The 113,419-nt window shown below is 64.5% G+C and carries 106 protein-coding genes and 2 pseudogenes; 63 read left to right on the top strand and 45 right to left on the bottom strand.

Annotation, left to right across the window (positions count from 1 at the left end):
- The first annotated feature begins 116 nt into the window (after positions 1-116).
- The 3 genes from AB3X94_RS18785 to AB3X94_RS18775 all read left to right on the top strand — a co-directional run bounded on the left by AB3X94_RS18785 (position 117) and on the right by AB3X94_RS18775 (position 2,494).
- On the top strand, positions 117-482 hold the full coding sequence (locus tag AB3X94_RS18785) for a hypothetical protein (protein WP_246392009.1): 366 nt from the start codon (positions 117-119) through the stop codon (positions 480-482).
- A 476-nt stretch (positions 483-958) separates the two neighbouring features.
- On the top strand, positions 959-1,309 hold the full coding sequence (locus tag AB3X94_RS18780) for a hypothetical protein (RefSeq protein WP_368612331.1): 351 nt from the start codon (positions 959-961) through the stop codon (positions 1,307-1,309).
- A 756-nt stretch (positions 1,310-2,065) separates the two neighbouring features.
- Complete coding sequence (locus tag AB3X94_RS18775; RefSeq protein WP_312883574.1) at positions 2,066-2,494, top strand: hypothetical protein; 429 nt, start codon at positions 2,066-2,068, stop codon at positions 2,492-2,494.
- Positions 2,495-2,527: 33 nt separating this feature from the next.
- Here the strand turns inward: AB3X94_RS18775 and prpR are convergent, their stop codons facing one another.
- Positions 2,528-4,486 carry a propionate catabolism operon regulatory protein PrpR gene (gene prpR, locus AB3X94_RS18770; RefSeq protein ID WP_368612330.1) on the bottom strand — a complete coding sequence of 653 codons (1,959 nt, stop codon included), beginning with the start codon at positions 4,484-4,486 and terminating at the stop codon, positions 2,528-2,530.
- Positions 4,487-4,730: 244 nt separating this feature from the next.
- Between prpR and prpC the strand changes: the two genes are divergently transcribed.
- From prpC to AB3X94_RS18750, 4 genes are all read left to right on the top strand, one after another.
- On the top strand, positions 4,731-5,900 hold the full coding sequence (prpC, locus tag AB3X94_RS18765) for a 2-methylcitrate synthase (RefSeq protein ID WP_368612329.1): 1,170 nt from the start codon (positions 4,731-4,733) through the stop codon (positions 5,898-5,900).
- Positions 5,901-6,084: 184 nt separating this feature from the next.
- Complete coding sequence (gene acnD, locus AB3X94_RS18760; RefSeq protein ID WP_368612328.1) at positions 6,085-8,682, top strand: Fe/S-dependent 2-methylisocitrate dehydratase AcnD; 2,598 nt, start codon at positions 6,085-6,087, stop codon at positions 8,680-8,682.
- A gap of 109 nt (positions 8,683-8,791) precedes the next feature.
- Positions 8,792-9,988 (top strand): 2-methylaconitate cis-trans isomerase PrpF, encoded by a 1,197-nt coding sequence (gene prpF, locus AB3X94_RS18755; protein ID WP_368612327.1) that lies wholly within the window; start codon positions 8,792-8,794, stop codon positions 9,986-9,988.
- 90 nt (positions 9,989-10,078) lie between these two features.
- On the top strand, positions 10,079-11,320 hold the full coding sequence (locus AB3X94_RS18750; protein ID WP_368612326.1) for an MFS transporter: 1,242 nt from the start codon (positions 10,079-10,081) through the stop codon (positions 11,318-11,320).
- A gap of 13 nt (positions 11,321-11,333) precedes the next feature.
- Here AB3X94_RS18750 and AB3X94_RS18745 read toward each other — a convergent pair whose 3' ends face one another.
- Entirely contained in the window at positions 11,334-11,729 is a 396-nt protein-coding gene (locus tag AB3X94_RS18745) for a DUF305 domain-containing protein (protein ID WP_176107624.1), read from the bottom strand.
- A 190-nt stretch (positions 11,730-11,919) separates the two neighbouring features.
- Here AB3X94_RS18745 and AB3X94_RS18740 point away from each other — a divergent pair, with 190 nt between their 5' ends.
- On the top strand, positions 11,920-12,234 hold the full coding sequence (locus AB3X94_RS18740) for an antibiotic biosynthesis monooxygenase (RefSeq protein ID WP_176107625.1): 315 nt from the start codon (positions 11,920-11,922) through the stop codon (positions 12,232-12,234).
- A 73-nt stretch (positions 12,235-12,307) separates the two neighbouring features.
- Positions 12,308-13,315 carry an NAD(P)-dependent alcohol dehydrogenase gene (locus AB3X94_RS18735; protein WP_176107626.1) on the top strand — a complete coding sequence of 336 codons (1,008 nt, stop codon included), beginning with the start codon at positions 12,308-12,310 and terminating at the stop codon, positions 13,313-13,315.
- 50 nt (positions 13,316-13,365) lie between these two features.
- On the opposite strand, the gene AB3X94_RS18730 is transcribed toward AB3X94_RS18735, so the two are convergent.
- Positions 13,366-13,989, bottom strand: a complete 624-nt coding sequence (locus tag AB3X94_RS18730) for an ATP-binding cassette domain-containing protein (protein ID WP_176107627.1) — start codon at positions 13,987-13,989, stop codon at positions 13,366-13,368.
- A 306-nt stretch (positions 13,990-14,295) separates the two neighbouring features.
- Between AB3X94_RS18730 and AB3X94_RS18725 the strand changes: the two genes are divergently transcribed.
- From AB3X94_RS18725 to AB3X94_RS18695, 7 genes are all read left to right on the top strand, one after another.
- On the top strand, positions 14,296-16,083 hold the full coding sequence (locus tag AB3X94_RS18725) for an FAD-dependent oxidoreductase (RefSeq protein WP_368612325.1): 1,788 nt from the start codon (positions 14,296-14,298) through the stop codon (positions 16,081-16,083).
- A 100-nt stretch (positions 16,084-16,183) separates the two neighbouring features.
- Positions 16,184-17,971 carry an FAD-dependent oxidoreductase gene (locus tag AB3X94_RS18720; protein ID WP_368612324.1) on the top strand — a complete coding sequence of 596 codons (1,788 nt, stop codon included), beginning with the start codon at positions 16,184-16,186 and terminating at the stop codon, positions 17,969-17,971.
- Positions 17,971-18,582, top strand: a complete 612-nt coding sequence (locus AB3X94_RS18715) for an NIPSNAP family protein (protein ID WP_368612323.1) — start codon at positions 17,971-17,973, stop codon at positions 18,580-18,582. Before AB3X94_RS18720 ends, AB3X94_RS18715 begins: the two co-directional genes overlap by 1 nt.
- A gap of 15 nt (positions 18,583-18,597) precedes the next feature.
- Positions 18,598-19,449, top strand: a complete 852-nt coding sequence (locus tag AB3X94_RS18710) for a sugar phosphate isomerase/epimerase family protein (protein ID WP_368612322.1) — start codon at positions 18,598-18,600, stop codon at positions 19,447-19,449.
- Positions 19,450-19,554: 105 nt separating this feature from the next.
- Positions 19,555-20,409 (top strand): IclR family transcriptional regulator, encoded by an 855-nt coding sequence (locus AB3X94_RS18705; RefSeq protein WP_368612321.1) that lies wholly within the window; start codon positions 19,555-19,557, stop codon positions 20,407-20,409.
- 295 nt (positions 20,410-20,704) lie between these two features.
- Positions 20,705-20,947: a hypothetical protein gene (locus AB3X94_RS18700; protein WP_176120688.1), complete on the top strand. Its 243-nt coding sequence runs from the start codon at positions 20,705-20,707 to the stop codon at positions 20,945-20,947.
- 678 nt (positions 20,948-21,625) lie between these two features.
- Complete coding sequence (locus AB3X94_RS18695) at positions 21,626-23,524, top strand: ATP-dependent metallopeptidase FtsH/Yme1/Tma family protein (RefSeq protein WP_176107635.1); 1,899 nt, start codon at positions 21,626-21,628, stop codon at positions 23,522-23,524.
- A gap of 16 nt (positions 23,525-23,540) precedes the next feature.
- On the opposite strand, the gene AB3X94_RS18690 is transcribed toward AB3X94_RS18695, so the two are convergent.
- Both AB3X94_RS18690 and AB3X94_RS18685 read right to left on the bottom strand, forming a co-directional pair.
- The gene (locus AB3X94_RS18690) at positions 23,541-23,801 is read right to left on the bottom strand and encodes a hypothetical protein (RefSeq protein WP_312883639.1); all 261 of its coding nucleotides are present in this window, start codon (positions 23,799-23,801) and stop codon (positions 23,541-23,543) included.
- Positions 23,802-23,886: 85 nt separating this feature from the next.
- Complete coding sequence (locus AB3X94_RS18685; RefSeq protein WP_176107636.1) at positions 23,887-25,035, bottom strand: acyltransferase; 1,149 nt, start codon at positions 25,033-25,035, stop codon at positions 23,887-23,889.
- Between the two features lie 330 nt (positions 25,036-25,365).
- On the opposite strand from AB3X94_RS18685, the gene AB3X94_RS18680 reads away from it, so the two are divergent.
- Both AB3X94_RS18680 and AB3X94_RS18675 read left to right on the top strand, forming a co-directional pair.
- Positions 25,366-26,481 (top strand): OpgC domain-containing protein, encoded by a 1,116-nt coding sequence (locus tag AB3X94_RS18680; RefSeq protein ID WP_368612320.1) that lies wholly within the window; start codon positions 25,366-25,368, stop codon positions 26,479-26,481.
- Positions 26,478-28,172 (top strand): tannase/feruloyl esterase family alpha/beta hydrolase, encoded by a 1,695-nt coding sequence (locus AB3X94_RS18675; RefSeq protein WP_368612319.1) that lies wholly within the window; start codon positions 26,478-26,480, stop codon positions 28,170-28,172. The genes AB3X94_RS18680 and AB3X94_RS18675 overlap by 4 nt, the downstream gene beginning before the upstream one ends.
- Positions 28,173-28,272: 100 nt before the next feature.
- Here AB3X94_RS18675 and AB3X94_RS18670 read toward each other — a convergent pair whose 3' ends face one another.
- Complete coding sequence (locus AB3X94_RS18670; RefSeq protein ID WP_368612318.1) at positions 28,273-28,731, bottom strand: hypothetical protein; 459 nt, start codon at positions 28,729-28,731, stop codon at positions 28,273-28,275.
- A 71-nt stretch (positions 28,732-28,802) separates the two neighbouring features.
- Between AB3X94_RS18670 and AB3X94_RS18665 the strand changes: the two genes are divergently transcribed.
- From AB3X94_RS18665 to AB3X94_RS18650, 4 genes are all read left to right on the top strand, one after another.
- Positions 28,803-29,087, top strand: a complete 285-nt coding sequence (locus tag AB3X94_RS18665) for a hypothetical protein (RefSeq protein WP_368612317.1) — start codon at positions 28,803-28,805, stop codon at positions 29,085-29,087.
- The gene (locus tag AB3X94_RS18660) at positions 29,084-31,015 is read left to right on the top strand and encodes a response regulator (protein WP_368612316.1); all 1,932 of its coding nucleotides are present in this window, start codon (positions 29,084-29,086) and stop codon (positions 31,013-31,015) included. Before AB3X94_RS18665 ends, AB3X94_RS18660 begins: the two co-directional genes overlap by 4 nt.
- A 220-nt stretch (positions 31,016-31,235) precedes the next feature.
- Positions 31,236-32,162 (top strand): ABC transporter ATP-binding protein, encoded by a 927-nt coding sequence (locus tag AB3X94_RS18655; protein WP_018437181.1) that lies wholly within the window; start codon positions 31,236-31,238, stop codon positions 32,160-32,162.
- Entirely contained in the window at positions 32,159-32,920 is a 762-nt protein-coding gene (locus AB3X94_RS18650; protein ID WP_176107643.1) for an ABC transporter permease, read from the top strand. Before AB3X94_RS18655 ends, AB3X94_RS18650 begins: the two co-directional genes overlap by 4 nt.
- 82 nt (positions 32,921-33,002) lie before the next feature.
- Here the strand turns inward: AB3X94_RS18650 and AB3X94_RS18645 are convergent, their stop codons facing one another.
- The gene (locus AB3X94_RS18645) at positions 33,003-34,004 is read right to left on the bottom strand and encodes a LuxR family transcriptional regulator (protein ID WP_176107644.1); all 1,002 of its coding nucleotides are present in this window, start codon (positions 34,002-34,004) and stop codon (positions 33,003-33,005) included.
- A 182-nt stretch (positions 34,005-34,186) separates the two neighbouring features.
- Between AB3X94_RS18645 and AB3X94_RS18640 the strand changes: the two genes are divergently transcribed.
- The 3 genes and pseudogenes from AB3X94_RS18640 (at position 34,187) to AB3X94_RS18630 (ending at position 36,948) form a co-directional block, all read left to right on the top strand.
- Positions 34,187-35,098, top strand: a complete 912-nt coding sequence (locus AB3X94_RS18640; protein WP_368612315.1) for a helix-turn-helix domain-containing protein — start codon at positions 34,187-34,189, stop codon at positions 35,096-35,098.
- A 279-nt stretch (positions 35,099-35,377) separates the two neighbouring features.
- A pseudogene (locus AB3X94_RS18635) lies at positions 35,378-35,792 on the top strand (DUF3830 family protein).
- A gap of 121 nt (positions 35,793-35,913) precedes the next feature.
- A complete protein-coding gene (locus tag AB3X94_RS18630) occupies positions 35,914-36,948 on the top strand; it encodes an SGNH/GDSL hydrolase family protein (protein ID WP_368612314.1) in 1,035 nt (344 codons plus the stop codon).
- Between the two features lie 75 nt (positions 36,949-37,023).
- Here AB3X94_RS18630 and AB3X94_RS18625 read toward each other — a convergent pair whose 3' ends face one another.
- From AB3X94_RS18625 to shiA, 3 genes are all read right to left on the bottom strand, one after another.
- Positions 37,024-37,152 carry an oxalate:formate antiporter gene (locus AB3X94_RS18625; RefSeq protein WP_176107648.1) on the bottom strand — a complete coding sequence of 43 codons (129 nt, stop codon included), beginning with the start codon at positions 37,150-37,152 and terminating at the stop codon, positions 37,024-37,026.
- A gap of 10 nt (positions 37,153-37,162) precedes the next feature.
- Positions 37,163-38,566: an OFA family MFS transporter gene (locus tag AB3X94_RS18620; RefSeq protein WP_176107649.1), complete on the bottom strand. Its 1,404-nt coding sequence runs from the start codon at positions 38,564-38,566 to the stop codon at positions 37,163-37,165.
- 414 nt (positions 38,567-38,980) lie between these two features.
- Positions 38,981-40,300, bottom strand: coding sequence for a shikimate transporter (shiA, locus tag AB3X94_RS18615; RefSeq protein WP_368612313.1), 1,320 nt, complete (start codon positions 40,298-40,300; stop codon positions 38,981-38,983).
- A 367-nt stretch (positions 40,301-40,667) separates the two neighbouring features.
- Between shiA and AB3X94_RS18610 the strand changes: the two genes are divergently transcribed.
- From AB3X94_RS18610 to AB3X94_RS18585, 6 genes are all read left to right on the top strand, one after another.
- Positions 40,668-40,886, top strand: a complete 219-nt coding sequence (locus tag AB3X94_RS18610) for a hypothetical protein (RefSeq protein WP_176107651.1) — start codon at positions 40,668-40,670, stop codon at positions 40,884-40,886.
- On the top strand, positions 40,864-41,583 hold the full coding sequence (locus tag AB3X94_RS18605; RefSeq protein ID WP_013091210.1) for a GntR family transcriptional regulator: 720 nt from the start codon (positions 40,864-40,866) through the stop codon (positions 41,581-41,583). The genes AB3X94_RS18610 and AB3X94_RS18605 overlap by 23 nt, the downstream gene beginning before the upstream one ends.
- Before the next feature lie 436 nt (positions 41,584-42,019).
- Positions 42,020-43,783 carry a thiamine pyrophosphate-binding protein gene (locus tag AB3X94_RS18600; RefSeq protein ID WP_368612312.1) on the top strand — a complete coding sequence of 588 codons (1,764 nt, stop codon included), beginning with the start codon at positions 42,020-42,022 and terminating at the stop codon, positions 43,781-43,783.
- Positions 43,784-43,807: 24 nt separating this feature from the next.
- Positions 43,808-45,055 (top strand): formyl-CoA transferase, encoded by a 1,248-nt coding sequence (gene frc, locus AB3X94_RS18595; protein ID WP_176107653.1) that lies wholly within the window; start codon positions 43,808-43,810, stop codon positions 45,053-45,055.
- A 9-nt stretch (positions 45,056-45,064) separates the two neighbouring features.
- The gene (locus AB3X94_RS18590) at positions 45,065-45,880 is read left to right on the top strand and encodes a fumarylacetoacetate hydrolase family protein (RefSeq protein WP_368612311.1); all 816 of its coding nucleotides are present in this window, start codon (positions 45,065-45,067) and stop codon (positions 45,878-45,880) included.
- Between the two features lie 54 nt (positions 45,881-45,934).
- On the top strand, positions 45,935-46,780 hold the full coding sequence (locus tag AB3X94_RS18585) for an NAD(P)(+) transhydrogenase (Re/Si-specific) subunit beta (RefSeq protein ID WP_368612310.1): 846 nt from the start codon (positions 45,935-45,937) through the stop codon (positions 46,778-46,780).
- Between the two features lie 90 nt (positions 46,781-46,870).
- Here AB3X94_RS18585 and AB3X94_RS18580 read toward each other — a convergent pair whose 3' ends face one another.
- Together AB3X94_RS18580 and AB3X94_RS18575 are read right to left on the bottom strand one after the other, a co-directional pair.
- The gene (locus AB3X94_RS18580) at positions 46,871-47,191 is read right to left on the bottom strand and encodes a hypothetical protein (RefSeq protein WP_176107656.1); all 321 of its coding nucleotides are present in this window, start codon (positions 47,189-47,191) and stop codon (positions 46,871-46,873) included.
- Positions 47,192-47,287: 96 nt separating this feature from the next.
- On the bottom strand, positions 47,288-48,235 hold the full coding sequence (locus tag AB3X94_RS18575; protein WP_176107657.1) for a LysR family transcriptional regulator: 948 nt from the start codon (positions 48,233-48,235) through the stop codon (positions 47,288-47,290).
- Between the two features lie 376 nt (positions 48,236-48,611).
- Here AB3X94_RS18575 and oxlT point away from each other — a divergent pair, with 376 nt between their 5' ends.
- From oxlT to AB3X94_RS18560, 3 genes are read left to right on the top strand one after another with little or no spacing between them, the layout of a single operon-like run.
- Positions 48,612-49,961, top strand: coding sequence for an oxalate/formate MFS antiporter (oxlT, locus tag AB3X94_RS18570; RefSeq protein ID WP_176107658.1), 1,350 nt, complete (start codon positions 48,612-48,614; stop codon positions 49,959-49,961).
- Positions 49,962-49,991: 30 nt separating this feature from the next.
- On the top strand, positions 49,992-50,996 hold the full coding sequence (locus tag AB3X94_RS18565) for a LysR family transcriptional regulator (protein WP_368612309.1): 1,005 nt from the start codon (positions 49,992-49,994) through the stop codon (positions 50,994-50,996).
- Positions 50,965-52,416, top strand: a complete 1,452-nt coding sequence (locus AB3X94_RS18560) for an aldehyde dehydrogenase family protein (protein WP_176107660.1) — start codon at positions 50,965-50,967, stop codon at positions 52,414-52,416. The genes AB3X94_RS18565 and AB3X94_RS18560 overlap by 32 nt, the downstream gene beginning before the upstream one ends.
- Before the next feature lie 77 nt (positions 52,417-52,493).
- Here the strand turns inward: AB3X94_RS18560 and AB3X94_RS18555 are convergent, their stop codons facing one another.
- From AB3X94_RS18555 to AB3X94_RS18540, 4 genes are all read right to left on the bottom strand, one after another.
- Positions 52,494-53,471 carry a 2-dehydropantoate 2-reductase gene (locus tag AB3X94_RS18555; protein ID WP_368612308.1) on the bottom strand — a complete coding sequence of 326 codons (978 nt, stop codon included), beginning with the start codon at positions 53,469-53,471 and terminating at the stop codon, positions 52,494-52,496.
- A gap of 156 nt (positions 53,472-53,627) precedes the next feature.
- Positions 53,628-54,248 carry a LysE family translocator gene (locus AB3X94_RS18550; protein ID WP_368612307.1) on the bottom strand — a complete coding sequence of 207 codons (621 nt, stop codon included), beginning with the start codon at positions 54,246-54,248 and terminating at the stop codon, positions 53,628-53,630.
- A 108-nt stretch (positions 54,249-54,356) separates the two neighbouring features.
- Entirely contained in the window at positions 54,357-54,938 is a 582-nt protein-coding gene (locus AB3X94_RS18545; protein ID WP_176120709.1) for a hypothetical protein, read from the bottom strand.
- 177 nt (positions 54,939-55,115) lie between these two features.
- A complete protein-coding gene (locus AB3X94_RS18540) occupies positions 55,116-55,757 on the bottom strand; it encodes a YigZ family protein (protein WP_368612306.1) in 642 nt (213 codons plus the stop codon).
- Positions 55,758-55,871: 114 nt separating this feature from the next.
- On the opposite strand from AB3X94_RS18540, the gene AB3X94_RS18535 reads away from it, so the two are divergent.
- Positions 55,872-56,498 carry a LysE family translocator gene (locus AB3X94_RS18535; protein ID WP_013091224.1) on the top strand — a complete coding sequence of 209 codons (627 nt, stop codon included), beginning with the start codon at positions 55,872-55,874 and terminating at the stop codon, positions 56,496-56,498.
- Positions 56,499-56,539: 41 nt separating this feature from the next.
- Positions 56,540-57,169, top strand: a complete 630-nt coding sequence (locus tag AB3X94_RS18530; protein ID WP_368612305.1) for a 2-hydroxychromene-2-carboxylate isomerase — start codon at positions 56,540-56,542, stop codon at positions 57,167-57,169.
- 16 nt (positions 57,170-57,185) lie between these two features.
- On the opposite strand, the gene AB3X94_RS18525 is transcribed toward AB3X94_RS18530, so the two are convergent.
- The gene (locus AB3X94_RS18525; RefSeq protein WP_013091226.1) at positions 57,186-57,440 is read right to left on the bottom strand and encodes a DUF2866 domain-containing protein; all 255 of its coding nucleotides are present in this window, start codon (positions 57,438-57,440) and stop codon (positions 57,186-57,188) included.
- A 344-nt stretch (positions 57,441-57,784) separates the two neighbouring features.
- Here AB3X94_RS18525 and AB3X94_RS18520 point away from each other — a divergent pair, with 344 nt between their 5' ends.
- Complete coding sequence (locus AB3X94_RS18520; RefSeq protein WP_368612304.1) at positions 57,785-58,900, top strand: DUF484 family protein; 1,116 nt, start codon at positions 57,785-57,787, stop codon at positions 58,898-58,900.
- A gap of 33 nt (positions 58,901-58,933) precedes the next feature.
- Here AB3X94_RS18520 and AB3X94_RS18515 read toward each other — a convergent pair whose 3' ends face one another.
- From AB3X94_RS18515 to AB3X94_RS18505, 3 genes are all read right to left on the bottom strand, one after another.
- Complete coding sequence (locus AB3X94_RS18515) at positions 58,934-60,673, bottom strand: peptidoglycan D,D-transpeptidase FtsI family protein (RefSeq protein WP_368612303.1); 1,740 nt, start codon at positions 60,671-60,673, stop codon at positions 58,934-58,936.
- 323 nt (positions 60,674-60,996) lie between these two features.
- Positions 60,997-62,538, bottom strand: a complete 1,542-nt coding sequence (locus tag AB3X94_RS18510) for a methyl-accepting chemotaxis protein (protein ID WP_176107668.1) — start codon at positions 62,536-62,538, stop codon at positions 60,997-60,999.
- 131 nt (positions 62,539-62,669) lie between these two features.
- Positions 62,670-62,876, bottom strand: a complete 207-nt coding sequence (locus tag AB3X94_RS18505) for a hypothetical protein (protein ID WP_368612302.1) — start codon at positions 62,874-62,876, stop codon at positions 62,670-62,672.
- Between the two features lie 214 nt (positions 62,877-63,090).
- On the opposite strand from AB3X94_RS18505, the gene aepX reads away from it, so the two are divergent.
- From aepX to AB3X94_RS18490, 3 genes are read left to right on the top strand one after another with little or no spacing between them, the layout of a single operon-like run.
- The gene (aepX, locus tag AB3X94_RS18500; RefSeq protein ID WP_368612301.1) at positions 63,091-64,818 is read left to right on the top strand and encodes a phosphoenolpyruvate mutase; all 1,728 of its coding nucleotides are present in this window, start codon (positions 63,091-63,093) and stop codon (positions 64,816-64,818) included.
- Positions 64,815-65,990: a phosphonopyruvate decarboxylase gene (gene aepY / locus AB3X94_RS18495; RefSeq protein WP_368612300.1), complete on the top strand. Its 1,176-nt coding sequence runs from the start codon at positions 64,815-64,817 to the stop codon at positions 65,988-65,990. The genes aepX and aepY overlap by 4 nt, the downstream gene beginning before the upstream one ends.
- A gap of 23 nt (positions 65,991-66,013) precedes the next feature.
- Entirely contained in the window at positions 66,014-67,081 is a 1,068-nt protein-coding gene (locus tag AB3X94_RS18490) for a 2-aminoethylphosphonate aminotransferase (protein ID WP_368612299.1), read from the top strand.
- 22 nt (positions 67,082-67,103) lie between these two features.
- Here AB3X94_RS18490 and AB3X94_RS18485 read toward each other — a convergent pair whose 3' ends face one another.
- On the bottom strand, positions 67,104-67,244 hold the full coding sequence (locus tag AB3X94_RS18485) for a hypothetical protein (protein ID WP_167335679.1): 141 nt from the start codon (positions 67,242-67,244) through the stop codon (positions 67,104-67,106).
- A 141-nt stretch (positions 67,245-67,385) separates the two neighbouring features.
- The gene (locus tag AB3X94_RS18480; RefSeq protein WP_013091233.1) at positions 67,386-68,093 is read right to left on the bottom strand and encodes a PIG-L family deacetylase; all 708 of its coding nucleotides are present in this window, start codon (positions 68,091-68,093) and stop codon (positions 67,386-67,388) included.
- Positions 68,094-68,531: 438 nt separating this feature from the next.
- On the opposite strand from AB3X94_RS18480, the gene AB3X94_RS18475 reads away from it, so the two are divergent.
- Together AB3X94_RS18475 and AB3X94_RS18470 are read left to right on the top strand one after the other, a co-directional pair.
- Complete coding sequence (locus tag AB3X94_RS18475; protein WP_176107672.1) at positions 68,532-68,807, top strand: hypothetical protein; 276 nt, start codon at positions 68,532-68,534, stop codon at positions 68,805-68,807.
- Positions 68,765-69,070, top strand: a pseudogene (locus AB3X94_RS18470) (fatty acid--CoA ligase); the annotation flags it as partial. The gene AB3X94_RS18475 and the pseudogene AB3X94_RS18470, both read left to right, overlap by 43 nt.
- Positions 69,071-69,120: 50 nt before the next feature.
- Here the strand turns inward: AB3X94_RS18470 and AB3X94_RS18465 are convergent.
- From AB3X94_RS18465 to hyfB, 15 genes are all read right to left on the bottom strand, one after another.
- A complete protein-coding gene (locus AB3X94_RS18465; RefSeq protein ID WP_368612298.1) occupies positions 69,121-70,125 on the bottom strand; it encodes a LuxR C-terminal-related transcriptional regulator in 1,005 nt (334 codons plus the stop codon).
- 63 nt (positions 70,126-70,188) lie between these two features.
- A complete protein-coding gene (locus AB3X94_RS18460; RefSeq protein ID WP_368612473.1) occupies positions 70,189-70,890 on the bottom strand; it encodes an alpha/beta fold hydrolase in 702 nt (233 codons plus the stop codon).
- Between the two features lie 168 nt (positions 70,891-71,058).
- Positions 71,059-71,982, bottom strand: coding sequence for a LysR family transcriptional regulator (locus AB3X94_RS18455; protein WP_368612297.1), 924 nt, complete (start codon positions 71,980-71,982; stop codon positions 71,059-71,061).
- Complete coding sequence (locus AB3X94_RS18450) at positions 71,979-72,155, bottom strand: 2-dehydropantoate 2-reductase N-terminal domain-containing protein (protein ID WP_368612296.1); 177 nt, start codon at positions 72,153-72,155, stop codon at positions 71,979-71,981. The genes AB3X94_RS18455 and AB3X94_RS18450 overlap by 4 nt, the downstream gene beginning before the upstream one ends.
- Positions 72,156-72,242: 87 nt before the next feature.
- Positions 72,243-73,010, bottom strand: a complete 768-nt coding sequence (locus tag AB3X94_RS18445; protein ID WP_368612295.1) for a class II aldolase/adducin family protein — start codon at positions 73,008-73,010, stop codon at positions 72,243-72,245.
- 107 nt (positions 73,011-73,117) lie between these two features.
- Complete coding sequence (locus AB3X94_RS18440) at positions 73,118-73,705, bottom strand: NTP transferase domain-containing protein (RefSeq protein WP_368612294.1); 588 nt, start codon at positions 73,703-73,705, stop codon at positions 73,118-73,120.
- 138 nt (positions 73,706-73,843) lie between these two features.
- Positions 73,844-76,057, bottom strand: coding sequence for a xanthine dehydrogenase family protein molybdopterin-binding subunit (locus tag AB3X94_RS18435; protein WP_368612293.1), 2,214 nt, complete (start codon positions 76,055-76,057; stop codon positions 73,844-73,846).
- On the bottom strand, positions 76,054-77,055 hold the full coding sequence (locus AB3X94_RS18430; RefSeq protein WP_368612292.1) for a xanthine dehydrogenase family protein subunit M: 1,002 nt from the start codon (positions 77,053-77,055) through the stop codon (positions 76,054-76,056). The genes AB3X94_RS18435 and AB3X94_RS18430 overlap by 4 nt, the downstream gene beginning before the upstream one ends.
- A gap of 11 nt (positions 77,056-77,066) precedes the next feature.
- Positions 77,067-77,783 carry a (2Fe-2S)-binding protein gene (locus AB3X94_RS18425; protein ID WP_368612291.1) on the bottom strand — a complete coding sequence of 239 codons (717 nt, stop codon included), beginning with the start codon at positions 77,781-77,783 and terminating at the stop codon, positions 77,067-77,069.
- Between the two features lie 265 nt (positions 77,784-78,048).
- Complete coding sequence (locus AB3X94_RS18420; protein ID WP_368612290.1) at positions 78,049-78,558, bottom strand: NADH-quinone oxidoreductase subunit B family protein; 510 nt, start codon at positions 78,556-78,558, stop codon at positions 78,049-78,051.
- A complete protein-coding gene (locus AB3X94_RS18415) occupies positions 78,558-80,120 on the bottom strand; it encodes an NADH-quinone oxidoreductase subunit C (RefSeq protein WP_368612289.1) in 1,563 nt (520 codons plus the stop codon). Before AB3X94_RS18415 ends, AB3X94_RS18420 begins: the two co-directional genes overlap by 1 nt.
- A gap of 3 nt (positions 80,121-80,123) precedes the next feature.
- Complete coding sequence (locus AB3X94_RS18410; protein WP_368612288.1) at positions 80,124-81,587, bottom strand: hydrogenase 4 subunit F; 1,464 nt, start codon at positions 81,585-81,587, stop codon at positions 80,124-80,126.
- Positions 81,580-82,239, bottom strand: coding sequence for a formate hydrogenlyase (locus AB3X94_RS18405; RefSeq protein ID WP_176107683.1), 660 nt, complete (start codon positions 82,237-82,239; stop codon positions 81,580-81,582). The genes AB3X94_RS18410 and AB3X94_RS18405 overlap by 8 nt, the downstream gene beginning before the upstream one ends.
- Positions 82,240-83,190, bottom strand: a complete 951-nt coding sequence (locus tag AB3X94_RS18400; RefSeq protein WP_176107684.1) for a respiratory chain complex I subunit 1 family protein — start codon at positions 83,188-83,190, stop codon at positions 82,240-82,242.
- Complete coding sequence (gene hyfB / locus AB3X94_RS18395; protein ID WP_368612287.1) at positions 83,184-85,190, bottom strand: hydrogenase 4 subunit B; 2,007 nt, start codon at positions 85,188-85,190, stop codon at positions 83,184-83,186. Before hyfB ends, AB3X94_RS18400 begins: the two co-directional genes overlap by 7 nt.
- Positions 85,191-85,387: 197 nt before the next feature.
- Here hyfB and AB3X94_RS18390 point away from each other — a divergent pair, with 197 nt between their 5' ends.
- Together AB3X94_RS18390 and AB3X94_RS18385 are read left to right on the top strand one after the other, a co-directional pair.
- A complete protein-coding gene (locus tag AB3X94_RS18390) occupies positions 85,388-85,981 on the top strand; it encodes a YoaK family protein (RefSeq protein WP_368612286.1) in 594 nt (197 codons plus the stop codon).
- Between the two features lie 108 nt (positions 85,982-86,089).
- Complete coding sequence (locus tag AB3X94_RS18385) at positions 86,090-86,275, top strand: CopG family transcriptional regulator (protein WP_090809355.1); 186 nt, start codon at positions 86,090-86,092, stop codon at positions 86,273-86,275.
- Positions 86,276-86,300: 25 nt separating this feature from the next.
- Here the strand turns inward: AB3X94_RS18385 and AB3X94_RS18380 are convergent, their stop codons facing one another.
- Positions 86,301-87,137, bottom strand: a complete 837-nt coding sequence (locus AB3X94_RS18380; RefSeq protein ID WP_176107686.1) for a spermidine synthase — start codon at positions 87,135-87,137, stop codon at positions 86,301-86,303.
- An 89-nt stretch (positions 87,138-87,226) separates the two neighbouring features.
- The gene (locus AB3X94_RS18375) at positions 87,227-87,571 is read right to left on the bottom strand and encodes a zinc ribbon domain-containing protein YjdM (RefSeq protein ID WP_368612285.1); all 345 of its coding nucleotides are present in this window, start codon (positions 87,569-87,571) and stop codon (positions 87,227-87,229) included.
- A gap of 301 nt (positions 87,572-87,872) precedes the next feature.
- Here AB3X94_RS18375 and xth point away from each other — a divergent pair, with 301 nt between their 5' ends.
- Complete coding sequence (gene xth / locus AB3X94_RS18370) at positions 87,873-88,682, top strand: exodeoxyribonuclease III (protein ID WP_176107688.1); 810 nt, start codon at positions 87,873-87,875, stop codon at positions 88,680-88,682.
- Positions 88,683-88,795: 113 nt separating this feature from the next.
- Here the strand turns inward: xth and AB3X94_RS18365 are convergent, their stop codons facing one another.
- Positions 88,796-89,062, bottom strand: coding sequence for a CsbD family protein (locus AB3X94_RS18365; protein ID WP_368612284.1), 267 nt, complete (start codon positions 89,060-89,062; stop codon positions 88,796-88,798).
- A gap of 181 nt (positions 89,063-89,243) precedes the next feature.
- On the bottom strand, positions 89,244-89,927 hold the full coding sequence (locus AB3X94_RS18360) for a Pr6Pr family membrane protein (protein WP_176107690.1): 684 nt from the start codon (positions 89,925-89,927) through the stop codon (positions 89,244-89,246).
- Positions 89,928-90,170: 243 nt separating this feature from the next.
- On the opposite strand from AB3X94_RS18360, the gene AB3X94_RS18355 reads away from it, so the two are divergent.
- On the top strand, positions 90,171-91,583 hold the full coding sequence (locus AB3X94_RS18355; RefSeq protein WP_368612283.1) for a DUF2252 domain-containing protein: 1,413 nt from the start codon (positions 90,171-90,173) through the stop codon (positions 91,581-91,583).
- 35 nt (positions 91,584-91,618) lie between these two features.
- Here AB3X94_RS18355 and AB3X94_RS18350 read toward each other — a convergent pair whose 3' ends face one another.
- Positions 91,619-92,452, bottom strand: coding sequence for a polysaccharide deacetylase family protein (locus AB3X94_RS18350; RefSeq protein WP_368612282.1), 834 nt, complete (start codon positions 92,450-92,452; stop codon positions 91,619-91,621).
- A gap of 275 nt (positions 92,453-92,727) precedes the next feature.
- Between AB3X94_RS18350 and AB3X94_RS18345 the strand changes: the two genes are divergently transcribed.
- From AB3X94_RS18345 to AB3X94_RS18315, 7 genes are all read left to right on the top strand, one after another.
- Positions 92,728-93,492 carry an SDR family oxidoreductase gene (locus tag AB3X94_RS18345; protein ID WP_176107693.1) on the top strand — a complete coding sequence of 255 codons (765 nt, stop codon included), beginning with the start codon at positions 92,728-92,730 and terminating at the stop codon, positions 93,490-93,492.
- Positions 93,493-93,585: 93 nt separating this feature from the next.
- Positions 93,586-93,861 (top strand): oxidoreductase-like domain-containing protein, encoded by a 276-nt coding sequence (locus AB3X94_RS18340; RefSeq protein ID WP_368612281.1) that lies wholly within the window; start codon positions 93,586-93,588, stop codon positions 93,859-93,861.
- A 28-nt stretch (positions 93,862-93,889) separates the two neighbouring features.
- Positions 93,890-94,759, top strand: coding sequence for an NAD-dependent protein deacetylase (locus AB3X94_RS18335; protein ID WP_368589315.1), 870 nt, complete (start codon positions 93,890-93,892; stop codon positions 94,757-94,759).
- A gap of 46 nt (positions 94,760-94,805) precedes the next feature.
- Positions 94,806-95,423, top strand: coding sequence for a pyridoxamine 5'-phosphate oxidase family protein (locus AB3X94_RS18330; RefSeq protein WP_368612280.1), 618 nt, complete (start codon positions 94,806-94,808; stop codon positions 95,421-95,423).
- A 33-nt stretch (positions 95,424-95,456) separates the two neighbouring features.
- Complete coding sequence (locus AB3X94_RS18325; protein ID WP_368596805.1) at positions 95,457-96,065, top strand: DUF938 domain-containing protein; 609 nt, start codon at positions 95,457-95,459, stop codon at positions 96,063-96,065.
- A gap of 285 nt (positions 96,066-96,350) precedes the next feature.
- A complete protein-coding gene (gndA, locus tag AB3X94_RS18320) occupies positions 96,351-97,760 on the top strand; it encodes an NADP-dependent phosphogluconate dehydrogenase (RefSeq protein ID WP_176368393.1) in 1,410 nt (469 codons plus the stop codon).
- A 273-nt stretch (positions 97,761-98,033) separates the two neighbouring features.
- Complete coding sequence (locus AB3X94_RS18315) at positions 98,034-98,369, top strand: DUF4148 domain-containing protein (protein WP_176368394.1); 336 nt, start codon at positions 98,034-98,036, stop codon at positions 98,367-98,369.
- Between the two features lie 154 nt (positions 98,370-98,523).
- Here the strand turns inward: AB3X94_RS18315 and AB3X94_RS18310 are convergent, their stop codons facing one another.
- Positions 98,524-98,844, bottom strand: a complete 321-nt coding sequence (locus AB3X94_RS18310; protein ID WP_013091261.1) for a hypothetical protein — start codon at positions 98,842-98,844, stop codon at positions 98,524-98,526.
- 232 nt (positions 98,845-99,076) lie between these two features.
- Here AB3X94_RS18310 and AB3X94_RS18305 point away from each other — a divergent pair, with 232 nt between their 5' ends.
- The 3 genes from AB3X94_RS18305 (at position 99,077) to ltaE (ending at position 101,566) form a co-directional block, all read left to right on the top strand.
- On the top strand, positions 99,077-99,388 hold the full coding sequence (locus AB3X94_RS18305; protein ID WP_368612279.1) for a cupin domain-containing protein: 312 nt from the start codon (positions 99,077-99,079) through the stop codon (positions 99,386-99,388).
- 163 nt (positions 99,389-99,551) lie between these two features.
- Positions 99,552-100,355 (top strand): peptidoglycan DD-metalloendopeptidase family protein, encoded by an 804-nt coding sequence (locus AB3X94_RS18300; RefSeq protein WP_368612278.1) that lies wholly within the window; start codon positions 99,552-99,554, stop codon positions 100,353-100,355.
- 203 nt (positions 100,356-100,558) lie between these two features.
- Entirely contained in the window at positions 100,559-101,566 is a 1,008-nt protein-coding gene (gene ltaE / locus AB3X94_RS18295) for a low-specificity L-threonine aldolase (protein ID WP_176107702.1), read from the top strand.
- Between the two features lie 142 nt (positions 101,567-101,708).
- Here the strand turns inward: ltaE and AB3X94_RS18290 are convergent, their stop codons facing one another.
- The gene (locus AB3X94_RS18290) at positions 101,709-103,079 is read right to left on the bottom strand and encodes an MFS transporter (RefSeq protein ID WP_176110540.1); all 1,371 of its coding nucleotides are present in this window, start codon (positions 103,077-103,079) and stop codon (positions 101,709-101,711) included.
- Positions 103,080-103,748: 669 nt separating this feature from the next.
- Between AB3X94_RS18290 and AB3X94_RS18285 the strand changes: the two genes are divergently transcribed.
- On the top strand, positions 103,749-106,202 hold the full coding sequence (locus AB3X94_RS18285; protein ID WP_176107703.1) for a glycogen/starch/alpha-glucan phosphorylase: 2,454 nt from the start codon (positions 103,749-103,751) through the stop codon (positions 106,200-106,202).
- A gap of 72 nt (positions 106,203-106,274) precedes the next feature.
- On the opposite strand, the gene AB3X94_RS18280 is transcribed toward AB3X94_RS18285, so the two are convergent.
- Positions 106,275-106,664, bottom strand: a complete 390-nt coding sequence (locus tag AB3X94_RS18280; protein WP_368612277.1) for a DUF6232 family protein — start codon at positions 106,662-106,664, stop codon at positions 106,275-106,277.
- Between the two features lie 155 nt (positions 106,665-106,819).
- On the opposite strand from AB3X94_RS18280, the gene gltS reads away from it, so the two are divergent.
- The 6 genes from gltS (at position 106,820) to AB3X94_RS18250 (ending at position 113,408) form a co-directional block, all read left to right on the top strand.
- Complete coding sequence (gltS, locus tag AB3X94_RS18275; protein WP_368612276.1) at positions 106,820-108,022, top strand: sodium/glutamate symporter; 1,203 nt, start codon at positions 106,820-106,822, stop codon at positions 108,020-108,022.
- Between the two features lie 15 nt (positions 108,023-108,037).
- Positions 108,038-108,898 (top strand): class I SAM-dependent methyltransferase, encoded by an 861-nt coding sequence (locus AB3X94_RS18270; RefSeq protein ID WP_176107706.1) that lies wholly within the window; start codon positions 108,038-108,040, stop codon positions 108,896-108,898.
- 83 nt (positions 108,899-108,981) lie between these two features.
- Positions 108,982-109,446 carry a hypothetical protein gene (locus AB3X94_RS18265; protein ID WP_176107707.1) on the top strand — a complete coding sequence of 155 codons (465 nt, stop codon included), beginning with the start codon at positions 108,982-108,984 and terminating at the stop codon, positions 109,444-109,446.
- 123 nt (positions 109,447-109,569) lie between these two features.
- Entirely contained in the window at positions 109,570-110,574 is a 1,005-nt protein-coding gene (locus tag AB3X94_RS18260; protein WP_368612275.1) for an AraC family transcriptional regulator, read from the top strand.
- 212 nt (positions 110,575-110,786) lie between these two features.
- A complete protein-coding gene (locus AB3X94_RS18255) occupies positions 110,787-112,589 on the top strand; it encodes an acyl-CoA dehydrogenase (RefSeq protein ID WP_368612274.1) in 1,803 nt (600 codons plus the stop codon).
- Positions 112,590-112,658: 69 nt separating this feature from the next.
- A complete protein-coding gene (locus AB3X94_RS18250) occupies positions 112,659-113,408 on the top strand; it encodes an electron transfer flavoprotein subunit beta/FixA family protein (protein ID WP_368612273.1) in 750 nt (249 codons plus the stop codon).
- The last annotated feature ends 11 nt before the right edge of the window (positions 113,409-113,419 follow it).

Below are 113,419 nucleotides of genomic sequence, written 5' to 3'. Positions count from 1 at the left end.
GAGAGTCTGCGCGACGAGGAAGGCGCGGCACGCATCTCATGGGAGGCTGAACGAGGGGTTTTTGGGGATGGTGTCTTGTTGCACAATCGGGCCTCCTTGACTGACTGTGAGGCACGATGACTTCACTTTCCCTCGGTTCTTTCCATGAGGTCCGTGAAAGGCGGCACGGACATTTCTTCTCGATCAGCCTTTACAGATCGTTCAACCTTCACATCGAATCTTCGTGGCTGTTTGACGTCGACCGGTGGTTCCATTTTGCGTTGCCGGCAAGCGTACCCCGCGAGTCGCACGACGACATCGTGCAGGGCATGGAGGAAGCGCGCGCAGCGTGGCTGCGATATAGCCCATCCATGCTGCTGTCGCACCAGTCGTACGAGTTGCGCGATATGCTCGGCCGGAGTCACAACCGCTTTCATATGTACAGGATGAGAGACGATGAGGTTGCCAAAGCCCTGTACAGCGAGGGAAGCGCGGTAGTCTGATCTTTGTCCCTGAGCGGGACGAGATGCGAAAGTGCGTGCAGGCGATACGGGAGCAGCGGGAAAGGGCGTCCCGGTCGGGCTCCGTGCGCGAGCAGCAATCGAGCGACTTGCGCATGCTCAGGTCACTCTATGGCAACAGCCCGCGCGTGCCGCAGAATGCCGGGACCCCGTCGTATTCTGCCCCTGCTAGTTTGTTCAGCGACGCTCAGCCGTTTCAGTACAGCGAGGACATTCCGGCGGGCGAGGACATGCAAACGGCATGGCTTCCGTCTCAAGGAGGGCCGCCCAACCAATGGGTCGAAAACGCATCGGGCAAGAAGCAATGGCGACTATACGACGGAGACGGTAATGCGGCCGTCGATATAGATTTCGGCCACGATCACGGGTTTGGTGTTCCACACTCCCACAATTGGGAAAATGGCGTTAGAGATAAGGGAAATGCATTCTCGCTACTACCTTGGTAAAGGAATTGTTTGATGGACAAACTCCAGGAATTTGGCCATTTCCACGACTGGTATATCAAAGCTCTCGTGGTTCCGGATAGGCATAAACTTATTGTTATGTTGGAAGATGAAGGAAAGCGAGCAACGGCAACTTTTAGCGGAACTAGTCGCTGCACCGTCGAACATTTCAGCGTGGCCAATAACATTGTCTTTGAGATAAGGATTCTCACGCCGGGGGACACGAATTACGATCTCGCGCGCACCATGCTTTCTAAAAGCGAGCGATTTTCGAAGACACCCGGGTCGCAAGTAGCACTAGTCCTCGCAACTGCCGGCGCTGAGCTGGCTGTGGAATTCGAGACGCTCGAGATCGACGCTGGGTAGGCGATTCGTGCGATGCCAACGCAAGGCGTCAAAAAGCGCAATGCGTGATGCATCAAGGAGGCCGCATGATGTTCGGGCAGCCGATTGCGCGAGAGATGAAGCCACGATAGGCGACGGCCCAAAATGAAGTGCGTCGCGCCTCAAACACGGAAAGCAGTGGTAGATTCTCCTTCCTCTTGCGGGCGGCGAGCACATTGTCCACCGCGCTCACTTGTGCATTCGTTTTTCAGGGAGATGACATGGCAGCAGATACGCCGCGCGCAAACGACGCAATGAAGATGAGCCCAGAAGGTTACGCTGCACTGAGGGTCAACGAGGGCGTGGTCATGCGCTATTACAACGATGCCCCATCAACGGAATCTGCACATGGGGCGTGGGAACACTGGCGCACTTCGGACCCTGCACACCTGCAGAGTTGCAGCGCGCGGTCTTACCTGAGCAGGTGAACGCTATCTTCACGGCGCGCGTTCACGACGCCGAGCGGCTCGTTAGGGCCACGGTCACAGAATACGCACTGACTCAAGCGCAGTTCGACGCGGCAGTCTCTTTCGCATACAACTCGACGAATCGGAATACACGAGAGGCGTTGGACCCTGCAAATCGGGGCGATATGGAAGCGGTTGCGCAGCATATGTCTCTCAATGTGGTGGTAACCCCACGCGATCGGCGGGGGCGCCCGATTGGCTCGCCGCGCAGGAGCCAGGGACTTGCGAATCGACGAGTGCGGGAATCGGCGCACTTCAGGAAGCAGCGGCCGTGACGCTCAAACCACTGTACCTGGCGTTAGCAATTTGCCTGACTGCCACCACCTGCTTCGCGGCCGGGCCCACGACCACCCCGTCATCATTCAACGGAAAATGGACCGTTACCGATGTGGTCGGATACAGCGACGTTTCCGGTGGCATACCCGAGGCAAAAAGACTGCTCGGCAAGGTGCTGAGCATATCGACCGATCAGATCGAATTCGCCGGCGAGCGCTGTCGTCCGCACGGCGGTTTCAGTGTCCGCACCGTCGATACCGCGCCGAAGCTCAAGGACTATTACGGTATCAACCTCGACGATACGGGCTTGCCCCAAAAGACCCTACTGCTGGACAGCGACAATTGCGCGGCTGTATTCCGCATGGATGCGCATCGCGTCGTATTCGGCTGGAACGGCGTGATCGTTCGGGCAGTGCAGCCGTAGCTCCGGCGCACCGTTCGCAACCATGCCCCACACCTACCGCCCCGCATTCAACTTGCGCCACAACGTCGTCTTGCTGATGCCCAACGCGGCGCAAGCAGCATCGCGATCGCCTTCGTGAGACGCGAGCACCGCGCGGATTTCATCGGCCTCGACATGACGGCTGCGCTCGCGCAGCGTCAGCGCCGCCGGCTTCGCGCGCGCGATGGGCTCGACGACTTCCGGCGCGATCACGCGCAGCATGTCGCGCGTGACGAGCGCCGCGCTGGCATCCGTGCCCGCGTCGTTATCGGCGAGTTCAACCACGATCCGCTCGATCACGTTCTGCAACTCGCGCACATTACCCGGCCACGCATAGCGCCGCAGCGCCCCACCCAACCCCTCGAGCATGCGCGCGGCGGTCTGCGCGTCGGGCACGCGCGCGGCCAACCTCGGCTCGCGCGCGGCCGCCTGGCGCAACAGTTCGGCGGCGAGCGGCAGCAAGTCGTTCGGCCGCTCGCGCAGCGGCGGTAGCGCGATGCTCAGGATGTTGAGCCGGTAGTACAGATCGGCGCGGAAACTGCCGGCCGCGACGGCGTCGGTCAGCGCGCGATGCGTCGCCGCGACCACGCGGATATCGACGCGCATCGGCTCCGTCGATCCGAGCCGCACCACCTCGCGCTCCTGCAACACGCGCAACAGGCGGCTCTGCAACGGCAACGGCATCTCGCCGATCTCGTCGAGAAACAGCGTGCCGCGATGCGCGACCTCGATCAGCCCCGCCTTGCCGCCCTTGCGCGCGCCGGTGAACGCGCCTTCCTCGTAGCCGAACAGCTCGCTTTCGAGCAGCGCCTCCGGAAACGCGCCGCAATTGATCGCGACGAAGGCGAAGTCGCGCCGTACGCTCAACTGATGCATGCTCTGCGCGATCATCTCCTTGCCGGTGCCGCTCTCGCCGAGAATCAGCACGGTCGCGTCCGACCTCGCATAACGCGTGACCAGCGCGCGCACCCGTTCGATCGATTCCGACGCGCCGACGATATCGTCGAGCCGGTAGCGCGCGGTGAACTGCTGCACACGTTGCCGCGCGCGCAACGTGCGATCGAGCCGCTCGACCGCGCGCGATTCCTGAAACGTCAGCACGGTGCCCGGCGCCGCGCCGCTGCTCGCGAGCGGCCCGCGATGCACGACATAGCTCGCGCCGCGTACCGTGCAGAAGCTGTCGCCCTCCGCGTCGGGCAGACTGCCCGCGAGGTCGGGCGCGAGTTCGAGCAGCGCGCGGCCGACGGCCTTCGCGGCATCGATGCCGAGCACGCTCGCGAGACGCTGGTTCATCAGTTCGACGCGGCCTTGCGCATCGAGCGCGACGACGCCGTCGCGCAGATGCTGCAGCAACGTGTCGAGCCGCTGACGCCGCACGGTTTCGCGGCGCGTCGCTTGCGCGACTTCGAGCGCGGTATCGAAGCCGGCCCGCACCGACGCGCGCGAGTACAGAAACACCGCGTCCATGCCCGCGTTGGCGGCTAGATCGGTGACCATGCCCGGGCCGACCACGACGTCGATGCCGCGATCGCTGAGATCGAGCACGACGCTCTCGGCGTCCTGCGCGGACTGATACGACGCGAACGTGACGTCGAGCGCGTACGCGGCGGTGAAACGGCGGACTTCGTCGGGGGTGTCGCCGTGCGTGACGAGCGCGACGCGCGCGCCTTCGCGACGCGCGCGCGCGAGCGCATGCATCACGTCGTAGCCGGTCGGACTGATGCGCACGACCGGCACCGACACGCGCGTCTTCAGATACGCGCCGTTCGAGCCGCCCGCTAGCACGACATCGGGACGCGCGGCGCCCGCGCCCTCGATTTCGCGCACTGCGTCTTCGAACGCGTGCGACACGATGCGGACATCCGCGCGATCCACGTATTCGCCGGCGATGTCGAAGAACAGATCGCGCAGGCGGCTGATGCTCAGCGCCCAGACGCGCGGACGCTGCGGCGGTTCGTAAAGAGAGGTGCTCAAGGTGGGCGGCTCGCGACGGCGGGTTGGTTCGGAGGCTCCATTATGCGAGCATTCGTTCCCAATTTGAAATTCGTAGTTTCATTAATGAAATCGAGTGTATGGCGAGCCCGCGTGATTGGTTCGCCACACTTGCGTCAAATCAGGCACTTAGCAGGCGGCGTCCGGCCTGGCCCGTTCCTTGCGTTCTAGGCAGCCCAGTCAACGCAATGCGCCAAATTCCAATCCTTTCCCGGAGACAATCCAAATGAGCGAAGCAGACAACAGCACGCCGAACACAGGCGCTTTCAAGCCGAAAAAATCCGTCGCGCTGTCGGGCGTGACCGCGGGCAACACCGCGCTGTGCACGGTCGGCAAGACCGGCAACGATCTGCACTATCGCGGCTACGACATTCTCGATATCGCAGGCGCGTGCGAATTCGAGGAGATCGCTTACCTGCTGGTCCACGGCAAGCTGCCCACGCAGGCCGAACTGACCGCCTACAAGACGAAGCTGAAGTCGATGCGCGGTCTGCCCGCCAACGTGAAGGCCGCGCTCGAATGGATTCCGGCCGCCGCGCATCCGATGGACGTGATGCGCACCGGCGTGTCGGTGCTCGGCACGGTGCTGCCGGAGAAGGACGATCACAACCTGCCCGGCGCGCGCGACATCGCCGACAAGCTGATGGCCTCGCTCGGCTCGATGCTGCTGTACTGGTATCACTACTCGCACAACGGCAAGCGCATCGAGGTCGAAACCGACGACGATTCGATCGGCGGCCATTTCCTGCATCTGCTGCATGGCGTCGAGCCGTCGAAGGCGTGGGTCGAGGCGATGCACGTGTCGCTGAACCTGTACGCGGAGCACGAGTTCAATGCGTCGACGTTCACGGGCCGCGTGATCGCGGGCACCGGCTCGGACATGTATTCGGCGATCACCGGCGCGATCGGCGCGCTGCGCGGCCCGAAGCACGGCGGCGCCAACGAAGCCGCGTTCGACATCCAGTCGCGCTACCAGACACCCGACGAAGCCGAAGCCGACATCCGCCGCCGCGTCGAGAACAAGGAAGTCGTGATCGGCTTCGGCCATCCGGTGTACACGATCTCGGACCCGCGCAACAAGGTCATCAAGGAAGTCGCGAAGAAGCTGTCGAAGGAAGCGGGCAACATGAAGCTGTTCTCGATCGCCGAGCGCCTCGAATCGGTGATGTGGGAAGCGAAGAAGATGTTCCCGAACCTCGACTGGTTCAGCGCGGTGTCTTATCACATGATGGGCGTGCCGACCGCGATGTTCACGCCGCTGTTCGTGATCTCGCGTACGGCCGGCTGGAGCGCGCACATCATCGAGCAGCGCGTCGACAACAAGATCATCCGGCCGAGCGCGAACTACACCGGACCGGACGACCTGCCGTTCGTGCCGCTGGCGAAGCGCGTTTGACGTGAGCCTGGGAGCGGCACGCATCGCGCGGCCGCTCCGCTGGAAGCATCGAACAATCGCAAATCAGCAACCCGTCGGCAGCGAGCTAAACTACCTGCACTGCCCGTCCGGCCGCGCGAGCGACGCGCTCCCGGAGGCCGCCGGCACACCGTCCGGCGGCCGATAACCGTCCTGTCCCTACGTCATGAATACTGCCAACCGCAAACGCCTTCCGGGCACCGAACTCGACTTCTTCGATACGCGTGCCGCGGTCGACGCGATCGAACCCGGCGCCTACGACAAGCTGCCCTACACGTCGCGTGTGCTCGCCGAAAACCTGGTGCGCCGCTGCGATCCGGTGACGCTGACCGCTTCGCTCAAACAGATCATCGAACGCAAACGCGAGCTCGATTTTCCGTGGTTCCCGGCGCGCGTCGTGTGCCACGACATTCTGGGCCAGACCGCGCTCGTCGACCTGGCGGGCCTGCGCGATGCGATCGCCGCGCAAGGCGGTGATCCGTCGCTCGTGAATCCAGTGGTGCCGACGCAGCTGGTCGTCGATCACTCGCTCGCCGTCGAGTGCGGCGGTTTCGATCCGGACGCGTTCGCGAAGAATCGCGCAATCGAAGACCGCCGCAACGAAGACCGCTTCGACTTCATCAACTGGACCAAGCGCGCGTTCCGCAACGTCGATGTGATTCCGCCGGGCAACGGCATCCTGCATCAGATCAACCTCGAACGGATGAGCCCGGTCGTGCAGGTGAAGGACGGCGTCGCGTTTCCCGACACGCTGGTCGGCACCGACTCGCATACGCCGATGGTCGATGCGCTCGGCGTGATCGCGATCGGCGTCGGCGGCCTCGAAGCGGAGAGCGTGATGCTCGGCCGTGCGTCGTACATGCGGCTGCCCGATATCGTCGGCGTGGAGCTGAGCGGCAAGCCGGGCGAGGGCATCACCGCGACCGACGTGGTGCTTTCGTTGACCGAATTCCTGCGCAAGCAGAAGGTGGTCGGCGCGTACCTGGAGTTCTATGGCGAGGGCGCGGCGAACCTGACGCTGGGCGATCGCGCGACGATCGCGAATATGGCGCCCGAGTTCGGCGCGACCGCCGCGATGTTCTACATCGACGAGCAGACCATTCGCTATCTGAAGCTGACCGGCCGCGACGACGAACTCGTCAAACTCGTCGAAACGTACGCGAAACACACCGGCTTGTGGGCCGATACGCTGAAGCATGCCGAGTACGAGCGCGTGCTGAAGTTCGATCTGTCGACCGTGGTGCGCACGCTCGCGGGGCCGTCGAATCCGCATCGCCGCTTGCCGGTGTCAGAGCTGGCCGCGCGCGGCGTCAGCGGAAAGGTCGAGAACGAGCCCGGTCTGATGCCGGACGGCGCGGTGATCATCGCCGCGATTACGAGCTGCACCAATACGAACAATCCGCGCAACATGATCGCCGCGGGCCTCGTCGCGCGCAATGCGAACCGGCGCGGACTCGTGCGTAAGCCGTGGGTCAAGAGCTCGCTCGCGCCTGGCTCGAAGGCGGTCACGCTGTATCTGGAAGAGGCAGGGCTGCTGCCGGAACTCGAACAACTCGGCTTCGGCGTGGTCGCGTATGCGTGCACGTCGTGCAACGGCATGTCCGGCGCGTTGGACCCGGTGATCCAGAAGGAAGTGATCGAGCGCGACCTGTACGCGACCGCCGTGCTGTCGGGCAACCGCAACTTCGACGGCCGCATCCATCCGTTTGCGAAGCAGGCGTTTCTCGCGTCGCCGCCGCTGGTGGTCGCTTATGCGATCGCGGGCACGATCCGCTTCGACATCGAAAAGGACGTGCTCGGCGTCGATGCGGACGGTCATGCGGTCACGCTGAAAGATTTGTGGCCGTCGGATGCGGAGATCGATGCGATCGTCGCGGCGAGCGTGAAGCCGGAGCAATTCCGCAAGGTGTATGAACCGATGTTCGCGCTGTCCGCCGACACCGGCGCGAAGGCCGACCCGCTGTACGACTGGCGCGCGCAAAGCACCTATATTCGACGTCCGCCGTACTGGGAAGGCGCGCTCGCCGGCGAGCGCACGCTCAAGGGCATGCGCGCGTTGGCCGTGCTCGGCGACAACATCACGACGGACCACCTGTCGCCGTCGAACGCGATTCTGCCCGACAGCGCGGCCGGCGAGTACCTGACGAAGATGGGCCTGCCCGAAGAAGACTTCAACTCGTACGCGACGCACCGCGGCGATCACCTGACCGCGCAGCGCGCGACCTTCGCGAACCCGACGCTGAAGAACGAGATGGTGATCGAGAACGGCCAGGTGAAGGCCGGTTCGCTCGCGCGCATCGAGCCCGAGGGCAGGGTCACGCGCATGTGGGAAGCGATCGAAACGTACATGGAGCGCAAGCAGCCGCTGATCGTGATCGCGGGCGCCGACTACGGCCAGGGTTCGTCGCGCGACTGGGCCGCGAAGGGCGTGCGGCTGGCGGGCACCGAAGCGATCGTCGCGGAAGGCTTCGAGCGGATTCACCGCACGAACCTCGTCGGCATGGGCGTGTTGCCGCTCGAATTCAAGCCGGGTGTGAATCGCCTGACGCTCGGCATCGACGGCACCGAGACGTTCGACGTGATCGGCGAGCGCAAGCCGCTCGCCGATCTGACGCTGGTGATTCATCGCCGCAACGGCGAGCGTGTCGAAGTGCCGGTGACGTGCCGGCTCGATACGGCCGAAGAAGTTTCGATCTACGAAGCCGGCGGCGTGCTGCAGCGTTTCGCGCAGGACTTTCTCGAGTCGGCCAGGGCGGCGGCTTGATGGTTTGAAGCGAGTTTTGCACTGAACGTCACAGCGGAAGAGGGCGATGCGGCTTGATACGCCGCATCGCCCTTCCTCATCAAAGAACAGCTCACATCAGGACACTTTCATGCACTCACCACAGATCAGGATTCCGGCCACCTACATGCGCGGCGGCACCAGCAAGGGCGTGTTTTTCCGTCTGCAGGATCTGCCCGAGGCCGCGCAACGGCCGGGCGCCGCGCGCGACGCGCTGCTGATGCGCGTGATCGGCAGTCCCGATCCGTACGGCAAGCAGATCGACGGCATGGGCGGCGCGACGTCGAGCACCAGCAAGACCGTGATCATCTCGCGCAGCAGCCGGCCCGATCACGACGTCGACTATCTGTTCGGTCAGGTGTCGATCGACAAGGCGTTCGTCGATTGGAGCGGCAATTGCGGCAACCTGTCGGCCGCGGTGGGACCGTTCGCGATCAGCGCGGGCCTCGTCGATGCGAGCCGCGTGCCGCGTGACGGCGTCGCGATCGTGCGGATCTGGCAGGCCAATATCGGCAAGACGATCATCGCGCATGTGCCGATGACCGATGGCGCGGTGCAGGAAACCGGCGACTTCGAGCTCGACGGTGTGACCTTCCCGGCCGCCGAAGTGCCGCTCGAATTCATCGACCCGGCCGCCGACGAAGAAGGCGCGGGCGGCGCGATGTTCCCGACCGGCAACCTCGTCGACGACCTGGAAGTGCCCGGCGTCGGCACGCTGAAGGCGACGATGATCAACGCGGGCATCCCGACGATTTTCGTCGACGCCGAAGCGATCGGCTACAAGGGCACCGAGTTGCAGGACGCGATCAATAGCGATGCGAAAGCGCTCGCGATGTTCGAGACGATCCGCGCGCATGGCGCGCTGCGCATGGGGCTCATCAAGCATCTCGACGAGATCGCGACGCGCCAGCACACGCCGAAGATCGCGTTCGTCGCTAAGCCGGTCGACTACGTGGCGTCGAGCGGCAAGCCGGTGCGCGCGGGCGACGTCGATCTGCTGGTGCGCGCGATGTCGATGGGCAAGCTGCATCACGCGATGATGGGCACGGCGGCGGTCGCGATCGGCACTGCGGCGGCGATCGCCGGCACGCTCGTCAATCAGGCGGCGGGCGGCGGCGAGCGCGAGTCGGTGCGCTTCGGGCATCCGTCGGGCACGTTGCGCGTCGGCGCGCAGGCGAGCCTGAAGGACGGCGAGTGGGTCGTCACGAAGGCGATGATGAGCCGCAGCGCGCGCGTGTTGATGGAGGGTTGTGTGCGGCTGCCGCAGCCGTCGCATCCGCCGCTGTGAACCGACGCGTCATCTACAATGGCCGCTCGAGACGGCCGCTCCCACAACGACTCCCAGCGGCCGGCTCAGACCCGACGCAGAGGAGGCACGATGCAGAACAGGCTGGACGCCGACGCAACGAATTCCGCCGACGCGGCGCGCGATAACGTGCGTGCCAAACGCGCGGTGCTCGTGATCGCGATTGCCCAATTGCTCGGCACCTCCTTGTGGTTCAGCGCGAACGGCGCGATGCGCGATTTGCAGATCGCGTGGCAACTGAGCGCGTCCGGGATCGGCTGGCTGACGAATGCGGTGCAGGCCGGCTTTATCGTCGGGACCTTGCTGTCGGCGACCACCGGACTCGCGGATCGCCTGTCGGCGAGCAAGGTGTTCGCCGTCTGCGGCGTGCTCGGCGCGACCCTGAATGCGCTATTCGCGCTTTGCAGCAGCGGGCTCGCGTCGGCGCTCGTGTTTCGCTTCGGCGTGGGCGTCGCGCTCGCGGGCATCTATCCGCTCGGCATGAAACTGCTCGTGACGTGGGACCCGCGCCGCGCCGCGCAGACCCTCGCGTTGCTCGTCGCGATGCTGACGCTCGGCACGGCGTCGGTGCATGCGATTCGCGCGTTGCTGTCGGGCGTGCCGTGGCAAACCGTGGTGCTCACTTCGTCAGGGCTCGCGGTGATCGGCGCGCTGCTGGTGTTCGTGCTCGGCGAGGGGCCGCACGCGCGGCGCGCGGGCATCCGGCGCTTCGGTTTGTCGGCGGGCGTCGGACAGGTCGTGCGCATCAGCGAGTTTCGCTCGGCCGCGCTCGGCTATTTCGGTCACATGTGGGAGTTGTACGCGTTCTGGACGCTGACGCCGCTGCTCGTGCAGCGCGCGTTCGCGAGCGGCGCGCCGGCGGCACCGGGCACCGTCGCGTTGTGGTCGTTCCTGATCATCGCGATCGGCGCGCTCGGCTGCCTGTTCGGGGGCAGGCTCAGCCAGGCGGTCGGCAGCGCGCGCACCGCCGCGCTTGCGCTGACGATATCGGGCACGCTGTGCGCGATTTATCCGCTGACCACCGGCCTCGGCACCGCCGCGCAGCTTGCGCTGCTACTCGTGTGGGGCATCAGCGTGATCGCCGATTCGCCGCAGTTTTCTGCGCTGTCCGTGAAGGCCTGTCCCGCCGACAAGATCGGCGGCGCGCTGACGCTGCAGAACAGCTTCGGCTTTTTCCTGTCCGCATGCTCGATCCTGTGGTCGACGAGCGTGTTTCACGCGCTCGACGTGCGCGTCGCGTGGCTGCTGCTGCCGGGGCCGATCATCGGTCTGATCGCGATGTCGCCGCTGCTGCGCAAGCACCCACGCTGGTGACGCTCGCGGCGCGTTACTTGCCGCCGTGCTTTTCCTGCCAGCGCCGCATGAACGCGATCTCGTCATGCTGCGCCTTGATGATGTCGCGCGCGAGTTTCTTGATCTCGGGGTCCTTGCCGTATTTCAACTCCGCCTGCGCCATCTCGATTGCGCCCTGGTGATGCGGAATCATGTGCGCGACGAAATCCCGATCCGCGTCGCCTGTGTATTCGGGGGCGCTCATGTCATGCATCATGCGATCATCGGCGGCCTTGAAGGCTTGCGTCGATGCGCCCGCGTCCGCATGCGCCGAATCCTGCATATTCATGCCGGGCATGCCCTGATGTTGCGCGTGAGCGGGCAGAACCGCCGCCGCGAATGCCAAACCGCCGAACACACAGAGAGCGCGCGCCGCGCGAAGATTTTTCATATTCGATTTCCGTTGTTGAAGAGAGTGGCGACGTGATCCGCGCGATTCTAGCGGTCACGTCGGACATCGTGGGGCTTCCCACCGTGGTAGGGTCAAGCGAAGGCAAAGCAATGCACGCCTATAATGAAATGCCACCGGATCACCAATCCAGCATCATTGGCAGCATCACTCACTCGACGAGGCTGACCGTATGTACATCGCGATGAACCGCTTCAAAGTGGCGCCCGGCTCCGAGGACGCTTTCGAACATCTGTGGACCACGCGCGACACCCATCTGAAAGAGGTGCCGGGCTTCGTGGAATTCCATTTGCTGAAGGGACCGCGCAAGGACGATCACGTGCTCTATTCGAGCCATACGATCTGGCGCGACCAGGCGTCGTTCGAGGCATGGACCAGGTCCGATGCGTTTCGCGCCGCGCATCGCAGTGCCGGTAACGAAAGCCGCGTACTGTATCTCGGCCACCCGGAATTCGAAGGCTTCGAGGTCATCCAGACCGTCAAATAGCGCAGCGCTCGCGCGGACATGGTGCATGCGCGTCCGACACCTATCACGCATCACTCATCGAGGAACGAACAACATGAAAGCCGTCAGAATCGGTTCGCCCGCCACCGTCGATAGCCTGCAGGTCGTCGATCTGCCCGATCCCGGTCAGCCCGGGGCCGGGCAGATTCGCGTGCGCATTCGCGCGAGCTCGTTGAACTACCACGACTACGGCGTCGTCTGCGGCAATCTGCAGGCCGAGGCGGGCCGCATTCCGATGGCCGATGGCGCGGGCGTCGTCGAAGCGGTCGGCGCGGGCGTGCGCGAATTCAAGCCCGGCGATCATGTCGTGTCGTGCTTCTTCCCGCACTGGGAAAACGGCTCGCCCGCACTCGGCGATTTTTCGACGACCCCAGGCGACGGCGTCGACGGTTACGCGCGCGAAGCCGTCGTGCTGCCGAGCCACTACTTCACGCACGCGCCGGCCGGCTATAGCCACGCCGAAGCGGCGACGCTGACCACGGCGGGGCTGACCGCGTGGCGTGCGCTGGTCGTCGATGGTCAGTTGAAGGCGGGCAGCAGTGTGCTGGTGCTTGGCACCGGCGGCGTGTCGATCTTTGGCTTGCAGATGGCGAAGGCGATGGGAGCTTCGGTGATCGCAACGTCGTCGTCGAATGCGAAGCTCGCGAAGCTGCGCGAACTCGGTGCCGACCATGCGATCAACTATCGCGACAATCCCGAGTGGGGCAAAGAGGTGCGTCACATCACCAACGGGCGCGGCGTCGATCACGTGATCGAAGTGGGCGGTCCAGGCACGCTGCCGCAGTCGATCACCGCATGCCGCATCGGCGGGCATATTGCATTGATCGGCGTGCTGACCGGCCGCTCGGGCCCGGTGCCGACCGCGCATCTGATGGTGCGGCAACAGCGTCTGCAAGGGCTGATCGTCGGCAGCCGGCAGGATCAGATCGACATGGTGCGCGCGCTGGAGACGACCGGCATCAAACCGGTGATCGACAGCACGTTCGAGCTGGACAAGCTCGCCGACGCGTTCCGGCACGAGGCATCGGGTGCGCACTTCGGCAAGATTTGCGTGGCGATCTGAGAATGGAATGCTCGCGCGCGGCCCGGCATGGCGCGCGCGACCGTTCTAGCTCAAGAGTGCCTCGCGAGGTCCGCGAAACAGACACGCGTCGCCTCGCAGGCCTGCGTGAACCCTTCGTCGTAACTCGTGAAAAACACCGTGCGCGTCGTGCCGAGCGTTCCGAACAGCTCCGCGAGCACCGTGCGCGCGGACGCGTCGAGTCCGCCGGCAGGTTCGTCGGCGATCAGCACTCGGGTGTCGCCGAGCGCGGCCGCCGTCAGAAACACTTTTTTGCGGCTGCCATACGACATCTGCTCGAAGCGTTTGTCCAGATGCGGCGCGAGGCCGAAGCGTTCGGCGAGCGCGAGCACGTCGTCGGTCAGCGCGGTGTGTCGCGCCGACGCGATCTGCCGCAGATAATCGCGGCCGGTCTGATCGGGCCAGTTCATGCTGTCTTCCGGCACGTACGTGAGCAGCGCTTGCGCGGCATGCTGCGCGGTACGCAGCGAATGGCCGCCGAGCCATACGTCGCCGCTATCGGCTTCGAGCGCGCCGGCGAGGATGGCGAGCAACGTCGATTTGCCGCTGCCGGATTCATCGTTTAACGCGACGCAGCCGGACGTCGTGTCGAAGTGCAGTCCTTCGAACAGGACTCGGTCGCTGTAGCGCTTGCTGAGGTTGTCGAATCGAAGCATGGGTTGGCGCCCAAAGGGCGATGTGAACGCGGCGCAGGATTGCGCCGCATTTCGTGCGGGTAATTTCGCGCCAGTGTAGCAGCGTGCACCTGCTTCTTTTGCGCCGTTACGCAGCCGGCGATGTCTCCAGCAAAAACTCCACCATCCGATCGCATACGCGTTCGAACATCTGTGTGCCCGTCACGAACTTTGCTTTTTCTCAATAGTGGAATAGTATTCCAATAACAAAGCAAATTCTAGATATTGAGAAGAATGCGAAACCGCCGCTGCGGCTGGATGCAACGACGAGCACACAAGGAGCAGCAGATGGCGGAGACATTGAGCGATTTGCAGCAGAACGAAGCCTTCGACGTCGTGGTGATCGGTGCGGGAGGAGCGGGCATGTCGGCGGCGCTGTTCGCGGCGATCGACGGCGCGCGCGTGCTGCTGGTCGAAAGCACCGAATACGTGGGCGGCACGACCGCGTACTCGGCCGGCACCACCTGGATACCGAACTCGCCGCACGGCCCGTCGATCAATCCCGACGACAGCAGCGCCAACGCCGAGGGCTTTTTACGCCGCGCGGTCGGCGAGCGCAGCAGCGAAGCGTTGCGTCGTGCGTTCCTACGGGCGGGGCCGCAGGCGGTCGCGCATATCGAGGCGAATTCGGACGTCAAGTATCGGGCGCGGCCGTTTCATCCGGACTATCTGTCGGAGCTCGAAGGCTCGACGCTGCGCGGCCGCGCGCTCGAACCGCTCGCGTTCGACGGCCGCAAGCTCGGCCGTCACTTCGCGCTGATCCGTCCGCCGATCCCCGAGTTCACGGTGCTCGGCGGCATGATGGTCGATCGCGACGACGTCGGGCATTTGCTGAATATGACGAAGTCGTTCCGGTCGCTGCGCCACGCGGTGAAACTGCTTGTACGGCATGCGCGCGACCGCATCAGCTGGCCGCGCGGCACGCGTCTCGTGATGGGCAATGCACTGATCGGCCGGCTGCTCTCTTCGCTGCTCGCGCACGACGTCACAGTGCTCGTGAGCACGAAGCTCGAAGCGTTGCGCACGAACGCGAGCGGCGCGATCGACGGCATCACGCTGAGTCAGAACGGGCAGCGCCGGCAAATCTCGGTCACAGGTGGTGTGATTCTCGCGAGCGGCGGTTTCAACCGGCATCCGCAACGGCGCCGCGCGATGCTGCCGGATGCGGACCTCACGTGGTGCCCGGGCGCGCCGGGCCATACCGGCAGCGCGCAGGATCTCGCGCTCGCGGCGGGCGCGCGCTACGGCGAGGGCGCGCTCAGCAACGCGTTCTGGGCGCCGGTGTCGATACGCCAGCGCGCGGACGGCACGACCGCGGTGTTCCCGCACTTCATCATGGATCGCGGCAAGCCCGGCATGATCGTCGTCAATCAGCAGGGGCGGCGCTTCCTGAACGAAAACACGTCGTATCACCTGTTCGGCATCGCGATGCAGGAAGCACATTGCAAGACCCCATCGGTGCCTGCCTACCTCGTCACCGACGCGGACGGCCTGTGCAAATACGGTCTCGGCATGGTGCGGCCGGGCGGCAAGGGCCTCGCGCCGTTTCTCGCGGACGGCTATCTGACGCAAGCCGCGACGCTCGACGAACTCGCTGCCAAGCTCGGCATCGACGCGGCCGGTCTCGCCGACAGTGTCGCGCGGATCAACCACTACGCGAAAACCGGCGTCGACCCGGAATTCCAGCGCGGCACGACCGACTATCAGCGCGCCAACGGCGACGCGAACTGGCCCGGCCCGAATCCGTGCCTCGGCCCGATCGTGCGCGCGCCGTTTTACGCGGTGCGGCTTTATCCCGGCGATATCGGCGCCGCGACCGGCCTCGTCGGCGACGACAAGGCTCGCGTGCTGAATCGCGACGATCAGCCGATCGGCGGCCTGTACGCATGCGGCAACGACATGCAATCGGTGATGGGCGGTGTCTACCCGGCACCCGGCATCACGCTTGGACCGGGGCTCGCGTTCGCGTATCTGGCGGCGCGCGATGCGGCGATGCGCGCCAAAGCCGCGCGGGGCGATGCGGCGTCGTTCGTTGCGCGCGGCACGACTGAGACCGCCAACGAAAAGATCGTCTGACGAACCAGGGGCACGCCTGGTTCGAACCAGGTTAAGAAGTGGAATAGTATTCAACAAATTCAGCATCACGGAATTTTCCCAACCGACGAAGCGAATGGAGATGAAGCGCGAACCGATCCTCGAATGCGATGTGCTGGTGCTGGGTTCCGGCGCGGCGGGACTGTCTGCCGCGGTGACGGCAGCCACGCAAGGTCTGCGCGTGATGGTGGCCGAGAAGGCCGACGTGTTCGGCGGCACGAGCGCATGGTCGGGCGGCTGGATGTGGATTCCGCGCAATCCGCTCGCGACGCGCGCGGGCATCGTCGAAGAACCCGAAGCATCGCGCACCTATCTGCGCAACGAACTCGGCGCCCACTACGATCCCGACAAGGTCGACGCGCTGCTCGATCGCGGTCCGGAAATGATCGAGTTTTTCGAGCGCGAGACGGCGGTGCGTTTTATCGACGGCAATCGTATTCCCGACTTTCATACGACGCCGGGTGCAATGACAGGTGGCCGATCTGTCTGCGCGATGCCGTTCGATGGCCGCGAGCTCGGTTCGCTGATCGAGCGCTTGCGTCCCGCGCTCGACGTGGTGACGCTGAAGGGCATGGCGATCGCGTCGGGCCAGGACCTCGCCCATTTCTTCAATGCGACGCGCTCGCCGCGTTCGGCCGTGCATGTGCTGCGCCGGCTCGCCGCGTTCGCGAGCGACAAGTTGCGCTATGGCCGCTCGATGCATCTGGTCAACGGCAATGCGCTGGTCGCGCGTCTGCTGAAATCGGCGCATGACCGCGCGGTCGATTTGCGTACCGGCGCGAATGCGGTTGCTTTGCTGCGCGAAGGCGGGGCCGGGGGCGGGCGCGTCACGGGGGCGCGCATCGAGATCGACGGTGTCGCTCACGAGGTGCGCGCCGCGCGCGGCGTCGTGCTCGCATGCGGCGGTTATCCGCATGACGTCGCGCGGCGCGCGCAAACCTTCGCTTATACGCCGTCGGGTCGCGAGCACTGGTCCGCCGCACCACTGACCAATACCGGCGACGGCATTCGTCTCGGCGAAGCGGTCGGCGCGCATTTCGACGCGTCGCTGGAAACGCCGGCGGCGTGGGCACCGGTGTCGCTGGTGCCGCGCAAGAGCGGCGAGGCCGCGGTCGCGTTTCCGCATCTGATCGAGCGCGCGAAGCCGGGCGTGATCGCGGTCACGCGCGCGGGTCGGCGCTTCGTCAACGAGGCGTCGTCGTATCACGACTTCATCAATGCGCTGATCGGCACGACGCCGAAGGGCGAGGAAGTTTGCGCATGGCTGATCTGCGATCACCGCTTCCAGCGCCGTTACGGGCTCGGCTTTTCGAAGCCGTTGCCGTTCCCGACCGCGCCCTATCGCCGTTCCGGTTATCTACGGCGCGCGCACAGCCTTGCCGAACTCGCAAGCCAGTGCGGCATCGACCCGCAGGGACTTCAAACGACGGTCGCCGCCTACAACAGCTACGCGAAAGACGGCTTCGATCCGCAGTTTCACAAAGGCTCGACGCCATACAACCGCGTGCAGGGCGATGTACGCCACAAGCCGAACCCCTGCAACGCGCCGCTCGAACACGGTCCGTTCTATGCGGTGAAGCTGCTGCCCGGCAGCCTCGGCACGTTCGCCGGTCTCGCGACCGATGCCGCCGCGCGCGTGCTCGACGACGCAGGCCAGCCGGTGCCGGGTCTGTACGCGGTCGGCAACGACAGCGCGAGCATGATGGGCGGCTGCTATCCAAGCGGCGGCATCACGCTCGGACCCGCGATGACTTTCGGGTATCTGGCGGGGCTGTCGCTCGCCGGCGCGGCGCAGGCCGATGGAACGGCCCGTGCCGCGCGCACCGAACCCACTCCGAATTCCTCCATCCCGTCACAAGGACGCATCTGATGACTCTCTACGACCTCGTTACGCTCACAGTCAAGATCGGCACCAACGCACAGGTGTTCGAAAACATCCAGGCCCACGGCGACGCACCGGGCTCGAAGCTGCTCGGCTGCTGGTACTCCGATATCGGCACGCTCGGGCAGGTGCTGGTGCTGCGCGGCTTCGATTCCGAAGCGTCGCTGATCGCCGGGCGCAAGCGTATGCTGCTCGAAGGCGATCCGTTCGGCTGCGGCGAATTCATCATCGACGTGAAGATCGACAGCTATGCGCTGTTCCCCTTTCTGCCGCCGATCGAGCCGGCCGTGCACGGCGGTATCTACGAGATGCGCGTGTACGGCACCAGGCTCGCGAGCTTGCAGCACACGATCGACGCATGGGAAAAGGCGGTGCCCGAGCGAGCGCGGCGCTCGCCGCTCGTCGGCGCGATGTATGCGCTCGATGGCGCCGTGCCGCGCTTCCTGAACATCTGGCCGTATGCGAGCGTCGACGAGCGTTCGCGGATTCGCGCCGAAGCGGTGAAGTACGGCATCTGGCCGCCGAACGGCGGCCCGGCCCACCTGACGACGATGGAGTCGACGATCTGCGTGCCGGCGCCGTTCTCGCCGTTGCGCTGAACTCGAGGAAACGACATGACCCCGCCCAACTCGCGCGAGCTGTCGCTGTCGGCGTTGACCGTGCTCGAACTGAGCCCGCCGCAGATGGTCGAGTGCGCCGCGCAGGCCGGCTACGACTGCGTCGGCCTGCGCCTCGTGCCCGCCACCGATCACGAAGTGCGCCACGACATCATTAGCCCAGGCGCATTGAAGCGCGAAACGCTCGCGCGTGTGCGCGACACCGGTGTCAAGGTGCTCGACGTCGAAATTCTGCGCCTGAAGCCCGACACCGACGTAAACGCATTTCTGCCGATGCTCGACACCGCCGCCGAACTCGGCGCACGCTACGTGCTGGTCGCGGGCAACGATCCCGACGAAGCGCGCACCGCCGAGCGGCTTGCACGATTGTGCGAGCTGGCCGAACCGCGCGGCCTCGCGCCGTCGCTCGAACCGATGCCGTGGACCGACGTGAAGGACGTCACGCAAGGTGCGCGCATCGTGAAGGCGGCCGCGCGATCCAATACCGGGCTGATCGTCGATCCGATCCACTTCGATCGCGCGGGGACGCCGACGGATACGTTGCGCGCGTTGCCGCGCGAGTACTTCGGCTACGTGCAGTTCTGCGACGCGCCGGCCGAACGGCCAGCCGATCTCGACACGTTGCTGCATCAGGCACGTTGCGAGCGCATGATTCCGGGCGAGGGCGGCCTCGATCTCGCCGGCATTCTGCGCGCGCTGCCCGACGATCTGCCGATCAGCCTCGAAGTGCCGATGCAGCAATGGGCGAAAACCGCCTCCGCGCTCGAACGCGCACGCAGGCTGCGCGAGGCGACACTCGCTCTGCTCGAACGGACTTATACGGCGACGCCGTCATCCATCACGTCATGATGTAACCGCAAACCGCAGTTTGCCGGAACCGGCGCCCGCCGTGCCCTTGAATTCCAATGTGGAATCATGTTCTCATGTGGGATTCGAATCGAATGAGAGTGGATCATGGCGGGGAATCTCGAGCGGGCGCTGGCCATCATCGAATTGCTGGCGAAGCAGGGCGGCAGCATGCAGCTGGCCGTGATCGCCGACACGCTGAACATCCCGCGCAGCGGCACGCATCGGCTGCTCGCGGAGCTGAGCGACGAAGGCTACGTGCGTCAGGATGAGCACGGCGAGTACGTGCTTGCGCTGAAGTTGGTGTCGCTCGGGCTGATGTGGCTGTCCACGGCCGGCGTGCTCGATATTTCGCAGCCCGTGCTGGATCGGCTCGCGAGCGCGTCCGGCGAACTCGCGCGCCTGGGCGTGATCGAGGACGATCACATTACGTTCGTCGGCAAGGCGCAGGGCGCGCGCTCCGGGCTGCGCTATGACCCGGACATGGGCAGCAGTCCGCCGCTGCATTGCACCGCGAGCGGCCAGGCGTGGCTCGCGACCATGAGCGACGAGGAAGCGCTCGAACTCGTGTCGCGCCAGGGCGGCATCGGCAAGGCGGGCCCGCGCGGGCCGAAGGCACCGAAGACGATCCAGCAGTTTCTGCAGGACCTGGCCGGCGCGCGCAAGCGCGGCTACGGCATCGCGAGCGAAACCTACGAGGCGGGCATGACGTCGATGGCGGCCGCGATTCGCCATCCGGTGACCGGGCTGGTGGTCGGCACCGTCAGCCTCGCAGGGCCGACCAGCCGCCTGCCGGACGCGCGGCTGAAAGAACTCGCGCCGGCGCTGCTCGAAGCCGCGTCGGACATGAGCGCGGCCACCCTCAGCTCGCCGTATTTCAAGCGCACGCCGCGCGTCGCGCGGCCAGTGGCGGTCGTGCGGCCGGTCGAGCCGAAGCGCAGGGGCCGGCCGCGCGCGGCTTGAGCGCCGACCATCCGAATCCATTCGCGAGTTCCGCGATCTGAAGCAGCGGGCAGCGCACCAGCTCGTCCGCCGCTTCGCCAAGCCGGGCAATCCCGTGCGCCGAGCCGTTTGCGCATGCAAAGACGGCCATACCAGTCGGCATTTCTGACGCAAGCGCCCAATTTTGAGACGCACGGTCAAGCCGTGCCCCAAAACTGCGCTAACGTCACACGCGTAGATTGCAGATTGCTTTCGGTTTGAGCAATCGATGCGGCGGGGTCATCGGGCCAACAGGCAGGACGCGAGGGGAGCGAAGATGAGCCTTACGAGCAGGCAAACAGCCGCGCAACGCGGCGGGCGGCTACCGGCGAGGTTCGCGGATAGCCATTTGCAGCATCTCGAGAGTGTGCTCGGCTACGCGACGCGCAAGCGCGCGACGCAATCCGGTGAACTCGACCACGTCTATTGGGAGCGGCGCATCCGCGCGCTCGAGGATACGCATCATCTTGTCGAGAGCCAGCGCTCGCGCATTGCGAAGCTGCGCGGCATGTTGCGCTAGCAGGCGCAGGCCAGCGTCGCGCGGCGCACGGCGGCCTGAGATGTCGGGGTGGTCCGCGAGGACCGAAGTAGTGCAGTGGAGGAGAGTACCGTCGACGCCGCTCGGCGCCGACGTCAAAAAAGCAGAACCTGAGAGAAAAGCGGCGATGACGCGAACGGGCCCGCAGAGGCCCGTCGCGCATCCGCCCGATATGGCCGCGGGATCCCAAAATCCTGACTTAATCGCGAGCTGTTTTTTCAGATCAATTATGTCTTTCTAAAATCTCGCTTTTCCCAGTAATTCTGACTGATCTTAATTGGGGTGCGGTTAGATATAGACATTGAAAACACGCGCCGCTTTTTACACTGATAAACTGTGCGCCGGAGCCAATGCGGCGACGCCTTTCGCGCCCTCGCCGCATTCCCCTTCCGGCGTGTCGACGGCCGGATAGACGGTACAAATAGGCCTTTTCCGCGAATTTGACAGACGCGTAACCTGGGCATACTGCCTTCGGCAACCGCGGCTCACCGGGACGCACTTCTCGTCGTCCTTCTGGATTGTCCTTTAAGCCACGCGCCCGTGTGGCGCTTCGCCTCAGCCGATTTTCCGCAGACTCCACCTTGCGCTTTCGACAGGTAATTTTGACAGACAGCTTGATTCAGTAAGGGCTTGTTCAAGTCCTCATTTTGGAAATGACTCATGAAGCCGGGAAATAATTCGCTTAGGAAAAAGCGCGCACGCAAAATTGCGTTGGGCGCTGTGGCGGTGCTGATCGCGGTGCTGGTCGGTTGGGGCGGCTGGTATTTCCAGCATCGCGCCGTGCCGCAGGCCCCGGCGCTGAACGGCATTGCGAGCCAGATGCGTCACGATGCATCCGCGTGGACGCATCAAGAGAAAGACGCGTCGACGATGCTGCGCGACATTCACGACGCGAACGTCGCGGCGATCGGCGTGAGTCCCAACGCGATTCTGGTGTCGCTGCGCGACGGCTCGAAGTACTTCGTCACCGATCACAACGCCACCTTCTCGCACGCGCTGCTGCTCGGCGAGCGCTCCGACGCCGCCGCGTATCAGCTCGTGTGGCTGCCCGACGTCGACATCCACAGCGATGGCGCGCGCTGGACGCAACTGTTCGAGCAGTTGCGCGACGTGCTGAGCGTATTGCTGCCGCTCGCGCTGATCGGCGGCATGGCGTGGTTCATGCGGCGCGAAATGAAGGGCGGCGCGACGCTGCTCAGCGAAACGCCAACGCTGCGTTTCGACGACGTGATCGGCGCGAACGAAGCGAAGGCCGCTCTCGCCGACATCCGTGGTTACCTTTCCGATCCGAAGCAGTTCTCGTCGCTGGGCGTGCGCGCGCCGTGCGGCATCCTGATGGTGGGTGCGCCCGGCGTCGGCAAGACGCGGCTCGCTCAGGCGCTGGCCGGCGAATGCGGCGCGAACTTCATTTCGATCACCGGCAGCTATTTCAGCGCGAAGTACTACGGCGTCGGCATCCAGAAGGTGCGGCACCTGTTCGAACTCGCGCGCAAGAACGCGCCGACGGTCATCTTCATCGACGAAGCGGACGGTCTCGCGAAGCGCACTGATACCGGCGGTGGCCCGGTCGAAGCCGAAAGCAACCGGATCATCAACCAGCTGCTCGCGGAGATGGACGGCTTCGAATCGAACGAGGGCGTGATCGTGGTGGCCGCGACCAACCATCCCGACAATCTCGACGAAGCGTTGCGCCGCCCCGGCCGTTTCGATCGCACGGTGCAGGTGCGTCTGCCCGACCGCGAAGACCGCGCGAAGATTTTCCGTTTCTACGCGCAGCGGCTGAAGTCGAAAGCGGCGGATATCGACTACGACCAGCTCGCGCGTTTGACGACTGGACTGTCGCCGGCCACCGTCGCGATGGTCGTGAATCAGGCGGGGCTGATCGCGCGCAAGGCGGGCGATAACGAAATCGCCGCGAAGCACTTCATGGAAGCGATCAAGATCGCGCGCATCGGCGACGTGAGCGGCGCCGAGCGCGCGCTCACCGAGGACGAGCGCAAGCGCATCGCGGTGCATGAGGCGGGTCACGGTCTGGTCGCCGCGCTGCTGGGCACCGGCGTGCTCGAGGAAGTGACGATCCTGCCGCGCGGCGGCGCGCTCGGCGTCGCGCTGATCACGAAAGCGCAGGACAAGCACCTGTACCGCGAAACGGAGATCCGCAATGAAATCCAGGTGCTGCTCGGCGGACGCAACGCGGAGATTCTGATGTTCTCCGAAGCATCGAGCGGCGCCGCATCGGACTTGCAGGAGGCCTCGCGTATCAGCCTCGACATGGTGTCGAAGTTCGGCTTCAACAGCGACGGCGATCTATTCAGTCTCGCGGCGCTGCCGTCGCAGTACGCGGGCCTGCAAATGAAGAGCGCAATCGAGCATGCGAACGTGCTGCTCAAGGAGCTCAACGAACTTTGCTACGGGCTGTTGCACGCGTACGAGCCGGTACTGCGCGACATTTCAGAGCAGTTGCTCGAGCATGAGACCGTGCCCGGCGATACCGTCTATCGGCTCATTGCCGAGCACAAGAGCACGTTGAAGATCGTGCATGAGCCCGCGGCGGCTTGACGGTCGCTTCGAAGTGCTACGCGAACCGGGACGGTCCCGGATTGGGCACACCCGGCGGCGCATCGGTATCACCTGACGGGTCGCCGCCCCCTGGGCCTGATTTGTTCGGGTCGGGTTCGGGGGTTTCGCCTTTTTTCGGCAGAGGCTGGTCGAGGCCCGGTTCGACCGGAGTGGGGAGTGCATCGCCGATGGGCTTCGAGACCTCGGCGGGTGGACTGCCGGGATCGTCGTCCGCCGGCCGATCAGGCTCGCTCGGGGAGTTCGCTGTGTTCGACACGATGCTCTCCAGTTGTTGAAGATAAGCCTCGGACAGCAATGCGCGTGCCACGGTCCCGTGGCGGATGTTTGAAGCAGGCGCGCTTCTATCGTTTGGCCGGTTCGGTCCCGCGCAGTGCCTCAGGTGAGGGGCGGCCGGATGGTGAGGCCGAACGATGGCGTGATCCGTGTAGCCGCAAAATCGGCGCCTCGATCAGCCGCCACGAGAGGAACGCGATGCCTAGCGAAATCGCAAACGATGCGACGATGCCAAGCATATGTGCCCACATCGGCACGGTGCCGCCGAACAACGCTTCGGCGTGACGGTTGCGCGTCAGATCGGGGATCAGGTTGTGATACAGATAAAAGCCGTAACTGATGCGCCCAAGACCGGCGAGCCAACGCGTCTGCAACAGACCCATCACGGCAGCATTGCGGCAACACGCAATCGAAGCCACTAGCGCCGCGATACCGATCCCGTACATTGCGCTGATCGCGGTAAACAGCAACGGATCGTCTAGCGTGCTCCATCTCGGCTCGGCCGCGCACAAACCGATCACGACGAGACTCAGCGCGAACAGCGTCAGGCCATGACCGAGCCAGGCACGCACGCGGCCGCGATCGTCCGCGATCACCAAGCCACCGATACCACCTAACGCGAGCAGCCAGACATTGCTCAACAGGTGCGTATAGATCGCGATCTCATCCCAATGCGCGGCACGCATCGCGAACAACCCAGCAAGGCCGAGGGCCACGATCGCCCAACATGCCGCTCGATGTCGCCGCGCGGCAAGCAGCAGCAAAAGCGGCGCAACCACGAGATAGAACTGCTCCTCGATCGCGAGGCTCCACAAGTGCGAATAGCGGCCCGGCCAGTAGCGCAGCACCGAGCCGATCCAGAAGTTAGACAGATACGCAAAGTGAAACGGCATGCCGCTCGCGAGCTCCGGATTCGCGAGGCCGAATGCCATCAACCCGCACATCACGACGAGCATCAGGTAATAGATCGGAAAGATGCGCACCGTACGACGAAACAGAAAGCGTGCGAGTTCGACACCGAAACGGCTGTCGCCCGATTCGATGCGCGCGCGTTGCGACGACAGGAGGCCGATGATCAGAAAGCCGCTCAGCGCGAAGAAGATCCACACGCCGAGATGCCCGATCTCGCCGATGTCGCCGAATAGACGATGCTGCAGAAACACCATTAGCACGGCGATCGCGCGCAACCCATCGAATCCGGCAATTCTGTTTTTCATAAACCTCTATTCGCAAAGCGGCTGAAAAGCACGAAAACATCGTACGGGGAAAAAATGCGAAAAAAATCGCCGCGCGCGTTCGATGATTTTTTTTCGAGGCTTGTATCCGCCCGTCAATGCGGGCGTCCCTGTTTCGTGCATCAAAAGCCGCAAAACTTTCCGCGCGTTCGTTCAAGACGCACCGAGTATTACCAGTCGCCAACGACTCGATTTCAGATAGGCGATGCGGGGAACGAATTAGCCTTTTGCAGTTCGCACGGCATTGGCCGCTGACGCGTGGCCATTCACGTTCTTGCGTGCAGTCGGCGCGCGCATTCTTCGAGAAGACGAATGGAAACATCTGGCCGTGGTCGTGGACGATCGGTCGAAGTCGATTTCTTTCGCGGTATCGTGCTGATCGTCATCGTGCTCGATCACATTCCCGGCAGCACGCTATCGCATCTGATGCTGCACGCGTACGCGTTGTGCGATTCAGCCGAGGTGTTCGTGTTTCTCGGCGGCTATGCATCAGCGGCCGCATATACGGCGGTGCTTGCGCATCGCGGCGAACACGCGGCGCAGCTGCGTTTCGTCAAACGCTGCTGGGAAATCTATCGCGCGTATCTATTGACGGCGATGCTGATGCTCGTGTCCGGCGCGGTTCTCGCGCGGCTCGATCTGAATCGGGCGATGGTAGAAATGACCGGCTGGCCACCTTTTGCGTTGCAGCCGTGGCGTGAGGCATTCGATATCGCGCTGTTACGACGGCAGCCGTATCTGTCGAGCGTGCTGCCGATGTATGTGCTGTTCGCGCTATGTGTGCCGGTGATGGTGCCGCTCGCGCGCCGCTCGGTATCGCTTGCGCTTGCCGTGAGCCTCACGCTGTGGGCCGTCGCGCGGCCGCTTGCCGCGTTATTCAGCATTGACGATGTCGCCGGCTGGGCTTTTAATCCATTTGCGTGGCAGCTGATGTTCGTGCTCGGCATGCTGTGTCGTATGCAGCCGATCAGCGAACGTTTTCATGCGAGCTGCGCCGCCCGGTGGCTCACGCGCGTCGCGGTCGTTGCGGTGCTTGCCTTCGCGATCGTCAAACTTTTCGTGCTGACGCAGCCTTTGCCCGGCACGCACAAACAGAATCTTTCAGTGGAACGTGTGATCAATTTCATCGTCATCGCCTGGCTCGCCGCCCAGTTCGTGCGGATGGGCAGCATCGCGTGGCTCGCGAGGCGGCTGCCCGTCGTGGTGACGGTCGGGCGCGCCGGGCTCGTGTGCTTCGTCACCGGCACGCTGGTGTCGTTGATGATCGACACGGCGACACCGCACACCTTTCATGGTTTTCGCGCGGTGCTGGTCGGGCTCGGCGGCGACCTCGCGGCGATCGGCGCGCTGCTGATGATCGCGCGCGGGTGGAGCGGCTGGAAGGGACAGCAGCCGCGCGCGCACGCGAAAGGCGCGGGTTGCGGATGACACGACGCGAGCGCCGTGGGCGCGTCACGACTACGATGCGCACCACGCGCAAGCTAGTTGGACTCGCAACCGTGATGAGCGTCGTGGTGCTCGCATGGCTTGCGATACATCGCACGGCCGCGCAGGCCAAAGAAACACCGTTCGCGATGCACTGCGCCGAGTTCGCGGGCGCGGTGCTGTCGCCCGAACTGATCGAGATGCCAACGGCCGGCGCGCTGATCGAAAGTGCGGCGATGATCGGCGCGACCGCGCAGGGCAATCAGCAAGGCGGCGAGTATTGCCGCATCACGGGCCGCATCAAGGCACTGAATCCGACCACACCCGACATCCGCTTCGATCTGAATCTGCCGCGCCGCTGGAATGGCCGCGCGTTGCAGATCGGCGGTGGCGGGTACAACGGCGTGGTCGTCAGCGGCATTGGCGTGATGCCGTTCTCGCCGGATCGCGCGCCGCTCGCGCAAGGCTATGCGACGTTCGGCGACGACTCGGGGCATGTCGGCGATTCGTCGCTCGCGGAGTTCGGTCTCGTCGATGAAGCGGTGACCAACTTCGGCTACGCGCATCTGAAGAAAACGCACGACGTCGCGCTCGCGCTGATCGCGAACGCGTACGGCAGGCCGCCGCAGCGCATGTATTTTGCCGGCGGCTCCACGGGTGGCCGCGAAGGCTACACGGTGATGCAGCGCTTTCCCGACGACTACGACGGCGTGATCGCCAATTCGCCCGCGCTGAATTTTTCCGGCGTGCGGCTGCTCGGCGTGAAGCTCGGCCAAGCCGAATATGGCACGCCGGGTGGCTTCGTGCCAGAGGCGCTGCTCGAAGCCGTCCATCAACGCACGCTCGAGGTATGCGACCGGCTCGACGGCACGGAGGACGGCATCGTCAGTGATGTCGAAGCGTGCCGCGCGCACGAGGCGCAGATTATCGATTCGCTGCGCTGCGCGCTGCGCACTTCATCGCACGATGCGTGTCTGACCGACGCGCAATTGGCCACCTTGCTGGTGATGCGAGATGGACTGTCGCTGCCGTATCGGCTCGCGTGGGGCGTAAGCGGCTATCGCGGCTACAACGTGTTCCAGGGCACGCAACTGACCGGCGCGCTCGGGCTCGCGCATCAACCGCGGCGTCAGCCGGTGCCGACGTTCGGCGCGAACGGATATCTGTTCGCGCAAGGCGACGGCTATCTGCGCTACTTCGTCGCGCGCGACGCGCAGTTCGATTCCTTGACGTTCGATCCGCAACGGCCCGGCAAATATCGCTCGCAACTGATCGCGCTGTCGGCCACGATCGGCTCGATGAACCCGGACCTGTCGCGCTATATCGCGCGCGGCGGCAAGCTCATCACGCTGCAAGGTCTCGCCGACGAAGTGATCAGCCCGAACCAGACGATCGCGTATCACGACGCGCTGATCGCGCGTTTCGGCAAGGACGAGGTCGATCGTTTCATGCGGCTCTACATGGTGCCGGGGTTCCAGCATGGCAACGGCGTGTTCATTCCCTCGGTCGATCTGCTCGGCGCGCTCGACGCGTGGGTCACGCGCGGCGTCGCGCCGGAAACGCTGACGGCCACCGATCTCTCCGCGGCGACGAATGGACGTTCGCGGCCGCTGTGCCGCTATCCCGGGTTTCCGCGTTATATCGGCAAAGGCAATGTAAATCTGGCGAGTAGTTTTGTCTGTGCGCAGCCTTGAGGTATGAGTCGTCGCAGCGCCTGTGTGGACGAGCGGGCCGCACAGGAAAACGGCGACGCGGCGACTCGACGCCGCGTCGCCCGCTGAAGCTCAACGGCCGTTACTGCCCGTTCTGCATCCTGCCGTTGTTCATGTCGTTATCGTTGTTCATGTTGTTGCCGGTTCCGCTGCGCGTGCCGTTGTTCATGTTGTTGCCCATGCCGCCGGTCGCCGGGCTATTCGGGCTCGCGCCGGTACCGGTGCCCATCCCGCCGCCGGTGCCCGTCACACCCGGCGAACCGTAGCCGGAGCCGGTGTTGCCCGGCGTGCGGACCGAGCCCGGGCCAACACCCGGAGTGGCCGTACCGCCCGCGCCGCCCGTCGTGCCGCCACCGGCGCCGATGCCGGTGCCACCCGCGCCACCACCGCCGCCGCTCGTGCCGCCGGCAGCACCGCCGCCCGCGCCTCCTGCACTACCGCCGCCGCCCGCGCCGCCAGCACCGCCCGCCTGCGCGTATATGCCACCCGACAACGCCATCACGAGCGCGGAAGCAAAGATCGTCCTGGTCATGCGTTTCATGATTCACCTCCACGAAAAGGTTTGGTGTCATGTGAACCTCGCAAGGGGTGTGCCTCGGGGTTCATCGGCCGATGATCGACGAGAGCGCCGCGATGGCGCGCGTGCTCGACGCTGAAGCGGTGAGCCCGGCGAGCGAACTCGCGCGCGACACGCTGACGTATGGCCGCGGCGGCGACGTCTACTCCTGCACGGTGCAACGCAAAGGCCGCATCGGTCCGCGGCTCGCCTTCATCGAACAAGGTCCGGGAATTGCTGATCTTCAGGAGGCGTTGACCGACGGTTTCACGAGCCGCAACGGATTGGGCGTGGGTCTGGGCGGCGCGCGGGCATTCTCCTACGGACACGCCTTTTCATGACCGATGCGAACGCGAATCTGATCCTCAACGTCGACGATAACGAAGGCGCTCGTTACGCGAAAACGCGCATCCTGTCGCGCGCGGGCTTCATCGTGATCGAGGCCGGCAACGGCGCGCAGGCGATCGAGCGCGCGCGCATTTCGCAGCCGGACCTCGTGCTGCTCGACGTCAATCTGCCCGATCTGAACGGCTTCGAAGTGTGCCGCCGCATCAAAGCCGCGCCCGAGACCTCGGGCGTGCTCGTGATCCACACGTCGGCGGCCGCGGTGCAGAGCATGGACCGGGTGCGCGGCCTCGAAGGCGGCGCGGACAGCTATTTGACCGAGCCGGTCGAGCCGGCCGAGCTGATCGCGCAGGTGCGCGCGCTGCTGCGCGTTCGCCGCGCGGAGGGCGCGTTGCGCGAGAGCGAAGAACGCTTCCGGCAGATGGCCGAGAACATCGACGACGTGTTCTGGATGCTCGACCCGTCGAGTGCGCAACTGCTGTATGTGAGCCCCGCGTATCGGCGTCTGTGGGGCGACGCGGCGCACGAGCCGACGCCGAGCGGGCGACACTGGGCCAACCACATTCATCCGCAGGACGAGGCCGCGGTCGAGGCCGCATATCGCGCGCTCGCGACCGGTGTCGCGTACGAGATCGAATACCGGATCGTGCGGCCCGACGGCGAGTCGCGCTGGGCCGTCGAGCGCGGCTTTCCGGTGCGCGACGCGCGCGGGCGCATCTACCGGCTCGCCGGCATCGTCAACGATATTTCGGATCGCAAGGCCAACGAGATGGCGTTGCGCGACGCCGATCGCCGCAAGGACGAGTTCCTCGCGATGCTCGCGCACGAGCTGCGCAATCCGCTCGCGCCGATCCGCAACGCGATCGAACTGCTCGACCCGAGCCGTGCGCCCTCGCAGCAAAGCTTCGAGGCGATGCGCGCGGTGATCGGGCGCCAGGTCAAGCATCTGAGCCGGCTCGTCGACGATCTGCTGGACGTCGCGCGCATCAGGCAGGGCAAGATTACGCTGCGCCACGAGATCGTCGAGCTGGCCGCCGCGCTCGAAGCCGCGATCGAAACCGTGCGGCCCGCGTTGAATCGCAAGGGCCATACGCTCACCACCGATCTGCCCGGCGAGCCGCTGTTCGTCGTCGGCGACGGCGTGCGGATCGCGCAGGTGCTCGGCAATGTCCTGTCGAATGCGGCGAAGTACACGCCGCAGCGCGGCGACATCCGCATCGAAGTCCGCGAAGCGGGCGATGACGTGCTGATCAGCGTACGCGACAACGGCGTGGGCATCGGCGCCGAAACGATCCCGCATATTTTCGATCTGTTCGTGCAATCGGAAATCTCGATCGAACGCTCCGAAGGCGGCCTCGGCATCGGCCTGCCGCTCGCGCGTACGCTGGTCGAGTTGCACGGCGGCGGGATCGAGGCGTTTTCGGCGGGACTGGGGCGCGGTAGCGAGTTCGTCGTGCGTTTGCCGCTGACGCGGCTTGCCGACGCCGAGCAAGCGTCGACGGCGGCGCCCCAAGCCGTGCCGAATCACGGCGGCCAGGCGCTGCGCGTGCTGCTCGTCGACGACAGCGTCGATGCGGCGCTCGCGTTGTCGCTGGTGCTGCAGGCGGACGGGTACGAGGTGCGCGTCGGGCACGAGGCCAACACCGCGCTCGAACTGGCCGCGCACTTCCAGCCGCAGATCGTGCTGCTCGACCTCGGCCTACCCGGCATGGATGGCTTCGAGCTCGCGCAGGAGATGCGCCGCCGTCCGGTCACCGTCGACGCGCTGCTGATCGCAGTGACCGGCTATGGCCAGGCCACCGACCGGCAGCGCTCGCGCGAGGCCGGCTTCGATCATCATCTGGTGAAGCCGGTGTCTGTCGAGGAAATCCATAACGTGATCGCAAGCCGCTTTCCGGGCGCGCACCACAGCGCGTCGGCGTAAAAGGCTGCCGGCGCGCGTCGCGCGCGCCCGGATGGCCGCGCCGGGCCTCGGTCTGCATCCGAACCCATCAGTAAGCCGAACTATCTCGCGCCGCGGCGAATCCGCGGCCGCGTGGTTCCGTGCTCTGCAGGCTTTCGCACTTTCCATTACATTGCGGATGCGGCGCGTCCGTTCACGCCGGTTTCCCTCATTCAACAGCGGTGTCGCCATTATCGAGTCCATGCAGCCTATCGTTTCGGTCACGAATCTGTCGAAAACCTATGCCAGCGGTTTTCGGGCACTGAAGAACATCAATCTGGCAATCCACCGTGGAGAAATCTTTGCGCTGCTCGGGCCGAACGGCGCGGGCAAGACCACGCTGATCAGCATCGTCTGCGGTATCGTCAACGCGAGCGAAGGCAGCGTGACGGTGGACGGTCACGACATCGGCGCCAACTATCGCGCGGCCCGCTCGCTGATCGGCCTCGTGCCGCAGGAGCTGACCACCGACGCGTTCGAAACCGTCTGGGCCACCGTGTCGTTCAGCCGCGGCCTGTTCGGCAAGCCGAAGAACCCCGCTTACATCGAGAAAGTGCTGCGCGACCTGTCGCTCTGGGAGAAGCGCAACAACAAGATCATCACGCTGTCGGGCGGCATGAAGCGGCGTGTGCTGATCGCCAAGGCGCTGTCGCACGAGCCGCGCGTGCTGTTCCTCGACGAACCGACCGCCGGCGTCGACGTCGAGCTGCGGCGCGACATGTGGAAGCTCGTGCGCTCGCTCGCGGCGAGCGGCGTGACGATCATCCTGACCACGCATTACATCGACGAAGCCGAAGAGATGGCCGATCGCATCGGCGTGATCAATGCGGGCGAGATCATGCTGGTCGAAGAGAAGACCGAGCTGATGCGCAAGCTCGGCACCAAGCAGTTGACGCTGCAACTGGAGTACCCGCTCGACGATGTGCCGGCTGCGCTCGCCGGCTATGGGCTGGCGGTCGCGAACGGCGGCAACGAGCTGATCTATACCTATGAAGGCGAGGGCGGCCGCACCGACATCATCGCGCTGCTGAAGTCGCTCGACGATGCCGGCATCCGCTTCAAGGACCTGCACACCACGCAGAGTTCGCTCGAAGACATTTTCGTCAGTCTGCTGCGGGGGAACCCATGAACATCTACGCAATGCGCGCGATCTACAAGTTCGAAATGGCGCGCACGTGGCGCACGCTGATGCAAAGCATCATCGCGCCGGTCATTTCCACTTCGCTGTACTTCGTCGTGTTCGGCTCGGCGATCGGGTCGCGCATCAAGGAAGTGGAGGGCATCAGCTATGGCGCGTTCATCGTGCCGGGGCTGATCATGCTGTCGCTGCTGTCGCAAAGCATCGCGAACGCGTCGTTCGGGATTTACTTTCCACGTTTCACCGGCACGATCTACGAGCTGCTGTCGGCGCCCGTATCGTATCTGGAGATCGTCGTCAGCTATGTGGGCGCGGCGGCCACCAAGTCGATCCTGCTCGGACTCATCATTCTCGCGACCGCCGCGCTGTTCGTGCCGTTGCAGATCATGCATCCGTTCTGGATGGTGCTGTTTCTGGTTCTGACGGCGGTCACGTTCAGTCTGCTCGGCTTCATCATCGGCATCTGGGCGGACAGCTTCGAGAAGCTGCAACTGGTGCCGCTGTTGATCGTCACGCCGCTCACGTTCTTAGGCGGCGCCTTTTATTCGGTGGACATGCTGCCGCCGTTCTGGCATGCCGTCACGCTGTTCAATCCGATCGTCTATCTGGTCAGCGGGTTTCGCTGGAGTTTCTTCGAGTTGGGCGACGTCGGCGTCGGCCTGAGTCTCGGCATGACGCTGCTGTTTCTCGCGGTGTTCCTCGTGATCGTCGGCTGGATCTTCAGGACCGGCTATCGGTTGAAAAGTTGATAGAAATGCGACACTGAAATGAGGAGAGGGCGTGACGGCGAAAAGCCGTCGCGCCCTCTTCATCGATACGCGGTGACGCCAACTACGACAGATACGCCTGCGCGACATTGATCAACTGCACGCGGTTGCGCACGTTGAACAACTGCCGCAAGCGCCGCAGATGATAGTCGACGTTATGCGGCGACAGGCCGAGGAAATACGCGATCTCCTTGTCCCGCTGCCCCTGCACGACCGCCTTCAGCACCGCATGCTGCAGCTTGCTCAGCGCGATGCGCTGCTGCTGCGCGGGCGCGATGCCGATCACGCTTTTCGCGTGCGTCCAGATGAACTCGTGAATCGAGTGCGCGAACATCAGCGTTTCCGCGACGATCGATTCGGTCATCCAGCGCGGGTTGCCGATCGCCGAGTTGAAGCACAGGCTCGCGCTCAGCTCCGGCTCCGGCAGCGGCATCTGCGTGAGAATGCCGCTCTTGCGCCCGGCCGCTTCCAGCATGTCGATCAAAGCGCCGAGCCGCTCGCTGCGCAACTGCGCGCGCGGCAGATCGGCGCGCAGATCGGCGGTATTCCACAGAAACGGCATGCCGGTCGGCGACGCGTGCGCGACGCGCGGATCGAGCTCGAAATAGCGCTCGCGGAAATAGCGCGTGAGCCATGCCTGCGACTCGTAACTCGTCAATACGAACATCGTCTTGTGATGCGACGACGTGCGCGTGGCGGTATAGCTGAACGAGTCGAAGCCCAGCTGCCTGATGCGCTGACGCACGAACTCCATGCGGTCCTGCGCGCTGCCGAACCGTCCGAGCGGACTGATCAGCGGCGCGGCGCGGCGCGCCGCGGGCGACGGCGTGCCGATCTCCTCCTCGGTAAACAGAGTCAGAAAGCCACTGCGCCCCGCGCCATTCACGGTACGGGGAGACATCTTCACTGTTTCAGCCGCGTGGGCTGATTTCGCGGCGTGCCGCGCGCCGGCCGGGTAAGCCGGTTGGGCGGATGCCGCTCTCGGGTGTGCTGCCGACGCGTGCCCGGCTTCGCCTTGCGGCGAGCCGTTCAGCCATTGCGGCAGCGTATCGCATTCATGTTCCATGAAACGGTAGCTCCGGCGTTCTAAACGCGTGAAATTCGACAACCTCAATGATTAGCGATTTCGTGAAATGTCGGTAGCCGGTTCCTTGCTATCATTTTTGTGATCTTGCGCTGACAGTGGACCGGCAATACGGGTACGGCGGCGCTTCTCCTTCCATACGGCACCTCCTTCGAAGGGATGTGATGGCACGAATTCCCAAGCTCACGACGACGCTCGCCTACGACCGCTATATGGCCGGCCAGCGGCTCGTGTCGAGCGTGGATCGCGAGTGGCGGCATCTGGTGCTGCGCTCGTATCTCGAACCGGTGCGGCAAGACCTGCTCGAAGCGCCCGGTTTGCGCGACTTCACGCTGATGACGCTCGCGAGCGGCGCCGAGCATCTCGAACGCAACCTCGGCGGAACTTGGGAAAGCGCCGATATGCGCGTGAACGACCTGTGGTTCGTGCCGCCCACGCCGATCTCGTGGCGCTGGCATTCGATCAGCGACGAGCCGTTGTCTACCTTGCACGTGCACATCGAGCGCGCTTTGATCGACAGCGTCGCGCAACAGATGGGGCTCGACGCGTCGCGTGAACTGTCGCTCGGCGACGCGATGCGCTTCAACGATCCGCTGATCGCCGCGATGCTTGCCGCACTGCATCGCGCCGCCCGCGATCCCGCCGATTCGCGTCTGTATGTCGATACGCTGGTTCACGCGCTCGCCGCGCACCTGTTGCAGCACTATTCGAGCGGCAACGGCGCGCGCCGCGGCAGCGCGACGAGGCCCGAACGGCTGGTGCCGCGCCGCATCCGCCGGGTGACCGACTACATCCGCGCCAATCTCGCCGAAGATCTGGCAATCGCCGAACTGGCCGAGCAGGCCGGCCTAAGCAGTTTTCATTTTGCCCGGGTGTTTCGCCGCGAGACCGGGGAGACGCCACACCAGTTCGTCACGCGCTTACGGCTCGAGGAAGCGGCGAGGCTGCTGCGCGCCACGGATCGAACCGTGCTGCAAATCGCGCTCGAAATCGGCTTCGAGAATGCCGGTCACTTCTCCGTGCAATTCAAGCGTGGCTATGGCGCGACGCCGCTCGCCTACCGGCTGCGCGGTTGAGATGGACGAGCCGCAACGGCTTGTTTTTTCTCCAGTCGGAATCACGCACCTGCGCAGTGTGCGTTGCATTGCGCGGCTTGCAAACTACGAACATTCGTGGCTGCGCGCACTGCAAACTGGCATCGCACGTCGCGCAAGGCTTTGCGGCTCGGCCCGCCACCTGCGATCGGATCTGGTCTAACTGGACTGACCGCGATGCGGACAAGTGTACCTGTCGAAACCTTGCATCGGACGACAGAATCGAAGCGCCTTTCAATTTCATACACCGGATAACGCGCCATGACCCGACTCAAGATGACCGCCTGCGGCCACACCTTCATCGCCGAAACGCATCCCGATGCGCCGCAGACCGTGGCCGCGTTCCTGAAGCTGCTGCCGTACCGGCAAAAGCTGATCCACGTGCGCTGGAGCGGCGAGGGCTGCTGGGTGCCGCTCGGCGAATTCAAGCTCGAGAACGACGGGGTCGCGGAATCACACGAGCCATCCGTCGGTCGGCGACATCCTGTTCTATCCGGGCGGCTATAGCGAGACCGAGATCATCCTTGCCTATGGCTCGTGCTGCTTCGCGAGCAAGATGGGGCAACTCGCGGGCAATCATTTTCTGACGATCGTCGAAGGCCGGGAGAAACTGCGCGAACTCGGCACGAAGGTGCTGTGGGAGGGTGCGCAGGAGGTGGTGTTCGAGATGCTTTGAGCGGGCCGCACTTCCTTGCTGGGCATACGCGATGCTTGGTTGAAGAGCCGCGTGCGGTCGGGTACCGGCCGCGCACGCCAGGCACGCGGCACCGTCTGGCCCGCCTGGCGAGGAGGAGCAAATGCGAGGCATAAATGACAAGGTCCGCGCTGTAGTTTTTGCCATGTCGGTCGTGCTGCTGTCGGCTTGCGGCGGGGGCGGCAGCGGCAGCGGCGGCTCGAGTAACGGCGGCGGCACGGCGACCGAGCCGGCCGGCGGCGTCAAACTGCAGGTGGTGTCGTTCGGCGACAGCCTGTCGGACGTCGGGACCTATGCGCCGCTCGCGAGTGCGGTGGGCGGCGGGCGTTTCACCACCAACCCCGGCCAGGTATGGGCCCAGAACGTCGCGCAATACTACGGCGATACGCTGAGCGCCGCGTTCACGATCGATCTCACGCACAGGCTGAGTGCGCAGAGCGGCCTCGGTTATGCGGAAGGCGGCTCGACCGTGGCGACACCGGCGAACCAGTACGACTACCTGAGCGACGTCATCGGCAACATCGAAATGCCGGTCAATCAGCAACTGTCGAGCTATCTGGGCGCTCACGGCAGCTTCAACGCCAATCAGCTGGTGCTCGTGTGGGCGGGCTCGAACGATGTGCTGCGCGCCGGCAACCTGCCCGCCGCTGCGCCGGTCGTGCAGGCGGCGGCCACCACGCTCGCCCAGCTCGTCGGGCAGATCGTGCAGAACGGCGGCGTGCATGTGGTGGTGATCAATGTGCCGAATATCGGGCTGTCGCCGAAGGGGCTCGCTTCGGCCGATGGTGGCGCGAACCTCACGCAGTTGTCGCAGCTATTCAACGCTACGCTCAATAGCGCGCTGCAAACCGATGGGCTGCAATCGAAGGTGATCGAGATCGATTCGTACACGTGGACGAATCAGGTGATCGGAAGCTTTCAGGCGAACGGTTTTACCGTGTCGAATACGGGGCAGGCCTGCGATCCGAAGAAAACGCCCGATGACACCTCGCTGCTATGCTCGCCGGCGACCTATGTGAGCGCCAACGCGGATCGGACTTACATGTTCGCCGATGATCTGCATCCGACCACGCATATGCATGCATTGTTTGCGCAGTTCGTCGAGCAGCAGATCGCGCATAGCGGGTTGGGGCGGTGAGAGGTGCACCGCGGCGTGGCCTGTTTTCGGCACCCCGTCCTTCAACCAGGCCGGGGTGCGCGCCACATCACATCGTCACTTGAACAACTTCGTCGCCTGCGTCAGCGTATTGATGACTCCCCACGCAAGCGGCACCATCACATACAGCCAGAACACCGCGAGCATCACCTTGTTGGTCGGATGTACGGTTTGAACGGTCGACATACGGATCTCCTCACGCGCCCTTGGCGACTTGTGCATCGGTCATGTGGTGCTTCTCGTCCACACGCTTGACCAGCAGGTTGCAGATAAAGCCGATCACGAGCAGCACGGCCATGATGTGTACGGTCATCGTGTACGCGTCCGCTTTCGCTACGCCGTTCGCGACTTCATACGCGCGGATGTAGTTGACGAGCACCGGACCCGCAACGCCGGCCGCGGCCCACGCGGTCAACAGACGTCCATGAATGCCGCCGACGAACGTCGTGCCGAACATGTCGGCGAGATAGGCCGGCACCGTTGCGAAGCCGCCGCCGTACATCGACAGGATGATGCAGTACGTCAGCACGAACAGCGCGATCTGTCCGTTCGCGGCGAAGCTCGGTACGAGGTAGTAGAGCACCGCGCCGAGCGCGAAGAAGATGTAGTAGGTGTTCTTGCGGCCGATCCAGTCCGACGCCGACGCCCACACGAAACGCCCACCCATGTTGAACAGCGACAGGAGCCCGACGAAGCCGGCCGCCGCGGCAGCCGTCACCGTGTTCTTGAAGCTCTCCTGGATCATCACCGAGGCCTGGCCGAGAATGCCGATGCCAGCCGTCACGTTCAGGAACAGCACGAGCCAGATCAGATAGAACTGCGGTGTCTTCAGCGCCTGGTCGATATGCACGTGATTGCTCGTGATCAGCCGGTGCTGCGTCGCTGCGGGCGGTGTCCAGCCGGCCGGCTTCCAGTCCGCCGGCGGCACGCGGATCGCGAGCGCGCCGATCGTCATCGAGATGAAATAGACGATGCCGAGCACGATGAAGGTCTCCGCGACGCCGATGCTCGTCGCGCTTTGAAAGTGCTTCATCAGCGCGACCGACAACGGCGCCGCGATCATCGCGCCGCCGCCGAAGCCCATGATCGCCATGCCGGTCGCCATGCCGCGGCGGTCCGGAAACCAGCGGATCAGCGTCGACACCGGCGACACATAACCGAGCCCCAGCCCGATCCCGCCGATCACGCCGTAGCCGAGATACAGCAGCACGATCTGATGCAGGTACACGCCGAGCGCGGACACGAGGAAGCCGCCGCCGAAACAGCAAGCGGCCGTGAACATCGTGCGGCGCGGACCGACGTGTTCGAGCCATTTGCCGGCGAACGCCGCCGACAAACCGAGGAACACGATCGCGAGCGAAAAGATCCAGCCGAGCGCGGTCAGCGACCAGTCATCGGGCGCGGACTGCGTGATGCCGACCACCTTGGTCAGCGGTCCGTTGAAGACCGAGAACGCGTAGGCCTGGCCGATGCACAGATGCACGGCCAGAGCGGCGGGAGGCACCATCCAGCGCGAGAAACCGGGCTGCGCGATGGTGGCCTGTTTCGAAAAGAATGGGGCTGAACCTTGTTGGCTGCCCGGCTCGCTGATGCTACTCATAAGTGGGTCTCCTTACAGTTGTTCTGTTTATCGGCGTTTCGTGCAATTACCTGAGGCGGCGGAGTGTAACTTGCGCGGGCGGCCCCGTCATCGCTATATGTACTTTTATTTCATATGACCGGTCCAACACACCCGAAAATCATGCCTGGGTCGACAATAGGACGTGGACGATGGCTTCGCAATATGAAGCGCGCGGACATAAGGTGTGATCCTGGTCAAACGCGACGACTCTTCACGCGATTCTGCAAATCGTGGGACGCGCCGAACGGGTCGCCCCGAACTTTCGACTAGAGGCACTATGCAAAGTGCGCGACAAGCGAGCCGCGCAGGTCGCCCGGCACGAAAAAGAAACGGGCCGGCGCGGCTTCTTTGCCACGTCGGCCCGTCGTGTATCGGCGGCGAGTTTCGCCGGTATCAATCGACCCTGCGGCCGGTCTTCATGCGCGCTGCAACGAGTACCGAAATCAGACAGCCGATCGCCAGATATGCGGCCACTGGATGCCACGAGCCGCCCGCGAAGCTGACCAGCGCGACCGCGATGAACGGCGTGAAGCCGCCGCCGACCACGCTCGCCACCTGATAGCCGACACCCGCGCCGCTATAGCGGTACTCGGTGCCGAACAGCTCGGTGAACATCGGCTGCTGCACGCTGACGACCATATCGTGCGCGATGTTGGCAAGCATCACCGCGAACACGACGATCCATATGGTCGAGCGCGCTTCGAGCGCGAGGAAGAACGGCACCGCGCTGAACACGCCGACCAGCGCGCCGATCATATAGATGCGACGGCGCCCGAAGCGATCCGCGAGCCACGCGAAGCACGGAATCGTCACACAGCTGAGCGCGCCGACGACGAAGCCGATCGTCAGGAAGAATTCGCGCGGCATGTGCAGGTTCGTGGTCGAGTAGCTGAGCGCGAACGCGGTGACGATGTACATCGTGAACAGCTCGGCGAGCCGCAGCGCGATGATCAGCAGAAAGGCCTTCGGATGGCGCAGCAGCGCTTCGACGATCGGCAGGCGCACGCGGCGCTCGCCATGCTGGCCGACTTTCTCGACGAACTCCTGCGACTCCTCCATGCTCGAGCGGATCCACAACGCGATCAGCACCAGCACGACGCTGAACAGGAACGGCAGACGCCAGCCCCAGCTGAGGAACGCGGCGTTGTCCATCGAGCGGCTGATCAGCGCAACGAGACCCGTCGACAGCACGAGCCCGACGCCGTAGCCGACCTGCACGCCGCTGCTGTAGAAGGCCTTCTTTTTCTCGAGCGCGCTTTCGACGGCCATCAGCGCCGCGCCGCCCCATTCGCCGCCGACCGCGAAGCCCTGGATCGCGCGCAGCGTGACGAGCAGCACCGGCGCCAGCCAGCCGATCGTCGAAAACGCCGGCAGCAGACCGATCGCGGCTGTTGACAGACCCATCATCATCACGGTGAGCACCAGCATCCGCTTGCGTCCGAGCCGGTCGCCGTAGTGGCCGAACACGAAGCCGCCGAGCGGGCGGAACAGGAACCCGACGCCGAAGGTCGCGAACGCGGCGAGCGTGCCCATCGCCGGGCCGACGTTCGGGAAGAACTCGGCGTTGAACACGAGCGCGGCGACGATGCCGTACAGCAGGAAGTCGTACCAGTCGACCACGGCGCCGACAAAGCTGCCGAGCGCGGCCTTGCGAGCCTGATTGCGCGCTTTGCGGTGCGTGGCCACTGCGGCCTGCGGGTGGGTGGTGCTCATCGAGTCTCCTTCAACGTGACATGGGCTTGAGTCGATCGCGCCGCGCCGGGAGGGCATTCGATGCGATCGCTGCGCGGCAGGATGTCCGGAAGGTTAATGACGCGACCCGGAATCCACAATCCGCGCAATGGTAAAAATGCGCGATGATCGCACGCGGCTGCGCGAATAGCGCGCATTTTGCGTGTTTACACCAAGCGCCAAGGAGCCCATCGCGGGCAATGATGTGGGCGAGCCACGGAGCCTATGGCGTGCTAACGTGAGGCATCTTAAAAACAACAGTGTTGATATACTACATACCGAATATTGAAAAATGCGGCGTTGCAGCATATGATTGAGGAATCATCTTTCTCAATCTTCGGAGTTGCACGTGGAATTCGTACCTCTCGCGCTGTTCGCCGTCGCTGTCGCAGGGTTGGGCTGTGCCGCCACCGTTTTGCTGACCGACTGGATTCCCGACTCGATCGGAGCGCGTGCATCGCAGCATGGCCGCTTCGTGGGGCTCGGCGAGCAGCGCGGCAAAGCGGCGGCGCCGAATCGCGCGCGTGTTCAAGCAGAGGCGATGAATGTCGTCAGAACTTCCAACTGAAACAGTGGCCACCCCGTTGACCCTGTCGTTGCAGCCTATCGGCGCGAGCGCGAGCTTGCGCGATCAGGCCTATGCGATGCTGCGTCAGGCGATCGCCGACGCGGATATCTACCAGAATCGCGAAGAAATCCGTCTCGACGAGCGCGTGCTCAGCGAATCGCTCGGCGTGAGCCGCACGCCGGTGCGCGAGGCGATGACACTGCTCGAGCAGGAGGGCTTCCTGCGCATGGTGCCGCGGCGCGGCATCTACATCGTGCGCAAGAGCAAGCGCGAAATCGTCGAGATGATCCAGATGTGGGCCGCGCTCGAAAGCATGGCCGCGCGCCTTGCCACGCTGCATGCGACCGACGAGGAAATCGGCCGCCTGCGTCATATGTTCGACAATTTCCGCGACACGACGCCGGCCGAGCATATCGCCGAGTATTCGGACGCGAACATCGCGTTTCACCAGGCGATCGTCGAGTTGTCGAAGTCGCAGATCATTCTCGACACCATCAAAAACATCTTCATCCACGTGCGCGCGATCCGGCGCATGACCATCTCGCAGAGCGACCGGGCCGCGCGCTCGATCGTCGATCATCTGCGCATCATCGAGGCGCTGGAGAAGCGTGATACCGAACTGGCCGAGCGGCTCACGCGTCAGCATTCGCTCGATCTCGCGGCGTTCGTCGAAGCAAATTGCGATTTTCTCGATTGATGGCGGCGTAGACGCCTGATTGCCTGCCGATTTGGAAAAGCCCGCGGTGTGCAAGCACCGCGGGCTTTTTCGCGCGCGCTTCGCGCGAGCGGTGGCACCTGCACGGAAGGCTACCGCCCGCTGCGGGATAAACCGTGCTTGACGGTCTTAAAAATATGGTATGTGATATATCAACAGCGACAGCCGCCATTCGCGACTCGGTGTTTTCCCTTGAAACAAACGCTGCAAAGCCTTGCAGATTCAGCGCAAAGCGACGGCTGGCAAGCTTGAGCAGCACGAACCTCGCGCCGTTTCTGTCTCGAAATTTGGCTTGAACCAATGTGATATATCACATACGGTATCTTCGAAGCCGTGAGACGTCGGTGCAGCCGGACGTATATCGAAGCGGACGCGTCCGTCGATAACCGTTGCACATCCGATAGATGAGGAGATGACCATGTCTGCAGTTGTTTCATCCCTGAGTCCGGCCACGGCCACCACGACCGCCGACGACACGCTCAAGCAAAAGACCCGCGACGCGGGCATCGTGTCGGGCGGCCATCTGGTTGCGAAGGCGCTGAAAAACGAGGGGATCGACACGATCTTCACGCTGTGCGGCGGCCACATCATCGATATCTACGACGGCTGCGTCGACGAAGGCATCCGCATCATCGACGTGCGCCACGAGCAGGTCGCCGCGCACGCGGCCGACGGCTACGCGCGCCAGACCGGCAAGCTCGGCTGCGTGGTGACCACCGCCGGCCCCGGCTGCACGAACGCGGTGACCGGCATCGCCACCGCGTTCCGCTCGGAAAGCCCGATCCTGCACATCGGCGGGCAGGGCGCGCTGACCCAGCACAAGATGGGTTCGCTGCAAGACCTGCCACACGTCGACATCATGGCGCCGATCACGAAGTTCGCCGCGAGCGTATCGAGCACCGAGCGCGTCGCCGACATGATCTCGATGGCCGCTCGCGAATGCTTCAACGGCGCGCCCGGTCCCGCCTACCTGGAAATTCCGCGCGACGTGCTCGACCGCGAAGTCGACGCGACGCGCGCGATCGTGCCGCGGCCGGGCCGCTATCGCGCGTCGACGAAATCGATCGGCGATCCGCGCGACATCGAAAAACTCGCCGATATCCTCGTCAACGCCGAACGCCCCGCGATCCTGTACGGTCAGCAGGTGTGGACCGCGCGCGGTCACGAGGAAGCGATCGCGCTGCTGCGCGGCATCGAGATTCCCGGCTACTTCAACGGCGCGAGCCGCGGACTGCTGCCGCCCGGCGATCCGCATCACTTCGATCGCACGCGTTCGCAGGCGTTTGCGAATGCCGACGTGCTGATCGTGGTCGGCACGCCGTTCGATTTCCGCATGGGCTACGGCCGACGCATCAGCAAGGAATTGACGCTGGTGCAGATCGATATGGACTACCGAACCGTCGGCAAGAATCGCGATATCGATCTGGGCCTCGTCGGCGATCCGGGCGCGATTCTCGCTGCCGTGCTGCAAGCCGCGAGCGGTCGTATCAAGGACGACAGGCGTCAGGCGCGCCGCAAATGGATGGCGCAGTTGCGCGACGCCGAAGCGACCGCGACCGAAAAACTGCTGCCGCTGTTCCGCTCGAATAGCACGCCGATTCATCCGTATCGCGTCGCGTACGAACTCAACGAATTCCTGTCCGACGACACCATCTATATCGGCGACGGCGGCGACGTCGTGACGATCTCCGCGCAAGCGGTGCGGCCGCGCCGACCGGGGCAGTGGATGGACCCCGGCGCGCTCGGCTCGCTCGGCGTCGGCACCGGCTTCGCGCTCGCGGCGAAGCTCGCGCATCCGCACAAGGAAGTGCTCTGCTATTACGGCGACGGCTCGTTCGGCATGACCGCGTTCGACATGGAAACAGCGAATCGCTTCGGCGCGCCGTATCTCGCGGTGGTTGGCAACAACTCGGCGATGAACCAGATCCGCTACGGACAGCTTGCCAAGTACGGCGAGGAACGCGGCAACGTCGGCAATCTGCTCGGCGACGTGCCGTTCAGCAAATTCGCCGAAATGCTCGGCGGCTATGGCGAGGAAGTGCGCGATCCCGCGCAGATCGCGAGCGCGCTACAGCGTGCACGCGAAGCGATTCATCGCACCGGCCGCTCGGCGGTGGTCAACATCTGGGTCGACCCGCGTGAATACGCACCGGGCACGAAGAACCAGACCATGTACAAATAACCTTCATCGTTCAGGAGACACGACATGGCCAAGGCACTCGACGGTGTGCGCATCCTCGATTTCACGCATGTGCAATCGGGACCGACCTGCACGCAATTGCTCGCATGGTTCGGCGCGGACGTGATCAAGGTGGAACGGGCAGGCGCGGGCGACATCACGCGCGAGCAACTGCGTGATATTCCCGACGTGGATAGCCTCTACTTCACGATGCTCAATCACAACAAGCGCTCGGTCACGATCGACACCAAGCATCCGGAAGGCAAGCAGGTGCTCGAAGCGCTGATCCAGAAATGCGACGTACTGGTCGAAAACTTCGCACCGGGCGCACTCGACCGGATGGGCTTCACGTGGGAGCGGATTCAGGAATTGAATCCGCGCATGATCGTCGCATCGGTGAAGGGCTTCGGTCCCGGTCCTTACGAGGACTGCAAAGTCTATGAGAACGTCGCGCAATGCGCGGGCGGGGCGGCGTCGACCACCGGCTTCGACGACGGCCCGCCGGTCGTGACCGGCGCGCAGATCGGCGATAGCGGCACGGGGCTGCATCTCGCGCTCGGCATCGTCACCGCGCTCTATCAACGCACGCATACCGGACGCGGCCAACGCGTGCTCGCCGCGATGCAGGACGGCGTGCTCAATCTGTGCCGCGTCAAACTGCGCGATCAGCAGCGGCTCGATCGCACCGGCGTGATGAAAGAGTATCCGCAATATCCGAACGGCACGTTCGGCGACGCGGTGCCGCGCGCTGGCAATGCGTCGGGCGGCGGGCAGCCGGGCTGGATTCTGAAGTGCAAGGGGTGGGAGACGGACCCCAACGCATATATCTACTTCATCACGCAGGCGCCCGTGTGGGCGAAGATCTGCAACGTGATCGGCAAGGAAGAGTGGGCCACGGACCCCGACTACGCGACAGCGCCCGCGCGCCTGCCGCGGCTGAAGGAGATCTTCGCCGAAATCGAACGCTGGACGATGACGAAGACCAAGTTCGAGGCGATGCAGATCCTGAACAAATACGACATTCCGTGCGGGCCGATCCTGTCGATGAAGGAAATTGCCGAGGAGCCGTCGCTGCGCAAAACCGGCACGATCGTCGAAGTCGATCATCCGCAGCGCGGCAAGTATCTGACCGTCGGCAATCCGATCAAGCTGTCCGACAGCCCGACCGACGTCAAACGCTCGCCGCTGCTTGGCGAACATACCGATGAAGTGATGGCCGAGCTCGGTTATTCGGCCGAGCAGATCATGGCGCTGCGCACGGCTGGCGCGATCTAGGAGCGAGGCATGCAGACGTGGATGCGGTTCATGTCGGGCGACGGCGGCATCGTGTTCGGTCGTGTCGAAGGCGCCTACCTGCACGAGTACGAAAGTCTCGCGCGGCCGGTGCCGACCGGCGCGGTTCTGTCGCTGCGCGCACTGACGCCGCTGGCGCCGTGCGCGCCGGGCAAGATCGTCGCACTGTGGAATAACTATCACGCGCTCGCGGCGAAGCTCGACAAACCCGTGCCTACCCATCCGCTGTTTCTGATGAAGCCGGCGGCGTCGGTAATCGGCACGGGCGAGCCGATCCGCCGGCCGCGGCATTATGCGGGCAAGATCGTCTACGAGGGCGAGCTCGGTATCGTGATCGGCCAGCGTTGCCGCGATCTGGATGTGCAGCAGGCGGAGGCGGCGATTTTCGGCTTCACGCTCGTCAACGACGTCACCGCCGCCGATCTGCTCAACGAGAATCCGCATTTTCCGCAGTGGTGCCGCGCGAAAAGCTTCGATACGTTCTGTTGTCTGGGTCCGGCCATCGTCTCCGGTTTCGACTGGCGGGCCGCGCGCCTGCTGACGACGCTCGACGGCGTCGAGCGTCAGAACTATCCGCTCGCCGATATGGTCTTTTCGCCGGCCGAGCAGGTGAGTCTGATTTCACAGGATCTGACGCTCGAACCCGGCGACGTGATCGCGTGCGGCACTTCGGTGGGCGTGGGTTCGATCAAGGACGGTGCAACGGTGTCGATCACGATCGATGGGATCGGCACGCTGAGCAATACCTTGAGCGCGGCGCCGCGCGACGAGCCACGGCGCTCGGGCGATACCGCGAACGCCGGTTGACGAGGGCAGGGACCTCGGGCTCTTGCCTTTTCATCGCATCACGGAGGATCACGCATGCCGCAAGCCTGTGGGAGTGCCGTGTTGACGGACCTGTTGCTGCTGCTTGCGGTGGCCGTCGCGATGGCGTTGGTCACCGTGCTGACGGTGGCAGTGACCGCGCTCACGCGACAACAGTTCGGCGGGCGTTCGGCGCATCGGCACACATGCGTGCGCGAACGAGATCCGACACACAGGGCCCGGATGCTTGCATTGCTCGGCAGCGGCATTGGTTTGGCGGTCGCGTCGATAGGCTTGATGGGTTACCTATTGGCCGCGGCGCGCGAGAACACCGAACGCATCGAACTATTTTCAGCCGTATTGATCGGCGCGCTGATCTTCGCGACCTGTGCGATCGCGTTCTGCAAAATGCGCGGCGTATTGCAACGCGAGGCGGCCGCGCTGCCGGGCCATCACGTCGTCAATCTGTTTGCGCTGCTGTTATGCGGCTGGCTCGGTCACAGCTTCGTCACCGAACAGGCACAGCCATTCGGACTCGCGGCATTGCTCGCGACGGGCGCGCTGGCAATGGCGATGGGCGTGCATCTGATGCTGAGCCGCGAGTACTCGGCCGACCCCGCTCACGCGGCGCATCACGACGGTTGCGCACCGCGCATGCGTGCGGTCGCTGCGCGCAGCGAGGGCCTGGCGATCGGCAAGCCGGGCCTGCTCGCGAACCTCGAGTGGCATGGTGGAGAAGAGCAGACGTGGGCGCTTCGCGATGTCGCGCCGGCGATGATGCGCTTGAGCGCCTGGGCAGATCGTCGGAATGCGCGTGACGGTAGACGAAGCAATGGGCGCGAGCGCGACGGTTCACGCAAATGTACGCACAAGCGGCCGGTTCATTTCACTGCGCGCCGCTAATCGACGATGCAAACGCCCCTGACAAACCTGATTGCCAATCGCGAAGACGGCGGGCTGATGATCCCGCCACCCGAGTCTTGTTCAATGCTTCTAGTCACCAACTGCCGCGGCGAATTCGCTGTAGTACTGCGTCTTCCTGTGCAGAATGAGTTGCGCGAGAAAGTCGGCATCGTACGCGCGATGCAGATGGCTGTGATAGCGCTCGATATAAGCGGTGATTCGCGCCAACTCGCCATTGAACTCTTTCAGCATGTCGAGTGTCGCGCGGTCCCAGCGAAACCGCAGCCCGAGATCGCTGAACGCGGCATTGTAGGCGCTCAGATGCGCATCGTCGGGATGGTCCTGGTGATCCGCCGCCGCTGTGCGAGCGTTGCGCGTACTAATACGGGATTCAACCGGAGTGTGGTTCATGATCGGCCTCCTCGGCTCGCAAGTGAGAGAACTCGTTTGCAGCATAGAAGTCGCGATCGATTTGTAATAGTTAAAGTTTTATTGGCTTTCCATAGCTTAAGGCTTATGCACGCTCAGTTCCTTCACGCGCGTGATCTTTTCGATCAGATTGGCGCCTTCCTCCATCAGGAAGCGTTTGAAGGCAACGGCGACCGGCGGCAGACGTTTGTTCTTCCGATGCACGACGTACCAATTGAGCATGACCGGAAAGCTCTCGACGTCGAGCACGACCAGATGACCCAATTGCAATTCGAGGCTGATCGTATGGGCGGACAGAAACGCGATGCCCATTCCGGCAATGACCGCCTGCTTGATCGTCTCGGTGCTCTTGATCTCCATCGCGATCTTCAGATTGGACAGTCGGCCGGCAAAACCCTCTTCCATCGAATTCCATGTATCGGAGCCGCGTTCGCGCACGATGAACGCTTCGTTCGCGAGTTGACTGAAGCGGATATTGCGCTTGTGCGCAAGCGGATGAGTGGGCGCCGCGACGATCACGTACGGATGCGGCGCGAACGGTTCATTGGTCGCGTCGGTTTCGTGCGGCGGACGCACCATCACCGCGAGGTCGGTCTGATTGGTCGCCAGTTGATGCAGCAGTTCTTCGCGGTTGTGCACCGCGAGATTCAGATCGACACCCGAATAGCGACGCGTGAATTCGGCGAGAAGGCGCGGAAAGAAATAGTCGCCGGCGCTGATCACGGCGACATTCAGCTTGCCGCCGGAGACGCCCTTCAACTGGCTCATCGCTTCGTCGACTTCATGGAACTGCTGCATGATCGCGCGACTGTAGTGAAGCATTTCGGTGCCGGCCGGCGTCAGATAAATCTTTTTGCCGAGTTGCTCGAACAGAGGCAGCCCCGCATGTTCTTCGAGTTGCCGGACCTGGGTGGAAACGGCTGGCTGAGTCAGATGCAATTCTTCCGCGGCGCGCGAAAAACTCAGGTGGCGCGCCACCGTTTCAAAGACCTTCAGTTGCCGCAGAGTTGCATTGCGCATCGTCATGGTCGATGTATAAGGAAACGTGAATCGACATAATAACAAACTTTAATTATGAGTAATTCAGCGATGACCCTAGCATGAAACCCATAACAAGCCGAATAGCCACCGTAATACGCGGGTTAACGCATAGATATGTGGTGCGGCGGACTCAATAGCGGGGAATAAGCTGCAATGCTTACCGGCACGAAGCGTGGTTCTCGTCGGAATAAAGCAAGAACTATCATCGAAACGCGGGGTCGGGGGATTTGCGGAAAAGCATGAAAGCATCGACTTCGAGATTTCCCGAATAGCGAAGTTCTCGGGCCATAACGATAAGGCGGGACGCATCCAGCGCGGCGCGTAAGCCGGCTGCACTAAATAAATAGTGGAGACAAGGCTCATGGACAATATCACCCAGCAATCGACGACGGGTATGTCATGGCGTAACCGATGGTCGCAATTGGTCATCGGCATGATATGCATGGCGCTGGTGGCGAATCTGCAATATGCGTGGACGTTATTCGTGGCTCCGATGCATGCGCGGCATAACTGGAGCGAGGCGTCGATCCAGCTCGCGTTCTCGATCTTCATTCTGACCGAGACGTGGCTCGTGCCGTTCGAGGGCTGGCTCGTCGATCGATTCGGGCCGCGCCCGGTGGTGGCAGGCGGCGCGCTATGCGCGGGTTTGTCCTGGATTCTCAATTCGTATGCAACGACGCTCGGCATGTTGTATTTCGCCGCGGTGATTGGGGGCATAGGCGCGGGCGGCGTGTACGGAACATGTGTCGGCAATGCGCTCAAATGGTTTCCCGACCGGCGCGGTCTCGCCGCTGGTTTGACGGCCGCGGGCTTTGGCGCGGGTGCGGCGCTGACGGTGATTCCGATTGCAAACATGATTACGCGCCGCGGCTATGAAGAGACGTTCCTGTTCTTCGGCATCGTGCAAGGCGTCAGCATTCTGCTGCTCGCGATGCTCCTGACGCGGCCGATCTTGCGTCAGGCAGGGGTACGCAAGAGCCGCTTCGCGGTGTCGAAAGTCGATTTCACGTCGCGACAGATGATCAAAACGCCAGTGTTCTGGGTGATCTACGCGTCCTTCGTCGCGGTCGCGGCGGGTGGTTTGATGGCGACCGCGCAGATCGGCCCGATCGCGAAAGACTGGGGCATAGCGCGCATTCCGATGTCGGTCTTCGGCGCGACGTTGCCGCTGCTGACTCTCACGCTGTCGATCGACAATATCTTCAACGGCTTGACGCGTCCGCTGTGCGGCTTCATCTCCGACAAGATCGGCCGTGAAAACACGATGTTCGTGATCTTCATCGGCGAAGGGCTCGCATTGCTCGGCATGATGCAGTTCGGCAGCAATCCGTATGCGTTCATGGCCTTTGCCGCGTTGATCTTCCTGTTCTGGGGCGAGATCTTCTCGATCTTCCCGGCGACTTGCGCGGATACGTTCGGCAGCAAGTATGCGGCCGCCAATGCAGGCACGTTGTACACCGCGAAGGGTACGGCCTCGTTGCTGGTGCCGATCGCGTCGGTACTCGCCGCGACGGGCGGCTGGAACCTCGTCTTCATCGTTTCCGCCATCATCACGATCGCAGCGGGCATTTCCGCGAAGTTCATCCTCGAGCCGATGCGCACGCGCTGGATCGAATCGCACGATGAACCTCAGGGCGCGCTGGCCGTCGCGGGTCATGGCAATGGCAATGCGTCGAGAATGAGTCACTGGCCGGAACAGTCCGGCGAATAACGTGAGCGTCGCGCGCCCGGAACCGACGCCATGAATGTTTCGTTGCAGCAGCTCAAGGTATTCGTCGCGGTCGCGCGCGAGCGCAGTTTCACGCGCGCGGCGCGCGAGTTCGATCTGACGCAGTCGGCCATCAGCCGTTGTGTGCGTGAACTGGAAGACGCGGTTGAATTGAAGCTGTTCGATCGCACGACACGCCAGGTCGAACTGACGAATGCGGGTGCGAGTCTCGAGAGAAGAATCGGCCGGCTGCTCGACGAAATCGAATTGACGCTGCTCGAAGAGCGCGCTGCTTACGACGGACACACGGGCGTCGTGTTATTCGCGAGTAATCCGGTGTTGTCGTCGGGCTGGGTGCCGCGGGCTTTGGCGCAGTGCGCGTCGGTTTATCCCGAACTCGTCGTGTCGGTCAAGGATCAGCCTCAATGCAGCGTAATGTCCAGTGTCGAGCAGGGTGAAGTGGATTTCGGCGCGGTCTGCGTGACCGCACCCGTCGATAGTCCTCTCTTACATGCTCAGGTACTTTTCACTACGCCACTGCATGCGGTGCTTCCATCCATACATCCGCTAGCCCAGAACGACAGCATCGAATGGCACGCGTTGCGCGATTGTCCGCTGATCACGCTGAATGCCGATACCGGCGTGCGTGCCGCGCTCGAACCCGTACTCGCCGCGAACGAATTGAAGCGCCGGCCGATGCAGGAACTCGGACACGTCGCGGCGGTAGCGCGCATGGTCGAATTGGGACTGGGTGTCGGCATATTGCCTGTCGATGCGCATTGGCCTTCGCCGGGCGCTTCGTTGGTGAGTCGTCCGCTGGTTCCCGAAACGACATTGACGACGGTACTCATGCACCGCAGAAACCGCTCGCTTCGTCCCAATGCGGCTGCTGCGTGGGCGCAGTTCGTCGCATCGACGACGGGTCATGCGGAGGAAGTGCCTGCCGCGGCATTCGATCGATGCGCCGCCAGTCAGCCACATAACGTCCTACTCAAGGAGCTTCATGATGGATATCCAGTCCGACCTCAGGCAACATGATCTGTTGATCGACGGCAAGCGCATGCCGCCAGGCACCGGCGAATATTCCGTCGATATCAACCCCGCGACCGAAGATCCGATCGCGCTGGTCGCGCAAGGCAGCGCCGCCGACGTCGATGCCGCGGTGCGCGCGGCGCGCAGCGCTTTGAAGGTATGGAATTCGATTCGCGCCGCCGAACGCGGCCGGATCCTGCAACGGCTCGCGGGTCTGATGCGCGAGAACATGGAAGAACTCAGCGCGCTCGAAAGTCTCGACTGCGGCAAGCCGATTGCCGCGGTGATGCGTCAGGACGTGCCCGCCGCGATCGATACCGTCGAATACTACGCAGGCTGGTGCGACAAGATCAACGGCCAGGTGGTGCCGACGCGTCCCGATGCATTGACCTATACGCTGCGCGAACCGGTCGGCGTGGTCGCTGCAATCGTGCCGTGGAATTTTCCGCTGATGATCGGCATGTGGAAGATCGCGCCCGCGCTCGCATGCGGTTGCACGCTGATCGTCAAGCCTGCCGAGATCACGCCGCTCACCGCGTTGCGCATCGGCGAGCTGGCGCTCGAAGCGGGTGTGCCGCCGGGCGTGCTCAATATCGTCACCGGCAAGGGTAGTGTGGTGGGTGACGCGCTGGTGTCGCATCCCGGTATCGACAAGGTCACGTTCACCGGTTCGCCTTCGGTCGGACGAGGCATCCTGCAGGGCGCGGCGGGCAACTTCAAACGCGTGACGCTGGAGCTCGGCGGCAAGTCGGCCAACGTGATCTTTGCCGATGCGAATCTCGACAATGCGGTGCGCGCCGCGGCGTCGGGCGTGTTCTTCAATACGGGGCAAGTGTGCTCCGCTGGGTCGCGGATACTCGCGCATCGTGACGTGTATGACGAAGTGGTCGAGCGTCTGGCTACGCGCGCGAAGTCGATCAAGGTCGGCGATCCGTCGCTGCGCGAAACGTCGATGGGACCGCTGATTTCGGCCGCGCAGATGAAAACCGTGTTGAGCTATGTCGACACAGGTCGCTCGGAAGGCGCGTCGCTCGTGACGGGTGGCGCGCGCGTCGGCAATCGCGGCTTTTTCGTCGAGCCCACCGTGTTCGCGAATGTCGAGCACGAGATGCGCATTTCGCAGGAAGAAATCTTCGGGCCCGTGGCAAGCGTGATTCGGTTCGATGACGAAGCGGACGCGGTCCGCATCGCCAATGGCACATCGTATAGTCTCGCGGCCGGCGTATGGAGCGCTGACCTGAGCCGCGTGCATCGCGTGGCGCGCGACCTGAAGGCGGGCACGGTGTGGATCAATACTTACGGCTATACGGATGTGCGTTTGCCGTGGGGTGGTGCTGGCGATTCGGGCTTCGGTCGCGAGCATGGCGATGTCGCGATCGAGAACTTCACTGAACCGAAAGCGGTGTGGGTGGCGATCGATCAATAGCGGCGGATGTGAAAAAGGATCGGATGCATGGCATCCGATCCTTTCGGTCGTGGTGCAAAACGAAAAGGACTATCTGGTCAATCACCCTGTAAAGCCATCTTCTCGCGCAATTTGATCAGTGCGAGCACGACGTCGATAGTGGGTGTCGGTTCGGCAACGAGTCGGCCCATTTCCTGCACGACGGTCAGCAAAGGATCGATTTCCATCGGCCTGCGGTTCTCGAGATCGACGAGCGTCGACGTCTTGTGCGCACCGACCGCGCCCGCGCCATCAATACGCCTTTCCACGTCCACACGAAAGTGCACGCCGAACTGTTCCGCGATTCGCTTCGCTTCGAGCATCATCGTGCGTGAAACCGCCCGCGTGCCCGGATCGCTCGTGAGGACATCGAGCGTTGCATGCGTCAATGCGCTAATCGGGTTGAAGCACAGGTTGCCCCACAGCTTGAGCCAGATCTCGTCGCGAATGTTGTCGCGAATCGGCGCTTCGAAGCCGGCTGCCTGCATGATCTCGTGCAATTGCTGAATGCGCGGGGTGCGTTCGCCACTCGGTTCGCCGATCGGGAACTTCTTGCCGTACACGTGTTTGATCACCCCCGGTTCGACGATTTCCGCCGCCGGATAGAGTACGCAGCCAATCGCGCGCTCGGGGCCGAGCTTGGTCCACTGCGAACCGTCGGGGTCGACGCTCGCAAGGCGAGTACCGGCAAAGCGTCCGCCGTGCTGATAGAAGTACCAATACGGAATGCCGTTGACGCCGGTAACGATCGCTGTGTGCTTGCCGAGCAGTGGCTGCATCGAATCGACCACGCCGGGCAGCGAATGCGCCTTCAGCGTGACGATGACGACGTCCTGAACGCCGAGTTCGCTTGGGTCTGAAGTACAGCGCACCGGCGCGCTGAATGTTTCGCCATCCATGATGAGGCGCGCGCCGTGCTCACGCATGGCCGCCAGATGCGGGCCGCGCGCAATGAAGCTGACGTCCGCGCCGGCGCGCGCCAATTGCACGCCCATTAAACCGCCAATCGCTCCCGCTCCGAAGATGCAGATCTTCATGATGTCGCTCCGTGACGATGAAAAAGCCGTTCGCCCAATGCCGCATTGCACCACTTCGCGGCCGGTCACGGTTCGAGCATAAGGTGGAGCAACGAAAGCCGATAGTTAAAGTTTCTCCGTCGATGTATTAGCTATTCGTTATGAAAAGGCCTCACCTCAGGCACGCCGAACCAGCAGAAAACTCACGCCGATCGCAGCGAGAAAGCCGCCGCAGCAGCGATTGAACCAGCGGCGGATGTTCGTGCGCATCAGCCACTTGCCGAGATACATACCGGCCCACGAATACAGGGCGATCGCGACCCATTCGAGTACCAGGAAGCTCGCGCCGAGCGCGGCGAATTGCGGCAGTATCGGTTGCGCGACGTCGACGAATTGCGGCAGAAACGCGGTAAAAACCAGAATTGCCTTCGGATTGCCGGCCGCGACGAAGAACTCGTGCCGCGCAATGCGCGTGAGCGCGGCTTCCTGGGGTTGCGATGTATCGATGGCGGGGGCGTCGCTGCGCCACAGCTGGACCGCGAGCCAGATCAGATAAGCGGCGCCCGCGAGTTTGATCGTCAGAAAGATCCACTCGGACGCATGCAGCACGACGGCGAGACCGGTCGCGGCGAGCGCCAGCATCATCGCGAAGGCGAGCAGCCGGCCGCTGCCGCCGACGAATGCCTTGATGAAGCCATGCCGTGCGGCGACGTTGATCGAAAGCAGGTTATTGGGCCCGGGTGCGAGGTTGATGGCAAAGCAGGCGGGCAAGAAGAATAGCCAGGCGGTAAGGGACATGACGGCTGCATTCCGAACGGGAGATCATGATGCATCGCGCGGAGGATCGCGCGCGATGCGTTACCGGGATTGTAGCGAAACCGCGCCGCGCTTCCGCCGGCCGGGTGTTCAGTTCACCGCCTTGATAAAGCCAGGGTCGCCGATCAATGTATCGACGCTGAGCTTGACCGTGTCTTCGATCGCGATCGTGTTGCTGGTGAATTTCGGCGACTTCTGCTTCACGGTGCGCGTGGTCGTGTACATGACTTTCTGGGTCGCCGCATCGACGACCACGTAGTGCATCTTCAGCGTCCACAGCGCCGGCGAGCGCTTATCGTCCACCGTGAAGGCTTCGATGCTGCCGCTAAGCACGCGCTTGTTGTCGTCGATACGGAAACCGGCCACTCGCAGACTGTTCGCGACGCCATTGCGCACGACCAGGCTGACCTCGTCCTTCAAGACGAGCCCGGTCATCCCGGTGTTTTCGATGCGGTTCGGGGAGACATGACCGTCGCGCGCGGGCAGATACGCGAAGTCGCTTGCAGGGGCGACGCTGAGCGAGCCCGTGCCGTGGGTCTTCGGGTGCGTCGCGCTGGCGCTGCTGTTCAGGCCGAACCATGACCACGAGCACGCGGACAACAGCGTGGGCAGCAGCACGGCGCCGCAGCCCTTGAGCACGACGGATCTCAACGGCGAACGCGCAGCAGCCATGCGGGAGAAAGCGGCGGTCGAAGTCAGAGGAGTTGCCCTTTTAAGTGGAGTCAGCCCGGTGAAGAACAGCATGGTAGCAGCGAACCTTGCGTCTGGCTGGCTAGCCCGGCCATCATAACGGGCCGCAATAGCGATGGACATCGGGACAACGCCCGAAGGGCGTTCGACCGCAGCCGCTCAGAAAAAGCCCGCCTTTCCCTGTGTGATATCGGTCAACGTTGCCTTGGCGCCGTCGAGCGCATTGGCGGGCACGCGCATCGTCATCTTCACCAGCATGCCGTAGGCGCTGTCCACCAGTGCATAGCCTTCGGCGTCCATCCAACGACGGACTTTGGCTTCGTCGGCATAACTGACTTCGACGCCCAGCGAAACCTGGGCAATCCTCTCGACGCGCGGCGCGTCGAGCAGCGCGGACGCGATCGCATCGGTGTACGCCCGCACCAGACCGCCCGCGCCGAGCTTCACACCACCGTAATAGCGCACGACGGCCGCGAGCACGCCATCCAGATCGTGATGCCGCAGCACTTCGAGAATCGGCCGACCGGCGGTGCCGGACGGTTCGCCGTCGTCGGACATGCCGGATTGGCCGCCCGCGAGCAGCGCCCAGCACACATGCGTCGCGGCCGGATGTTCGTCGCGCAGACGCTGCAATTCGGCCATCGCGGCATCGCGATCGGCGACCGGGAGCGCATACGCGATGAAGCGGCTCTTGCGAATCTCGAGTTCCGCGCTCAGCGGCGCGGGCAGGGTATAGGTCGGCAAGGCGGAAACGTCGGTGGATGAAAGAAAGCACGCGGTACGCGCCGCGATGTCGGACATGGTAACGGATCGTCCACGCGAGCGAGGCGCCGAGGGCAGGCTCGCGGGTTCGACTACAATGGTCCGCTGAACGCGCGCCCATCATTTCGATGCTGCGCATCGCGAGGAGACGACATGCTTGACCTATCCACGTTGGGGACTTTCGTTGCCGTCGTGCTCGGGCTCTTTCTGATTCCTGGCCCGGCCGTGCTGCTGGTTTTGACGCGCACCATGCACGGTGGACGCAAGGCCGGCATTCTGACCGGTCTCGGCATCGCAGCCGGCGACTTCGTGCATACGCTGGGCGCCGCGGTTGGCCTCTCCGCGCTGCTGATGACGTCCGCGCTCGCGTTCAATGCGGTGAAATTCGTCGGTGCCGCGTATCTCGTCTATCTGGGCATTCGCGCGTTGCGCGAAAAGCAGGCGAGTGCGCATCTGCCGGTCGTCGCGCCGGTGTCGGGTTCGAAGGCGTTTTTGCAGGCGATTCCCGCCGAAGTGCTGAACCCGAAGACCGCGCTGTTTTTCCTCGCGTTTCTGCCGCAATTCGTACGGCCCGAGCATGGCTCGACGTTCCTGCAGTTCGCGACGCTCGGGCTGATTTTCGTTGCCATGAGCGCGCTTTACACGACGCTGATCGTCCTGACGATGCGGCCATTGGGCAAACTCGTGAAGCGTTTGACGTGGTTGACGCGCTGGCAGAACAAGCTCATCGGCGTGCTGTTCATTTCGCTCGGCCTGCGCGTGGCGGTGCAAACACGCTGAGGGTCGATGCGCGACTGGCACGCGCGATTCAGGAGACCGCGATGAATGAAGGCTCAACCTCGACGGCGCGCGCGCTCGAGTTCTGGTTCGACTTCGGCAGCAACTACAGCTATCTGAGCATGATGCGGGTCGAAGCGTTGGCGGCCGCGCGCAACGTGACGATCGTCTGGCGGCCGTTTCTGCTCGGCCCGGTATTTCGCCAGCTTGGGTTCGAGAACTCGCCCTTCGTATTGCAGAAAGAAAAAGGCGCATACGTGTGGAAAGACATGGAGCGTCAATGCCGCAAATACGGCCTTGCGCTCACGCGTCCCAGCACGTTTCCGCGCGCGGCGCTTCTCGCGATGCGCATCGCGCTGCTGGGTGCGAACGAGCCGTGGATCGGCGCCTGGTGCCGCCAGATCATGCAGTTGAATTTCGTCGGCGACCGCGACATCGGCTCGATCGACGTCGTCAGCGAAGCGCTCGACTCGCTTGGCTTACCCGTGCAGAGCGTGATCGACGCCGCGCAGAGCGACGCGAACAAGCTCCGTTTGCGCGAGCAGACCGAACGGGCCATCAGCAAGGGCATCTTCGGTGCGCCGACGTTTTTTGTCGGCGGCGAGATGTTCTGGGGAAATGACAGGCTGGAGGACGCGTTGGACTACTGCGACACGATCGCGGCGCGCCAATGAACGTCGAACGGAGCGCTCAATCAGCCTGCTGACAGAAGCGCCGGCCCGGGACATGAGAGACCACGGCCTGAGCGATTTCGAGTGGAGTACTTTCGGCGGGAACGACGCGGCGGCTCGATTCGGGCTCGTGCTTCATCGTCCATTCGACGAGGCGGTATGAACGGCCCCAAGGCTGTTGCAGCGGATCGGAGACCTTGCAGGAATGAATCTGGCGAGTCCATTGATGGCCGGGCATCGCACGCAGGTGTTCGACTACCATCTCTTCAACCATGATTTACCTCCTTCTTCTTGTGCGCGGGACCATGCTCGGCCGCGTTTTCGGCACCCTTCAAGAAAAAACGCCGCCGATGTTCTGGCGGCTCAACAGGGGATGAAGTACATACTTGCAGCGAACAATTAAGCGAAACTTAAGAACCGCAATCATTGCGCAAACGGATCTCGCAGCGTGTAAGCGAGTGCAAGCGAATGCAAGCGAGCGTTGACAACGGTGGGCGCGCACGCCCGCATGCCGGCCGACGCGTCGCGAGCCTGCCCTCAAGACCCCGGCGGATCGGCCGTTATCAGTAGAGTTGGGGCGTCGACCCCGTTCGCCTTCAGGGCCGCCTTGCCGATACCGTGACGAAACTCGCCCAAACGCCGCTTTCCGAGCGCCTTCGCTCGCTCGTCGACACCGTGCAGCACAACGAGCGCACGTTGCGGCGCTTCCAGAACGTCGAGTTGCATTTGATCGGCGCGCAGGATTTCGCGTCGTTTCTCGATACCTTGTTCAGCCATCTGCCGCGCGAGTTCGCTCTCGCGAACGTGGTGCTGTGGCTCGACGACCGCGCGCCGATGCTGCTCGAACTGCTCGAGCCGGGCAACCTGCAAGCGCTCGGTCATGCGCAGCTGAAGACCTCGCGCGAGGGTGGTCTCATCGCGCGGTCTTTGTGCGAGCACGATCGGCCGTGGCTCGGCCGCCCTGGCGAGCTCGACGGCGACGCGCGCCGCGCGTTCTTTGGCGCCGTGCCGGCCCAAGTGCCGGCCAGCGCGATCCTGCTGCCGCTCGCCGCGGGCAAGAACGTCAGCGGCTATCTATGCCTCGGCAGCGACGACCCCGCGCGCTTCGGCGCGGGCATGGCCACCGACATCCTGGAGCGCTTCGCGAGCATCGTCACCGCGAGTCTCGACAACGTCGCGCATCGCGAGCGGCTCAAGCAACTCGGCATGACCGATGCGCTGACCGGCCTCGCGAATCGCCGCTATTTCGACGAGCGGCTGCGCGAGGAGTTGATGCGCGCGGTCCGTTATCGCGCGCCGGTCGCGTGTCTGTTCATCGATATCGACGGTTTCAAACGCATCAACGATAGCCACGGCCATCAGATCGGCGACCGCGCGCTCGCGGCGGTGGCGGCCTGCGTGCGACAGCAGGTGCGCCTTGGCGACACCGTCGCGCGCTATGGCGGCGAGGAGTTCGCCGCGCTGCTGCAAGGCGATCGCAGCGACGCGCTGACCGTCGCCGAGCGCGTGCGGCGGGCAGTCGAGAATCTCGACGTGCGCGACGTGCGCGGCGAGCGCATCGCGTTGTCGGTGTCGATCGGCGTGGCCGCGCGCGTGGTCGCGGGCAGCCCGGCCGACGCGATGTCGCTCGGTCAGGCGATGATGGACGAGGCCGATCGCGCGATGTATCAGGCCAAGCGCAACGGCCGCAATCGCATCGAGACGCACGCCGATGCGCTCGATGAGCAGGGCTGATCGAGCGGCGCCAACACCAACACTAACTGCGCGTCACACTCCGGCCGCATCCGGCGGCACCCCGAGCAGCTGCAATGCGCCGCCCATCACACCGCTGAACACCGGTCCGGCGACCGTACCGCCATAGAACGCCCTGCCGGCCGGGTCGTCGATCATCACGGCGACGATCAGGTGCGGATCGCTCATCGGCGCCATACCGACGAACAGCGCGCGGTAGCGATTCGGCGCGTAGCCCGCGCCGATCTGCTTGCGCGCGGTGCCGGTCTTGCCTCCGACGCGATAACCCGCCACGCTCGCGGCGCGTCCGGTGCCGCCATCGCCCGTTGCCATTTCGAGCATGTTGCGGATCGCGCGCGCGGTGCCGGGTGTCGTGACCGGTTCGCCGTCAGCGGCGAACGACGTCGGCTCGTCCGCATCGCGCGGCTCGCGCAGCAGGCTCACGCGCCGCAGCGTGCCGTCGCCGGCATAGGCGGTGTAGACCTGCGCGATTTGCAGCAGCGATACCGACAGCCCGTAGCCATACGCCATCGTGGCCTGCTCGATCGGGCGCCAGCGGCCATATGGCCGCAGCTTGCCGGCGGCCACGCCGGGGAAGGGCAGCTCGGGCTTCATGCCGAGCCCGTATTGCTGGTACTTGGTCCAGATCGTTTCGGCCGGCAGGTTCAGCGCGAGTTTCGCGAGCGCGATATTGCTCGACTTCTGCACCGCCTCGGCGACTGTCATCGCGCCGTGATTCGACGTGTCGTGAATCACGGCCGGGCCGATCCGATACCAGCCTGGCGCCGTATCGATGATGCTTTGCGGCCGCACCTTGCCTTCGTCGATCGATAGCGCGACGACGAGCGGCTTGATCGTCGAGCCCGGCTCGAACGTGTCGATCACCGCGCGGTTGCGCAGTTGCCGGCCGGACAGGTGCGTGCGGTCGTTCGGATCGAAGCTCGGGTAGTTGGCGAGCGCGAGGATCTCGCCGTTGCGCGCATCGAGCACGACCACGCTGCCCGCTTCGGCGCGGTGCTGCGCGATCGCGGCTTTGAGTTGCGTGTACGCGAGTTGCTGGATGCGCCGGTCGATCGTCAGCTGGATCGTCGCGCCGTTGCGCGCGGGCACGAGCGGCCGCGTCTCCGAGATCACGCGGCCGAGCCGGTCGCGAATCACCTCGCGCTGGCCCGGCACACCTTGCAGCTGCCCGTTGGCGGCGAGCTCGACGCCTTCCTGGCCGTTGTCCTCGATGTCGGTAAAGCCGACCACGTGCGCGGCCGACTCGCCCTCGGGATAAAAGCGTTTGGTGTCGGCGACCTGCGTGATGCCGGCGAGCCCGAGTCGGGACAGATGCTCGGCGGTGTCGGCATCGAGCTGGCGCTTGAGCAGCACGAAGCTGCGCTCGCCGTTCAGACGCCTGCGCAGTTCCGCGGGCGGCAGATCGAGCAGCCTGGCGAGCGGCGCGAACGCGCTTTCGTCGACGAGCTTCGGCGTGGCCCAGATTTCGTACGTCGCGAGACTGACCGCGAGCATCGAACCATTGCGATCGACGATCCGGCCGCGCGTCGCGTCGAGTTCGAGCAGGCGCTGATAGCGCTTCTGCCCCTGGTCGACGTAGAAGTCCTGATTCACGACCTGCACCCAGAACGCACGGGCGGCGAGCGTCGCGAACGCGGCGAACACGAGCAGCACGATGAACTTCGAGCGCCACGCGGGCAGCCGGGCGTCGAGCAGCGGGTTCTTCGCGGCTAACGCATAGGGATCGGGCGACGGAGGTTTTTTCTGGCGGATCATGGCGGCGGGCAGCGGACGTTACGTACCTTCGATTGAACAGGGCCGCCAAAACCACGTGGCCTGGCAGCAAGGACTTTCGCTGGGCCGAGTGTAAACAAAATGTAATTCAAATGCGAGGAATGTGAAAGACGAAGTGATTGTGTTCGAGCAACCGCTAGCCGGGCCGAAGCTTAAAAACGAAAAGCCGCGCGGACTTGCAAAATCCGCGCGGCTGATTCGTTCGATTGATGCGTCGACTCCGACGCGGCGTGTTGATGAGGCGCTCCCTGCCTGTGGAGCGCCTTCTTTTTATGCGCGCCCGTCGCGGGCGCGGCGCAGAAGCGTCAAGCCGGCAACGCGAAACTCGCAATCGCGTCGCGCAACACGCCGACCTGGTCCTTCAGCGAATGCGCGGCGGCCGCGGCCTCTTCGACCAGTGCCGCATTCTGCTGCGTGACCTGGTCCATCTCGCCGACCGCGCGATTGACCTGCTCGATGCCCGCGCTCTGCTCGCGCGACGCGTGGCTGATTTCTTCGAGAATTTCGTTGACGCGCCGCACCGACTGCACGATCTCGCCCATCGTCGCGCCCGCGTTGGCGACCAGCGACGCGCCGGTCTCGACGGTATCGGTCGAGGTTTCGATCAGCGCCTTGATCTCCTTGGCGGCCGTCGCCGAGCGCTGCGCGAGGCTGCGCACTTCGGCCGCGACCACCGCGAAGCCGCGGCCCTGTTCGCCGGCGCGGGCCGCTTCGACGGCCGCGTTCAGCGCGAGGATATTGGTCTGGAACGCAATGCCGTCGATCACGCCGATGATGTCGCCGATCTGCCGCGAGCTTGCGGTAATCTCGCCCATCGTGCGCACCACGTCGTCGACCACGCGGCTGCCGCGCGTCGCGACGTTCGCGGCGTCGCTCGCGAGTTGCGCGGCCTGGCTCGCGCTGTCCGCGTTCTGCTTCACGTTGACCGTCATCTGATCCATGCTCGACGCGGTTTGCACGAGCGCCGCCGCCTGCTCCTCGGTGCGCTGCGACAGGTTGGTGTTGCCCGCGGCGATTTCGTTCGCGCCGACGTTGATGTTCTCGGTGCCCTGGCGCACGCGCGAGACCGTGTCGACGAGTCCTGCCTGCATCGTGCGCAGCGCATGCAGCAGGCTGCTGTTGTCGTGCGGCGCGATCGACACCGGCGTCGCGAGATTGCCTTGCGCCATCAGCCGCGCATGCTTGACCGCCGCTTCGAGTTCGCCGCCGAGCGAGCGGCGGATGCTGCGCAGCACGATGAGCATCACGACCGTGGAGAGCGCGCCGAGTGCGACCGTGATCGCCAGCCAGCGCAGCAGGTTGCGGTAGAACGCGCTTTGCACGTCGTCCATATACATGCCGGTCACGAGGTACCAGTCCCATGGCGCGAAGTGCATCGAGTAGCTGGTCTTCGCAACGGGCTGTTCGCTGCCCGGTTTGGCCCACAGATAGTCGACGAAGCCGCCGCCGTCGTGATTGCCTGCGTTGACGATATCGACGAACAGATGATTGCCGGCCGGATCGGCGAACTGTGCGAGGTTCTTGCCGATCAGTTCGGGCTTGAACGGATGCATCAGCATGACCGGCTGAGAGTCGTTGATGGACAGGTAGCCGTCCTTGCCGTAGCGCATCGCGCCGAGCGTCGCGAGCGCCTGTTTTTTCGCGTCGTCCTCGGACAGCGCATGCTGCTGCGCGAGCGCGTAGTAATGGGCGGTGACGTGGTTGGCCTCTTCGATCAGCGAGCGCAATTGCTCGCGTCGGTCCGAGATCATCGACGCGCGGTTCTGCCACGCGCCGAACGCGCCGATCAGGATCAGGCCAACCCACAGCACGGCGATCATCGACGTCAGTTTTCGGTTCAGAGTCATAGCGAGGGGAATGGGATTTCTGGCCTTAGGGTCTAGTGGTTTGCGGTCGGATGCCGCTCGCTGTGTTAACGGCGGGAAATGGTGTTGGTCGAGGCAGGGGAAACCCGCTGTTTACATCGCCATTCATCTGATTAATCAGCGGATTTTATTTGCGTTTTTAGCGGCGCTCGTGCGCGCTCAATTTGAAAAAGACAATTGCGCAATATCCGGGAATCTGAATTAACTGGCGTTTTTTGGTAAAGCGAAGCGATTGAAATATACGCACGAAAATCGACATAAAAACGGGCGGCACGAAGTGCCGGACAACCTGTCCGAGCCAAATCCAGCAAGGTTCCCATCAACATTCCACAAAACGCCAATCCAATCCAAAAATCCCATTAATTGTCTGCGAATGCAAAAAACAACACATTTTTCCACTTAAGAGCAACCACGAAAAATCGCTGCGGCATTCAAAAGACTCGCCATAAAAAATTCCGCTATAGTCGCCCTTTTTCCGATCGCCAGCCGGGCATAGAAGAACGTCAATCCGCCCGCCACCAGGAGTCCCGAAGAATGAATGCACGCGAACCCGCTTTCGTTTCCCCGTCCCGCAGTGCGCGCCTGCGCCAGATGCTCGTCCGCAGTGAACTCGATTTCATGATGGAGGCGCATAACGGCCTGTCCGCGCGCATCGTTCGCGAAGCCGGGTTCAAGGCGATCTGGGGCTCGGGCCTCGCGATCTCCGCGCAGTTCGGCGTGCGCGACAACAACGAGGCGAGCTGGACGCAGGTGGTCGATACGCTGGAATTCATGGCCGACGCGAGCGATCTGCCGATCCTGCTCGACGGCGACACCGGATACGGCAACTTCAACAATGTGCGCCGCCTCGTGCGCAAGCTCGAACAGCGCGGCATTGCCGGCGTGTGCATCGAGGACAAGCAGTTTCCGAAGACCAACAGCTTCATCAATGGCGAGGCGCAGCCGCTTGCCGAGATCGACGAATTCTGCGGCAAGATCAAGGCCGGCAAGGACTCGCAGAACGACGAGCATTTCTCGATCGTCGCGCGCGTGGAGGCGCTGATCGCGGGCTGGGGCATGGACGAAGCGCTGCGCCGCGCGGAAGCGTATCGACGGGCAGGCGCCGATGCGATCCTGATTCACAGCAAGCTGTCGCGCCCCGACGAGATTCTCGAATTCGCGCGCGAATGGGCCGGCCGCGCGCCGCTCGTGATCGTGCCGACCAAGTACTACAGCACGCCGACCGAGGTGTTCCGCGAAGCGGGCATCAGCACCGTGATCTGGGCGAACCATCTGATCCGCGCGGCGACCTCGGCGATGCAGGCGGTCGCGAAGGAAATCCATGCGAGCGAGACGCTCGTCAATGTCGAGGACAGCATCGCGGCGGTCAACGAAATCTTCCGTTTGCAGGACGCCGACGAATATTCGGAGGCCGAAGACCGCTATCTGTCGGGCGGCCGCGCGGCCGGCTCGGCCGTCGTGCTCGCCGCGAGCCGCGGCAAGGGCCTTGAAGCGGTGACCGGAGAGCGTCCGAAGGTGATGCTGCCGATCGCCGGCAAACCGCTGCTGCGCTGGCTCGTCGACGCGTTCAAGAAGCAGGGCGTCAACGACATCACCGTGGTCGGCGGCTATCGCGCCGACGCGATCGATACCGCGGGCATTCGCCTCGTCGTGAACGAGCAGCATGCGCAGACCGGTGAACTCGCGTCGCTCGCATGCGCACTCGATAAACTGAGCGGCGACACCGTCATTTCGTACGGCGACCTGCTGTTTCGTAGCTACATCCTGCGCGATCTGGTGGAAAGCGAGGCCGCCTTCAGCGTGGTCGTCGATTCGTCGCTGACCGATACGGAGAACGCGAGCGTGCGCGATTTCGCTTGGTGCTCGGCCGCCGACGACCGCGGTTTGTTCGGCAACAAGGTCGTGCTGCGACATGTCGCGAGCGGGCGGGAGCAGTCGTCGGCGGCGAGCGCCGCGCAGGTGCCGCATGGCCGCTGGGTGGGGCTGCTGAACGTGCGCGGCGCGGGCCTTGAACGCCTGCAAGCGGTAATGTGCGGGTTGCGGACGCGCGACGATTTCGCGTCGCTCGACATGCCCGCGCTGCTGAACGCGCTGATCGAAGCGGGCGAGTCGATCGACGTGCAATACGTGCACGGGCACTGGCGCGGCGTCAACGATCTCGACGATTTCCGCCGCGCGGGCGACTTCGCGCACGCGCAGGCTCCGTTCGCGACGGCCGTCTGCGGCGCAACGGCGAACGATGCACACGGAGGTGCGCAATGATCGAAGCAGCACAGTTCGTCGAGGCGGCGCGCGAGCGCGGTTTCGACTGGTATGCGGGCGTGCCGTGCTCGTATCTGACGCCGTTCATCAACTACGTGCTGCAGGACGAATCGCTGCACTACGTGTCGGCGGCCAACGAGGGCGACGCGGTCGCGCTGATCGCCGGCGTCACGCTCGGCGCGAAGAACGGCCGGCGCGGCATCACGATGATGCAGAACTCCGGGCTCGGCAATGCGGTCAGCCCGCTGACCTCGCTGACCTGGACTTTCCGTCTGCCGCAACTGCTGATCGTCACGTGGCGCGGCCAGCCGGGGGTTGCCGACGAGCCGCAACACGCGCTGATGGGCCCGATCACGCCGGCGATCCTCGACACGATGGAAATTCCGTGGGAGACGTTCCCGACCGAGGCCGACGCGATCGGCCCGGCGCTCGATCGCGCGATCGCGCATATGGACGCCACCGGCCGTCCGTACGCGCTCGTGATGCAGAAGGGCAGCGTCGCACCGTATGAACTGAAGGACGGCGGCGCGCCCGCGCGGCGCACGCCGGTCGAGCCGCATGCGCAGTTCCGCGCGCAGTTCCGCGATATCGCCGCGAACGAACTCGCAACGCGCCACGACGCGCTGCAAAAGGTCATCGCGCATACGCCGCTCGACTCGACGGTGGTGCTCGCGTCGACCGGTTTTTGCGGCCGCGAACTCTATGCGATCGACGATCGCGCGAACCAGCTATACATGGTCGGCTCGATGGGCTGCGTGACGCCGTTCGCGCTCGGCCTCGCGCTCGCGCGCCCGGACCTGCACGTGGTCGCGCTCGACGGCGACGGCGCCGCGCTGATGCGCATGGGCGCGTTCGCGACGCTCGGCGCGTACGGTCCGTCGAACCTCACGCACGTACTGCTCGATAACGGCGCGCACGATTCGACCGGCGGCCAGGCGACAGTGTCGCCGCAAGTGTCGTTCGCGGGTGTCGCGGCCGCGTGCGGTTACGCGTCGGCGATCGAGAGCGACGATCCGGCAGTCATCGACGAACTGTTCGCGGCGCCGCCGCTCGACGGGCCGCGCTTCGCACGCCTCAGGATCCGCCGCGGCACGCCCGACGGCCTGCCGCGCCCGACCATTACGCCGCCCGATGTGAAGACGCGCCTGATGCGCCACATCGGCGCGATCTGAACCCTATGCCAACAGGAGCGCCCATGCTGCTGCTCAATCCCGGCCCGGTGACGCTCACCGAACGTGTCCGCAACAGCCTGTTGCAGACGGACTTGTGCCATCGCGAGAGCGAATTTTTCGACCTGCAGGAAGAGGCGCGCACGCGTCTCGTCGACGTGTACGGGCTCGATCCGAACGAATGGCAGGCAGTGCTGATGACCGGTTCCGGCACGGCCGCCGTCGAAAGCATGACGGCCGCGCTGGTGCCGCAAAACGGCAAGCTGCTCGTCGTCGAAAACGGCGTGTATGGCGAGCGCATCGCGCAGATCGCCGCGCAATACGGCATCGCGCACGAAGCGCTGAAGCACGACTGGATGGACGCGCCCGATCTCGCGAAGATCGCCGAACGGCTCGACGCCGACAAGTCGTTCACGCACGTCGCGGTGATTCATCACGAAACGACCACGGGCCGTCTGAACGACATCGCGGCGCTCGGCGCATTGTGCCGCGAGCGCGGCCTGCGTCTGCTGGTGGACGGTGTCAGCAGCTTCGGCGCCGAAGCGATCGATTTCGCGGACGCGAGCCTCGACGCGCTCGCGGCGACCGCCAACAAGTGCCTGCATGGCGTGCCGGGCGCGTCGTTCGTACTGGTGCGGCGCGCGGCGCTCGCACGCGCGGCGAGCCGCACGTACTACCTCGATCTCGCGCGGCTCGCGCGTTTGCAGGATCAGCGCAACACGCCGTTTACGCCGTCGGTGCACGCGTATTACGCGCTGGTCGAGGCGCTGCGTGAACTCGCCGACGAAGGCGGCTGGCGCGCGCGTCATGCGCGCTATGCGGCGCTTGCCGAGCAGGTGCGCGCGGGCCTGGCCGCGCGCGGCATCGGCAGTGTGTTGCCGGCTGGGCAGTCGTCGGTGGTGTTGTGCGCGTACCGCTTGCCCAACGGTATCGCGTATCCGCAACTGCACGACGCGTTGAAGGCGCGCGGCTTCGTGATCTATGCGGGGCAGGGCGGGCTGTCGGCGGAGCTGTTCCGCATCTCGACGATGGGCAGCATTCACGCGGCCGATATCGACCGCCTGCTGCAGGGCTTCAGCGACTTGACCGGCTGACGCTGCGTCGAGCGCGGCTCCCCTACACCGGGTCCTTGTCCGGCGGCCCGTCAGGCCGCTGCGGCTCCTCGACATGATGCCCCGGCGACGGCGGCACCAGCGGATCGGCTTCCGGGTCGCGGTTCGGATCGGCGTTCGGGTCGGGAATCGGGCTGGTGTGCATGTCGTAGCTCATTGCGTCACCCTTGCGGTTGAAATGCGCGGGTCCGGCGTGGGCGGTTGTTACCGTCGATGCGCGCCGCCGCGTCGGTTATCTGTCTTCAAGCGTAGGCGCTCGCCGCGCTTCCTGCTCGCTCCTTTTTTGCTATTTTCTCGCGCGTTTGCGGCCGACGCTGAGCTGCCAGTAGCGCTCGGTCGCGAACACGTCTTCATAATTGCCGGGGCCGAACGCCCGCAACTGGCTCGCGTACGCGTTGACCGCTTCGCGTTTCAGATGCGCGCGGCGCTGCACGTCGATCGTGTGGCCCGCGCTCGGCGTTGCCGGCGTCGCGACGATGCCGCGCTGCGCGAGATCGGCGAGCCGCGCCTGCACCGCGCCCGGCGTGAGCCGGTGAATCGCTTCCTCATAACCGAACCAGTCCAGATGCGTGAGGCGCGGCAGGATTTCGCAGCACGCTTCGAATACCCGCGCATGATCCTCGTGATGCAGGCCGAGCGGCATCAGCAGCGTGTTGGCGGTCGTGCGGTAAATCGTTTCCTCCAGCGCCGCCGCCATCTGGCTGATCGACGGCGAGTCGGCGTACTGGCTGTCGCGAAACGGCATGCGCAGCGGAATCGCGTCGAGCACTTCGAGTGCGCGGTTGTCTTCGACCGTGCGTTCGCGGACCGCTTCATGAGCGTTCGCGAAGCCCGCTTTCTGGTCCCACTCCGTATGCATGTCGTGTTCGGGCGGCGCGGCGAACACGGTGCAGACGGCAGCGTCGGGATGGGCGGCGAGCAAGGCGCCGCAACTGAACACGGCGTCGTCGAAATGGGGCGAGACGATGAAAAGGCGTGGAGTGGTTTCGCTCATGGGCTTGCGTCTGGGGGTTCGAGGCGGGGCGGATGAGGCGTCGAGGCCGTCGGTCGTCAAGGCGCCGCATGTGAAAAAAACATGGCGTCACCTCAGCTTAGGCGTAATCGGCACGGCTTGCGCGCGAAACTTGCCATGCGCAAATTACATGCCTGAAAGACCGCGGATCGGGGTCTCGATCTGTCCATCCGGCGACGGTCGCGGCTTTTCGGCTCGTCGCGCGTCGCTGTCATGGCGTTGAAGCGCCCGTGTTTTGTGTAGTTCGCGAATTCTCCTAACCCTCTCTCCCGCCTCCCCCGTTCAGGGGATAGTCCCCCCGCGCAACCGCGCAGATGATTTGCCTATCGGGAACTCACCGCGGGACGAGGCTGTCGGCCACGCAGCAATGAAGCCGTGTGCGCCCGCCATCCATCCAGTTCAGTGCTCAAGGAGATTCAGATGCGCGACAACGCCACGGCCGCCGCGCCCTCGGCCTACGCCTATCCATTGCTGATCAAGCAGTTGCTGCACACGCCGTTCGTTCAGGCGGCGGACCCGGAGATCGTGTATCGCGGCCAGCTCCGCATGACCTATACGACGCTGCGCGAGCGCATCGCGCGGCTCGCCAATGGACTTTCCCGGTTGGGCGCGTGGCACGGCGGCACCGTCGCGGTGATGGACTGGGACAGTCATCGGGTGGCGAATGGATTTCATCGCTGGAAATCGAGAGCCTGATTTCACTGTACCCGGGCGTATCGGAGGTGGCGGTCATCGGCATCGGCGATGAGAAATGGGGTGAGCGGCCGGTCGCGTTGGTGGTGCTCGGCGAAGGCGCCGCGGTGAGCGAGGACGACATCAAGCGTCACGTGCTGACGTTCAGTGAGTTGGGACGGATCTCGAAGTATGCGGTGCCGCAGATCGTCAGGTTCGTCGACGCGCTCGAAAAGACCAGCGTCGGCAAGCTTAACAAGAAGTGGCGGCGCGCGCAGTTCGCCTGAGAAATCACAACGCTTCGAAGGCTTGGCGCAATGGCTGGCGCGATAGCGCCTCACTCGCCGTTGCGCAGCAGACCCAGCGCTTGCGCGCGCGACACCGCATGCGCGCGCTTGTCGACCTCGAGCTTCACGAAAATACTCTTCACGTGCGATTTGACCGTCTCGGGCGCAATGCCGAGACTGCGCGCGATTTCCTTGTTCGACTGACCCTGCGCGATCAGCCCGACGATTTCGCTTTCGCGCGCGCTCAGCGCTTCGCGTTCGCCATCGCGCTGCGCGTGGCTGCCGGGCTGATAAAGCGCACGCCAGCCGACGCACAGACGGTCGATGTAATTCGCCGCGTCCTTCGTTCGCGCCGGCTTCCCCGCGACGCTGCGGGTATCGTCGCGCATCGCCTGCAGCAGCGATCCGATGCCGGCGCCCTGGTCGAGAATCGACTGATAGATGCCGGCGGGCGCGGCGACTTCGACGACCCGGCCGAACACCTCGATCGCCTCGCTCAACTGGCCCGCGCTCATCCACGCGAGCGCGAGCGTGGTGCGCAAGTGCAACGCCAGGTAGTCGCCGTGACGGCTTTCCGCGCTTCGCCGCGCGGTGTTCAGGTGGTCGACGGCCTCGCTCGTGCGGCCCCGCGCCATCGCCAGGCAGCCCGCGGCGAGTGCGCGATAGTTGTCGATTTCCGCCGACACGGGCGTCGACGATTGCGGGTCGCGCGCCGGGAGTCCGTCGAGTTGGTGCACACATGCGGCGGCTTCGGTCATTCTTCCTTCGGCGATATGCAGCCGAGTGCGCTCGACGAACCCCGCGGCGACCAGACGCTGCCAACCGCGCCGATGGCCGAGGTCTTGCGCGTGGTCGAGCAGCGCATACGCGTGCGAGGCGTTCGAGCGCGCCATCGCGATCCGGATCAGCACTCGATACGCAATCAGCACGCTATCGAGCAGCACGGCCGCATCGACGATCGGCATCAGATCGAGCAGGAGCGCTTCGGCCTCGTCGAGGCGGCCCTGCTCGTAGCGGATCTGCGCGAGCATCGGCGCGCACAGCGCGGCGGACACCGGAGGACACGCGTTTGCCGAGCCGTCGCCATCTTGACGGCACGTCTATTTGCATCAGAGTCCTTATAGCGACGCTCGCTCCAGAAACTTTCTGATCTCGAGAGAGTACGCACCAGGGTGTGAAAACCTGAACATGTGACCCGTGCGCGGCATGACTACTTCCTGCGCCCCCTTGATGCCGTTCACCAGGACCCCCGCGGCTTCTTTGCCGATCAGCTTGTCTTCCTCCGGAGTCAGGATCAGCGTGGGGACGTCGATGTTCTTCAGCAGAGCCGTATAGTCCGTCTTCCCGATCGAGCGTATGCGGTTGACGTAGGCCTTATGCGACGTTTCCCTGATGAAGAAGTCGCGGCTCTTTCCGATGGACCAGGGTATCTCCCCCTCCTTGTCGAACGACGAAGCCAACTGCATTGCATGGAATGAAAGAGTCAACTGTCGATAAAAGGGCCCGGGGAAGAACGGTGCAAGCGCCGCCAGCATCTTGAGCAAGGGCGAGGTGATCGGACTCCTGGCAAATCCACCCGAGAGCACCAGGCCCTTCAGGCCCTTCGGCTGCCGCGTCGCAACCGCGATCGAGGAGACCGCGCCGTACGAATCACCAACCAACACGTAGCTGTCGAGATCCTTCAACTGATCAGCGATGAAGTCGGCCAACGTTTCCAGTTTGCGTACGTCGTCCGGTAAACGAAGTGTACGCATGGGGCGACTCCGCAAGTGGGTCAACTGGTCAAGCTGCCACGGAGCGCCTGCGAAGCAAGGGATCATGACCAAGGTGGGGGATGTCCTCATGGGGTACTCCGAGCAGGTTGAATAATCGGCAACCGAACTCTATGAGGCCCGAGGTATTCGATCCAATGGCATTTGCACAGCATGTCGATGCACGAGATTCATGGCGCCCTTGTCGCTGCGACGGCAGCAAGTCCCTGCCGATGTTCAGTGGGCGATCATCATGTTGGCAAGCCACTGAACGGCCGGTTCGTTGGCGCGCCCTCGGGCTCGAATAACGAGCACCTCCCAGGTCGGTAACGCCAACGGCAGTTCGAAAAGGCTCAGTTGCGCAGTGTCCTGCATCCGCAGTGCGACCCGCTCCGCGATAACGGCAATCGCTTCCGAAGCACCGACCATGAACGGAGCAGCCAGAAAGCTGGGGCAGGTGGCGCTCACCACCCGGGTTCGACCGACGGCCTCCAGCGCATCGTCGACGGCGCCTCGTGTATCTCCGCGCGGCGAGACCAGGATGTGCGGCAGCCGAGCGAAGTCATCCAGTTCCATGTGCAGCTTCTTGCCTCGCTTGACGAGGGCCGGGTGCCCCTTGCGCGCAATGCCGACGAAACGCTCCTTATGAACAAGCTGGCAATCAAAACGCTGCGGAATCTGGGCGAAAGAGCCGGACCCTAGCACGATGTCGAAATCGCCACGGTCCAACATGCGCAGAGCGGATTCGCTATCGGCTGGCCCGAGCCTCAGCACGACACCCGGCGCAGCGGCCTGGATGCTGTGCAGAACAGGGGCGATGACGGTCAAGATGGCGTGATCGGTGGCTGCCACCGACAGTGTCGCTTGCACGCGACCTGGATCGAATGGGCCACGTGGACTGGCGACGAGCCTGACCGACTCCAGCACCGCCGCCACGCGCGGCATCAACTCGATGGCCAGCGGCGTTGGCTCGATCCCGCGAGGGTGACGAATGAAAAGCTGATCAGCAAAAGCAGTACGCAGCCTCGATAAAGCGTGGCTGGTTGCGGACTGGGACAAATGCAGTCGTTCGGCGGCGCGGCCGACGTGCCTCTCGGCCCAAAGTGCCTCGAGTACGACCAGAAGGTTGAGATCGAATCGCGTCAGATCCAGGGGCTTCATGCGGTATCAGTGTCCCTTTCCTTGTCCGGCAAGATCGTCAGCATCGCGCGGCCGAGCCGTTCGAACAGTGCATCCGGTATGCCAAGCACACGCGGGTCGCTGCCACCAGCCAGCAGACGTCCGCCGACATAGCAACCAATTGAGCCGGCGCCGTAGATACAGATTTTTGCCATGCAGATTCTCAGATCGCCTACCGGTCACACCCCCGTTGCGTCGCATCGGCAACTCGGTCCATCACACTTTGCGTGACGCCCAGGCCTCTAGTCCGCAAAGCCGGGGTTACGACGATCGAGCCGGCGCAGCAGCCCCGGCCACACGAGCGCGCCTGGCGTCGCGCCCCTCGTCACGAGCTTGATCTGCTCCTTGATGTTGTCGAGAATCGGCGGCGCGATGGGGAGAAGCTTGCCGCCGCCCGCCTGCGCGCGTACCTGGATCATGCAGGCCGCCTCGAAGAAATACATCGCGACGAACGCATCCGCCGGCGTCCTGCCGACCGTCAGCAGGCCGTGGTTGCGCAGCATCAGATTCGTGTTGTGTCCGAGGTCCTGAACGAGGCGCGGCTTTTCGGCTTCATTGAGCGCGATGCCCTCGTAGTCGTGATAGCCGAGCGACGCGAGCACACCCAGCGACTGCTGCGACAGCGGCAACAAGCCCTCCGCCTGAGCCGACACGGCCACGCCGTTGATCGAGTGCGTGTGCATCACGCAAAGCGCGTCTTCGCGTGCCGCATGAATCGCGCTATGGATCGTGAAGCCGGCCGGATTGATGTCGTACGGCGATTCGCTGACCTTGCGGCCGTCGAGGTCGATCTTGACGAGCGATGACGCGGTGATCTCATCGAACATCATGCCGTACGGGTTGATCAGGAAATGATGCTCTGGGCCCGGCACGCGCGCCGAGATGTGGGTAAACACGAGGTCGTCCCAGCCGAATAGCGCGGTGAGACGGTAGGCGGCCGCGAGATTGACGCGTGCGTCCCACTCGGCCGGGGAGACGTCGTTCTTCAGACTGATGGCGGATGAGCTCACGTCGATACTCCTCGTTTGAAGATGCGAGTTCACATGATGTACTCGGAGCCGCCAAAAATCTGTCAGATACACGAAAGGTCGCGTCTCGGCGACGCTGAGCTTAGCCGCTAGAGCGCGCGCAAATCATCCGGCGTATCCACGTCGCGCAGAATGCCCGGATCGTCGACGTCGATGCGCGTCAGCGCTCGTGACTTGAGCAGCGCCTTCGCGCCGGTGTCGCCGTCGAGCGCGAGCAGCGCGTCGCGGTGCTCGCTGCCGAAGCCGACCGGATGGCCGCGCTGGCCGTCGTAGAACGGCGCGACGAGCGTCGCGCCGTTGTCGAGTGCGCGGGCTACCGCTTCGATGGTCGGAATTGCAATGCGCGGCATGTCGGCGAGCGCGACGATCCAGCCCTCGGCGTCGTCGCTCGCTTCGATGCCGGCGGCGAGGCTCGCGCCCATGCCGCGCTCGGCGCTCGCCGCAAACACGACATCACAGCCGGCATCGTTCAGCACGCGGGCGAGCGCGTCGGAGCCCGGCCGCACCACGGCGAGCACTCGCGTGACGACCTGCAGCAGCCGATGCGCGGCTTCATGCGCGACCAGGGTGCCGTCGGGCATGCGTGCGAGCAGTTTGTTGTGCAGCCCGCGCGGATCGAAGCGCGAGCCGGAACCGGCGGCGAGCAACACGCCAGTGGCGAGCGAGGCATAGGCCATCGGCGGATACCGGTAGAGAGGAGTGCCCCGATTGTGCGATGCAACGGGGCGGGAGGCAAGCGCGGCAGGACAAGCCCGATGCCAGCCGCCCGCCGCTCCGGCTTTCGCTGTTGCATCGTTTCCGCCGCTGCCGCCGGTTCAGGTCCGCGCCACCTTGTCCAGCGTGATCGGCAGATCTCGCACCCGCACGCCGGTCGCGTTGTACACCGCGTTCGCGATCGCGGCCACCACAGCCGTGATGCCGATCTCGCCGATCCCGCGCACGCCGAGCGAGTTGATGTACGGATCGGGCCGGTCGATGAACGCAATGTCGATCGTGCCGATATCGGCGTTCACCGGCACGTGATACTCGGCGAGGTTCGCGTTGGTGAAGCGTCCGAAGCGCTCATCGAGCGTGCTCTCTTCCTGCATCGCCGCGCCGATGCCCCACACGATGCCGCCCATCATCTGGCTGCGCGCGGTCTTCTGATTCAGCACGCGGCCGACGTCGTACACCGCGACCACGCGCGGCACGCGGATCGTGCCCAACTCGGCATCGACGTGGACCTCGACGAACACCGCGCCGAACGAGTGAAACGAGTACTTCTGCTTCTCGTCGCCTGGCTTCACGGTGGCGGTCGCCTCGATCGGCTTGCCGCCCGCGCGCGCGATGATCGCCGCGGCCGGATCACGCTTGTCGGGTTGCGAGCGGCTCACGACCCAGCCGCTTGCGACGGTGACGTCGTCGAGCGGCAAGCCATGCACGGGCGAGGCCGCATCGGCGAGCGCCAGCGCGATCAGTTGGCTGCGCGCCTGGCTCGCCGCGTCGCGCACCGCGGGCGACACGCTGGCCGCCGACTGCGAGCCGCCCGACACCGGCGCGCGCGGCAGCGACGAATCACCGAGCGCGAAGTGGATCTGCTCGGGCGTGAAGCCGAGCGCATCGGCGGCGACCTGGGTCATCACCGTGTAGGTGCCGGTGCCGATGTCCTGCGTGCCCGAGGCGACCACCGCGGTGCCGTCGGGCAGAATCTGCGCGAGCGCCGACGCCTCGCTGCGGTTGGCCGGATACGTCGCGGTCGCCATGCCCATGCCGATCAGCGTGTTGCCGTTGCGCGTCGAACGTGGCGTGTGCGAGCGGCGCGACCAGCCGAACTTCTCGGCGCCGATCTGATAGCACTCGCGCAGCGACTTGCCGGACCACGGCTTGTGCTCCTGCGGATCGCTGTCCGCGTAGTTTTTCAGGCGCAGCGCGAGCGGGTCCATCTTCAGCGCGACCGCGAGTTCGTCCATCGCCGATTCGAGCGCGAACGAGCCGGTGGTCTCGCCCGGCGCGCGCATGAAGGTCGGCGTGCCGACATTGAGCTGCACGAGCCGGTGCGTCGTCACCTGGTTGGGCACCGCGTACAGCATGCGCGTGACCATGCAGCAGGTCTCGGTCCAGTCTTCGATCATCGACGTGTTCGAGATGCTGTCGTGGCGCATCGCGGTCAGCGTGCCGTCATGCCGCGCGGCGATCACGAAGTGCTGCTCGGTGCGCGGCCGCGCGCCGACCGGGCCGAACATCTGCGGCCGTTCGAGCGCGAGCCGCACGGGCCGCCCGGTTTGCCGCGCGGCCATCGCGCACAGCGACACGTGCGACCACGACGAGCCCTTGCAGCCGAAGCCGCCGCCGATCAGCGGCGAAATCACGCGCACGTCGGACACGGGGATCGCGAACGTCTTCGCGAGCACCTGCGCGGTGCCGCTCACGCCCTGGGTCGAGTCGTAGACCGTCAGCTGCGGGCCGTCCCAGTGCGCCATCGTCGCGTGCGGCTCCATCGGGTTGTGATGCTCGATCGGCGTCGTATAGGTGGCCTCGATATGCACGTCGCCGCTTTGCATGCCGTCTTCGAAGCTGCCGCGCTGCGTGTCGGTCTGCCGGCCCTGCGGCTTGTCCGGCGCATGCGCGTGCGCTTTTGCCTGCTCGAAGTCGAGCACCGCGGTGCCCGGCTGATAGACGATGCGCAGCTGGCGCGCGGCATCGGTCGCATGTTCGAGCGTATCGGCGACGACTACCGCGACCGGCTCGTTGCTGTAGTGCACCTGGTTGTCTTGCAGAAGCGACAGGTACCGGCCGGCCGGAGGCGAGAACGCGGACTTGCCTCCGTTCGGCAGACGCGGCGCGTTCTGGTAGGTCATCACGAGCAGCACGCCGGGCACGGCCTCGGCGCGACTCGCATCGATCGACGAAATCGTGCCGGCCGGGATCGTGCTCGTCACGAGCACCCCATGCGCGAGGCGCGCCCCGGGGAATTCGGCTGCATAACGCGCGTCGCCGGTCACCTTCAGCAGACCGTCGACGCGATCGAGCGGTTGTCCGATCAGATTCATGCGACACCTCCCGCATTGCCGGCGGCCTGGTTGACCGCGCGCACGATCGCGCGCTGCGCGAGCTGGACCTTGAAGGCGTTGTCGTGACGCGGCTGCGCGCCGCTCAACGCGGCCGCGGCGGCGTTTTTCAACGTGGCCTGGCTGAGCGGCTGGCCGCTCAGCATGTGTTCGGCCACGTTCGCGCGCCACGGTTTGTGCGCGACGCCGCCGAGCGCGATACGCGCGGTCTGCACGCGCTCGCCGTCCATCTGCAACGCGGCCGCGACCGATACGAGCGCGAACGCATAGCTCGCGCGGTCACGCACCTTCAGATAGTGCGAATGCGCGCTGAACAGCGGCGGCGGCAGATCGACCGCGGTGATCAGCTCGCCGGGCTGCAACGTGGTATCGACGTCGGGCCGGTCGCCGGGCAGGCGATGGAAGTCGGCGAACGCGATCGTGCGCTCGCCACCGGGGCCGCTCACGCGCACCAGCGCATCGAGCGCGGCCAGCGCGACGCTCATGTCCGATGGGTTGACCGCGATGCATTGCGGGCTCGCGCCGAGGATCGCGTGCGCGCGGTTATGGCCGTCGAGCGCCGCGCAGCCGCTGCCGGGCAGGCGCTTGTTGCAATGCGTGAAAGCGGTGTCGTAGAAGTAGCCGCAGCGGGTGCGTTGCAGCAGATTGCCGCCGACCGTCGCCATGTTGCGCAACTGCGGCGACGCGCCCGCGAGCAGCGCTTGCGACAGCAGCGGGTACTGCTCGCGCACCAGCGCGTGATTGGCCGCGTCGCTATTGCGCACCAGCGCGCCGATGCGCAGGCCGCCGCCGGGCAGCGTCGTCACCGAGTCGAGGCCGCCGATGTGTGTGATATCGATGAGCCGCACCGGCCGCGCGACGCCGCCCTTCATCAGATCGAGCAGATTCGTGCCGCCGCCGATGAACACCGCGCCGGGCTGTTGCGCGGCGCGTACCGCGCTGGCGACGTCGCTGGCGCGTTCGTAGGAAATCGCATCCATGTCGGTCTCCGTCAGGCGTGCTCGTGCGCGGCGCGCACCGCGGCGACGATGTTCACGTACGCGCCGCAGCGGCAGATGTTGCCGCTCATGCGTTCGCGGATTTCGTCGTCGGTGAGCGCGGCGGGACGCGCGCGCACGTCGGCGGTCACGGTGCTCGCCGTGCCGCTGCGGAATTCGCCGAGCAGGGCGGTCGCCGAGCACAACTGCCCGGGCGTACAGTAGCCGCACTGGAACGCATCGTGTTCGATGAACGCGGCCTGCACAGGACTCAATGTGCCGTTGCTCGCGAGTCCTTCGACGGTCGTGATGTTCTCGCCTTCATGCATGACCGCGAGCGTTAGGCAGGAGTTGATGCGGCGGCCGTCGGCGAGCACCGTGCAGGCGCCGCATTGACCACGGTCGCAGCCTTTCTTCGTGCCCATCAGACCGGCGTATTCGCGCAACGCGTCGAGCAGCGTCACGCGCGGTTCGAGCTGTAGCGCGTATGCGCGGCCGTTGACGGTCAATGTAACGGGGCGCGGCGGCACCACGGGGTTGCTTTGCGGCGCGGGTGCGGCGGGTGCCTGCGCTTGCGCGCGCAGATTCGGCGCCGCGCCGATCGTCGCGGCGGCCGCCGCCGATTGCAGGAAGCGGCGGCGTGACGGTTGGGAAGGTGTGATGGTTTGCTCGGCGGCCGACTCTGAAGCGGGGGTGTCCCCGCAATGCTGACATTCTGTAGGCGTGGTCATGACGATCTGTTGACTCCATTGAAAGGTCAATGCAGGCTGACGACGCGTCGATGTCCAACGCATCGCGTTGACACAAACCACTGAGCAGCAATTTAAGTGCCGTTGCGGGTGCAGCTACAACGGTATTAAAGACTCGCTGCAAACGCAAAGCCGATCCGCGCAATAAAGGCAGGCCAATATGCGCAATGATCGGGATGGAGCCCGTGTGGAGTCGTGCAAAACGGGCAAAGTTGCACGTTTTGCACTGGGGAAAACGACCTGCGGCTCAACGCGCCCGGCAGGCTGTGAGGATGCCTCGCAGCAAATCGAGCGGCGGCGGCGGACATCCGGGGATCGTCACGTCCACCGGCAAGATCGACGAAACCGGGCCGCACACCGCGTAACTATTGGCAAAAATGCCGCCCGTGCATGCGCACTCGCCGGCGGCAACGACGAGTTTCGGAGCGGGGGTCGCGTCGTACGCGGCGAGCAGGGCCGTGCGCATACTCAGCGTCACCGGCCCGGTCACGAGCAGCAGGTCCGCATGCCGCGGACTCGCGACGAATTTGATGCCAAGCCCTTCGATGTTGTAGTACGGGTTGTTCAGCGCGTGAATCTCCAACTCGCAACCGTTGCATGAACCCGCATCGATCTGCCGGATGCACAGCGCCCGCCCAAGCAGATCGAGTATGTCCCCGCGAATGCGTCGCTCCTCGTGAAGCCATGCGTCTTCCGCCGCCGGCGCGGGTTCGTCGGGGAAATCGGTGCGCGCGAATTGCCGGATCAGTTGCCACATCAGAGATCGTGCCCCGCGTAGTTCAGGTTGAACGACTTGTTGATCAGCGGGAAATCGGGAACGATGTTGCCGATGATCGCGTGTTCGAGCGCCGGCCAGTTCTGCCATGACGGATCGTGGCAATGGCATCGGCCGATGACGTCGCCCGGGGCGAGATCGAGGGCGACGAATACGTCCCCTCGCCAGCCTTCCACCCAGCCTACGCCTTGCGCGTGCGCCGTTGCAGGCGTCATGGCGACGACCGCGGGACCGTCATCGGGAAGATTGGTGAGCAGCGTGCGGATCAGGCGCAGGGATTCATCGATTTCGGCGAAGCGCACCGCGACGCGTGCGGCAACGTCGCCGCGCGCATCGCTGACCGCATTGACCGCCATGTCGTCATACGGAGCAGCGCGCAAGTTCGCGCGAACGTCGAAGGTTCGGCCGCTGGCGCGGGCGGCCATGCCACGCACGCCGAAATGCTCGACGACAGCGGGCGTCAATCGTCCCGTGCCGAGGAACCGATTCTGCAGCCCGGACTGGTCTTCGTAGACTTTGCGCATCACGTGAACCTCGCGTTCGATCCGTTCGCATTGCTCGGTCAGCACCGCCGCGTCGTCGGGGCGAACATCGACCGATACACCGCCCGGCACGATCCGATCCATCAGGTACCGATGTCCGAACAGGCGGGCGTTCGTGCGTATCCAGTCCTCCTTGAGCCGCGAGAATTGCGCGAGTGCGAAGCCGAACCCGGCGTCGTTGCCCAGTGCGCCGAGGTCGCCGAGGTGGTTGGCCACGCGTTCGCGTTCGAGCAGAAGCGCACGCAGATACAGTGCGCGCTTCGACAGTTGCGTGCCGCTGGCTTGCTCGAGCGCCATGCAAAAGGCCCACGAGAACGCGACGGTCGAGTCGCCCGCAATCCTCGCGGCAACCCGATGACCGTGCGATGCGGGAGTACGTTCAAACAGACGCTCGACGCCGCGGTGCGCATAGCCGAGACGTTCTTCGAGGCGCAGCACCTTCTCGCCGACGACTGAAAAGCGGAAATGCCCCGGCTCGATGGTGCCGGCATGAATCGGCCCGACAGCTATCTCGTGTACGCCATCGCCCGCAACCTGCACGAACGGGTAGTCCGCCTCGCTCGATTCGAAATCTTCGACACCGGTCGCCTGCCTTTGCAGCGGGAAATAATCATCGGGCCAGTTGCCGTGATTGAGCCACGCGCGCGTGTCCTGGGCGCCACGCGCGCGCAGGCCGATCAGATCGAAGATCGCTCGTTGCATGCGAGTCGCGCACGGGAAAACGGTGGCGAGATCGGGATAGTCTCCACCGGCATTCTGCTGACGCCCGATTGGCAGGCGCACCCACGCTATGCCGTCATCGCATTCGTACGCGGCGTTCACCGAGAAACCGTCTTCGACTGCTTCGCTGCCCCACATTGCAACGAGGCGCCGCTGCTCCGCTCGCGCGGTGCGCGCAAGCTCGAGCCATGCCGATTCATCGGCGCTCACCACTGCTGCTGGAATCTGGCCCGCACGATGTGTGAGGCGGCTGGCGGCAAGTTGCATCGATTCGAGTCGCATCCGTCACCCCGCCAGCATCGTTGCGGCCTGGCGATACCATGTTGCCAAATACGGCGGCACATAGAGCCCAAGCATCAGCCCCAAGCCGAGATGCACGAATACCGGCAGCGGCGCGGGGCGATGCTCGAGCGGTTTGGCCGTCGTCGTTTCGCCGAACACCATTCGCTGCACGCGCGCGAAGATCGCCGCGAACGAAACGGCGAGGCCCAGCAGCAACAACGGCGCTGTCCACGGTAGCGTGTTCATCGCGGTCGTCAGGATCAGAAATTCGCTTGCGAACACGCCGAACGGCGGCAGTCCGAGAATCGCGAGCGCGCCGAGCATCATGCCCCAGCCGACTGTCGGGCTGACCCGCAGCAGCCCGCGAATGCCTTCGATCGCCTGGGTCCCCGCCTTTTGCGCCGCGTGGCCCACCGCAAAGAAGATCGCCGACTTGACGAGTGAATGGACGGTCATATGCAGCAGACCGGCGAACGTCGCGACCGGGCCGCCGAGGCCGAACGCGAACGTCATCAGTCCCATGTGCTCGATCGACGAATACGAAAACAGCCGCTTGACGTCCTTCTGCCGAAACAGCGAGAACGACGCGATCAGCACCGACACGAGCCCGAACCCGACCAGCAATCGTCCGGGCAGGCCATTGCCGAGCGCGCCGTCCGCCAGCACCTTGCAGCGCAGCACCGCGTACAGCGCGACGTTCAGCAGCAGCCCGGACAGCACCGCTGAGATCGGTGTCGGGCCTTCGGCATGCGCGTCCGGCAGCCAGTTGTGCATCGGCACGAGTCCGACCTTCGTGCCGTAGCCGACCAGCAGGAACACGAAGGCGATCGACACGATGGACGGGTCCAGGTGCGTCTTGACGGCTGCAAGGCTCGTCCACAGCAGCGCGTCGCCGTCGCTCAGTTGCCGGCTCGCGGCGAGGTACAGCAGGATCGTGCCGAACAAGGCCTGCGCGATGCCGACACCGCACAGGATGAAGTACTTCCAGGCGGCCTCGAGACTCGCGGCGGTCCGATACACGCTGACGAGCAGCACGGTCGCGAGCGTCGCGCCCTCCATCGCGACCCATAGCACGCCGAGGTTATTGGTCAGCAGCGCGAGCAGCATCGCGAACATGAACAACTGGTACATGCTGTGATAGAGGCGCATCCGCGTCGCCGTCATCCGCCCGCGCGCCTCTTCGATCTGCATGTACGGCCGCGAGAACAGCGACGTCGTCCAGCCGACGAATGCAGTCAGCGCGACGAGGTACACGTTCAGGGGATCGACGAAGAATGCACGATCGAACGCGAACGACGGTCCGCGTTCGACGGTGCGCGCGGCGAGCACCAGCGTCGCCGCGAACGTCACGAAGCTGAAGCCGGCGTTCAGGTTGCGCGCGACCGGAGCGGGGCGCACCCCCGCGAGACATGCGGCCGCCACGAGCGGAATGCCGAGCACGGCGAGCACGACGTGGGCGTCATTCATCTTTGAGTTTCTCGAGGTGATGGATGTCCAGGCTGTCGAACTGCTCGCGAATCTGGAACATGAAGACGCCCAGAATCAGAATCCCGACCAGCACGTCGAGTGCGATGCCGAGTTCCACGATCATCGGCATGCCGTTGGTCGCGGCCGTGGCGGCAAAGAACAGCCCGTTTTCCATCGACAGGAAGCCGATCACCTGGGGAACCGCCTTCGCGCGCGTGATCATCGCCATGAACGACAACAGCACGCACGCAAGCGCGATCCCGAGCGTGCCGCGCGCGGCCGACGTCGCGAGCTGGCTGATCGGCGACGCGACGTTGAACGCGATGATCACGAGCACGATGCCGATCAGCAGCGTGGCCGGAATGTTGATCAGCGGTTCGACGTCGGCCTGAATGTCGAGCCTGCGCACGAGCCGATACAGAATCCACGGAATCACGCCGACCTTCAGCACGAGCGTCAGTCCGGCCGACACGTACAGATGCGCATCATCCGTCACGAAACCGAGGATCAGGATTGCCACCACCAGCGCCACACCCTGCAACGTATAGAGATGGATCAGCGACAGGATGCGGCGCTGGCTCAGCATCGCGAACGACAGCATCAGCAGCACGGCAGCGAGGAAATTGATCAGTTGCGTCGCGTAGGCGTGCATTCAGGCTCCCAGCAGCAGATGGACGAGCATGCCGATCACGGCGAGCAGGAAGGCGGTCGCAAGGAACTCCGGAACCCGGAAAATCCGCATCTTCGCGTTGGCGGTCTCGACCACCGCCAGCGCGGCGCCGCCGACCATCAGCTTGACGAACAGTGCCGGCACCGCGAACAGCAGCGCGAGCGGATTACCCGCCGCGGCGATCCCCCACGGCATGAACAGCGCAATACCGATGCACGAGTAGGCGAACAGTTTGAGGCTGGCCGCCCATTCCATCAGCGCGAGGTGCCGCCCCGAATATTCGAGGGTCAGCGCCTCGTGGATCATCGTCAGCTCGAGGTGAGTGGTCGGATTGTCGACGGGCAGCCGCGCATTCTCGGCGAGCGACACCAGAGTGAACGCGATGCCGGCGAATGCCAGGCTCGGGTAGATGGTCAGCTCGCTGTGGCCGAGCGTCGCGACGATGCTCGTGAGCAGGGTCGACTGCGTGATCAGCGAGGCCGACAGCAGCACCATCAGCAGGGCCGGTTCCGCGAGGAAACCGACCAGCATCTCGCGGCGCGCGCCGAGCGTGCCGAATGCCGTGCCGACATCCATTGCCGCCAGCGACAGCGCGACGCGCGCGAACGCGAACAGGCCGACGAGCGCGATCGCATCCGCGGCGGGCGACAGCGGCAATTCGGTCGACAGCGTCGGCACGACTGCGCAGGCGAGCGTCATCGCGGCCCACACGACATAGGGCGCGCCACGGAACACCGGACTCGCGCCACGAGCGACGACCGACTCCTTGTTGAACAGCTTGTGGAGCATCCGGTACGGCTGCCAGATGCTGGGCGCGCGCCGGTTCTGCAGCCACGCGCGGCACTGGTTGACCCAGCCCGTGAGCAGTGGCGCCGCGGCAAGCGCCACGATGATCTCGAGGCTTTGCGACAGCACGCCGGATACAGTCACCATCGTCTCACCAGCATCAGCAGGAGGATCAGCACGGCGAAGCTGTAGGTCAGGTACACGGCGATCCGGCCCGTCTGCAGCCGACCCGCCCATTCCGCCGCGCGTTGCGTGAGTGCCGCGATACGCTCGTACAGAATCGACCACGTGCGGTCGGCGACCGAGACCCGGTAGGCCGGCTGCGCGTCGAACGGCGACGGCAATTGCCGCTCGATGCGCAGCAGCGGCGCGAAAATTTCGCGGATCGGTTGCCCGAAGCCTTCCGCCGTGTCCTGCATCCGCGCGGTCGTGAACGGGAAGCCGCAACTCCACGGCGCGGCCCGTCGCAGCCGACCGTGGTAGAAGCGCCACACCAGCACCCACGCAAGGCCGCAGCAGGCGACGAAAAACAGCATGAACACGACGGGCATGTAGCTCGCCCGCGCGGTCGATACCGGCACGAAGATCAGCCAGCCATGATTCTCCGCGCCGATTCCGGCGCCGACGAGCACGCGCGTGACCCGGTCCAGCACCTTGACGAACTGCGTGGGCATCAGTCCGAGCAGCACACCGGCCACCGCGAACCAGCAGAACGCGAGCCGTTCCCATCTGTTCGCGTCGTGTGCGCGACTCAGTTTCGCTTCTCTCGGCTGCCCGAGGAAGACGATGCCGAAGAACTTGACCATCGTGTAACCGGCCAGCGCTGCCGTCATCGCGACGAGCGCGGCCGCGATCGGCACCGTCATCGCCAGCACGGAATTCTGCAGACCGGGCGTGAACAGAAAGCTTTGCAGCAGCAGCCACTCCGCCACGAAGCCGCTCATCGGAGGCAAGCCAGCGCTGGCCGCGACGCCCGTGAGCACGGCCCAGGCGGTCCACGGCATAACACGGAGCAGGCCGCCGAGCTTGCCGAGATTGCGCTCCCCGGTGGCATGCAGCACGGCCCCGGTGCCGAGGAACAGCAGGCTCTTGAAGGCTGCATGCGCGACGATCTGGTAGAGCATCGCGGTCAGCGCAAGCGCGGACAGCTCCGTCATCCCGTACGCGCGAAACAGCACCGCGAGCCCGAGCGCGACGATCATCAGGCCGACGTTGTCGATCGACGAATACGCGAGCAGACGCTTCATGTCGACCTGGATCGTACTGAACACCACGCCGAGCAGCGCGGTGCCGATGCCCAGCACGAGCAGCAGCGCGCCCCACCAGGCGATCTGCACGTGCAGCAGGTCGAACACGGTGCGGATCAGGCCATACAGACCGACCTTCAGCACGAACCCGCTGAGCAGCGCCGATACAGGGGATGGCGCCGCGGGATGGGCGTCCGGCAGCCACACGTGCAACGGGAACACGCCCGCCTTGGCACCGAATCCGACCAGCGCGAACAGGAAGGCGAGCGAGGCCCAGAACGCGTCGGGCGACTGCGCGCGCAGGTTGGCAAACGTGTAGTCGCCGGTGCGCGCCTGCAGGATGCCGAAGCAAAGCAGCAGCGCGAGCGCGCCGACGTGGGAGATCAGGAAATACAGGTAGCCTGCGCGGCGGATTTCGCCGAGCCGATGATTGGTCATCACGAGGAACGTCGCGGACAGCGTCAGCGTTTCCCAGGCGACCATGAACACATAGGCGTCGTCGGCGATCAGCACGAGCGCGATGCTCGCGATGCAAACGTGGTACTCGAAGCAGATGAGTCCTGGCGCCGAGCCTTCGCCCTTGCGGAAATAACCGGCGGAAAAGGCGCCGATCCCCGCGCTGACGACACCCAGCACGAACAGAAAATAGCCCGATAGCGCATCGACGCGCAGATGAAACGGCAACCCGGGCAGGCCGATGGGCAGCACCGCGGTGGTCGGTTCGGTGAAGATGCCGGCGAGTCCCGCCGCTCCCAGCAGCAGCCCTCCCAGCGCGCCGAGCGGAAACAGCCCGTGAGCGACGAGTCGCGTGCGATGCAGAACTCCGAGACCCAGCGTGCCGATCGCGAGCCAGGCGGCTGCGACCAGCAGGACGAAATGGACGACTGGGAAAGGTGCCATCCGGAATGTCTCCAGTACGCTCGGTTTGGACGAGGAGCATGGAATGAGCTCCGGCTTGCCGGCCTCACTCGAATCGCATTATGACATTAGAAACCAATCTGGATAACAGGATATGATAATGCCATTATCATGTGAACCACATATTCGCCACGTCTTTGACACGTCTTTGCCGTTGCTCCAAGCGATTGAGTGATCCTATGCCTGCGCAGTACTTTCGAAGCCTGACGGGAAAACACCGCAGCACGAGCGCGAACCGTCAGCTCGGGTTTTCTCTTGCCTTCGTCGCCGGCGCCACCAATGCGGGCGGCTTTCTCGCGGTCAGGCAATACACGTCGCACATGAGCGGCATCGTGTCCGCGATCGCGGATCAGGCGGCGCTCGGCGACCTCCGGCTCGTGCTGGCTGGCATTGGTTCGCTGGCGTCGTTTCTGGTCGGAGCGGGGTGCTCGGCGGTGCTCGTCAACTGGGGGCGCCGCCGCAGCCTGCAAAGCCAGTACGTGCTGCCGTTGGTGGTCGAGGCCGCGCTGCTGCTGCTGTTCGGTCTGCTCGGCAGCCACCTCGCGCTAGGCGAAGCATTCTTCGTCCCCCTGACCGTGATCCTGCTGTGCTTCATCATGGGGCTGCAGAATGCGATGATCACCAAGTTGTCGGGTGCGGACGGCGCAATCGGTTTCAAGCATGTGGGCTACGTGTCGACCGTGCCGCTCGCTGGCGCACTCGTCACGCTGGCGATCGTGCCTGTCGTCGATGATCTGTTGACCTGTCTCTGCCGGTTCGAGCGCAGGCACTGAGCTCACGCGAGGACGGGGGAATGCTGGCGTGAAATGCCGGTTCTGGTCGTGCCGTCCAAAGCAAATGCATTATAATTTGGTTAGCATATTTGCCGACTCGTCCTCGCAATGGAAACGAAAACCGCACGCCTGACCGTCCTGATCGACCCCGCCAAGAAAGAGGCATTCGAAATGCTCTGCTCGGCGCAGGATCTGACGCCGTCACAAGTCGTCCGCCAACTGATCCGCGAGTATCTCGAGCGTCACGGCGTGACCTACAAGACCAAGAGCCCGCTTGCCAAGCGCGGAAAGTAACGCCCGGGTTGACGCCTCGCGCCGGTCAACCGCCGATTTCCCAGTGCCCCTGTCCTTGCTCACGCCAGATCAGCCGCTTCGGATCGAGGCGCTCTCCCTCTTTCAGGCGGCGCGCAGTGACGGATAGTTTGAGTTCGTCTGCAAAGGCAAACGAGAGGGCACGCTCGAATAGCACTTGTCTGGGCGGCAAACGATGCCCGCTTTTCCAGGCAAACGCGACGAAGTTGCTGTCGTCGCCGCACCGAACGAGCGCATAGCAAACGCCAAATGCGGATTTCAGCCACTCGAGGTGCTGCGGTATGGCTGGATCATCGTCCGTGAAGTTGATGACGAGGACGCCCGTCTCGGTCAGTCGCTCGCGACACGCGGCGAAGAATGCGAGGTTCGCACAGCGGCTCGCGATCCCTTCCGCGACGAACGCATCGAGCAGGATCACGTCCGTGCGGATGTCATCCTGCATCAGGTAGTCCGCGCCATCGGCGCAAACCACCTTGAACCGCGCGTCGTCCGCCGGAATCCTGAATACTTCACGCAGCGCGATCACCTCGGGGCTGATCTCGACCGCTTCGATCGTGACCTCGGGCAGATGCCGATAGCAATATTTCGCCAGCGAACCCCCACCTAGTCCGATCATGCAGATGTGCGTGGGGGCGGGCTGCAGCAACAGAAATCCCATCATCGCGCGCGTATAGCCGAGCGTGAGCTTCTCCGGGTTGCTGAGCGACATGAAGCTCTGAGTGGAGAAGTGATCGAAGTGTAGCGACACCGCGTGCTGCGTCTCCAGCACGAACGGTTGCCCGTCACTGATTGGCGTGGACAGAAATTTGACGAACGCGTCGTACGAGGTTCGATCCTCAGCCATTCTCGGTATGCTCGGGTAGCCAACCAGTCGATTGAATCATGCAGTGCGAACCGCGCTTCGGAGCGGGGCCGCCAACGGCGAACGGCCCGTCAGACCTTCTTCAGAAAGCAGGCCTTGAGCATGAAGCTGCCGGCGTCGGTCTTGCAGTCGATTTCGTGATCGCCGCCGACGATCCGGATGCTCTTCACCTTGGTGCCCATCTTCAGCGTGATCGACGAACCCTTGACGCGCAAATCCTTGATCAGCACGACCGAATCCCCGTCGGCCAGCACGTTGCCGTTCGCATCCTTGACGACGCTACGGGCGGGTTCATCGTTCGCATCGGCGCCAGCGTTTGCCGACCATTCGTGACCGCAGTCCGCACACACGTACAGCGTGCCGTCAGGGTAGGTATTTTCCATCGCGCATTGCGGGCAGGCGGGGGCAGCGTTCATTGCAGCTTCCATTGAAACGACTTGAGGACAGTCAGTAAAAAACAGGCGGGCAACCCGCCTCGCCAGAGTCGGCATCGTGCCGGCGGCTCATGGGCGCATAAAATTATAATGCAATACACATCCTCTTACCTTCCAATTAGCATCTGCTTCCGGTGCCATTCATCAGACTTGCGGGTAGCTTCGCTGCGGATGTCGACAGCTTCGAGCTGGATGGAAAGTTGCGGGTGATAAATTTGGAACGGGCCAACCGGGCCAAAATGGGGTCGGTGCTCGCGGTGCCACAGGCGACGGAGGGACGATCATGGCGAAGCTGCGCATTGCGACGTTCAACATCAACGGAATCCGCTCGCGCCAGGCGGCGCTTTTTCAATGGCTCGAGCGCGAGGCGCCGGACGTCGTGTGTCTGCAGGAACTGAAGGCGGTGGATAGCGCGTTTCCCGTCGACGCCTTGCGCGAAGCCGGTTATGGCGCCGTCTGGCAAGGCCAGAGCGCATGGAATGGCGTGGCGATTCTGGCCAAAGGCGAAGCGCCGCTCGAGCGGCGGCGCGGTCTGCCCGGTTTCGAAGACGACACGCATAGCCGCTACATCGAGGCCGCGGTCGGCGGCGTGCTGATCGTGTGTCTGTACCTGCCGAACGGCAATCCGCAGCCGGGCCCCAAGTTCGACTACAAGCTCGCGTGGTTCGATCATCTGATCGCGCATGCGGCGCAGCTCTACGAGAGCGGCCACCCGGTCGTGATCGCCGGCGACTTCAACGTCGTGCCGACCGACGAAGACATCTACAACCCGCGCTCGTGGCTAAAGGATGCGCTGTTGCAGCCGGAGAGCCGCGAGCGCTATCGAAAGCTGCTCGCGCAAGGCTGGACCGACGCGCTGCGCACGCATTTCGGCGACGAACGTGTGTACACGTTCTGGGATTATTTCCGCCGTCATTGGGACACGAATTCGGGGTTGCGCATCGATCATCTGCTGCTGAGCGCCGATCTCGCGCCGCGTCTGCGAGACGCGGGCGTCGACCGCTGGGTGCGCGGCGAACCGCATGCGAGCGATCATGCGCCGGCGTGGATCGAACTGGAGATGGGCGCCGGCCGCAAGAAGAAGAGCGGCTAGTAAAGCAGAGCGGCTAGTAAAGCAGCGGGCGATCCGCTTGACGCGAATCGCCCGCTTTGGTGCGACTGCTTCGCACTGTCGTTCGGCGCCTACGATCCGGCGCCGCGCCTGCATCAGTCGTAGTCGCGACCGCCGCGCGACCACAGCGCGCCCATCACGAACCCGGCGAGTGCGACGACGGCCAGCGTCGTGAACGGGCTTTCGGCCGTCGTGTCGCGCAAGAGGCTCGTCGTGTTCGCGCATAACTGCTGCGCCTTGCCGCTCAATTCGCGCGCCTTGCCCGCTACCTGCGCGCCGGTGTCGCCGACTGCGTCGCCGACTGCGCTCTGCACCTTGCCGGCGACTTCCTTTACCGCGCCTGCCGCTGAATTCGTGTCCATATGCATCGCTCCTGTTGTCATATTTACGTGCGGGCGCGCTGCAATTGCAACGCGCCCGCACAAGGGCGCCGCGCAAGCCGCGCCGGTGCGGCGTCAGCCTGCGTCAGTGACGAAAGGGGTGCAAGAAATGCGCCTGGAAACGCGGCGCTATGCATCCGGCTAGATGGAATGTGCTGGAACATCATCGTCGGCGCCTGGAATTGATGCCGACGAACACGGCCAGCAGCATTAGAAAACCGCCGAACAGCAGCGCGGAATTGACCAGCACCTGGCGCAGCCCGAGCGATTCGACGTCGATGAACGGATACGGATAGAAATCCGACAGGCTGCCGCGCCAGAACGTGATGCCGAGATAGGCGAGCGGATAGACGAGCCATAGCAGGCAGTGACGCAAGCGCAGATGGAAGCGCGGCACGAACAGCACCCAGTAGAGCGCGGCGAGCAATGGCAGCGCGCTGTGCAGCGACTCATTGAGCATGCGCCGGTAGGGCGACAGCGGCCACATTCCGCGCAACAGCACGTTGTACGCGATGCCGACGAACACCATGTACGCGACCACCGCGGTCACGACGGTCGGCTGGCGGAAAAAGCGCACGAGCGGCGAGCGGTGCTTCCACAGCGCGACGCTGGTGAAGCAGAAGGCGCTGGCGAGCACCGTCAGATTGGTGAGGTAGCTGCTCATGCGCGCGAGCGCGTCGAACACGGTGAGACCGCGCGCGAGCGTGCGATCGATGGCCAGGTCGGCTTGCGCGAGGATCGCCATCCACGCGATCAGCGCAATCACCGCCGCCAACGTCAGCGACGACACACTGGGCGTATGCAGCGGCAGCTCGGACTCGCGCTGCGGAACGAGGGTAGGGCGCATGCGCTCGATTCTACGCGCGGTGGGCGCTCGCTCGCATGTGCTTTCTCGCGCATGCGAGCCGGCGGTTGCGAAAATACTACGGGGTACTACGGAGGTCGGATAGATGACGACGAACGCGCTTAACCGTGTTGTGTTCCGACCCGTTATGATCGCGACTGCAGCCCTAGCTATTAACAGCGCCACGCGCGGCAAGCAGTCTCTATCGTCGCCGGTTGAAGAATCGCAAAGAAGCGGAGAGAAAGCATGAAAGCCAGCACCATTGCCGAACGGGAAGCGCGCGGCCGCGCCGCACGCGAGCATTCGAAACGCTCGAGCCATCGGGCGGTCGGCGAGTTGCACCGCGATCCGATCGAGCTGCTGAAGCGAAGCAGCGCGGAGCGCGTCGAGAATCTGGTGCCGCTGCGCTATGGGCGCATGGCAGCCTCGCCGCTTGCGTTTCATCGCGGCAGTGCGATTCTGCAAGCGCACGATCTGAGCAAGGTGCACGACAGCGGTCTTAGCATGCCGATCTGCGGCGACGGCCATCTGATGAATTTCGGCGGATTCGCGACACCCGAGCGGCAACTGGTCTTCGACCTGAACGATTTCGATGAAGTCTCGATCGGCCCGTTCGAATGGGACCTGAAACGCCTGTGCGCGAGCCTCGTCGTGGCCGCGCGGCAGATGCGCCTGAGCCGCGGCACCGCCGAGAGTCTCGTGATGACCGCGGTCGGTTCGTATCGCGATCGCGTCGCGCAATACGCGCAGTTCGGCGCGCTCGACCTGTGGTACGACCGCATCACGTTCGACCGCATGGCCGAGATCGCACTGACGCCCGAGCGCCGGCGCACGGTGCGGCGTGCCATGGAAAAGGCCGCGAGCCGCACGCATCAAAGCCTGCTGGGAAAAATGGCATCGTTCGACGGCAATCGTTGGACCATCCACGACACGCCGCCCGCGCTGTTTCACGTGCTCGGTGCGAACACGCTGTTCACAGCCGAGGAAACCGAAACCTACCGGACCGGCAACATCGAAAAGATGATCGAGCTGGTGTGGGACGAGTACCGCAAGTCGATGTCGCACGATAGGCGCGATCTGCTCGATCACTTCACGAGGCACGACGTCGTGTTCAAGGTGGCTGGCGTCGGCAGCGTCGGCACGCGTTGTCTGGTCGTGCTGCTCGTCGATCACATGGGCGAGCCGTTGTTCCTCCAGATGAAGGAGGCGCGGCCATCGGTCATCGCGCAGTTCTACAAGTCGCCGACGGTCAAGCATCAGGGCGAGCGCGTCGTGCAAGGTCAGCGGCTGCTGCAAACCGCGAGCGACGTGTTCCTCGGCTGGGGGACGGGGCCGCACGGGCGGCAGTTCTATTTCCGCCAACTGCGCGACATGAAGCTGTCCGCGAATATCGAGCTGTTCTACAGCGAACTGCTCGACGGCTACGCGCGGCTATGCGGCTGGATCATGGCGCGCGCGCATGCGAAGGCGAGCGGGCAGGCGATCGAGATCAGCGCGTACATCGGCCGCGGCGATCAGTTCGCCGAAGCGCTGAGCGGCTACGCGAGTGCCTACGCGGATCAGGTCGAGCGCGACTACGAGGGGTTCATCAAAGCGTGTCGCGCCGGCAAGCTCGAAGCGCGTACCGATGAAGAGATGGCGGTGGATTTTCGCGTGTAGCGCTGTTCGCGTCGAGTGTCGCTTCACGCCTGTCGTCACGCATCGACGCGCGCTTCGCGCAGCGTGACGAACCGCAGATGCCGCTCGCGCGCTGCTTCGATCACGCTCGGCAGCACCGCGAGAATCAGCGGCTGGCCTTCGATGGTCAGCGCGGCGTTGCCATCGTGCAGCAACAGGATGTCGCGCGCGGCGAGGCCATCGAGCAGCCGCCGCGCGACCACGTGCGGGTTGCGCTCGCGCGTATCGTAGCCGCGCCGTGTCCACGCGGCGAGACGCAGATCGAGCTTGCGCAGCACCGGCTCCAGAAAGAGATTGCGCAGTCCGGCGGGCGCGCGGAAGAACATCGGCCGCGCGCCGCTGACGGATTCGAGCGTGCGTTGCGCCGCGGCGATCTCGCGCGTCAACGCGTGCGGAAACGTGACCGAAAACGTATGCACGTGCACCTGCGAATGATTTTCGAGCGCATGTCCACGCGCGACGATCTCACGCGCGAGTTGCGGATAGCGCTCGACCTTCGAGCCGATGCAGAAGAACGTCGCCCGCACGTCGAACGCGTCGAGCAGATCGAGCACTTGCGGCGTGACGACGGGATCGGGGCCGTCGTCGATGGTCAGCGCGATCGCATCCGCGTTGCGCGGGCTCGCGGGCAGTCGGGTCCAGTTCGGTCCGAGCAGCGTCGTGCGCGGCAACAGTCCGGTGATCGTAAACAGCGCGTGATTCGCGATGATCGAGGCGAGCCACCATGGCCACGCGGCTGGTGCAACAGCCACGCCGATCAGCACGATCACGTGCCAGCCGATCGTGCCGTTCAGCAGTGCGGAGTTGCGGCTACGCGGCCAGCGGCGCGACGGGTTCGGGCATTCATTCATCGATACGTGCTTCCAGTGCGCCTTCGTCCGTCCAGGGAAGGCTGTGAATCTTGCGCGCGATGCGCAACCGCGAACGATACCACTGTTGCGCGCGCCGACGTGCCGCGCTCGGCGGCCACGTACCCGGCGAAAGCGCGCTGAAAGACTCCCGTGGTTTGCGATCACCGATTCGCTGTTGTATGGTGCGGAGCGAAAAGCGGCGCGAGTGTCGATGGCGATCGGACCGATTGCTGGAAAAAGCGCGCGTCGCGACCCAATACAACAGGAGATGCGCGATGTGGCAAACAGGAAACGGCAAAGTGGCGCTGGTGACAGGCGCGGGCAGCGGCATCGGCCGCGCGTGCGCCCTGACGCTTGCGAAGCACGGCTATAGCGTGGTGCTCGCCGGACGCCGCCAGGCCGCGCTCGATGCGGTCGCGCAGGAAGCGCAAGCGCAGCACGGCGAAGCGCTCGCGGTGTCGTGCGACGTGACCGACGCCGACAGCGTCGCCGCGCTATTCGACACGATCCGCGCGCGCTTCGGCCGGCTCGACGTGCTGTTCAACAACGCGGGACGCAACGGCTCGCCGGTCGATCTCGACGAAGTGAGCATCGACGAATGGCGCTCGATCGTCGACACCAACCTGAACGGCGTATTCCTGTGCACGCGCGCGGCGTTCGGGCTGATGAAGACGCAAAACCCGCGCGGTGGCCGCATCATCAACAACGGCTCGATTTCCGCGCACGCGCCGCGTCCGAACAGCGCCGCCTACACGGCGACCAAACACGCGATCACCGGGCTCACGAAAGCGGTGTCGCTCGACGGCCGCAAATACGACATCGTGTGCGGGCAGATCGACATCGGCAACGCGGGAACCGAGATGGCCGCGCGGATGGCGCGCGGCGTGCCGCAAGCGAACGGCGAGATCGCGGTCGAGCCGCTGATGGACGTGCAGCATGTCGCCGACGCGGTGTTGCATATGGCGAGCCTGCCGCTGTCGGCGAACGTGCAGTTCATGACGATCATGGCGAGCAAGATGCCGTTCGTCGGGCGCGGCTGAGCGGCGCGCAGCACCGTCTCGCAAGCGGGAGCGGCGCGCGCGGGTTCAACTTATACTGGGCGCTCCGCCGTCTCTCCAGGCAAACCAAGCGCCGTGCCCCGCGCCAAACCCAGCGACGACCCGCCGCCGCAGCCGCCCGTGCGGCCCGATCTCGACGACTGCTGTCACAGCGGCTGCACGCAGTGCGTGTTCGATCTCTATGACGAAGCACTGGAGCGCTACGAGATCGCGCTGGCTGCGTGGCAGAAGCGGCAGGCGCAGAAAGCGCGGCCAGCGCGGCGGCTGGACACGCAAGGCGCGAAGTCGAAGCCGCAGGCGGACGCGCATCGCTCGACAGCCCGGCGCGGCAAACCGAACCCACACCGCTGATGCGCGTAAGCAACTCCACGTCCCCGTCATGACCGACCTTCAGCTCACGCCGACCGAATCCCTCGCCGACCCGCACACGCTCGACGATCTGCATCGTTTCGTGCAGCGTCATCCGCGCCTGTTCGTGCTGACCGGCGCGGGCATCAGCACCGACTCCGGCATCCCCGGCTATCGCGACGACAACGGCGCATGGAAGCGCTCGCCCCCGATCACGCTGCAGGAGTTCCTCGGCACGCTGGCGATGCGACAGCGCTACTGGGCGCGCAGCATGGTCGGCTGGCCGCTGGTCGCGCGCGCGCAACCGAATGCCGCGCATGTCGCGCTTGCACGGCTCGAAGCGGCCGGTCACGTGCCGACGCTGGTCACGCAGAACGTCGACGGCTTGCATCAGCGCGCGGGCAGCCGCGACGTGATCGAACTGCATGGCGGCATCGACGGCGTCAGTTGTCTCGACTGCGGCATGCAGCATTCGCGCGCGGCGATCCAGCAGACGCTCGAAGCCGATAACCCCGCGCTGCTCGACGTCACGGCCGAAGCCGCCGCCGATGGCGACGCGCATCTCGAGTGGCACGATCTCGGCGGTTTTCGCGTGCCGGCATGCTCGAACTGCGGCGGGCTGCTGAAGCCGTCGGTGGTGTTCTTCGGCGAGAACGTGCCGAAGGCGCGGGTCGTTGCGGCGTCGCATGCGCTCGATGCGGCCGACGCGGTGCTGGTGGCCGGCTCGTCGCTGATGGTGTATTCCGGCTACCGCTTCTGCGTGTGGGCGCAGCGCCAGGGCAAGCCGATCGCGGCGATCAATCTGGGCCGCACCCGCGCCGATCCGCTGTTGTCTCTGAAGATGGCCGCGCCGTGCGGCGACACCTTGAGCGCGCTCGCCGGGTTGCTGGCGGGCGATTGAAAACGAGTACGTTGCGCGAATCACAATTAAAACCCGAGGAAACTGCATGCTGACGACGATCGAACAACTCGAAGCCCTCTACGCACAGCCAGCCGAGCGCTCGCTGCGCAAAGAGATCCCCTATGTCAACGACGACTACCGCGCGTTCATCGCGGCCGCGCCGTTCGCGGTGCTCGCGACGAGCGGCCCCGCCGGTCTCGACTGCTCGCCGCGCGGCGATGCGCCGGGCTTCGTGCGGGTCGTCGACGCACGCACGCTCGCGCTGCCGGACCGCCCCGGCAACAACCGGCTCGACGGCTTGCGCAACGTCATCGGCGATCCGCGCCTCGCGCTGCTGTTCGTGATCCCCGGTGTCGGCGAGACCTTGCGAGTGAACGGCCGCGGCCGAATCTCGAACGACGCGGCGCTGCTGGACAGTTTCGCCGTCGACGGTAAACTGCCGCGCACCGTGCTGCTGATCGACGTCGAGTCCGTGTACTTTCATTGCTCGAAGGCGATCGTGCGCTCGCGGCTGTGGGACCCGGCGCGGCATATCGAGCGCTCGCAACTGCCGAGCACGGGCGAGATCCTGCAACACATCTTCGCCGCGAACGATGGCGAAAAGTTCGACGCGGCCGCCTACGATCGCGAGCTTCCCGAACGCGTGCGCGCCACGCTGTACTAACGTAAATCGCAAAACCGAAACGCAAGGCCGACCATGACCGATGCCCGGCAACATTCGCCATCCGCCGAACGCAATCGCGAACCGATCCTCGCCGTGCTGCGCGATGCGCTGCCGGCGCGCGGCCGCGTGCTCGAAATCGCGAGCGGCACCGGTGAGCACGCGATCTGGTTCGCCGGCGCGCTGCCCGGTCTCGACTGGCAGCCGAGCGATGCGGACGAAGAAGCACGCGAGTCGATTGCCGCGTGGACCGCGCACGCGGGGCTCGCGAACGTGCGCGCGCCGCTCGCGCTCGACGTGCATCAGCCGGACTGGGGCGTCGATGCGCTCGACGCGGTGGTCTGCATCAACATGATCCACATCTCGCCGTGGAGCGCGGCGCAGGCACTCATCGACGGCGCGGGGCGGCGGCTCGTCGACGGCGGCGTGCTCTATCTATATGGTCCTTACCGCCGCGGCGGCGCGCATACGGCACCGAGCAACGAAGCGTTCGAGCAGTGGCTGAAGAGTCGCAATCCCGAATGGGGCGTGCGCGATATGGAAGCGGTCGTTGCGCTCGGTGACGCGGCGGGGCTCACGTGCGAACGGGTGGTCGCGATGCCCGCGAACAACTTCAGTCTGGTGTTCAGGAAGCGGGCAGGGTAGCGGGAAGATCGACGGGTCGTGCATTCGTTCGTGTCGTCCGCCAAACCTCAGTCCGATCCCAAGCCGAACCCTCCGCGCAAGCGCCGACGCGCGCACAATACCTGTCTACCCGGCGTTACGCGCAAGTTGGAGCACGGCAGGAGCACCGCAGCAGCACGAGCAACCGGCGTGCTTGCCCGCCATCAAGCGGCAGGCGCGCATTTCTTTTATCCTTTCACCCTCGACGCCGCGCCGGTGTTTTTGCAGCGCGGCGCCACGACATTTATTGGACTCTGGAGAATTCAAATGAGCAAACAGGCAATCGGCGTGGTGGGGCTGGCGGTGATGGGCCGCAATCTGGCGCTCAACATCGAGAGCCGCGGCCACGCGGTGTCGGTCTACAACCGTAGCCGCGCGAAAACCGACGAACTCATCGCCGAATTTCCGGACCGCAAACTGGTGCCGGCTTTCACGCTGGAAGAATTCGTCGACTCGCTCGAAAAGCCGCGCCGCATTCTGATGATGGTCAAGGCCGGCGAGCCGACCGACGCCACCATTGCCTCGCTCAAGCCGCTGCTCGAAAAAGGCGACATCCTGATCGATGGCGGCAACACGCCTTTCACCGACACGATCCGCCGCAACCAGGAACTCGCGAAGGCCGGTCTGCATTTCATCGGCACCGGCGTGTCGGGCGGCGAGGAAGGCGCGCTGAAAGGCCCGTCGATCATGCCGGGCGGCCAGCGCGACGCGTACGACCTCGTCGCGCCGATCCTCACCGAGATCGCCGCGAAGGCGCCGGACGGCGAGCCCTGCGTCGCGTATATGGGACCGGACGGCGCGGGCCACTTCGTGAAGATGGTGCACAACGGCATCGAGTACGGCGACATGCAGCTGATCGCCGAGAGTTATGCGGTGTTGAAGCAGGTCGTCGGCTTGTCGAACGAGGAACTCGGCAAGGTCTATACCGAGTGGAACCAGGGCGAGCTCGACAGCTATCTGATCGAAATCACCTCGAAGATCTTCAGCAAGAAGGACGACGAAACCGGCAAGGACCTCGTCGACGTGATCCTCGACCGTGCCGCGCAGAAGGGCACTGGCAAGTGGACCAGCCAGAACGCGCTCGACCTCGGCGCGCCGCTGCCGCTGATCACCGAGGCGGTGTTCGCGCGCGTGCTGTCGTCGCTGAAGACGCAGCGCGTGGCCGCGAGCAAGGTGCTCGAAGGGCCGCGGGCCAAGCCGCTCGAAGGCGCGAAAGAGGCGTTCATCGAATCGGTGCGCCGCGCGCTGTACTTCAGCAAGGTGATCTCGTACGCGCAGGGCTTCGCGCAGTTGCGCGCAGCGTCGGAAGAGTACAAGTGGGATCTCGACTACGGCACGATCGCGAAGATCTTCCGCGCGGGCTGCATCATCCGCGCGCGCTTCCTGCAGAAAATCACCGACGCCTACACGAAGGACAAGGCGCTCGCGAACCTGCTGCTCGATCCGTACTTCCGCGACATCGCGAAGAACTACCAGGCGGCGCTGCGCGAAGTCGTGGTGGCCGCGGTCAATGCGGGCGTGCCGGTACCGGCGTTCGCGTCGGCGATCGCGTATTTCGACGCTTACCGCTCGGAGCGTCTGCCCGCCAACCTCGTGCAGGCGCAGCGCGACTTCTTCGGCGCGCATACGTTCGAACGCATCGATAAGCCAGGCAGCTTCCACGCACAGTGGAGCTAAGCGGTTGAAAAAACGGCCCGGCGCGCGATGGTGACAGCGCGCCGGGCCATTGTTCCGTTTGGATCGGCAAGCAGGCGCCGCATTATTGCCAAAATTATCGATGGTTAGCTGTAAGCCTAAGCAAATGCGAAATGATTATTGCGCTGGTAGGAATAGAGTTTCGCCGGTTTGAGTGTTTACCCTAGATCGTGACGCCTCTAAACTTGTTTTCAATCGCTGAGGGGAAAGCAGGAACCCCGAAGCGCACCACAACAAGTCCTTTGGAGGTTAATCATGAAGACCCTGATTTCCGCAGTTGCAATCGCCGCCGCCCTCGTTGTTCCGGTCGCTTCGTTCGCTCAAGCCAGCCAGCCGGTGACGCGCGCTCAGGTTCGCGCTCAACTGATCCAACTCGAACAGGCCGGCTACAACCCGTCCGCCAACGACGTCAACTACCCGGCCGACATCCAGGCAGCGCAAGCACGCGTCGATGCGCAGCGCGGCACGGCCGTCGCAGCCAACCGCGCGGACACCAGCGGCTACGGCGCTCCGGCTGCCGGCACGTCGCAAGCAGGCCACGCCGTCGTTCCGGCGAAGGCCAACCGTAACTCGGTGTACTTCGGCAGCTGATCGCAGCAGAAGTGTGCAGGTGTAGTGGGTAGTCGTAGTGCGTCGTAGACGCCGCTTCGTGGAATAGCGCGAGCGCGGCGGGCAAGAAACAACGCCATCCAGTTCGATCGGATGGCGTGTTGTCGTTTACGGCGCCGTGCTGCGGCGGGATCGGTCAATGCAGGGTTCGCTGCCGCCGGCCGATGTCATCGAACAGCGCGCGGCTCGGCTCCAGCGCGAGAAGCCACGATTCGTCGTAGCCGCTCAGATTGTCGAGCGCCTCGCGCAGACGCTCGATCGCCACCGCGGGCAGCTCGACGCTCGCCTCGACCCCGCTCGACAGCCTCGCGACGCTCGCCAGTTGCACGAGCGCATCGGCGGCCTCGGCGACGTCGGCGGCGAAAATCAGGTGGGTGTTCAGCAGCTCGACGAGGCCGGCAGACGCCGCCACATCGTCGACGTTGAGTTGCACGGCCAGAAAGGTGGCTTTGTTCATCCTCGATTCCTCCCAGAATCCCAACGTTGTCGTGAACTGCTCCGCGCGGCTTGACTGAGTATAGGCGATGACCGATCGCCCGCAACAATCGGACGAATCGGCCGTCGCGGTTTGCTCGCCGAGACGCGCGGGCCCTGCGACCTATAATAGGGCCAGCCGCGCAAGCGCCGTCGCCGTGGGCGGACGGCGCCGCCCGCGGGGGGTTTGCGCGCTTGCCAATTGCTCATCGACCATGAAGATCATCCGCAGCAAAAGTTTTACCTCGCCGCGTGCCTGGGGTGCGCTCGACATCGCGAACATGAACGGCATCACCACGCGTCTGCATTGGACCGACCAGCCGTACAGGTGGCACGTGAACGACGGCGAGGAAGTGTTCGCCGTGCTCGACGGGCGCGTCGAGATGCGCTATCGCGAAGACGGCGTCGAACGTTCGACGGTGCTCGAAACCGGCGACGTGTTCTACGCGACGGTCGGCACCGAGCATGTTGCGCATCCGCTCGGCGCGGCACGGGTGCTGGTCGTCGAAACGCAAGGAAGCGTCTGAAGAACACGGCAGTTTGACGGCGCGCGCCAGCGCGGCGCGCGTGTGGGGCTCGCGCATAATATCCACGCGGCAACAGATAGCCGCGACCTTACCAAGCGTGGCGGCACGGCAATTGCAGCGGCGTCGATTGAATCGGAACGAGACACACGTCGAGGAAAATCAGATGACACAACAATGGCAACCGACGGCCATCCGCCTGCTGATCACGGCGGCGCTCGGCGTGGCGATCGCCGGCTGCACGACGATGCCGTGGGAAAGCACGCCGTTCTACAACAACGCGCCGTCGAGCGCGACCAGTCTCGCGACCGTCCCGGTGCCCGCCGGCTTCTACCGCGTCAATCCGGGCGACACGCTGGCCGGCATCGCCTCCGCATATGGACGCAAGCCGCAGGAAATCGCGGCCTGGAACGGCTTGCCGGTCAACGCGGCGGTCGCGCCCGGTCAGGTGCTGCGCGTTTCTCCGCCGATGGCCTCGGGTAGCGTGGTCACGCCGCCCGTTGCAGTGACGCCGAGTGAGCCGGCTGCGCCGGGCGCGACGGCGAACGTGCCGCCGGGCGCCGTCCCCGGTACGGCGGCCCCCGCGGCCGGGCCCCAGCAGGGCGTGCTGCAATGGCCGTTGCGCGGGCCGATCCTGCGCGCGTTCGCGCCGGGCAAATACAACGGCATCGTGATCGGCGGGCAACCCGGCGATCCGGTCAAGGCCGCGGCGACCGGCCGCGTGGTCTATGCGGGCACCGGCATCGAAGCCTACGGCCCGCTCATCATCATCAAGCACAACGACTCGCTGATCACCGCGTACGGCCAGAACAGCCAATTGCTCGTCAAGGAAGGCGACGCGGTCGCGCAAGGGCAGACGATCGGCGAGGTCGGGGTCGATAGCCGCGGTGCCGCGTCGATCCAGTTCGAAGTGCGCCAGAACGGCCAGCCGGTCGATCCGCTGCAGTGGCTGCCCAAGCCGGGCGGCTGAGCGTCCCCGTCGCGTCTATTGATTCAGTGTCTATCGACTCCTCGCAGTCGGATCGGCGCGCCTTGCGGGGACGCGCCGATTTTCAGCGTCGCCTGAATTGAATACACTGTATGGCTCGTTTGCCGGCGCGTACGCGTTCCTCCCGGAGTGCACGCGCGGCCGGCTGCCGTAGGTTGTCATCCATGGACGCACAGGGACACACAATGATCGATTTGCGCAGCGATACCGTTACCCGCCCGACTCCGCCGATGCTCGCGGCGATGTCGGCGGCCGAAGTCGGCGACGACGTCTGGGGCGACGACCCCACCGTACTGCGTCTGCAGGCCACGCTGGCCGAGCGCACCGGCAAGGAAGCGGGGCTGTTCTTCCCGAGCGGCACGCAAAGCAACCTCGCCGCGTTGATGGCGCACTGCGCGCGCGGTGACGAATACATCGTCGGCCAGCTTGCGCACACCTACAAATACGAGGGCGGTGGCGCGGCCGTGCTCGGCAGCATCCAGCCGCAGCCGCTCGAAAACGCCGCCGACGGCTCGATCCCGCTCGACAAGATCTCCGCCGCGATCAAGCCGATCGACGATCACTTCGCGCGCACGCGGCTGCTCGCGCTAGAAAACACGATCGGCGGCAAGGTGCTGCCGGCTCAGTACGTCGCCGACGCGACGCAGCTCGCGCGCGAGCGCGGCCTTGCGACCCACCTCGACGGCGCGCGCGTGTTCAACGCGGCGGTCGCGTCGGGCAAGCCGGTCGCGGCGCTCGCCGAGCCGTTCGATTCGGTGTCGATCTGCTTTTCGAAGGGACTGGGCGCGCCGGTCGGCTCGGTGCTGGTCGGCAGCCGCGCGCTGATCGACGTCGCGCATCGCTGGCGCAAGGTGCTCGGCGGCGGCATGCGCCAGGCTGGGGTGCTCGCGGCCGCCTGCCTGTATGCGCTCGATCACAACGTCGAGCGTCTTGCCGACGATCACGCGAACGCCGCGCATCTGGCGGCGGGGCTGGAGACCATCGAGCAGGTGAAGGTGCAGTCGGTCGCAACGAACATGGTGTTCGCGCAGTTTCCGCAGCAGCATTGCGCGCCGCTCGAGGCATGGCTCAAGGAGCGCGGCATCCTCACGCAGATGCTGTATGCATCGCGCTTCGTCACGCACATGGATGTGTCGCGCGACGATATCGACACGTTCATTGGTGCGGTTAAGGGGTTCTTCGCGGCACGTTGATCGCGCTGCATTGGTCGGAAGCGAGGCGGCTTGCGTAGTTGCCGCCTCGTCTTCCCGCACCGGCTTCAACTCATGCGCGGTTCGTTCGAGCCGCGCTTCCTGCAAGCTTTATCCTCGTCTCACGCGCCGTCCGGCGCACATTTCACTTGACCGCCGCCTTCGCCTGCACGCCCGCGCGATGCGATGGCGCGAAGAGCCGCAAGCCGCTCGCGAGGCTCGCCGCGCCGGCAAAGAATGCGCCGAGGCCGAGCGCGAGCGTCGGCCCATGCTGGCGTCCGGCGATGCCGAAGCACAGCGCGACCAGCGCGGCACCGGTCGCCTGGCCGATTAGCCGCGCGGTCGCGACGATGCCGCTGGCGCCGCCGCTGCGCTCCGGCGGCGCGCTCGCCATCAGCGCCTTCAGGTTCGGCGACTGGAAAAAGCCGAAGCCCGCGCCGCAGATCGCCATGCGGATGCCGATGTCGAGCACGTGCGGATGGGCGGGCAGCATCGCCAGCGAGGCCATCCCCGCCGACAGCACCGCGAGCCCGACCGCGCCGAGCAGCCCCGGCGGATAGCGGTCCGACAGGCCGCCCGCGAGCGGCGCGGCAAGCGCGACCACGACGGGCCACGGCGTCATCAGGAAGCCGGTTTCGACCTGGCTGCGCAGCAGCACGTCCTCGAAATAGAACGGCAGCGACACGAATGCGAGGCTCTGCGCGGCGAACGAGCAGACGGCCGTCACCGCCGACAGCGCGAACACCGGCCGCTTGAACAGATCGACGGGCAGCATCGGCGCGGAGTGACCCGCCTCGCGGCGAATCAGTAGCAGCCCGAACGCGACGGCGACCGCCGCGGCGCTGAGCACGATCTGCATCGACGCGCGTTGCGCCGCCTCGCCGAGCGCGAAGATCAGCGCGGCGAACGTGACCACGTTGAGCAGCGCCGCCAGCGGATCGAACTGATGCCGGCCCTGCGCGGTATGCGGCAGCGCCGGCATCGCAAAGCTCAGCGCGAGGACGCCGAGCGGCACGTTGACCGCGAACAGCCACGGCCACGTTGCGACCGACAGAATCAGCGACGCCACCGTCGGCCCGACCGCGAACGACACGCCGACGATCAGCGCATTGGTGCCGAGCCCGCGACCGAGCCGATGCGGCGGGTACAGATAGCGGATCAGCGCGGTGTTGACGCTCATGATCGCGCTGGCGCCCAGGCCCTGCACGATGCGCGCGGCGGCGAGCAGCGGCAGCGTCGGCGCCAGAGCGCAGCCGAGCGAACTCAGCGTGAACAGCGCGATGCCGCCGATATAGATACGCCGATGCCCGACGATATCGCCGAGCGCGGCGAGCGGCAGCAGCGTCGCGACCATCGCGAGCTGATACGCGTTGATGATCCAGACCGACGCGGCCGGCGCCGCGTGCAGGTCGCCGGCGATCGCGGGCAGCGCGGTGTTGGCGATCGCGGTATCGAGCGTGGCGAGCGCGACGGCGAGCATGATCGCGGCCATCGCGCGGCGATTGGCGGCCGACATCGGGCCGTCGGCGGGGAGAGCCGGCGTGGAGACGCCGACGGTAGGGCTGAGCTTATCGGACAAGGCGTGCTCGTCGGGTTGGGCATGCCAGCGTCGGCCGCTTCCAGAGAGGCGACGCGCGCACGGCGGTTTGTTGTGGGCGAGGTGGCGCGCTGTCCGGACCACGGCGGATGAGCGTGGCGGCTGGTGCGGCGCAACGTCGCGATTGTTGCAGAGACGGCACGATCGTGCAGGGAGGCGGGCAGGCGGGCGAAGAAGAGGCGCTTGGATCCGACAGTAATGCAACTAACCGTCAACCCCGCCCGACATCTCCAAATCGGCCAAGGCCCCACATCGAATCCCACACGCGTACGCTCGAACCGTCCGGCAGAACGGGCGGCCCGATGCGATCACACAATCAGGGGATTCGCGGCTTCATTCGCCCGTCATGCATCGAAAAAATAATCGGTGTGCGGTTTTGCACTGCATCCGTGCATCGGCCGCGCGCCATTGCGCTGCAACTGGCGGATTCACCGGGCACGGCATATGCGTCATCGTCCGCTCGCGCAGCGATGTGCGAGATCCCCAAAATGTCCTACTCTGTTTTTTTAACCGTTCCGACAGGCACGCGCCTCCCGTCCGTCTTCCGTGCGGTTCGCGTCTGCCGTGTCGAACTTCCCGGAGGCTTCGATGACGACCGTCGATCTGGAATTCGACCAGCTCCACAGTACCGTCGACGCGCTACGGCGCTCAATTTCGAATCGCATGATGTATGGCGTCGGCAAGGACGCCATCACCGCTCACCCGCACGATTGGCTGCATGCGGCCGCGCTGGCCGTGCGCGACCGGCTCGTCGCGCGCTGGATGAAGACCACGCGCCTGCAATACGAGCAGGACGTGAAGCGGGTCTACTACCTGTCGATGGAGTTTCTGATCGGCAGGACCTTTACCAACGCGCTGCTCGCGCTCGGCATTCACGATCAGATGAAGGAGGCGCTCGCGAGCCTCGGCGTCGACATGGACGCGCTGATCGATATCGAACCCGACGCCGCGCTCGGCAACGGCGGCCTCGGCCGGCTCGCCGCGTGCTTTCTCGACTCGATGGCGACGCTCGGCATTCCGGGCTTCGGCTACGGCATCCGTTACCAGTACGGCATGTTCCGTCAGGAAATCGTCAACGGCGAGCAGGTCGAGGCGCCCGACTACTGGCTGCGCGCCGGTAACCCCTGGGAATTTCCGCGGCCCGAAATCAAATACATGGTGCACTTCGGCGGCCGTACCGTGCAGCGCGGCGAGAAGACCGAATGGATCGACACCGAGCACGTGAACGCGACCGCGTACGACACCGTGATCCCCGGCTACGCGACCGACGCGACCAACACGCTGCGCCTGTGGTCCGCGCGCGCGACCGAGGAGCTCGACCTCGGCGCATTCAATCGCGGCGACTACCGCAACGCGGTCGACACCAAGAACATGTCGGAGAACGTGTCGCGGCTGCTCTATCCGGACGACTCGACGCCGGCCGGCCGCGAGTTGCGGCTGCGCCAGGAGTACTTCTTCGTATCGGCGACGATGCAGGATCTGATCCGCCGCTATCAGCGCACGCACAGCACGTTCGGACGCTTCTCGGAGAAGGTCGCGGTGCATCTGAACGACACGCACCCGGTGCTCGCGATTCCCGAGCTGATGCGCCTGCTCGTCGACGTGCATAACCTGCCGTGGGACAAGGCGTGGAAACACGTGACGCAGATCTTCTCGTACACGAATCACACGCTGATGCCCGAGGCGCTCGAAACATGGGATGTCGAAATGCTGTCGCGCCTGCTGCCGCGCCATCTCGAGATCATCTTCGAAATCAATGCGCAGTTTCTGAAGCATGTCAGCGAACAGTCGGGTCATGACGTCGATATGATCCGCCGCATTTCGCTCGTCGACGAATACGGGCAGCGGCGCGTGCGCATGGCCTATCTGGCGATCGTCGCGAGCCACAAGGTCAACGGGGTGTCGAAGCTGCATTCGCAGCTGATGACGCGCGACATCTTCTCCGACTTCGCGCGCCTCTATCCCGACCGCTTCACCAACGTGACCAACGGCATCACGCCGCGCCGCTGGCTCGCGCAGGCGAGTCCGTCGCTGTCGTCGCTGATCGATGCGCGCATCGGTACGCATTGGCGCAGCAATCTGTTCGAGCTCGAGCAGCTGCGCAATCTGCGCAAGGACGACGAGTTCGTCGACGCGTTCCGTGAGGCCAAACGACAGGCCAAGCTGCGGCTCGTGCACCGGCTCGCGCAGCACACCAAGCTGCACTTCGATCCGAACGCGCTGTTCGATCTGCAGGTCAAGCGCATTCACGAATACAAGCGCCAGTTGCTCAACGTGCTGCACGTGATCGTGCGCTACAACGAGATTCGCGCGAATCCGGAGCGCGACTGGGTGCCGCGCGTCGTGCTGTTCGCGGGCAAGGCCGCGTCCGCGTACCGGATGGCCAAGACGATCATCAAGCTGATCGGCGACGTCAGCGAGAAGGTCAATCACGATCCGCTGATCGGCAACAGGCTGAAGGTCGTGTTCGTGCCGAACTACGGCGTGAGCGTGGCCGAGCTGATCATTCCGGCGGCCGATCTGTCGGAGCAGATTTCGATGGCCGGCACCGAGGCGTCGGGCACCGGCAACATGAAGCTCGCGCTCAATGGCGCATTGACGATCGGCACGATGGACGGCGCGAACATCGAAATCTGCGACGCGGTGGGGCGCGAGAACATCTTCATCTTCGGCCACAGCGCCGACGAGGTGGACGATCTGCGCGCAAGCGGCTACAGGCCGCGGCGGATTTACGAGGAAAACGAAGCATTACGCACCGCGCTCGATCAGATTCGCACGGGCTTCTTCTCGCCGGACGATCCGCTGCGCTTCTCCGATATCTTTCACACACTGGTCGATTGGGGCGATCACTATATGGTGCTCGCCGATTTCGATGCGTTCGCGAAGGCGCAGAACGCAGTGGATGCGCGTTTCGTCAACAAGCACGCGTGGGCCGAAAGCGCGATCGAGAACGTCGCGGGGATGGGGCTGTTCTCGTCGGATCGCACGATCGGCGAGTATGCGCGCAATATCTGGCGCGTGAATCCGCTCAGTCTGGACTGAGCCGGAGAAGCCGTGCGGGGCTGGCGTCGATCAGTCGCGCACGGCTCTTTCATGTTCGATCGACGCGCCGCGTCATGTCTTCGGCGCGGCGGCCGCGGCCTTCGCCCAATGCACGGCCTCGCCGACGCGTTCGACGAACTCGCGATCCGTGCTCATCAGCGCCTCGCGCTCACCGTCGGCCGTCTTGACCATCAACCGATGCGTGACGTCCTGAGTCACCCAGGTCAGCCAGCCGACCACGACCAGCATCGCCCCGGATACGAGTCCCGAAGCCGACTGCAGCACACCGCCGACGATCGCGCCGATCAGCCCCGCCGCCGAGATCACGAGCGGCACGACCTTGTTCTTCTGCACGGTCACGACCCGCACGTCGACGATATCGCGCAGCGGGAAGACCTGACCCGCGGCCGAGAGGGCGTTGCGCGTGACCGACACGCCGCGATCGTTGAATGGGATTTCCATCGTTTCAATGCAAGGGTGGTGAAGCGCGCAGCGTAGCAGACTTCGTCACGGCCAGTGGCGCGACGTCATGGGCCGATTGCATTGCGTCAAGGAAAATCATACTTAGCCTGGACGGATTGGCTAAGATGTCGCAGGTTCGCGCTCGGAGGCCATTCATGACTGTCGGCGTATATGCCACGCTGGTCGCGACGTCTCTCGTGCTGCTGCTCGGCGAAAAGCTCGTGCAATGGATCGGCGTGCTCCGAACCTATTCGATTCCGGCGCCGGTGGCAGGCGGGCTTATCGTCGCGATCTGCGTGCTGATCGCACGCATCACCATCCACGTGCAGGTCAGGTTCGATTCGGCGCTGCAGGCGCCGCTGATGCTCGCGTTCTTCTCGACGATCGGCCTGAATGCGCATCTGTCGAATCTGAAGGCGGGCGGGCCGGTGTTGATCCGCTTTCTCGCGCTGGTCAGCGGGCTGCTGATCCTGCAGAACGTGATCGGCATCCTGCTCGCGTTCGCGCTCGGCGTCGATCCGCTGCTCGGCATTCTCGGCGGCTCCGTCACGATGTCGGGCGGGCACGGCACCGGCGCCGCGTGGAGCCAGGTCTTCACCGAACGTCACGGGCTGGAGTCGGCGACCGAAATCGCGATCGGCTGTGCGACCTTTGGCCTCGTGATGGGCGGCGTGCTCGGCGGTCCGGTCGCGCGTCTGCTGATGCGGCGGATCAGCGCCGACGAATTGCTGCGCGTCCAGCAGCTAGCGGACGAAACGCTGGTCTTCGAAGAACCGAAGGCGGAGCAGGCCACCACGCCCGCCGCGATCATCACGACGCTCGCGCTGATCTCGATCTGCCTCGCGGGCGGCGAAGTGTTTGCCGACTGGATCGCGGACACCGTGTTCGAATTGCCGACGTTCGTCTGCACGCTGTTCATCGGCGTGATCCTGAACAACGTGCTCGCGCTCATGCGTGTGCGGATCGACCAGCACGCGGTCGCGCTGGTCGGCAACGTCGCGCTCGCGCTTTTTCTCGCGATGGCGCTGATGCGCCTCGACCTATGGGAGCTTGCCGCGCTCGCGTTGCCGATCATCTCGATCCTCGCGGCGCAGACGCTGCTGATGGCGCTCTATGCGATCTTCATCACGTTTCCCGCGATGGGCCGCAACTACGACGCGGTCGTGTTGTGCGCGGCGCAATGCGGGCTCGGACTTGGCGCGACGCCGACCGCGATCGCGAACATGCAGGCGATCACGAACCGCTTCGGCCATTCCCATATCGCGTTCCTGATCGTGCCGATGACGGGCGCGTTTTTCATGGACATCGTCAACGCGATCGTGATCAAACTGTTTCTCACGCTGCCGTTTTTCCATTGAGCCCGGGCGAATACCATGAGCAACCAACCACACATCGCACCCGACAGCACCGCCGCGCGCGTCGCGCTATGGCGTGCGCTGCACGTGCAGGCCGACGCGCCGCCGCACGTGCTCGAAGACGAAGTCGGCTTGCAATTGCTGGCTCCCGCCGAGGATTGGCGCAGCCGCGGCGACATGGACCCGCGGTTCACGCGGCCGTTTCGCGCGTCGATCGTCGCGCGCGCACGCTTTATCGAGGATCTGGTCGTCGAGCAGGCCGGCCGCGGTGTCGATCAATACGTGATCCTGGGGGCCGGTCTCGACAGCTTCGCGCAACGCCGGCCCGACATCGCGTCGCGGCTCACCGTGTTCGAGGTCGATCCGCCGGGACCGCAAACGTGGAAGCGTGAGCGGCTCAGCGAATTGGGTTACGGCCTGCCGGACTGGCTGCGTTTCGTGCCGGTCGACTTCGAAGCGGGCGATAGCTGGCGGCAGCGTCTCGTCGCCGAAGGCTTCGACGAAAGCAGGCCGGCCGTCGTCGTGTCGACCGGCGTCAGCATGTATCTGACCACAGAGGCGAATGCGGCGACGCTGCGCGAAGTGGCCGGGCTCGCGCGCGGTTCGACGTTCGCGATGACGTTCCTGTTGCCGCTGGAGATGGCGGACCCGGATGTGCGCCCCGGACTCGAAATGGCGGAGAAGGGCGCGCGTGCGAGCGGTACACCGTTCATCAGCTTCTTCATGCCGCAGCAGATGATCGCCATGGCGCGTGAAGCGGGCTTTGACGACGCGCGGCATGTGTCCGCGGCCGATCTGACGCAGCGCTACTTCGCGGCTCGCACGGATGGACTGCGCCCGCCGGCCAATGCGGAGGAACTGCTGGTGGCGAATACTTAGCGGCCGTTGCGGTGGGTTGAATGCGCGATCGCGTTCCTCACGCGGCTATAATCGCGCTCGAACATGGCCTTCGAAGTCTACTCATGAAAAAGATCGCAGCCTTCGCACTCGTCGCATGCGCACTCGCCGCCTGCTCGTCGTCCCCGGAAAAGCAGGCGCAGCGCGCCCAGCAGGAAATCCTTCATAGCGAGCCGAACCTCCGCGCCGCGCAACGCGACGCGGTGATCGACTGCACGCCGGCGAATTGCGATGCCGCGTGGGCGGCGACGAAACGCTATATCGAGCAGCATTCCGACACGCACGTGATCCGCGCGGACGCGGTCGCGATCGATACCGACGTGCCCGACGATTCGGGCAAGGCCGCTTTTTCAGCGACCCGCGCGAACAAGAGCACGGGCGGCGCGACGTTGTCGCTGTTTGCGCAGTGCCGCGGCATGTATGGGCCCGACAGCGCGAAGGGCGACGACTACGACGAGTGCGCCGAGAAGATCCTGAAGACTCAGAACGGCTACGTGCCGTATCTGCGCTCGCACGCATCGGCGCAATAGGCGAGCCGCTACCGGAAAGCGCGGGGCCGCAAGCTCGGCGCTCGCGCAGCGATTCGCTGAACCCTCGCCACGATGCGGCGGGAGGCGCTATGCTGATGCGTCTTGGCCTCGCGGAACCCCGTCATGCAAGCTCCTGGCGCCACCGTACCGATCTCGCTCGTCAATGGGTTCCTCGGCAGCGTCGGGACGCGGCCGGATATCGTCGACCGGCACCTGTCCGGCGCGAACATCCCGCGCGCGCTGCTGGACCAGCCTGGCGCGCGCGTCACCGAGGAACAGTTCTCGACGCTCTACCGCTCGCTCGCGATCGAACTCGACGATGAGATGCCCGGCATTTTTTCGCGCCCGCTGCGCAGCGGCGCGCTCAAGTTTCTGTGTCTGAGCCTGCTGGATGCGCCGAATCTCGAAACCGCGATGCATCGGTTCGGCCAGTTCTTCCATCTGGTGCTCGACGACTTCCATTTCGAGTCGCGCCGCGGCGACCTCGTTGCGACGCTGGCCTTGCATCCGGGAAGCACGGGAGCGCAACCGGGCATGCTGGGCCAGGAGCTGATGCTGAAGCTCGCGCATGGGATCGCGTCCTGGCTGATCGGCCAGCGCATTGCGTTGCTCCAGGTGCAGTTCGCCGTTCCTCGTCCTGCTCACGCGCTCGAGTACCTCTATCTGTTTCCCGGACCGGCGAAGTTCGACTGCAATCAGACCTCGATGCAGTTCAGCAGTAGCTATTTCGACCTGCCCGTGCGCCAGCGCAAGGCGAACCTGCGCAGGTTTCTCGCTCGTGCGCCGGAAGACTGGATCTTCGTGTCGTTCAACGAGCAGCTGTTCAGTCATCGCGTGCGGGAACATCTCGCGTCCCGGCTGCCCGACGTCCCATCCATCGAAGAGGCGGCGGAAGGCCTGCACTGTTCGGTCAGAACGCTGTGCCGTCATCTTGCCGCCGAGGGCACGGCGTTCCAGGTGCTCAAGGACGAACTGCGCCGCGACATCGCGATCCAGCGCCTGACCGGCACGCACGAGCCCATCGCCATCATCGCCGGCGACGTCGGCTTCGGCGACCCCACCGCATTCCACAGGGCGTTCCGTCACTGGACCGGCAGCACCCCGGCGGCCTATCGCCGGGGTGGCTGATCTCGTCACATCAAAGCGTCGGTAACCCGTGCCGACGCAGTTCCCACGGGGCGCTTACTTCCTCCGACGTGGCCAGAGATGTCAATAGATCGTCCGGTTTGGACAACCGGGCAGGGCCTCTCCGACGCTACGATTCAGCCATACGTTACCCCGGCCGCATCGGTGCCAGACGGGTGACTTTCCCTACGGACTATCTGATCGGAAGAATGGTAATGAGCTACGTCGCGCCTCTCAAAGACATGCTGTTTGCAATCACGGAACTGGCTGGAATCGACCAACTGGCGGGCTTGCCCGGCTGCGAGGACGCGAGCGCCGATACCGCTCGCGCGGTGCTCGAAGAAGCCGCGCGCCTGCACGAAGGCGTGCTCGCGCCGCTGAACGTGGACGGCGACCGCAACCCGAGCACGTGGAAGGACGGCACGGTGAGCGCCACGGCCGGTTTCAGGGGCGCGTTTCGTCAATTCACCGAAGGCGGCTGGCAGGGTTTGCAACATCCGTCTGGATACGGCGGTCAGGACTTGCCCAAGCTTCTGTCGACGCCCTGCATCGAAATGCTCAACGCCGCCAACCTGTCGCTGGGGCTGTGCCCGCTCTTGACCGACGGCGCCATCGAAGCGCTGCTGACGGCGGGTAGCGAAGAACTGAAGCAGCGCTACGTGACGAAGATGATTTCCGGCGAGTGGACCGGCACGATGAACCTGACCGAGCCGCAGGCGGGCTCCGACCTGTCGCTGGTGCGCACCCGCGCCGAGCCGCAGGGCGACGGCTCGTACCGGATCTTCGGCACGAAGATTTTCATCACATGGGGCGAGCACGATATGACGGAAAACATCGTGCATCTGGTGCTCGCACGTACGCCGAACGCACCGGAAGGTGTGAAAGGCATTTCGCTGTTCGTCGTGCCGAAGTTCCTCGTCAACCAAGACGGCTCGCTCGGCGAGCGCAACGACGTGCATTGCGTGTCGATCGAACACAAGCTCGGCATCAAGGCGAGCCCGACGGCAGTGCTGCAGTTCGGCGATCACGGCGGCGCGATCGGGCAGCTTGTCGGCGAGGAGAACCGCGGTCTGGAGTACATGTTCATCATGATGAATGCCGCGCGCTTCGCGGTGGGCGTGCAGGGCGTGGCGATCTCGGATCGCGCGTACCAGCAGGCCGTCGCGTATGCGAAGGAGCGCGTGCAGAGCCGTCCGGTGGATGGCTCCGCGAAGCAGTCGGTCGCGATCATCCAGCACCCGGACGTGCGCCGCATGCTGTCGACGATGCGCGCACTGACCGAAGGCGCACGCGCGCTGGCCTATGTGTCGGCGTCGCACTGCGATCTCGCGCATCGTCATCCGGACGGCGCGACGCGTGCGAATCATCAGGCGATCTATGAATACCTGGTGCCGATCGTAAAGGGCTGGAGCACGGAGATGTCGCTGGAGGTGACGAGTCTCGGCGTGCAGGTGCACGGCGGCATGGGCTTCATCGAGGAAACCGGCGCCGCGCAGTACTACCGCGACGCGCGCATTCTGCCGATCTACGAAGGCACGACGGCGATTCAGGCAAACGACCTCGTCGGCCGCAAGACCATGCGCGACAACGGCGAGGTGGCCGGGATGCTGCTCGCCCAGATCGACGCGACGCTGGACGCGGTGCAAGAGCACCCCTCGTATGGTACGAACGCGGCTTTCCAGGCGATGCACCGTCATCTGTCCGCCGGCCGCGACGCGTTGCACAGCGCGGTGCGCTACGTGGTCGAGAACGTCAAGAGCGATCCGAATGCGGTGTTCGCGGGCAGTGTCTCTTATCTGATGCTTGCGGGCGTCGTGCTCGCGGGTTGGCAAGTCGCCCGCTCGCTGGTGCTCGCTGCCGACAAGCGCGATGAAGACCCGGGCTTCTACGACGCGAAGATCGCGACCGCGCACACCTACGCGACGCAGATATTGCCCCGTGCGATCGCGCTCGAAGCGACGATCCGCGGCGCTCGCGATGGCGAAGGCGCGCTGGCGCTGCGCGAAGACCAGTTCTGATCGACCAAAGGACGTAATGTCATTCAAAACGATAGGGCCCGGCCCTATCGGTGTGGGAAGGAGAGAGTTGTGAGAGTTCTTGTAGCAGTCAAACGAGTGGTCGACTACAACGTGAAGGTCCGCGCGAAGTCGGACGGCACGGGCGTCGATATTGCGAACGTGAAAATGTCGATGAATCCGTTCGACGAAATCGCGGTTGAAGAAGCCGTGCGTCTGAAGGAAGCGGGTGTCGCGACCGAAGTGATCGCGGTGTCGGCCGGTGTGACGCAGTCGCAGGAAACGCTGCGCACCGCGCTCGCGATCGGCGCGGATCGCGCGATCCTGATCGAATCGAACGAAGACCTGCAGCCGCTGGCCGTCGCAAAGCTGCTGAAGGCGCTGGTCGACAAGGAACAGCCTTCGCTCGTCATTCTGGGCAAGCAGGCGATCGACGACGACTCCAACCAGACCGGCCAGATGCTCGCCGCGCTGGCGAACCTGCCGCAGGCGACGTTCGCGTCGAAAGTGGTCGTGACGGATGGCAAGGCGACGGTATCGCGTGAAGTGGATGGCGGCGCGGAAACGCTGTCGCTGACGCTGCCGGCCGTGGTCACGACCGATCTGCGCCTGAACGAGCCGCGCTACGTGACGCTGCCGAACATCATGAAGGCCAAGAAAAAGCCGCTGGAAACGGTGAAGCCCGAAGACCTCGGCGTCGATGTCGCGCCGCGTCTGAAGACGCTGAAGGTCGCCGAGCCTCCGAAGCGCTCCGCCGGTGTGAAAGTGCCGGACGTGAAGACGCTGGTCGAGAAGCTGAAGACCGAAGCCAAGGTGCTGTGAGGAGACGCAAG

Origin of the sequence: Paraburkholderia sp. BR10923, from assembly GCF_040948765.1 — a bacterium.
GTDB lineage: Bacteria > Pseudomonadota > Gammaproteobacteria > Burkholderiales > Burkholderiaceae > Paraburkholderia > Paraburkholderia youngii.
This window is presented reverse-complemented; position numbering and strand designations above follow the sequence as displayed.

Coding starts and splice junctions, on each gene's coding strand:
- AB3X94_RS18680 (WP_368612320.1), top strand. CDS start 25,366: ATGGAAACATCTGGCCGTGGTCGTGGACGATCGGTCGAAGTCGATTTC.
- AB3X94_RS18605 (WP_013091210.1), top strand. CDS start 40,864: ATGTCGTCAGAACTTCCAACTGAAACAGTGGCCACCCCGTTGACCCTG.
- shiA (WP_368612313.1), bottom strand. CDS start 40,300: ATGAGCACCACCCACCCGCAGGCCGCAGTGGCCACGCACCGCAAAGCG.
- AB3X94_RS18685 (WP_176107636.1), bottom strand. CDS start 25,035: ATGAAAAACAGAATTGCCGGATTCGATGGGTTGCGCGCGATCGCCGTG.
- AB3X94_RS18740 (WP_176107625.1), top strand. CDS start 11,920: ATGTACATCGCGATGAACCGCTTCAAAGTGGCGCCCGGCTCCGAGGAC.
- oxlT (WP_176107658.1), top strand. CDS start 48,612: ATGGACAATATCACCCAGCAATCGACGACGGGTATGTCATGGCGTAAC.
- AB3X94_RS18355 (WP_368612283.1), top strand. CDS start 90,171: ATGAAAGCCAGCACCATTGCCGAACGGGAAGCGCGCGGCCGCGCCGCA.
- AB3X94_RS18515 (WP_368612303.1), bottom strand. CDS start 60,673: ATGATCCGCCAGAAAAAACCTCCGTCGCCCGATCCCTATGCGTTAGCC.
- AB3X94_RS18695 (WP_176107635.1), top strand. CDS start 21,626: ATGAAGCCGGGAAATAATTCGCTTAGGAAAAAGCGCGCACGCAAAATT.
- AB3X94_RS18535 (WP_013091224.1), top strand. CDS start 55,872: ATGCTTGACCTATCCACGTTGGGGACTTTCGTTGCCGTCGTGCTCGGG.
- AB3X94_RS18385 (WP_090809355.1), top strand. CDS start 86,090: ATGGAAACGAAAACCGCACGCCTGACCGTCCTGATCGACCCCGCCAAG.
- AB3X94_RS18345 (WP_176107693.1), top strand. CDS start 92,728: ATGTGGCAAACAGGAAACGGCAAAGTGGCGCTGGTGACAGGCGCGGGC.
- AB3X94_RS18700 (WP_176120688.1), top strand. CDS start 20,705: ATGAGCCTTACGAGCAGGCAAACAGCCGCGCAACGCGGCGGGCGGCTA.
- AB3X94_RS18460 (WP_368612473.1), bottom strand. CDS start 70,890: ATGATCCCTTGCTTCGCAGGCGCTCCGTGGCAGCTTGACCAGTTGACC.
- AB3X94_RS18650 (WP_176107643.1), top strand. CDS start 32,159: ATGAACATCTACGCAATGCGCGCGATCTACAAGTTCGAAATGGCGCGC.
- AB3X94_RS18425 (WP_368612291.1), bottom strand. CDS start 77,783: ATGACCACGCCTACAGAATGTCAGCATTGCGGGGACACCCCCGCTTCA.
- AB3X94_RS18455 (WP_368612297.1), bottom strand. CDS start 71,982: ATGAAGCCCCTGGATCTGACGCGATTCGATCTCAACCTTCTGGTCGTA.
- AB3X94_RS18510 (WP_176107668.1), bottom strand. CDS start 62,538: ATGACTCTGAACCGAAAACTGACGTCGATGATCGCCGTGCTGTGGGTT.
- AB3X94_RS18440 (WP_368612294.1), bottom strand. CDS start 73,705: ATGGCCTATGCCTCGCTCGCCACTGGCGTGTTGCTCGCCGCCGGTTCC.
- AB3X94_RS18270 (WP_176107706.1), top strand. CDS start 108,038: ATGAGCAACCAACCACACATCGCACCCGACAGCACCGCCGCGCGCGTC.
- frc (WP_176107653.1), top strand. CDS start 43,808: ATGGCCAAGGCACTCGACGGTGTGCGCATCCTCGATTTCACGCATGTG.
- AB3X94_RS18780 (WP_368612331.1), top strand. CDS start 959: ATGGACAAACTCCAGGAATTTGGCCATTTCCACGACTGGTATATCAAA.
- AB3X94_RS18555 (WP_368612308.1), bottom strand. CDS start 53,471: ATGAAGATCTGCATCTTCGGAGCGGGAGCGATTGGCGGTTTAATGGGC.
- AB3X94_RS18640 (WP_368612315.1), top strand. CDS start 34,187: ATGGCACGAATTCCCAAGCTCACGACGACGCTCGCCTACGACCGCTAT.
- AB3X94_RS18560 (WP_176107660.1), top strand. CDS start 50,965: ATGGATATCCAGTCCGACCTCAGGCAACATGATCTGTTGATCGACGGC.
- AB3X94_RS18715 (WP_368612323.1), top strand. CDS start 17,971: ATGACTCTCTACGACCTCGTTACGCTCACAGTCAAGATCGGCACCAAC.
- AB3X94_RS18585 (WP_368612310.1), top strand. CDS start 45,935: ATGCCGCAAGCCTGTGGGAGTGCCGTGTTGACGGACCTGTTGCTGCTG.
- AB3X94_RS18730 (WP_176107627.1), bottom strand. CDS start 13,989: ATGCTTCGATTCGACAACCTCAGCAAGCGCTACAGCGACCGAGTCCTG.
- acnD (WP_368612328.1), top strand. CDS start 6,085: ATGAATACTGCCAACCGCAAACGCCTTCCGGGCACCGAACTCGACTTC.
- AB3X94_RS18325 (WP_368596805.1), top strand. CDS start 95,457: ATGACCGATGCCCGGCAACATTCGCCATCCGCCGAACGCAATCGCGAA.
- AB3X94_RS18390 (WP_368612286.1), top strand. CDS start 85,388: ATGCCTGCGCAGTACTTTCGAAGCCTGACGGGAAAACACCGCAGCACG.
- AB3X94_RS18625 (WP_176107648.1), bottom strand. CDS start 37,152: ATGTCGACCGTTCAAACCGTACATCCGACCAACAAGGTGATGCTCGCG.
- AB3X94_RS18705 (WP_368612321.1), top strand. CDS start 19,555: ATGGCGGGGAATCTCGAGCGGGCGCTGGCCATCATCGAATTGCTGGCG.
- AB3X94_RS18655 (WP_018437181.1), top strand. CDS start 31,236: ATGCAGCCTATCGTTTCGGTCACGAATCTGTCGAAAACCTATGCCAGC.
- AB3X94_RS18285 (WP_176107703.1), top strand. CDS start 103,749: ATGACGACCGTCGATCTGGAATTCGACCAGCTCCACAGTACCGTCGAC.
- AB3X94_RS18315 (WP_176368394.1), top strand. CDS start 98,034: ATGAAGACCCTGATTTCCGCAGTTGCAATCGCCGCCGCCCTCGTTGTT.
- AB3X94_RS18750 (WP_368612326.1), top strand. CDS start 10,079: ATGCAGAACAGGCTGGACGCCGACGCAACGAATTCCGCCGACGCGGCG.
- AB3X94_RS18620 (WP_176107649.1), bottom strand. CDS start 38,566: ATGAGTAGCATCAGCGAGCCGGGCAGCCAACAAGGTTCAGCCCCATTC.
- AB3X94_RS18435 (WP_368612293.1), bottom strand. CDS start 76,057: ATGAATCTGATCGGACAACCGCTCGATCGCGTCGACGGTCTGCTGAAG.
- AB3X94_RS18265 (WP_176107707.1), top strand. CDS start 108,982: ATGAAAAAGATCGCAGCCTTCGCACTCGTCGCATGCGCACTCGCCGCC.
- AB3X94_RS18365 (WP_368612284.1), bottom strand. CDS start 89,062: ATGGACACGAATTCAGCGGCAGGCGCGGTAAAGGAAGTCGCCGGCAAG.
- AB3X94_RS18290 (WP_176110540.1), bottom strand. CDS start 103,079: ATGTCGGCCGCCAATCGCCGCGCGATGGCCGCGATCATGCTCGCCGTC.
- AB3X94_RS18665 (WP_368612317.1), top strand. CDS start 28,803: ATGATCGACGAGAGCGCCGCGATGGCGCGCGTGCTCGACGCTGAAGCG.
- AB3X94_RS18590 (WP_368612311.1), top strand. CDS start 45,065: ATGCAGACGTGGATGCGGTTCATGTCGGGCGACGGCGGCATCGTGTTC.
- AB3X94_RS18725 (WP_368612325.1), top strand. CDS start 14,296: ATGGCGGAGACATTGAGCGATTTGCAGCAGAACGAAGCCTTCGACGTC.
- prpC (WP_368612329.1), top strand. CDS start 4,731: ATGAGCGAAGCAGACAACAGCACGCCGAACACAGGCGCTTTCAAGCCG.
- AB3X94_RS18375 (WP_368612285.1), bottom strand. CDS start 87,571: ATGAACGCTGCCCCCGCCTGCCCGCAATGCGCGATGGAAAATACCTAC.
- AB3X94_RS18400 (WP_176107684.1), bottom strand. CDS start 83,190: ATGGTGACTGTATCCGGCGTGCTGTCGCAAAGCCTCGAGATCATCGTG.
- AB3X94_RS18480 (WP_013091233.1), bottom strand. CDS start 68,093: ATGAGCGAAACCACTCCACGCCTTTTCATCGTCTCGCCCCATTTCGAC.
- AB3X94_RS18350 (WP_368612282.1), bottom strand. CDS start 92,452: ATGAATGAATGCCCGAACCCGTCGCGCCGCTGGCCGCGTAGCCGCAAC.
- AB3X94_RS18305 (WP_368612279.1), top strand. CDS start 99,077: ATGAAGATCATCCGCAGCAAAAGTTTTACCTCGCCGCGTGCCTGGGGT.
- AB3X94_RS18720 (WP_368612324.1), top strand. CDS start 16,184: ATGAAGCGCGAACCGATCCTCGAATGCGATGTGCTGGTGCTGGGTTCC.
- prpF (WP_368612327.1), top strand. CDS start 8,792: ATGCACTCACCACAGATCAGGATTCCGGCCACCTACATGCGCGGCGGC.
- AB3X94_RS18735 (WP_176107626.1), top strand. CDS start 12,308: ATGAAAGCCGTCAGAATCGGTTCGCCCGCCACCGTCGATAGCCTGCAG.
- AB3X94_RS18310 (WP_013091261.1), bottom strand. CDS start 98,844: ATGAACAAAGCCACCTTTCTGGCCGTGCAACTCAACGTCGACGATGTG.
- AB3X94_RS18600 (WP_368612312.1), top strand. CDS start 42,020: ATGTCTGCAGTTGTTTCATCCCTGAGTCCGGCCACGGCCACCACGACC.
- AB3X94_RS18645 (WP_176107644.1), bottom strand. CDS start 34,004: ATGGAACATGAATGCGATACGCTGCCGCAATGGCTGAACGGCTCGCCG.
- hyfB (WP_368612287.1), bottom strand. CDS start 85,190: ATGGCACCTTTCCCAGTCGTCCATTTCGTCCTGCTGGTCGCAGCCGCC.
- gndA (WP_176368393.1), top strand. CDS start 96,351: ATGAGCAAACAGGCAATCGGCGTGGTGGGGCTGGCGGTGATGGGCCGC.
- AB3X94_RS18550 (WP_368612307.1), bottom strand. CDS start 54,248: ATGTCCCTTACCGCCTGGCTATTCTTCTTGCCCGCCTGCTTTGCCATC.
- AB3X94_RS18475 (WP_176107672.1), top strand. CDS start 68,532: ATGCGCGACAACGCCACGGCCGCCGCGCCCTCGGCCTACGCCTATCCA.
- AB3X94_RS18335 (WP_368589315.1), top strand. CDS start 93,890: ATGACCGACCTTCAGCTCACGCCGACCGAATCCCTCGCCGACCCGCAC.
- AB3X94_RS18485 (WP_167335679.1), bottom strand. CDS start 67,244: ATGCACACCAGCCCGATTCCCGACCCGAACGCCGATCCGAACCGCGAC.
- AB3X94_RS18505 (WP_368612302.1), bottom strand. CDS start 62,876: ATGGGAACCTTGCTGGATTTGGCTCGGACAGGTTGTCCGGCACTTCGT.
- AB3X94_RS18490 (WP_368612299.1), top strand. CDS start 66,014: ATGCTGCTGCTCAATCCCGGCCCGGTGACGCTCACCGAACGTGTCCGC.
- aepY (WP_368612300.1), top strand. CDS start 64,815: ATGATCGAAGCAGCACAGTTCGTCGAGGCGGCGCGCGAGCGCGGTTTC.
- AB3X94_RS18675 (WP_368612319.1), top strand. CDS start 26,478: ATGACACGACGCGAGCGCCGTGGGCGCGTCACGACTACGATGCGCACC.
- AB3X94_RS18525 (WP_013091226.1), bottom strand. CDS start 57,440: ATGGTTGAAGAGATGGTAGTCGAACACCTGCGTGCGATGCCCGGCCAT.
- AB3X94_RS18415 (WP_368612289.1), bottom strand. CDS start 80,120: ATGCGACTCGAATCGATGCAACTTGCCGCCAGCCGCCTCACACATCGT.
- AB3X94_RS18380 (WP_176107686.1), bottom strand. CDS start 87,137: ATGGCTGAGGATCGAACCTCGTACGACGCGTTCGTCAAATTTCTGTCC.
- AB3X94_RS18575 (WP_176107657.1), bottom strand. CDS start 48,235: ATGACGATGCGCAATGCAACTCTGCGGCAACTGAAGGTCTTTGAAACG.
- AB3X94_RS18255 (WP_368612274.1), top strand. CDS start 110,787: ATGAGCTACGTCGCGCCTCTCAAAGACATGCTGTTTGCAATCACGGAA.
- AB3X94_RS18430 (WP_368612292.1), bottom strand. CDS start 77,055: ATGGATGCGATTTCCTACGAACGCGCCAGCGACGTCGCCAGCGCGGTA.
- gltS (WP_368612276.1), top strand. CDS start 106,820: ATGACTGTCGGCGTATATGCCACGCTGGTCGCGACGTCTCTCGTGCTG.
- AB3X94_RS18330 (WP_368612280.1), top strand. CDS start 94,806: ATGCTGACGACGATCGAACAACTCGAAGCCCTCTACGCACAGCCAGCC.
- AB3X94_RS18710 (WP_368612322.1), top strand. CDS start 18,598: ATGACCCCGCCCAACTCGCGCGAGCTGTCGCTGTCGGCGTTGACCGTG.
- AB3X94_RS18630 (WP_368612314.1), top strand. CDS start 35,914: ATGCGAGGCATAAATGACAAGGTCCGCGCTGTAGTTTTTGCCATGTCG.
- xth (WP_176107688.1), top strand. CDS start 87,873: ATGGCGAAGCTGCGCATTGCGACGTTCAACATCAACGGAATCCGCTCG.
- AB3X94_RS18670 (WP_368612318.1), bottom strand. CDS start 28,731: ATGAAACGCATGACCAGGACGATCTTTGCTTCCGCGCTCGTGATGGCG.
- AB3X94_RS18545 (WP_176120709.1), bottom strand. CDS start 54,938: ATGGCTGCTGCGCGTTCGCCGTTGAGATCCGTCGTGCTCAAGGGCTGC.
- aepX (WP_368612301.1), top strand. CDS start 63,091: ATGAATGCACGCGAACCCGCTTTCGTTTCCCCGTCCCGCAGTGCGCGC.
- AB3X94_RS18660 (WP_368612316.1), top strand. CDS start 29,084: ATGACCGATGCGAACGCGAATCTGATCCTCAACGTCGACGATAACGAA.
- AB3X94_RS18280 (WP_368612277.1), bottom strand. CDS start 106,664: ATGGAAATCCCATTCAACGATCGCGGCGTGTCGGTCACGCGCAACGCC.
- AB3X94_RS18540 (WP_368612306.1), bottom strand. CDS start 55,757: ATGTCCGACATCGCGGCGCGTACCGCGTGCTTTCTTTCATCCACCGAC.
- AB3X94_RS18565 (WP_368612309.1), top strand. CDS start 49,992: ATGAATGTTTCGTTGCAGCAGCTCAAGGTATTCGTCGCGGTCGCGCGC.
- AB3X94_RS18745 (WP_176107624.1), bottom strand. CDS start 11,729: ATGAAAAATCTTCGCGCGGCGCGCGCTCTCTGTGTGTTCGGCGGTTTG.
- AB3X94_RS18530 (WP_368612305.1), top strand. CDS start 56,540: ATGAATGAAGGCTCAACCTCGACGGCGCGCGCGCTCGAGTTCTGGTTC.
- ltaE (WP_176107702.1), top strand. CDS start 100,559: ATGATCGATTTGCGCAGCGATACCGTTACCCGCCCGACTCCGCCGATG.
- AB3X94_RS18410 (WP_368612288.1), bottom strand. CDS start 81,587: ATGAATGACGCCCACGTCGTGCTCGCCGTGCTCGGCATTCCGCTCGTG.
- AB3X94_RS18785 (WP_246392009.1), top strand. CDS start 117: ATGACTTCACTTTCCCTCGGTTCTTTCCATGAGGTCCGTGAAAGGCGG.
- AB3X94_RS18260 (WP_368612275.1), top strand. CDS start 109,570: ATGCAAGCTCCTGGCGCCACCGTACCGATCTCGCTCGTCAATGGGTTC.
- AB3X94_RS18450 (WP_368612296.1), bottom strand. CDS start 72,155: ATGGCAAAAATCTGTATCTACGGCGCCGGCTCAATTGGTTGCTATGTC.
- AB3X94_RS18420 (WP_368612290.1), bottom strand. CDS start 78,558: ATGTGGCAACTGATCCGGCAATTCGCGCGCACCGATTTCCCCGACGAA.
- AB3X94_RS18300 (WP_368612278.1), top strand. CDS start 99,552: ATGACACAACAATGGCAACCGACGGCCATCCGCCTGCTGATCACGGCG.
- AB3X94_RS18580 (WP_176107656.1), bottom strand. CDS start 47,191: ATGAACCACACTCCGGTTGAATCCCGTATTAGTACGCGCAACGCTCGC.
- AB3X94_RS18360 (WP_176107690.1), bottom strand. CDS start 89,927: ATGCGCCCTACCCTCGTTCCGCAGCGCGAGTCCGAGCTGCCGCTGCAT.
- AB3X94_RS18405 (WP_176107683.1), bottom strand. CDS start 82,239: ATGCACGCCTACGCGACGCAACTGATCAATTTCCTCGCTGCCGTGCTG.